At 73.3% G+C, this 113,678-nt stretch carries 100 protein-coding genes, 1 tRNA gene and 3 pseudogenes (1 of these 104 running past the window's edge); 47 read left to right on the top strand and 57 right to left on the bottom strand.

From position 1 onward, the window contains the following. Positions 1-16 carry the beginning of a LolA family protein gene (locus tag BLW47_RS06505; protein ID WP_091552885.1) on the bottom strand. 1,109 nt of this gene lie to the left of the window's left edge, so the window shows 16 of its 1,125 coding nt (coding positions 1-16); it begins with the start codon at positions 14-16; its stop codon lies beyond the left edge, outside the window. A gap of 146 nt (positions 17-162) precedes the next feature. Here BLW47_RS06505 and BLW47_RS06500 point away from each other — a divergent pair, with 146 nt between their 5' ends. Further along, entirely contained in the window at positions 163-819 is a 657-nt protein-coding gene (locus BLW47_RS06500; protein WP_091552883.1) for a response regulator transcription factor, read from the top strand. Between the two features lie 77 nt (positions 820-896). Further along, complete coding sequence (locus tag BLW47_RS06495) at positions 897-2,252, top strand: sensor histidine kinase (protein ID WP_175543555.1); 1,356 nt, start codon at positions 897-899, stop codon at positions 2,250-2,252. A gap of 7 nt (positions 2,253-2,259) precedes the next feature. On the opposite strand, the gene BLW47_RS06490 is transcribed toward BLW47_RS06495, so the two are convergent. Next, a complete protein-coding gene (locus BLW47_RS06490) occupies positions 2,260-3,831 on the bottom strand; it encodes a tetratricopeptide repeat protein (protein ID WP_091552881.1) in 1,572 nt (523 codons plus the stop codon). A gap of 57 nt (positions 3,832-3,888) precedes the next feature. Continuing rightward, the gene (locus BLW47_RS06485; RefSeq protein ID WP_091554547.1) at positions 3,889-4,362 is read right to left on the bottom strand and encodes a MarR family winged helix-turn-helix transcriptional regulator; all 474 of its coding nucleotides are present in this window, start codon (positions 4,360-4,362) and stop codon (positions 3,889-3,891) included. 50 nt (positions 4,363-4,412) lie between these two features. Between BLW47_RS06485 and BLW47_RS06480 the strand changes: the two genes are divergently transcribed. Both BLW47_RS06480 and BLW47_RS06475 read left to right on the top strand, forming a co-directional pair. After that, positions 4,413-4,934, top strand: a complete 522-nt coding sequence (locus tag BLW47_RS06480) for a VOC family protein (protein WP_091552880.1) — start codon at positions 4,413-4,415, stop codon at positions 4,932-4,934. A 32-nt stretch (positions 4,935-4,966) separates the two neighbouring features. Then, the gene (locus BLW47_RS06475) at positions 4,967-5,857 is read left to right on the top strand and encodes a hypothetical protein (protein ID WP_091552878.1); all 891 of its coding nucleotides are present in this window, start codon (positions 4,967-4,969) and stop codon (positions 5,855-5,857) included. A 59-nt stretch (positions 5,858-5,916) separates the two neighbouring features. Here the strand turns inward: BLW47_RS06475 and BLW47_RS06470 are convergent, their stop codons facing one another. The 5 genes from BLW47_RS06470 to BLW47_RS06450 all read right to left on the bottom strand — a co-directional run bounded on the left by BLW47_RS06470 (position 5,917) and on the right by BLW47_RS06450 (position 9,398). After that, positions 5,917-6,096 carry a DUF4236 domain-containing protein gene (locus BLW47_RS06470; RefSeq protein WP_091552877.1) on the bottom strand — a complete coding sequence of 60 codons (180 nt, stop codon included), beginning with the start codon at positions 6,094-6,096 and terminating at the stop codon, positions 5,917-5,919. Between the two features lie 114 nt (positions 6,097-6,210). Beyond that, positions 6,211-7,635, bottom strand: coding sequence for a hypothetical protein (locus tag BLW47_RS06465; RefSeq protein ID WP_091552875.1), 1,425 nt, complete (start codon positions 7,633-7,635; stop codon positions 6,211-6,213). 106 nt (positions 7,636-7,741) lie between these two features. Then, complete coding sequence (locus BLW47_RS06460) at positions 7,742-8,266, bottom strand: GNAT family N-acetyltransferase (protein WP_091552873.1); 525 nt, start codon at positions 8,264-8,266, stop codon at positions 7,742-7,744. 50 nt (positions 8,267-8,316) lie between these two features. Beyond that, the gene (locus BLW47_RS06455) at positions 8,317-8,772 is read right to left on the bottom strand and encodes an RrF2 family transcriptional regulator (protein WP_091552872.1); all 456 of its coding nucleotides are present in this window, start codon (positions 8,770-8,772) and stop codon (positions 8,317-8,319) included. 140 nt (positions 8,773-8,912) lie between these two features. Continuing rightward, the gene (locus tag BLW47_RS06450; RefSeq protein WP_175543522.1) at positions 8,913-9,398 is read right to left on the bottom strand and encodes a hemerythrin domain-containing protein; all 486 of its coding nucleotides are present in this window, start codon (positions 9,396-9,398) and stop codon (positions 8,913-8,915) included. A 231-nt stretch (positions 9,399-9,629) separates the two neighbouring features. Here BLW47_RS06450 and BLW47_RS06445 point away from each other — a divergent pair, with 231 nt between their 5' ends. Further along, the gene (locus BLW47_RS06445) at positions 9,630-11,753 is read left to right on the top strand and encodes a glycoside hydrolase family 44 protein (RefSeq protein ID WP_091552869.1); all 2,124 of its coding nucleotides are present in this window, start codon (positions 9,630-9,632) and stop codon (positions 11,751-11,753) included. Between the two features lie 60 nt (positions 11,754-11,813). Here BLW47_RS06445 and BLW47_RS06440 read toward each other — a convergent pair whose 3' ends face one another. Then, positions 11,814-13,397 carry a CocE/NonD family hydrolase gene (locus tag BLW47_RS06440; RefSeq protein ID WP_091552867.1) on the bottom strand — a complete coding sequence of 528 codons (1,584 nt, stop codon included), beginning with the start codon at positions 13,395-13,397 and terminating at the stop codon, positions 11,814-11,816. 142 nt (positions 13,398-13,539) lie between these two features. Between BLW47_RS06440 and BLW47_RS06435 the strand changes: the two genes are divergently transcribed. Next, positions 13,540-14,316, top strand: coding sequence for a glucose 1-dehydrogenase (locus tag BLW47_RS06435; RefSeq protein WP_091552865.1), 777 nt, complete (start codon positions 13,540-13,542; stop codon positions 14,314-14,316). Positions 14,317-14,488: 172 nt separating this feature from the next. On the opposite strand, the gene BLW47_RS06430 is transcribed toward BLW47_RS06435, so the two are convergent. Continuing rightward, entirely contained in the window at positions 14,489-14,920 is a 432-nt protein-coding gene (locus BLW47_RS06430) for an SsgA family sporulation/cell division regulator (RefSeq protein ID WP_091552864.1), read from the bottom strand. 455 nt (positions 14,921-15,375) lie between these two features. On the opposite strand from BLW47_RS06430, the gene BLW47_RS06425 reads away from it, so the two are divergent. The 3 genes from BLW47_RS06425 to BLW47_RS06415 all read left to right on the top strand — a co-directional run bounded on the left by BLW47_RS06425 (position 15,376) and on the right by BLW47_RS06415 (position 17,711). After that, positions 15,376-15,789, top strand: coding sequence for a TIGR02611 family protein (locus tag BLW47_RS06425; protein ID WP_245736550.1), 414 nt, complete (start codon positions 15,376-15,378; stop codon positions 15,787-15,789). Between the two features lie 50 nt (positions 15,790-15,839). Beyond that, positions 15,840-15,914 (top strand) — tRNA-Val (locus BLW47_RS06420). A 639-nt stretch (positions 15,915-16,553) separates the two neighbouring features. Next, positions 16,554-17,711 (top strand): peptidoglycan recognition protein family protein, encoded by a 1,158-nt coding sequence (locus BLW47_RS06415; RefSeq protein ID WP_091552859.1) that lies wholly within the window; start codon positions 16,554-16,556, stop codon positions 17,709-17,711. A gap of 74 nt (positions 17,712-17,785) precedes the next feature. Here BLW47_RS06415 and BLW47_RS06410 read toward each other — a convergent pair whose 3' ends face one another. Genes BLW47_RS06410 through BLW47_RS06400 form a run of 3 tightly spaced genes read right to left on the bottom strand, consistent with a single transcriptional unit; the run spans position 17,786 to position 20,944 of the window. Beyond that, entirely contained in the window at positions 17,786-18,631 is an 846-nt protein-coding gene (locus BLW47_RS06410; RefSeq protein ID WP_091552857.1) for a carbohydrate ABC transporter permease, read from the bottom strand. Then, positions 18,628-19,671 carry a carbohydrate ABC transporter permease gene (locus BLW47_RS06405; RefSeq protein WP_091552855.1) on the bottom strand — a complete coding sequence of 348 codons (1,044 nt, stop codon included), beginning with the start codon at positions 19,669-19,671 and terminating at the stop codon, positions 18,628-18,630. Before BLW47_RS06405 ends, BLW47_RS06410 begins: the two co-directional genes overlap by 4 nt. Further along, entirely contained in the window at positions 19,655-20,944 is a 1,290-nt protein-coding gene (locus tag BLW47_RS06400) for an extracellular solute-binding protein (protein ID WP_091554544.1), read from the bottom strand. The genes BLW47_RS06405 and BLW47_RS06400 overlap by 17 nt, the downstream gene beginning before the upstream one ends. Before the next feature lie 295 nt (positions 20,945-21,239). Between BLW47_RS06400 and BLW47_RS06395 the strand changes: the two genes are divergently transcribed. Then, positions 21,240-22,865, top strand: coding sequence for a glycoside hydrolase family 43 protein (locus BLW47_RS06395; RefSeq protein WP_091552851.1), 1,626 nt, complete (start codon positions 21,240-21,242; stop codon positions 22,863-22,865). A 132-nt stretch (positions 22,866-22,997) separates the two neighbouring features. After that, positions 22,998-24,584, top strand: coding sequence for a GGDEF domain-containing protein (locus BLW47_RS06390; protein ID WP_091552848.1), 1,587 nt, complete (start codon positions 22,998-23,000; stop codon positions 24,582-24,584). A 25-nt stretch (positions 24,585-24,609) separates the two neighbouring features. Here the strand turns inward: BLW47_RS06390 and BLW47_RS06385 are convergent, their stop codons facing one another. Both BLW47_RS06385 and BLW47_RS06380 read right to left on the bottom strand, forming a co-directional pair. Next, positions 24,610-24,966, bottom strand: a complete 357-nt coding sequence (locus tag BLW47_RS06385) for a rhodanese-like domain-containing protein (RefSeq protein ID WP_091554543.1) — start codon at positions 24,964-24,966, stop codon at positions 24,610-24,612. 151 nt (positions 24,967-25,117) lie between these two features. After that, positions 25,118-26,290 carry a trans-sulfuration enzyme family protein gene (locus BLW47_RS06380; RefSeq protein ID WP_091552846.1) on the bottom strand — a complete coding sequence of 391 codons (1,173 nt, stop codon included), beginning with the start codon at positions 26,288-26,290 and terminating at the stop codon, positions 25,118-25,120. Positions 26,291-26,386: 96 nt separating this feature from the next. On the opposite strand from BLW47_RS06380, the gene BLW47_RS06375 reads away from it, so the two are divergent. Further along, a complete protein-coding gene (locus BLW47_RS06375; RefSeq protein ID WP_425435351.1) occupies positions 26,387-26,989 on the top strand; it encodes an Lrp/AsnC family transcriptional regulator in 603 nt (200 codons plus the stop codon). On the opposite strand, the gene BLW47_RS06370 is transcribed toward BLW47_RS06375, so the two are convergent. Then, on the bottom strand, positions 26,893-27,879 hold the full coding sequence (locus BLW47_RS06370; protein WP_091552841.1) for a 5-oxoprolinase subunit C family protein: 987 nt from the start codon (positions 27,877-27,879) through the stop codon (positions 26,893-26,895). The two genes, BLW47_RS06375 and BLW47_RS06370, sit on opposite strands and share 97 nt — an antisense overlap. Further along, positions 27,771-28,421 (bottom strand): 5-oxoprolinase subunit B family protein, encoded by a 651-nt coding sequence (locus BLW47_RS06365; RefSeq protein WP_342708921.1) that lies wholly within the window; start codon positions 28,419-28,421, stop codon positions 27,771-27,773. Before BLW47_RS06365 ends, BLW47_RS06370 begins: the two co-directional genes overlap by 109 nt. 240 nt (positions 28,422-28,661) lie before the next feature. On the opposite strand from BLW47_RS06365, the gene BLW47_RS06360 reads away from it, so the two are divergent. Continuing rightward, a complete protein-coding gene (locus BLW47_RS06360; protein ID WP_175543521.1) occupies positions 28,662-30,524 on the top strand; it encodes a diguanylate cyclase domain-containing protein in 1,863 nt (620 codons plus the stop codon). Positions 30,525-30,593: 69 nt separating this feature from the next. Then, complete coding sequence (locus BLW47_RS06355) at positions 30,594-31,742, top strand: MFS transporter (protein WP_175543520.1); 1,149 nt, start codon at positions 30,594-30,596, stop codon at positions 31,740-31,742. Positions 31,743-31,910: 168 nt separating this feature from the next. Here BLW47_RS06355 and BLW47_RS06350 read toward each other — a convergent pair whose 3' ends face one another. Then, complete coding sequence (locus BLW47_RS06350) at positions 31,911-32,774, bottom strand: hypothetical protein (RefSeq protein ID WP_091552835.1); 864 nt, start codon at positions 32,772-32,774, stop codon at positions 31,911-31,913. Between the two features lie 246 nt (positions 32,775-33,020). Between BLW47_RS06350 and BLW47_RS06345 the strand changes: the two genes are divergently transcribed. Further along, a complete protein-coding gene (locus tag BLW47_RS06345; RefSeq protein WP_139307170.1) occupies positions 33,021-35,348 on the top strand; it encodes a glycoside hydrolase family 31 protein in 2,328 nt (775 codons plus the stop codon). Continuing rightward, positions 35,341-37,410, top strand: a complete 2,070-nt coding sequence (locus BLW47_RS06340; protein ID WP_091552831.1) for a glycoside hydrolase family 65 protein — start codon at positions 35,341-35,343, stop codon at positions 37,408-37,410. The genes BLW47_RS06345 and BLW47_RS06340 overlap by 8 nt, the downstream gene beginning before the upstream one ends. Here BLW47_RS06340 and ligD read toward each other — a convergent pair whose 3' ends face one another. Continuing rightward, a complete protein-coding gene (gene ligD / locus BLW47_RS06335) occupies positions 37,411-38,310 on the bottom strand; it encodes a non-homologous end-joining DNA ligase (RefSeq protein ID WP_091552829.1) in 900 nt (299 codons plus the stop codon). Next, on the bottom strand, positions 38,295-39,341 hold the full coding sequence (locus BLW47_RS06330; RefSeq protein WP_217634794.1) for an ATP-dependent DNA ligase: 1,047 nt from the start codon (positions 39,339-39,341) through the stop codon (positions 38,295-38,297). The genes ligD and BLW47_RS06330 overlap by 16 nt, the downstream gene beginning before the upstream one ends. Positions 39,342-39,504: 163 nt before the next feature. On the opposite strand from BLW47_RS06330, the gene BLW47_RS06325 reads away from it, so the two are divergent. Both BLW47_RS06325 and BLW47_RS06320 read left to right on the top strand, forming a co-directional pair. Next, positions 39,505-39,819: a hypothetical protein gene (locus tag BLW47_RS06325; RefSeq protein WP_091554536.1), complete on the top strand. Its 315-nt coding sequence runs from the start codon at positions 39,505-39,507 to the stop codon at positions 39,817-39,819. A gap of 81 nt (positions 39,820-39,900) precedes the next feature. Next, complete coding sequence (locus BLW47_RS06320) at positions 39,901-40,560, top strand: SemiSWEET family transporter (RefSeq protein ID WP_175543519.1); 660 nt, start codon at positions 39,901-39,903, stop codon at positions 40,558-40,560. Between the two features lie 97 nt (positions 40,561-40,657). Here the strand turns inward: BLW47_RS06320 and BLW47_RS06315 are convergent, their stop codons facing one another. After that, complete coding sequence (locus tag BLW47_RS06315) at positions 40,658-41,317, bottom strand: DUF6766 family protein (RefSeq protein WP_091552825.1); 660 nt, start codon at positions 41,315-41,317, stop codon at positions 40,658-40,660. A gap of 139 nt (positions 41,318-41,456) precedes the next feature. On the opposite strand from BLW47_RS06315, the gene BLW47_RS06310 reads away from it, so the two are divergent. From BLW47_RS06310 to BLW47_RS06300, 3 genes are all read left to right on the top strand, one after another. Then, positions 41,457-44,624 carry a M36 family metallopeptidase gene (locus tag BLW47_RS06310; protein ID WP_091552822.1) on the top strand — a complete coding sequence of 1,056 codons (3,168 nt, stop codon included), beginning with the start codon at positions 41,457-41,459 and terminating at the stop codon, positions 44,622-44,624. 357 nt (positions 44,625-44,981) lie between these two features. Then, the gene (locus BLW47_RS06305) at positions 44,982-46,556 is read left to right on the top strand and encodes a GGDEF domain-containing protein (protein WP_091552819.1); all 1,575 of its coding nucleotides are present in this window, start codon (positions 44,982-44,984) and stop codon (positions 46,554-46,556) included. 84 nt (positions 46,557-46,640) lie between these two features. Beyond that, the gene (locus BLW47_RS06300) at positions 46,641-47,903 is read left to right on the top strand and encodes an EAL and HDOD domain-containing protein (RefSeq protein WP_245736466.1); all 1,263 of its coding nucleotides are present in this window, start codon (positions 46,641-46,643) and stop codon (positions 47,901-47,903) included. Positions 47,904-47,949: 46 nt separating this feature from the next. Here BLW47_RS06300 and BLW47_RS06295 read toward each other — a convergent pair whose 3' ends face one another. Then, on the bottom strand, positions 47,950-49,422 hold the full coding sequence (locus BLW47_RS06295) for an MFS transporter (RefSeq protein ID WP_245736464.1): 1,473 nt from the start codon (positions 49,420-49,422) through the stop codon (positions 47,950-47,952). Between the two features lie 177 nt (positions 49,423-49,599). On the opposite strand from BLW47_RS06295, the pseudogene BLW47_RS06290 reads away from it, so the two are divergent. The 10 genes and pseudogenes from BLW47_RS06290 to BLW47_RS06245 all read left to right on the top strand — a co-directional run. After that, a pseudogene (locus BLW47_RS06290) lies at positions 49,600-50,163 on the top strand (snapalysin family zinc-dependent metalloprotease); the annotation flags it as partial. Positions 50,164-50,447: 284 nt separating this feature from the next. Continuing rightward, complete coding sequence (locus BLW47_RS06285; RefSeq protein WP_175543518.1) at positions 50,448-52,862, top strand: sensor histidine kinase; 2,415 nt, start codon at positions 50,448-50,450, stop codon at positions 52,860-52,862. Continuing rightward, positions 52,862-53,317 carry a roadblock/LC7 domain-containing protein gene (locus BLW47_RS06280; protein WP_091552813.1) on the top strand — a complete coding sequence of 152 codons (456 nt, stop codon included), beginning with the start codon at positions 52,862-52,864 and terminating at the stop codon, positions 53,315-53,317. The genes BLW47_RS06285 and BLW47_RS06280 overlap by 1 nt, the downstream gene beginning before the upstream one ends. Before the next feature lie 22 nt (positions 53,318-53,339). Then, entirely contained in the window at positions 53,340-53,708 is a 369-nt protein-coding gene (locus tag BLW47_RS06275) for a DUF742 domain-containing protein (RefSeq protein ID WP_091552810.1), read from the top strand. After that, positions 53,689-54,288: a GTP-binding protein gene (locus BLW47_RS06270; protein WP_091552807.1), complete on the top strand. Its 600-nt coding sequence runs from the start codon at positions 53,689-53,691 to the stop codon at positions 54,286-54,288. The genes BLW47_RS06275 and BLW47_RS06270 overlap by 20 nt, the downstream gene beginning before the upstream one ends. Before the next feature lie 52 nt (positions 54,289-54,340). Further along, the gene (locus BLW47_RS06265; RefSeq protein ID WP_091552805.1) at positions 54,341-55,609 is read left to right on the top strand and encodes a cytochrome P450; all 1,269 of its coding nucleotides are present in this window, start codon (positions 54,341-54,343) and stop codon (positions 55,607-55,609) included. A gap of 8 nt (positions 55,610-55,617) precedes the next feature. Continuing rightward, positions 55,618-55,809, top strand: coding sequence for a ferredoxin (locus BLW47_RS06260; protein WP_091552803.1), 192 nt, complete (start codon positions 55,618-55,620; stop codon positions 55,807-55,809). A gap of 62 nt (positions 55,810-55,871) precedes the next feature. Next, positions 55,872-57,029, top strand: coding sequence for an EAL domain-containing protein (locus BLW47_RS06255; RefSeq protein ID WP_217634792.1), 1,158 nt, complete (start codon positions 55,872-55,874; stop codon positions 57,027-57,029). Between the two features lie 45 nt (positions 57,030-57,074). Next, a complete protein-coding gene (locus tag BLW47_RS06250) occupies positions 57,075-57,245 on the top strand; it encodes a DUF1059 domain-containing protein (RefSeq protein WP_091552800.1) in 171 nt (56 codons plus the stop codon). A 117-nt stretch (positions 57,246-57,362) separates the two neighbouring features. Next, entirely contained in the window at positions 57,363-60,032 is a 2,670-nt protein-coding gene (locus tag BLW47_RS06245; protein ID WP_139307169.1) for a glycosyl hydrolase, read from the top strand. 48 nt (positions 60,033-60,080) lie between these two features. Here the strand turns inward: BLW47_RS06245 and BLW47_RS06240 are convergent, their stop codons facing one another. The 4 genes from BLW47_RS06240 to BLW47_RS06225 all read right to left on the bottom strand — a co-directional run bounded on the left by BLW47_RS06240 (position 60,081) and on the right by BLW47_RS06225 (position 65,437). After that, the gene (locus tag BLW47_RS06240; RefSeq protein ID WP_091552795.1) at positions 60,081-61,442 is read right to left on the bottom strand and encodes a hypothetical protein; all 1,362 of its coding nucleotides are present in this window, start codon (positions 61,440-61,442) and stop codon (positions 60,081-60,083) included. 161 nt (positions 61,443-61,603) lie between these two features. Beyond that, positions 61,604-64,006, bottom strand: coding sequence for a Tex family protein (locus BLW47_RS06235; RefSeq protein ID WP_091552793.1), 2,403 nt, complete (start codon positions 64,004-64,006; stop codon positions 61,604-61,606). Between the two features lie 127 nt (positions 64,007-64,133). Next, complete coding sequence (locus tag BLW47_RS06230; protein ID WP_091552791.1) at positions 64,134-64,745, bottom strand: MBL fold metallo-hydrolase; 612 nt, start codon at positions 64,743-64,745, stop codon at positions 64,134-64,136. 47 nt (positions 64,746-64,792) lie between these two features. Continuing rightward, positions 64,793-65,437: a GOLPH3/VPS74 family protein gene (locus tag BLW47_RS06225; protein ID WP_091552789.1), complete on the bottom strand. Its 645-nt coding sequence runs from the start codon at positions 65,435-65,437 to the stop codon at positions 64,793-64,795. 83 nt (positions 65,438-65,520) lie between these two features. On the opposite strand from BLW47_RS06225, the gene BLW47_RS06220 reads away from it, so the two are divergent. Continuing rightward, positions 65,521-67,032, top strand: coding sequence for a deoxyguanosinetriphosphate triphosphohydrolase family protein (locus tag BLW47_RS06220; RefSeq protein ID WP_091552787.1), 1,512 nt, complete (start codon positions 65,521-65,523; stop codon positions 67,030-67,032). Positions 67,033-67,131: 99 nt separating this feature from the next. On the opposite strand, the gene BLW47_RS06215 is transcribed toward BLW47_RS06220, so the two are convergent. Beyond that, entirely contained in the window at positions 67,132-67,452 is a 321-nt protein-coding gene (locus BLW47_RS06215) for a recombinase zinc ribbon domain-containing protein (RefSeq protein WP_139307168.1), read from the bottom strand. Between the two features lie 247 nt (positions 67,453-67,699). Here BLW47_RS06215 and BLW47_RS06210 point away from each other — a divergent pair, with 247 nt between their 5' ends. Then, a complete protein-coding gene (locus BLW47_RS06210; RefSeq protein ID WP_091552783.1) occupies positions 67,700-67,903 on the top strand; it encodes a hypothetical protein in 204 nt (67 codons plus the stop codon). Positions 67,904-67,981: 78 nt separating this feature from the next. Here BLW47_RS06210 and BLW47_RS06205 read toward each other — a convergent pair whose 3' ends face one another. The 5 genes from BLW47_RS06205 to BLW47_RS06185 form a co-directional block, all read right to left on the bottom strand. Further along, the gene (locus tag BLW47_RS06205) at positions 67,982-68,371 is read right to left on the bottom strand and encodes a PaaI family thioesterase (protein ID WP_091552780.1); all 390 of its coding nucleotides are present in this window, start codon (positions 68,369-68,371) and stop codon (positions 67,982-67,984) included. Positions 68,372-68,437: 66 nt separating this feature from the next. Then, a complete protein-coding gene (locus BLW47_RS06200; protein WP_175543517.1) occupies positions 68,438-69,625 on the bottom strand; it encodes an acyltransferase family protein in 1,188 nt (395 codons plus the stop codon). 154 nt (positions 69,626-69,779) lie between these two features. Then, positions 69,780-70,547, bottom strand: coding sequence for a succinate dehydrogenase/fumarate reductase iron-sulfur subunit (locus tag BLW47_RS06195; protein ID WP_091552776.1), 768 nt, complete (start codon positions 70,545-70,547; stop codon positions 69,780-69,782). After that, positions 70,544-72,493 carry a fumarate reductase/succinate dehydrogenase flavoprotein subunit gene (locus BLW47_RS06190; protein ID WP_091552773.1) on the bottom strand — a complete coding sequence of 650 codons (1,950 nt, stop codon included), beginning with the start codon at positions 72,491-72,493 and terminating at the stop codon, positions 70,544-70,546. The genes BLW47_RS06195 and BLW47_RS06190 overlap by 4 nt, the downstream gene beginning before the upstream one ends. A 2-nt stretch (positions 72,494-72,495) precedes the next feature. After that, complete coding sequence (locus BLW47_RS06185) at positions 72,496-73,173, bottom strand: succinate dehydrogenase cytochrome b subunit (RefSeq protein WP_091552770.1); 678 nt, start codon at positions 73,171-73,173, stop codon at positions 72,496-72,498. A gap of 81 nt (positions 73,174-73,254) precedes the next feature. Between BLW47_RS06185 and BLW47_RS06180 the strand changes: the two genes are divergently transcribed. Further along, positions 73,255-74,196, top strand: coding sequence for a LysR family transcriptional regulator (locus BLW47_RS06180; RefSeq protein ID WP_091552768.1), 942 nt, complete (start codon positions 73,255-73,257; stop codon positions 74,194-74,196). 12 nt (positions 74,197-74,208) lie between these two features. Here the strand turns inward: BLW47_RS06180 and BLW47_RS06175 are convergent, their stop codons facing one another. The 5 genes from BLW47_RS06175 to BLW47_RS06155 all read right to left on the bottom strand — a co-directional run bounded on the left by BLW47_RS06175 (position 74,209) and on the right by BLW47_RS06155 (position 79,191). After that, the gene (locus tag BLW47_RS06175) at positions 74,209-75,315 is read right to left on the bottom strand and encodes a purine-cytosine permease family protein (RefSeq protein ID WP_139307167.1); all 1,107 of its coding nucleotides are present in this window, start codon (positions 75,313-75,315) and stop codon (positions 74,209-74,211) included. A 116-nt stretch (positions 75,316-75,431) separates the two neighbouring features. Further along, positions 75,432-76,241 (bottom strand): ABC transporter ATP-binding protein, encoded by an 810-nt coding sequence (locus tag BLW47_RS06170; RefSeq protein WP_091552763.1) that lies wholly within the window; start codon positions 76,239-76,241, stop codon positions 75,432-75,434. 7 nt (positions 76,242-76,248) lie between these two features. After that, positions 76,249-77,256: an ABC transporter substrate-binding protein gene (locus tag BLW47_RS06165; RefSeq protein WP_091552761.1), complete on the bottom strand. Its 1,008-nt coding sequence runs from the start codon at positions 77,254-77,256 to the stop codon at positions 76,249-76,251. A 51-nt stretch (positions 77,257-77,307) separates the two neighbouring features. Beyond that, complete coding sequence (locus tag BLW47_RS06160) at positions 77,308-78,231, bottom strand: ABC transporter permease (protein ID WP_245736462.1); 924 nt, start codon at positions 78,229-78,231, stop codon at positions 77,308-77,310. 237 nt (positions 78,232-78,468) lie between these two features. Then, complete coding sequence (locus tag BLW47_RS06155; RefSeq protein ID WP_091552758.1) at positions 78,469-79,191, bottom strand: cupin domain-containing protein; 723 nt, start codon at positions 79,189-79,191, stop codon at positions 78,469-78,471. Positions 79,192-79,443: 252 nt separating this feature from the next. Between BLW47_RS06155 and BLW47_RS06150 the strand changes: the two genes are divergently transcribed. After that, entirely contained in the window at positions 79,444-79,809 is a 366-nt protein-coding gene (locus tag BLW47_RS06150) for a hypothetical protein (protein WP_091552756.1), read from the top strand. 16 nt (positions 79,810-79,825) lie between these two features. Here BLW47_RS06150 and hrpA read toward each other — a convergent pair whose 3' ends face one another. From hrpA to trmB, 5 genes and pseudogenes are all read right to left on the bottom strand, one after another. Next, on the bottom strand, positions 79,826-83,770 hold the full coding sequence (gene hrpA / locus BLW47_RS06145) for an ATP-dependent RNA helicase HrpA (protein ID WP_091552753.1): 3,945 nt from the start codon (positions 83,768-83,770) through the stop codon (positions 79,826-79,828). Positions 83,771-83,875: 105 nt separating this feature from the next. Continuing rightward, positions 83,876-83,986: pseudogene (locus BLW47_RS25995) on the bottom strand (DUF2231 domain-containing protein); the annotation flags it as partial. Between the two features lie 237 nt (positions 83,987-84,223). Further along, positions 84,224-84,874 carry a hypothetical protein gene (locus tag BLW47_RS06140; RefSeq protein WP_091552750.1) on the bottom strand — a complete coding sequence of 217 codons (651 nt, stop codon included), beginning with the start codon at positions 84,872-84,874 and terminating at the stop codon, positions 84,224-84,226. Positions 84,875-84,942: 68 nt separating this feature from the next. Continuing rightward, on the bottom strand, positions 84,943-87,429 hold the full coding sequence (locus BLW47_RS06135) for a DEAD/DEAH box helicase (RefSeq protein ID WP_091552748.1): 2,487 nt from the start codon (positions 87,427-87,429) through the stop codon (positions 84,943-84,945). 127 nt (positions 87,430-87,556) lie between these two features. Beyond that, the gene (gene trmB / locus BLW47_RS06130) at positions 87,557-88,285 is read right to left on the bottom strand and encodes a tRNA (guanosine(46)-N7)-methyltransferase TrmB (RefSeq protein WP_091552745.1); all 729 of its coding nucleotides are present in this window, start codon (positions 88,283-88,285) and stop codon (positions 87,557-87,559) included. 114 nt (positions 88,286-88,399) lie between these two features. On the opposite strand from trmB, the gene BLW47_RS06125 reads away from it, so the two are divergent. Continuing rightward, positions 88,400-88,885, top strand: a complete 486-nt coding sequence (locus tag BLW47_RS06125) for a hypothetical protein (protein ID WP_091552742.1) — start codon at positions 88,400-88,402, stop codon at positions 88,883-88,885. A gap of 9 nt (positions 88,886-88,894) precedes the next feature. Continuing rightward, on the top strand, positions 88,895-89,497 hold the full coding sequence (locus tag BLW47_RS06120) for a class F sortase (protein WP_091552739.1): 603 nt from the start codon (positions 88,895-88,897) through the stop codon (positions 89,495-89,497). An 8-nt stretch (positions 89,498-89,505) separates the two neighbouring features. On the opposite strand, the gene mhuD is transcribed toward BLW47_RS06120, so the two are convergent. Together mhuD and BLW47_RS06110 are read right to left on the bottom strand one after the other, a co-directional pair. Continuing rightward, a complete protein-coding gene (gene mhuD / locus BLW47_RS06115) occupies positions 89,506-89,814 on the bottom strand; it encodes a mycobilin-forming heme oxygenase MhuD (RefSeq protein WP_091552737.1) in 309 nt (102 codons plus the stop codon). A gap of 16 nt (positions 89,815-89,830) precedes the next feature. Further along, on the bottom strand, positions 89,831-90,604 hold the full coding sequence (locus BLW47_RS06110; protein ID WP_091554526.1) for an exodeoxyribonuclease III: 774 nt from the start codon (positions 90,602-90,604) through the stop codon (positions 89,831-89,833). 79 nt (positions 90,605-90,683) lie between these two features. On the opposite strand from BLW47_RS06110, the gene BLW47_RS06105 reads away from it, so the two are divergent. Next, a complete protein-coding gene (locus BLW47_RS06105; RefSeq protein ID WP_091554524.1) occupies positions 90,684-91,463 on the top strand; it encodes a TetR/AcrR family transcriptional regulator in 780 nt (259 codons plus the stop codon). 21 nt (positions 91,464-91,484) lie between these two features. Here the strand turns inward: BLW47_RS06105 and BLW47_RS06100 are convergent, their stop codons facing one another. Beyond that, positions 91,485-92,390 (bottom strand): proteasome assembly chaperone family protein, encoded by a 906-nt coding sequence (locus tag BLW47_RS06100; protein ID WP_091552734.1) that lies wholly within the window; start codon positions 92,388-92,390, stop codon positions 91,485-91,487. A 626-nt stretch (positions 92,391-93,016) separates the two neighbouring features. On the opposite strand from BLW47_RS06100, the gene BLW47_RS06095 reads away from it, so the two are divergent. After that, positions 93,017-93,733 carry a hypothetical protein gene (locus BLW47_RS06095; protein WP_091552731.1) on the top strand — a complete coding sequence of 239 codons (717 nt, stop codon included), beginning with the start codon at positions 93,017-93,019 and terminating at the stop codon, positions 93,731-93,733. Positions 93,734-93,819: 86 nt separating this feature from the next. Here BLW47_RS06095 and BLW47_RS06090 read toward each other — a convergent pair whose 3' ends face one another. From BLW47_RS06090 to BLW47_RS06065, 6 genes are all read right to left on the bottom strand, one after another. After that, the gene (locus tag BLW47_RS06090; protein WP_091552729.1) at positions 93,820-94,668 is read right to left on the bottom strand and encodes an SGNH/GDSL hydrolase family protein; all 849 of its coding nucleotides are present in this window, start codon (positions 94,666-94,668) and stop codon (positions 93,820-93,822) included. Positions 94,669-94,726: 58 nt separating this feature from the next. Then, entirely contained in the window at positions 94,727-95,704 is a 978-nt protein-coding gene (locus BLW47_RS06085) for an NAD-dependent epimerase/dehydratase family protein (RefSeq protein WP_091552727.1), read from the bottom strand. Further along, positions 95,701-96,732 carry a cytochrome P450 family protein gene (locus BLW47_RS06080; protein WP_245736460.1) on the bottom strand — a complete coding sequence of 344 codons (1,032 nt, stop codon included), beginning with the start codon at positions 96,730-96,732 and terminating at the stop codon, positions 95,701-95,703. The genes BLW47_RS06085 and BLW47_RS06080 overlap by 4 nt, the downstream gene beginning before the upstream one ends. Positions 96,733-96,853: 121 nt before the next feature. Continuing rightward, positions 96,854-98,308, bottom strand: a complete 1,455-nt coding sequence (locus BLW47_RS06075) for a class I adenylate-forming enzyme family protein (RefSeq protein WP_091552725.1) — start codon at positions 98,306-98,308, stop codon at positions 96,854-96,856. Then, positions 98,308-99,045 (bottom strand): glycosyltransferase family 2 protein, encoded by a 738-nt coding sequence (locus BLW47_RS06070; protein WP_091552722.1) that lies wholly within the window; start codon positions 99,043-99,045, stop codon positions 98,308-98,310. Before BLW47_RS06070 ends, BLW47_RS06075 begins: the two co-directional genes overlap by 1 nt. After that, positions 99,042-100,031 (bottom strand): 3-oxoacyl-ACP synthase III family protein, encoded by a 990-nt coding sequence (locus tag BLW47_RS06065; protein ID WP_245736458.1) that lies wholly within the window; start codon positions 100,029-100,031, stop codon positions 99,042-99,044. Before BLW47_RS06065 ends, BLW47_RS06070 begins: the two co-directional genes overlap by 4 nt. Before the next feature lie 152 nt (positions 100,032-100,183). Between BLW47_RS06065 and BLW47_RS06060 the strand changes: the two genes are divergently transcribed. The 6 genes from BLW47_RS06060 to BLW47_RS06035 all read left to right on the top strand — a co-directional run bounded on the left by BLW47_RS06060 (position 100,184) and on the right by BLW47_RS06035 (position 105,785). Beyond that, positions 100,184-100,450 (top strand): hypothetical protein, encoded by a 267-nt coding sequence (locus BLW47_RS06060; RefSeq protein WP_091552716.1) that lies wholly within the window; start codon positions 100,184-100,186, stop codon positions 100,448-100,450. A gap of 114 nt (positions 100,451-100,564) precedes the next feature. After that, positions 100,565-101,533, top strand: coding sequence for a TIGR03885 family FMN-dependent LLM class oxidoreductase (locus BLW47_RS06055; protein WP_091552713.1), 969 nt, complete (start codon positions 100,565-100,567; stop codon positions 101,531-101,533). Between the two features lie 28 nt (positions 101,534-101,561). After that, on the top strand, positions 101,562-103,136 hold the full coding sequence (locus tag BLW47_RS06050; protein ID WP_091552711.1) for a Na+/H+ antiporter: 1,575 nt from the start codon (positions 101,562-101,564) through the stop codon (positions 103,134-103,136). Then, positions 103,133-103,390, top strand: a complete 258-nt coding sequence (locus tag BLW47_RS06045; protein WP_091552709.1) for a UBP-type zinc finger domain-containing protein — start codon at positions 103,133-103,135, stop codon at positions 103,388-103,390. Before BLW47_RS06050 ends, BLW47_RS06045 begins: the two co-directional genes overlap by 4 nt. Positions 103,391-103,498: 108 nt before the next feature. Further along, entirely contained in the window at positions 103,499-104,923 is a 1,425-nt protein-coding gene (locus tag BLW47_RS06040; protein ID WP_091552707.1) for an Nramp family divalent metal transporter, read from the top strand. A gap of 133 nt (positions 104,924-105,056) precedes the next feature. After that, positions 105,057-105,785 carry a PP2C family protein-serine/threonine phosphatase gene (locus tag BLW47_RS06035; protein WP_091552705.1) on the top strand — a complete coding sequence of 243 codons (729 nt, stop codon included), beginning with the start codon at positions 105,057-105,059 and terminating at the stop codon, positions 105,783-105,785. Here BLW47_RS06035 and hrpB read toward each other — a convergent pair. The 3 genes from hrpB to BLW47_RS06020 form a co-directional block, all read right to left on the bottom strand. Beyond that, on the bottom strand, positions 105,782-108,286 hold the full coding sequence (gene hrpB / locus BLW47_RS06030; protein WP_425435367.1) for an ATP-dependent helicase HrpB: 2,505 nt from the start codon (positions 108,284-108,286) through the stop codon (positions 105,782-105,784). The two genes, BLW47_RS06035 and hrpB, sit on opposite strands and share 4 nt — an antisense overlap. A gap of 40 nt (positions 108,287-108,326) precedes the next feature. Continuing rightward, complete coding sequence (locus BLW47_RS06025) at positions 108,327-109,526, bottom strand: alpha-amylase family protein (protein WP_091552700.1); 1,200 nt, start codon at positions 109,524-109,526, stop codon at positions 108,327-108,329. A gap of 163 nt (positions 109,527-109,689) precedes the next feature. Next, positions 109,690-110,526 carry a SigB/SigF/SigG family RNA polymerase sigma factor gene (locus tag BLW47_RS06020; RefSeq protein ID WP_425435348.1) on the bottom strand — a complete coding sequence of 279 codons (837 nt, stop codon included), beginning with the start codon at positions 110,524-110,526 and terminating at the stop codon, positions 109,690-109,692. 573 nt (positions 110,527-111,099) lie between these two features. Between BLW47_RS06020 and BLW47_RS25770 the strand changes: the two genes are divergently transcribed. Beyond that, positions 111,100-111,228: a hypothetical protein gene (locus BLW47_RS25770; RefSeq protein ID WP_281247240.1), complete on the top strand. Its 129-nt coding sequence runs from the start codon at positions 111,100-111,102 to the stop codon at positions 111,226-111,228. 94 nt (positions 111,229-111,322) lie between these two features. Here BLW47_RS25770 and BLW47_RS06015 read toward each other — a convergent pair whose 3' ends face one another. Together BLW47_RS06015 and BLW47_RS06010 are read right to left on the bottom strand one after the other, a co-directional pair. Beyond that, a complete protein-coding gene (locus BLW47_RS06015; protein ID WP_091552694.1) occupies positions 111,323-112,312 on the bottom strand; it encodes a pirin family protein in 990 nt (329 codons plus the stop codon). Positions 112,313-112,407: 95 nt separating this feature from the next. Continuing rightward, a pseudogene (locus BLW47_RS06010) lies at positions 112,408-112,875 on the bottom strand (MarR family winged helix-turn-helix transcriptional regulator); the annotation flags it as partial. 169 nt (positions 112,876-113,044) lie between these two features. Here BLW47_RS06010 and BLW47_RS06005 point away from each other — a divergent pair. Beyond that, entirely contained in the window at positions 113,045-113,353 is a 309-nt protein-coding gene (locus BLW47_RS06005) for a GNAT family N-acetyltransferase (protein ID WP_245736452.1), read from the top strand. Positions 113,354-113,419: 66 nt separating this feature from the next. Here the strand turns inward: BLW47_RS06005 and BLW47_RS06000 are convergent, their stop codons facing one another. After that, positions 113,420-113,605, bottom strand: a complete 186-nt coding sequence (locus tag BLW47_RS06000) for a transposase (RefSeq protein WP_091552688.1) — start codon at positions 113,603-113,605, stop codon at positions 113,420-113,422. Positions 113,606-113,678 lie beyond the last annotated feature (73 nt).

Below are 113,678 nucleotides of genomic sequence, written 5' to 3'. Positions count from 1 at the left end.
ACTTCACAACAGACATCTGTCACCTCCTGCGCACCATGGTGCGCGCGAAGGGCTGTGAGCGTGCTGAGAACGACCCTTAATGGCACATCCAGGGATGAGTCGGGGTCGCGACTCGTCCTCGGGGTGCACGGCCGACGGGCGTCGGGGTGGCACGCTGGGCCGGTGCGCGTGCTGGTGGTGGAGGACGAGGCGCGGTTGGCGACCGCGCTGCAACGGGGACTGCAGGCCGAGGGGTTCGTCGTCGACCTCGCGGGCACCGGGCCGCTGGGGCTGGAGATGGCGCGGCACGGCGGATACGACGCGATGATCCTCGACGTCATGCTCCCCGGGCTCTCCGGCTACCGGGTGGTGCGGCAGTTGCGCGCCGAGGAGCACTGGCTGCCGGTGCTCATGCTCTCCGCGAAGGACGGCGAGTACGACCAGGCGGACGGCCTGGACTGCGGCGCCGACGACTACCTGACCAAACCCTTCTCGTACGTCGTGCTGCTGGCCCGGCTCCGGGCGCTGCTGCGGCGGGGCGCGCCGCAGCGCCCCGCGGTGCTGTCCGTCGGCGACCTGACCCTCGACCCCGCCGGCCGGCGCGTGCAGCGCGGCGGGCGGCAGATCGGCCTGACGGCGCGCGAGTACGCGTTGCTGGAGTACCTGATGCGGCACGCCGGCGAGGTGGTCTCGAAGACCGAACTGCTCGACCACGTCTGGGACGCCGGCATGGAGACCGCGCCCAACGCGGTGGAGGTGTACGTGGGCTACCTGCGGCGCAAGCTCGGGCGTGCGCTGGTGGAGACGGTACGCGGCGCCGGCTACCGGCTCGTCGGATGACCGCGATGTCCGACCCGCCCGCCACCCGCCGCACGCCGGTCGCGCTGTGGCGGCGATGGAGCCTGCGGACCCGGCTCATCCTGATCGGGGTCGGCGGGCTCACCGTCGGGCTCGCGGTCGGCGGGGTGGCCCTGGTGGCCGCGCTCGGCTTCGCGCTGCAACGCACCGCCGACGGCGAGGCGTTCACCACCGCCGACGCGGTCGCGCGTCTCGCCGCGGCCGGGTCGTTGCCCGACCCGCTGCCGGTCGCCGGCAACGACGTCCGGGTACAGGTGATCGACGACCGGGGTCGGGTGCTCGCCGCGTCGATCGGGGCCGATCGGCTGGTGCCGATCCTGTACGACGCGGAGCGGCAGCGGGCCGCCGAGCGCGGCGGTACGTTCATCCCCGGCGAACGGCTCGGCCTGCGGGGCCCGGTCCGGGTGGTCGCCGTGCCCGCCGCGAACCCCGCGGCCGGCCAGACGGTGCTGGTCGCGAAGTCGATGGCGGACATCCGGCACAGCGTGCAACTGCTCAAGCTCACCCTGCTGGTGGCGTTCCCGCTGCTGGTGACGGTCCTGGCGGTGGTCGCCTGGCGGGTCGTCGGCGCGACCCTGCGGCCGGTCGAGGCGCTACGCGCGGGTGCGGAGGAGATCACCGGCGGGGCGCGTCCGGGGGCGCTGCCAGTGCCCGCCTCGCGGGACGAGATCCACCGCCTCGCGGTCACCCTCAACGGCATGCTCGACCGGCTGGCCGCGGGGCGCGCCCGGCAGCGCGCGTTCGTGGCCGACGCCGCGCATGAGCTGCGCAGCCCGCTGGCGAACATGCGGACGGAACTCGAGGTAGCGCAGCGGCTCGGCCCGGTCACCGACTGGCCGGCGCTCGCCGAGGACCTGCTCGTCGACGTCGACCGGCTCGGCCGGCTCGTCGACGACCTGCTGCTGCTGGCGCGCGTCGACGACGCCACGGAGGCCTCGGCCCGGCGCGGGTACGGCCCGGTCGAGCTCGGCGAGCTGCTCGCGCCGATGGTCGCCCGCTATCCGTCGCCGATGGTGCGGTTCGTGCCGGCGACCGTGCCGCTCTGGACGCGCGGCGACCCGGACGGGTTGACCCGGGTGATCGGCAACCTGCTCGACAACGCCGTGCGGCACGCGCGGAGCCGGGTGATCGTGACCGCGACGACCGCGGGCGACCGGCACGTGCTGACCGTGACCGACGACGGTCCGGGCATTCCCGCCGCCGACCGGGACCGCGTCTTCGACCGCTTCACGCGGCTCGACGACGCGCGGGCGCGTGACGGCGGCGGGACCGGGCTGGGCCTGGCCATCGTGCGGGAGTTGGTGCGCCAGCACGGCGGCGCGGTCACGCTGGCCGACGCCGGGCCGGGGCTGCGCGCCGAGGTGCGGCTGCCGGCCGGGTCGGCGCAGCGGGCCGGGCTGACCGCGGTCGGATAGCGGGACCTCAACCGCCGCCGCGGGCGGTGCAGACCGGGGCGGTACGTCGGAAGGTCTCCGTGGAGTAGATCACCGCGACGGTGAAGCAGTAGTCGGTGCGATCGTTCAGGCCGTACACGACGTAGCTGGTGGTGCCGGCGGGGAGTTCCTGGAAGGCGCGCGGCTGTTGACCGCGCCGGCCACCCGAGACCAGCAGCGGGCCCTCGGCGCCCGGCGGATATTGCCAGCTCAGCGTGACGCTGTCCCGGTTGTCCCGCATGGTCAGTCCCTGCGGCGGGGTGCCGTCGGCCGTCGACGGCCGGGCGGAGGCGGTCGCGGCGGCGCCGGGCGACGCGGAGCCGGTCGGGCCGGGACCGCTCGGCGCGGCCGATGTGGACGGCGGGGCGGAGGTGGCCGGGGCGGCCGTCGGGGCGCTGCTGCGCGGGGGCGGATCCCGCACGAGCAGCAGGCTGACGATCACCGTCACGGCGATGAGCACGATGGCGACCAGCGTCCCCGCGATCAGCGGATGCGTCCGGCGCCGGGGCGGGTCGTCCGCCCACAGCGGCGGGTAGGGCGGGACGGGCCGGGTCGGCCCGTCGCCGGGCGGCGGCATCCGGGGGAGGGCCCGGGTCGACGGCTCGGGGCGGGTCCGCAGCGGGGGCGGCTCGGCGGCGGACCGGGGCGCCGGGACGAACGTGACCCGATCCCGTGCGTCGGCCCCGTCGCCCGGTCGTTCCTCCCGCGGCGCCAGCTCGGGTGGCCACCACGGCTCGTCGGGCGGGTCCGCCGGAATTGGTCGCTGCGCCGCCGGCGAAGGCATCCCGCCGCCCGCGGTGACCCCGCCCGGCGGGGCGGTCTCGCCGGGCGCCGGCACCGGCACCGGCTCGGCCGGCGGCGCGGCCCCGCAGACGTGGCCCGGGACGGCGGCCGCCCCGGCCAGCGCCGTCACCTGGGCGGCGAGCGGGTGGTCGGCGGGGAGGTGCTGCCGGCAGAGCTCGCGGGCCAGCGCCAGGTGGACGTCCGCCTCGCCGGCGCGTCCGCAGTCGCGGTGCATCGCGCCGAGCCGCGCGAGCATCTTGATCCCGGCGGGGTGGCCGTCGCCGTACACCTCGCGGTGCAGCTCGCAGGCGGCCGCCAGCCGGTCGCGCGCCGCCTCGCACTGCCCGCGTATGTGCTCGACGGTGGCGAGGTCCGCGTGCGCGGCGAGGACCCGCAGCGACTCGGGTCCGTCGAGCGCGGTCAGCGCGGCGATCACGTCGCGGTAGAGGCGGGCGGCGCGGGCGTGGCTGCCGACCCGGTGCAGCACCGCGGCGAGCGTCGCGGCGGCCGCGACCGTCCGCTCGTCGGTCGGTCCGTATAGCCGGGTCGTGGCGGTGTGCGCGTAGGCGGCCCACCCGCGGGCGGCCTGCGGGTCGCCGAGCGCGACGAGCACCCGGGCCTGCAGGCCGGCGGTGTCGGCGAGCGCGGCCGAGGCGTACGCCGGTCGGGGGTCCGCGTCCGCCAGTGCCCCGTCGAGCAGGTCCCGCGCGCCCGCCAGGTCACCGGCGGCGATGAGGCGCTGCGCGTGGGCGGTGAGGTCGTCCGGGCCGAAGGACACGCCTCATCGTGCTCGTCCGGCGACGCGCGGTACAAGGGGGCGGTGGGCCGGAGTTTGCTACGACGTCGGTCGATCGGGCTCGAGGTGGTGCAGCAGCGCCTCGCTGATCTCGCGGAGCTGGGTGAGCTGCACCGGGCTGAGCTGGTCGAAGAGGTGTTGACGCACGCCCTGGACGTGGCCGGGGGCGGCGGCGGAGAGCGCGGCCAGGCCGGCCTCGGTGAGCACCGCGAGCTGCCCGCGCCGGTCGGTCGGACACTCCTCGCGCCGGACCCAGCCCGACTCCTCCAGTCGCGCGACCGCGTGCGAGAGCCGGCTGCGGGACGATCCGGTCGCCTCGGCCAGCTCGCTCATCCGCAGCGTCTGCCCCGGCACCTCGGAGAGCCGGACGAGGATTTCATAGTAGGCGTGCGGCATGCCCGCGTCGTGCTGAAGCTCGCGGTCGAGCGTTGTCATCAGGGCCCGCGAGGCGGCGAGGAAGGCTCGCCACGTGCGCTGCTCGTCGGGGTCCAGCCACCGGGTCATGACGACGATCATATCCTATCTAATTGAAAGCTCAACAAATTGCGGCTACCGTGGACCGCATGGGCGTACACCGACTCAACCATGCCGTGCTCTTCGTTTCCGAGCTTTCCCGCAGTGTCGCGTTCTACCGTGACGTACTCGGCTTCCGGGTGATCCCCATGACGCCCGACGGCTTCGCGGGAGCCGCGTTCCTGCAGGCGCCCGGCTCCACCAACGACCACGACCTCGGCCTGTTCGAGGTGGGCGCCGGGGCGGGGCCGTCGCAGGCCGGCCGCGCCACCGTGGGGCTCTACCACCTGGCGTGGGAGGTGGACACCCTCGACGAGCTGGAGGCGACCGCGCTGCGGCTCGCCGAGGCCGACGCGCTGGTCGGCACCTCCGACCACGGCACCACCAAGAGCCTCTACGCGAAGGACCCCGACGGGCTGGAGTTCGAGGTCGTCTGGCTGATCCCCGCCGACCTGCTCGACGAGGCCGCGGTCGAGGCGCGCAAGCGGATCGGCCCGCTGGACCTGGCGAAGGAGAAGCGGCGGTACGGCGGCCAGACCCGCGGTGGGGTCGGCATCTCCGTTCCGGCGTGACACGACGCGGGCGGCACCGGTAGAACGGCGGTATGTCCGCTGATCCCATTGGTGCCGTCACCCGCGAGCTGCTCGTACGTCAGCTCGACGCCTGGACCCCCGCGGCGCTGCACCGCGCCCGCCGCGCGACCTTCGTGCCGGCCGGGGCCGACGAGGCCACCGTGCGGGCCGCGCTGGGGGTCTTCGCCGAGTTCGCCGACCTGCTGCGCGGGCGTCAGCTCGCCGTGGTGCTGCTCGACCCGGACGCCCCCCGGCTCGCCACCCGGTTGGGGGCCGCGCAGGTGGGGGTGTACGGCGTGCCCGGGACCGCCGAGAGCCTGCCGGTGGCGCTGAAGGCGGCGTCCTCGGCCGGCGCGCCGGTGCTCGCGTACGTCGACGCGCGCCGGGGCCCGGCGCCGACCCCGACCGCGCTGGCCGCGGTGACCGTCGGCCGGCCCGGGGAGGTGCTGCTGGTGCTGGGCGCGGCGGCGCGGGAGGAGTTCGACCCGCGGCACGCCCTGGCGGAGGCCGGCTATCCGCTGGTCGCCGACGTCGAGCTCGTCGCCGACTCCGAGATCGCGCTGGTCGTCTTCGCGACCCGCTCCGGCAAGAGCCTGGACGCGTTCAAGAACGCGATGTGGGCGGTCGACGAGTACGCCGGGGTGCGCTACCGCGATCCGCGTGATCCGGACGGGCATCTGCTGGACGTGTCGCTGAACCCGCACCCCGGTCCGCTCCGTCGCGAGCTGCTGGCCCGGCTGGCGGCGGTCGGCCCGAGCACGGTCACCGAGCTGCGCCAGTTCACCGCCACCGACACCGTCTACCGCCCGAGCGACACCACCCGGGTCCTTACCGCCCTGCTGGAAACCGGCGTGATCACCCGCGACCCCGAACACGGCCGCCTCGGCGGCGACGTGCTGATCCGCCCGGCCCCCGAGCGTTGATCAAGGGATTGGCAGCACGGCCACCGGCGTGCCGTGCTGCCGATCCCTTGATCAACGCTTTAGCTGCGGGCCTTGTCCTGCTTCCACGAGAGGGGGCCGGGGAGGTCGACGCGGTGCGCGCGGGCGCGCGAGTTCCATGACCAGCGGCCGATCTTCACGCTCCAGGACGAGAAGCCGTTCTCGGTGAAGTTCAGGATCAGTGGACCGATCTTCTTGCGCTTGCGGAACATCAGACCCATGGCCGTGCTCCCTTCCTACGTCGTGCAACCGGGGATGGATGACAGATTCCCCCGTACGGGTGTCCGCAAACGACCTCACACACTCCTCATTGGACCCACTTGAGAGCGGCGCCGCTACGCCCGGTCGATCAGGTCGGCGAGCCCCCGGGCCGCCGACAGCGCCTCGTCGCCCGCGTTCCGGTCACCGGCGGCGGCCAGCAGCCGGCCGTGTTGTTCGACGCAGTCGCGCACCAGCGCGGCCACGCCGCGGTCGGCGGTGACGAACGGCATCAGCTGCTGCGCCGCTCCGGCCGCCCAGGCGGCCAGGTCGAGCGCCATCGGCAGATCGCCGCGAAGCTCGAACCCGGACGCGGCGGCCAGCAGCGTCCGCGCCCAGACGGGACCGTCCTCCCGGATCCGGGTACGCAGGGCGGTGGCCCGCGCCCGGGAGGCGGCCGCGTAGAGGTAGTGCGCCTCCAGCGCGATGCGCAGCCCATCGATCGGCGCCACGGGCAGGGTGGCCAGGGCCAACTCGCCGAGCTCGCGGGCGCGCGCCGCGGCGAGCTGCGGGTGGCACCGCTGCGCCGGGAAGATGATCTCGCAGTCGACGGCGGGACGGGTGACCGTGTCGGCCAGGGTGGCCCCTGCGGCGCCGGCCGCGCCGAGCGCCTGCGCGAGCCCGGTGCGCGCGAGCCGGTCGACATCGGACCCGGACGGCGGCGCGGACTGCGTGACCACGTGCAGCGAACGCGTGAACTCCCGGTCGAGCGCATCGAGCTCCGCGGGGGTCAGCCGTCCGACGTTCGCGGCGAGCGACCGCACGTGCCGCAGCCGCTCGGTGTCGCCCCCGCCACCCAGCTGGAGCGCCACGTTCGCCGCCACCAGGCCCATCTCGATCCGTCGGTGCTGGACGTGGACCGCCGCGGACACCGCCGCCGCGTGCCGCAGGAACGTCGTGTCCTCGCTGTGCACCATGAACGTTCCGGGGGAGACCACGGTGGACAGGTAGATGCGCAGCGCGGTGTCCGCGGAGCCGCAGGCGAGATCGGGATCGCCGAACCGGGCCAGCACCACCGCGTTCATCGCCAGCACCCGCGACAGGTCGCGCCGCAGCGTGTTGCCGTCGTCGAGCTCGTACAACTCCGCGTACGTCGTCACCGCCGCGTCCACCTCGGGCACCGCGGAGGCGCCCCGCCCCTGCACCATCAACGTGCACGCGCGCCGCACCCGCACGTCGGCGACGAGCGGCGCCGCGTCCACCTCCCCGGCGTCTCCCAGCTGTCGGTAGAGCTGTTCGCTCTCGGCGAGCGCGGCGAGCGCCGCGGCGGGTTGCCCGGCCTGGCTCTGCAGCGAGGCCAGGGTGTAGAGCGCGCTCGCGATCGCCTGCTGGTGCCGCGGATCGCCCGGATGCGCGTCGGCCAGCCCCCGGATCAGCTCCACCGCGTCGAGTTGGGTACGCAGCGCCTCGGCGCCGCGTCCGGCCGTGCGCTCCTGCTGCGCCTGCTCCAGCAGCTGGAGCGCCTGCCGCTCGCGGTGCCGCTCCTGGAAACTCCGCCACATGGCGCACCCTTTCGGCCCGCGACCCCCGTCGGCTCCATCCGACCAGCGGGGCGGATCTAAATCAAGGCCGTCGAAGTCACCGGCGCGGGTTATGTCCAGTTCATTTTCAGTTTTCCCGCTCCGCCCCGGCCGCCCGCCGGACGGTCAGCACCCGCGTCGTGCTGCCGTCGGGCTCGGTCACGTCGCGGACGTGCGTGAAACCGAGCTTGTCGAGCAGCGCCAGCGAACCCGTGTTGGGTGCGGCCACCGTGGCGTGCACCGCGGGCAGGTCGAGCGCCTCGAAGGCGTACCGGACGAGGGCCCGGGCGATCTCCGTGCCGAGCCCGCGCCCCCACGCCTCCGGTGCGAGCGCGTAGACGATCTCGTGCCCGTCCACGTCGTCGGTTCGCTTGATCTCGGCGTGTCCGATGTGCCGGCCGTTCTCGCGCACCGCCCAGACGTCGAAGAGCTGCTGCGCGTAGACCTTCGTGAAGATGCGCCCGAACAGCGCCCGGCTCTCCGCCTCCGGCGTCGGTCCCTCGCCCATCCAGCGCGACACCCGCTCGTCGCCGAAGAGCCGGACGAAGGTCTCCTCGTCGGCGTGCGTGTACGGGTCGAGCAGCAGGCGCGCGGTGCGCAGCGTCGGGGTCACGGGCGGGCACACTACCCGGTCACGGTGTCACGATCATGTGAGTATCGAGGTCAGCGCGATTCCCAGGCGTCGGGTCGGGCGGTCAGCCGACGGACGTGCGCCGGCATCCGGCCGCCCACCAGATCCGCCAGGCTCACCTCGTCGACGACGTCACGCACCGCTGCCCGCACCGCCACCCACAGCCGTGGCAGGTTCTCCGCCGCGCCGTCGTACTGCGTCTGCTCCGGGCGCAGCCCGCGCACACCGGCCAGCGGCCCGTCGACGGCGCGCAGGATCGCCCCGATCGTCACCTCGCCCGGCGGGCGGGCGAGGGTGTAGCCACCCTCGGCGCCGCGCTGGGCCCGCACGATGCCGGCCCGGCGCAGATCCGCGAGGACCGCTTCGAGAAACTTGCGCGGCATGTCCTGGTCCGCGGCGATGGCCTGGGCGGACATCAGCGCCGGGTACGCGGACGCGAGGCTGAGCGCGGCCCGGACCGCGTAGTCGCCGCGCGCGGAGATCTGCACGAGACCATCATGCCTGGTGCCGCTGGTGCCGCCGCCACCGGACGCGCCCGACGCCAGCTGCCACTTCGTTGATCATCGCGTGCTGCGCAAGCGACGGGAGTACGGCGAACCGCCGTACTCCCGTCGGACCCCGTGGCCCGCTAGCCCCGCTCCCGCAGGGCCTCGGCCATCTCGTCGTCGACCCCGCGGGCGCGCAACTCGGCGCGGCGGCGGCGGTCGTACGCCGCGCCCAGCTCGCCGAGGTCGGTCGCGGCGAACAGCCTGGCCAGCTCGGGGAGGACGGAGACCTCCTCCTCCTCGACGTGCTGGCGGACCGTGTCGGTGAGGTCCCGCAGCGCGGGCATGAACTCCGCGGCCGCCGGGTTGAGCGACTGCAGGACGCGTAGCTTCCGCTCGGTTTCGCGGTGTTCGGCGATGCCCAGCTCGACCTCGTCGGTCTCGGCCGGGGCGACGGCCACGATCGCGGGGTAGATCTCCTGCTCCTCGGCGCGACCGTGGGCGATCAGCCGGGCGGCGAGCTGGTCGAGGAGGGGCGCGCGGTCGCCCGTCGGGTCCCGGAGCTGGTCGAGCAGATCCGCCATGATGCGGTGGTCGGCCCGGATCAGCGTGACCGCGTCGGACGTCATCGTCCCTCCTCGCGCCGGGACGGCCCCCCGGCTCATGCGCGGCGGGTACCCCTCCAGTCCCGCGACAAACGCGCGATTTCCCGACGGTTTTCGCATCGATCGCGATCGTTGACCATCGCCACCGCGTCCCGGTAGCCTGGCCCGGTCCGGGCTGGACGTCGCGGCCACCCCGCGCCGCCGTTGCCGCGTCCGGTGGGCCCGCCCGCCGACGCCTGACCCCGGAGATCACGCATGCGCCACCGACCCGTGCGAACGCTCGCCCTCGCCAGTCTGCTCACCGCCGGCGCGACGCTGGTCGCGGCGACGCCCGCCCCGGCGCGCGGCGCCGCGGCGCCGGCCCTCGCCGTCGACGTCACCGCCGACCGGCACCCCATCAGCCCGCACATCTACGGCATGAACTTCGCGGACGAGGCGCTCGCCGACGAGCTGGACCTGCCGGTGCGGCGCTGGGGCGGGAATGCCACCACCCGCTACCACTACCGCTACGACACCACCAACCGCGCCTCGGACTGGTTCTTCGAGAACATCGCCGAGGCGAACGACGCCCCGGAAGCGCTGCCCGACGGCTCCACCACGGACCGGTTCGTCGAGCAGGACCGGCGCACCGGCACGGACACCATCCTCACCGTCCCGTTGATCGGCTGGGCGCCCAAGGCCCGCGACGGCTCCTGCGGCTTCTCCGTCGCCAAATACGGCCCCCAGCAGCGCACCGACCAGTGGCGCCCGGACTGCGGCAACGGGGTGCGCCCGGACGGCAGTCCGGTGACCGGCAACGACCCGCACGACACCAGCGTCGAGATCGGTCCCGAGTACGTGCGGGAGTGGCTGGGTCACCTCACCGCCAAGTACGGCCGCGCCGACTCCGGCGGGGTGCGCTTCTACAACCTGGACAACGAGCCGGACATCTGGCACCACACCCACCGGGACGTGCACCCGGAGGGCGCGAGCGGCGCCGAGCTGCGCGACCGGGGGTACGCGATCGGCGCCGCGATCAAGGCGGTGGACCCGGCGGCGCAGACGCTCGGCCCGGTCGGCTGGGGCTGGACCTCGTGGGACCACTCCGGGCTGGACCAGGAAACGTGCGGCCGCACCGGCTGCTGGGCCAACCCGCCGGACCGGCCGGCGCGCGACGGGCTGCCGTTCGCCACCTGGTACCTGCAGCAGATGAAGAAGTACCAGGACGAGCACGGCGTCCGGGTGCTCGACTACTTCGACATGCACTTCTATCCGCAGGCGTCGGGCGTCGCATTCGGCAACGGCAGCGACCCGGCGACCAACGCGCTGCGGCTGCGTTCCACCCGCGCGCTCTGGGACCCGTCCTACGTGGATGAGAGTTGGATCAACACGGCGACCCGGCTGGTGCCGCGGATGAGGGAGACCGTCGCGGCGATCTATCCGGGCACCAAGACCGCGATCACCGAGTACAACTGGGGGGCGCTGGACCACATCAACGGCGCGCTCGCCCAGGCCGACGTGCTCGGCATCTTCGGCCGCGAGGGGCTCGACCTCGCTTCGCTGTGGGGCCCGCCGAGCGCGGACCAGCCCGGCGCGTACGCCTTCCGGATGTACCGCAACTACGACGGGGCCGGCGGCCGGTTCGGTGACATCGGGGTCCGCGCGACCAGCACCGACTCCGACCAGCTCGCGGTCTACGCGGCGCAGCGCGGTAGCGACGGCGCGGTGACCGTGATGGTGGTGAACAAGAGTGGGGCGGAGCAGACCGCCCCGGTGACGCTGCGCGGCGCGGGCGGCGGGCCGGCGCGGGTCTACCGGTACGCCGCCACCCGGCTCGACGCCATCGAGCGCCTCGCCGACCAGCCGATCGCGTCCGGCGCCGACCCCGGCTTCACCCACACCTTCGCCCCGGACTCGGTGACGCTGTTCGTGGTGCCCGGCGTCGCGCTCGGCGCGCGGCACGCCAACCTCGACTGGGCGGCGACGGACAACCAGCTCAAGCCGGCGCTGCAGGTCGTCAACCGCGACACCGCCCCGGTGGCGCTGTCCCGGGTGACGCTGCGGTACTGGTTCACCCGGGACGGCGGCGACCGCCCCATCTCGGTGAGCTGCGACTGGGCCCGCGTCGGCTGCGCCAACCTGACCCGGCGGGTGGTGGCGCTGCCGACGCCGCGGCCCGGCGCGGACGGCTATCTGGAAGTGGGGTTCACCTCCGGCGCCGGCGAGCTGGCCCCCGCCGCCGCGACGGGGCCGATCCAGCTTCGGCTGCACAAGGCCGACTGGGGGCGGTTCACCGAGACCGACGACCACAGTTGGCGCCCGGCCGGTGTGTCCTATGCGGACACGGACACGGTCACCGTGCACGTCGACGGCGTACGGGTGGCGGGCACCGGGCCGTGAGAGGGTGGCGCGGAAGGGCCCCGGGTGCCGTGGGGGCCCTTCCGCGCCGGCTCGGCGGCGTCACCGCAGGGGAACGTCAATCCAGCTCCCGGCGCCGACCGAGATCGTGGCGCCGTGCGGGTTGACGTCGAGATAGAGCGGGTCCTCCGTGTCCACGACCAGCGCGAGCCGGTGGCCGGCGGGCACGTCCCAGGCGGTCGCCGGCAGCGCCACGTCGAGCGTGAGCGGCGTGCCGGGGCGGGCCTCGGTCCAGCTGATCGGGGCGTGCGTGACGAGCCGGCCGGTGCCGAGCGCGTCCACGTCGTACAGGTAGCTCACCAGCGTCCCGGTCGGCGCGGCGGGGGTGACCGCCAGGCGCAGCCTCGGCACGCCCCGCACGGCGGCGCCGCGGGGGAGCGCTCCGGTGCTCCAGACGGCGCCGCGCCGCCGGTCGACCGCCGGCAGCCAGGCCAGCGGTGGGATGCCGGTCAGCGCCTCCAACCCGTTCGACAGCATCACGACGCCGCCGTCGGCCACCGTGTCCCCGGTGGCGCGGAACGACTCGGTCCAGCCCCCGGACGGGGTGTTGGTCAGGGCTCCGGTCGGGTTCCAGCCGGGCGTGCCGCCGAGGTGGTACCGCTGGGTCGCGCCGGTGACATCGGCCCAGTCCCGGTACGGCTCGACCGCGGCGCTGTTGCGGACCCGCAGCACCACCGGCTCCCGGGCGATGCCGGTGTCGACGCCGGCCAGGTGCTCGTCGAACCAGCGGCGGGTGCTGGTCCAGACGTGGTTGGGGAGGCCGGCGAGGCCGGTCAGTTCGGGGATGGCGTGGTCGCCGGCGGTCATTTCGAGCCGTTTCGGCCCGGTGAGCGCGGTGAAGAGGTCGACCATCTGGTTCGGTGGGAAGATGCTGTCGCCGTAGGTGTGCGCGATGAGGACGGCGGGCGCGTTGGCGCGCAGCCCGGCCAGGTAGGTGCGGGCCGAGCGCAGCTCGGCCCAGGTGATCAGCCCGGGGACGTTCCGATTGGCGAAGTAGTCCTCCGCCAGTCGGTTGAACTCCTCGCTCGGCCGGCCGAGCAGCTGCGCGGCGGTGCGCAGCAGCCACACCGCCTGGGGGCGGCGGGTCTGTCCGCCGTAGAGCGACTCGACGAGGTCGCTCCAGGCGGACATCGCGGCCACGGCGCGGATCCGTCGGTCGCGGGCGGCGGCGATGAGGCTGATGCCCGCGCCGTACGACACCCCGCCGACGCCGATTCGGGTGGGGTCGGCGTCGGTGTTGGCGTCGAGCCAGTCGATGGCGGCCGAGACGTCGGCGATGTCGGCGGGGCCGGCGGTTTCGACGTGGCCGCCGGAGGACCAGAACCCGCGGGTGGTGTAGGAGAGCACCACGTAGCCGGCCTGCGCGAACCGCTTCGCCTGGACGAGGTACTGCGCGTCGTTCAGACCCCAGCTGGAGACGAACACCAGCGCGGGGTGCGGCCCGGGGGTGGTGGGCGTGATGAGATTGGCCTTCAGTCGCACGCCGTCGTGGGTGGTCAGGTCGAGGAAGCGCCAGGCGGTGGTGGGGGCCGCGGCGGCGGTGGCCGCGTCCGCGGACGGGGTCGCGCCGGCCGTCATGGCCAGGGTGAGCAGCGCGGAGACGAGCAGCTTTCTGCGCAGCGCCATGGGAACTCCACAGGGGGACGGTCGGACCCGGGGGGTGGTCGGATCCGGTGAGGTCGTCCCGGTGGCGCCACCGCGACTAAGTTACTGAACAGTAGCGGATATGTGAACGTCGTCACAAGACCGCAATCACAAGGAGGCGTCGATGCCTGGGTTGTTCTCGGTGGAGGGCAAGACGGTGCTGGTCACCGGCGGCTCGCGCGGGATCGGGCTGATGATCGCCCGGGGCTTCGCGGAGGCCGGGGCGAACGTGATCATCTCGTCGCGGAAGGCGGAGGTGTGCGAGGCGGTCGCGGCCGAGCTGTCGACGGTCGGCAGCTGCGTCGCGATCCCGGCTGACCTGTCCAGCACCGACGGCGCCGAGCGGCTCGCGGCCTCGGTGCTGGCGCGTACGCCCCGGCTCGACGTCCTGGTGAACAACGCGGGGGCGACCTGGGGCGCGCCGCTGGAGTCCTACCCGGAGGCGGCGTTCGACAAGCTGTGGGCGGTCAACGTGAAGGCGGTGTTCCGGCTGACCACCGCGCTGCTTCCCGGCCTGCGGGCGGCGGCGAGCGCCGACGACCCGGCGCGGGTGATCAACATCGGCTCGATCGACGGCCTGCGGGTGCCGTGGATGGAGGTGTACGCCTACTCGGCGACGAAGGCGGCCGTGCACATGCTCACCCGCAGCCTCGCGCACCAGCTGGCGTCGGAGCACATCACCGTCAACGCGATCGCGCCCGGCCCGTTCGAGAGCAAGATGATGGCCTTCGCCCTGGACGACCCGACGACCCGGGCCAGCATCGAGGGTCAGGTCCCGCTCGGCCGAATCGGTCGCCCCGACGACATGGCCGGCACCGCCATCTACCTCTCCTCCCGCGCCGCCGCCTACCTGACCGGCGCGGTGATCCCGGTAGACGGCGGCATAACCACCCGCGGCTAACCAGCATGATCCGCGTGATCAGGGAGTGGCTCCGGCGTGGCGTCGGCGCGTCGGCGTAGCGCCTCCCTGATCGCGCGGATCTTGCGGCGGTAGGGCGGCCGCGGCGTGCGTATTCGGAGATGGGTGCGGCGCCGGGCGGAGTCGGCAGTCTCCGCGCGGCGCCAGCAGGTGATCAGCGACCGGCGAGCAACCGGTTCACCGCGGTGTCCACGTCCAGGTGCTCCGACTCCCGGCCGCGGGGCACCACGACGTAGGTGCGACGCAGGAACCGGACCAGGACGCTGCGCGGCACTTCGAACAACGCGTTGCCGTCCGGCGACGACAGAGCGAGCGCGACGAAGTCCCCGCGCGGCGTGGCCCACGGCCACACCCGGACGTCACCGATCCCGGCCGGCTCGTCCAGGCCGGTGACCAGCAGTTCCCGCGCGAAGGACCAACTCACCGCCTCGCCGCCGGCGGACTCGGCGTGAAACAGGACATGGACGGCGTACGGGTCAGCTGGGTCGTAACGCAGGCTGGCGCGCACGGGCAGAGCCGTGGCGTCAGGTGCGACGAGCCGCAGTGACGTCTCGACCTCCACCGTCGTTGGTCGGATGACACTCATGGACGTTCTCCCCCCGGCACCGCTGCGGGACGCGCTTGTCCCGCTTTCCCATAGTCGGCCGCTCATTGTGATTACGCAGCGCGATCGGCTGATCTCACCCAGTAGTGGGAAGACGGAATTTGGGAATCCCAAAAAATGTCACCGTTCATGTAGCATGTCCGGTTCCGTTGAGGTGCCCAGTTCCGCCCGGCGTCGGGTGTGCTTCAGACGTCGACTTACTCCGGTAACGTCCACTCGGCCGGTCAAGTGACGGGGAGAAGGGACACTGGCGGGTGAAAATGAGCACGGAAAAATCCTCAACCGGACTGATCCGCACCGCATCTGCGGGAAATGGCCGGATCACCCGCACGGAGGAACCGCCAGTGAAGCGAGGCCGGGGGAACGTGGTGGAAACGGGCGACGGGGGCAGCGAGCGGCGGGTGCCGTCCGAGACCGTGTCCACCGTCACCCCCGTGATGAGCCCAGCCCGGTCGTCCGGGTTCCGCGGCCGGATCCGGCTGTCACTGGAGATCATCCGGGCCAACCCCACCGGCCGCATCGCGCTGAAGACGATCGTCGCGGTCACCGGCACCGTCGTGGTCCTGATCGGCCTCGCACTCATCCCCCTGCCCGGCCCCGGCTGGCTGATCGTCATCGGCGGCCTGGCGATCTGGGCGATCGAGTTCCACTGGGCCCGCCGGCTGCTGCACTTCACGCGCAGCCGGGTGCAGTCCTGGACCCGCTGGGTCGGCCGGCAGCCCCTGTCGCTGCGGTTTCTGCTCGGTGCGGCCGGTCTGGTCTTCGTCGCAGCGGTGCTCTGGCTCTCCCTCAAGATGGGGCTCGGGATCGACGTCGTCGCCGAGATCCTGCGGTATCTCGCGACTCACTGACCCCGAAGGTGCGCGGTGGTTGCCGGATCAGGTACAGTCGTCGGCGCTGAGGGCGATTAGCTCAGCGGGAGAGCGCTTCGTTCACACCGAAGAGGTCACTGGTTCGATCCCAGTATCGCCCACCATGGATATTCAGCTGTGAGCCCGTTGCCGTCAGGCAACGGGCTCTTTGCATGCGTGACCCGTGTCGGCGGTGTCGGCGGTGGGTGGCCCGGCTCGCGGAAGGGGGCGGCCGGGCGCGCGTGCGCGTCGCGCCGACGCCCCCGACGCGGGACTGGGGCACCCAGTTGGCGCGCATCCCTCTATATCGGCATAAACGGACTTACCTATAGGGCGACAATCCGGCTTAGCCCGTTTGGTTGCCCTGGTGCGCGAGGTGCAGTTGAGTTGCGATATCGGTGCGGTCAGTTTCGCCGGTTGAGCTGGACCATTAAAGGGGGCCTGGAGGCACTTGTGCCTTCTGTGCTAATTGCCGCCTTGTGCCGTCAACCCCGGCGGGCGCTCACCCGCGGCAGCGAGTCGCGATTGATCTGAAAATGGTGGATGTGCGGCGAATTGCCCGGACGTCGAGTGGGCGCGGAACCCGGCCATCCGGCGCGGATCGGCGCTCGGCCCGACCCGCCACCAGGGCCCGGTCCGGCGCCGATTCCTCCGTTCCGGGGGGTCCGGGCATCTGGCGTTCGGCCCATCGTTGGCAATATCCTCCGGAGTCATGAAGTCGGCCGAAGGTCATTTTCATCCCGGCCGGCGCGGAGGGAGACGCGATGTCCTTCGATCACCATGAGCTCGACCGTCGTACGCTGTTCAAGGCCGGTCTCGGGGCGGCCGCCGTCGCCGTCGTCGGGAGCCAGCTCGGCGCCGCCGGGGCCGCGCACGCCGCGCCGGCCGCCGGCCTCCGGGCCGCGCCCGTCGCCGACCTGGACTGGATCATCGACTGCGACGGCTGGGGCGCGCGCCCGCCGTCGGGGGCGCTGCAGGTGAGCAACACGATGACCAACAAGATCATCGTGCACCACATGGCCTTCCCGAACACCACGGACTACTCCCGCGAGCAGGCCGTGAAACTCGCGCGCGACTGCCAGGACCTGCACATGGACGGCAACCGCTGGTCGGACACCGGGCAGCACTTCACGGTGAGCCGCGGCGGGTACGTCCTGGAAGGACGGCGCGGCAGCCTGGCGACGCTGCGGGCCGGCGAGCGCCAGATGATCGCCGCGCACTGCCCGGGCGAGAACGGTCGCGCCATCGGCATCGAGAGCGAGGGCACGTACATCACCCAGACCCCGCCCGCGGCGCTGCTCGACTCGCTGACCCGGCTCTGCGTGGAGATCTGCCGGCAGTACGGGCTGCACGCCCACGACATCTTCGGCCACTGGGACTTCCGGGCGACCCAGTGCCCGGGCGTCATGTTCTACCGCGAGTTCCCCGCGCTGCGCCGCCGGGTCGCGGCCGGACTCGGCGCCGACCCCGCCGACATCCCCGAGCGGCGCTGGCCGGACATCTGGCGGTTCGTCGGCGGCCCCGTGGTGCGGGTCGCGCAGTACCTGCTCAACTTCCGGGGCTACCCGATGCCGATCGACGGCGTCTTCGGCAGCGCCACCGTCGCCGCCGTGCAGGACTGGCAGGCCCGCAACGGCCTGCCGGTGGACGTCGACGCCACCCTGACCGGTCCGACGTGGGAGTCGCTGGCGCCCGAGCTCGACAAGGACGCCACCGGCCTGCCGGTCAGCGCGGCGCAGTACATCCTCAACCTCAAGGGCTACGCCGAGGTGGCCGTCACCGGGGCGTACGACCACCCGACGAAGAAGGCCGTCCAGGATCTGCAGCGCCTGCACGGACTGCCCCCGCACGGCGAGCTCGACATGAGCACCTGGTGCGCGGTGACCGGGGGAGTGGTGCGGGAGGCGTTCCGGCGTCGCTGACCCGCCGTCGCCGGCTCGCCGCGCCGGAGAGGAGGGGCGCGGCGAGCCGGCGCGGTGAGCCCGCGCCGCCGGGCTCAGCCCTTGGTCGCCCCCGCGGTCAACCCGCCGATCAGCTGGCGCTCGGCCACGGCGTAGAACGCCAGCGCCGGGACCATCGCCACCACCACGTACGCGAGGATCCGCGCGGTGTCGCTGGCGTACTGGCCCTGGAACTGCTGCACGCCCAACGGCAGCGTCCACCATGTCTGGTCGTTGAAGACCACCAGCGGCAGCATGAAGTTGTTCCAGCTCGCCACGATCGCCAGCACCGAGACCGTGGCCAGCGCCGGGCGTGCCATCGGCAGCAGGATCCGCCAGAAGAACGCGAACGGGCTGCAGCCGTCGAGGGTGGCCGCCTCCTCCACCTCGTTCGGAATCTCCCGGAAGAATCCCCGCAGGATGATGATCGTGGTCGGCAGGCCGAAGGCGGCCTGCGGCAGGATCACGCCGAGCGGGTTGTCCAGCAGGCCCATCTCGCGCAGCAGGACGAACAGCGGCAGGATCGCGACCGCGAACGGGAACATCAGCCCCATCGCGAAGAGCGTGAAGAGGAACTCCCGGCCGCGGAACGCGAAGCGGGCGAAGACGAACGCCGCCATCGCCGACGCGCCCACCACGAGTACGGTCGTGCCGACCGCGATGAGCAGGCTGTTGCCGGTCTGCCGCCAGAACGTCGACGTCGCGAAGATCTCGGTGTAGTTGCTCGGGATCCACGGGTCGGGCAACCCGAACGGGCTCCGGGCGAGTTGGGCGTTGTCCTTGAACCCGCCCAGCACCCCGTACACGATCGGGACGACGATGAACGCGCCGATCGCGATCGACACCAGGTGCAGCAGGGCGACGACCGGGGTGCGCCGGCGCTGCGTCGCGGTGCGGCTCATCGCTTGCCTCCGATCACGGTGACCGCTCCCTCCATGTCGCGGCGCAGCACGAACCGCTGGTACAGCAGCGCGAACACGAGACTGATCAGGAACATCGCGATGCTGATCGCGCTGGCGTAGCCGACCTCGAAGCTCTCGAAGCCGTACCGGTACATGGTGATCGCCATCGTCTCCGACGCGTTGACCGGGCCGCCCTCGGTGAGCACCCAGACCGCGTCGAAGAGCTGGATGGTGCCGATGATGGAGAGGAAGACCGCGATCCGGATGGTCGGCCCGAGCAGCGGCAGGGTGACGTGTCGGAACGTGTTCCATCCGGTCGCGCCGTCCACCGCCGCCGCCTCGATGATCTCCGCCGGGATGCTCTGCCGGGCGGCGAGGAAGAGGATCATGTAGAAGCCGAAGTACTTCCACGTGATCACGACGAACACGGCGTAGAGCACGGTCGAGGTGTTCGAGAGCCACTCCTCGGCGAGCCCGCCCAGCCCGATGCCGCTCAGCACCTGGTTGGCCAGGCCGGCGTTGGGCGAGAGCACCATCTGGAAGAGGACCGCCGTGATCACCTCGGCGAGCACGTACGGGGCGAAGAACATCACCCGGTACACGGCGCGGCCCCGGATCGGCTGGTTGAGCAGCAGCGCGAGACCGAGCGCCAGCGGCAACTGGACGGTCACCGACAGCACGATCAGGATCAGACCGCGCCGCAGGTCGCCGACGAAGACCTCGTCCTCCAGCAACCGGCGGAAGTTCTCCAGCCCGATGAATTCCTCGGTGCCGCGGAAGCCGTTCCAGTCCAGCAGGCTGGTGTAGGCGGCCAGCGCGATCGGGGCGATGACCAGGAGGCCGAACAGGAGGAGCGCCGGGGTCAGGAAGATGAGAATCGTTCCCCAGCCCCGGCTGCTCAGCCAGCGCCGGCCGCCGTCGGCCGGCGGCACGACGGCGACGGCGGCGGGGGAGCCGGCGGTCGCCGGGGAGGGCGCGGGCCGGACGCCTCCGGCCGGCCCGCGCGCCGCCCCGAACGCGCTGTCAGCGCTTCGCGGCATTGTTGATCGACTTCAGCACCCGGTCCGGGGTCGCCTTCCCGGCGAGCAGCTCGGTGACGCTGTCGTTGACCTGCTGGCCGACCTTCGGCTCCCAGGCCTGGTCCAGGTAGAGCTGGAACGCGGTCGATTCGTTGACGGTCTTCGCCACGACCTGCTGGTTGGGGTCCTTGATCGCGTCCTCCGCGCCCTTGGTCACCGGCAGGATGGCACCACTCGCGGCGCCCTTGCGCTGGACCTCCACGTCCAGCAGGTACTTGAGGAACTCGACCGTCTTCGGCGGCGCGTCCTTGCCGACGGCGAAGCCGTTGCCGCCGCCGAAGATGTCCGAGACCTTCCCCTTGCCGCCCTCGACGCTGGGGAACGGGAAGAAGCCCAACTTGTCGCCCAGGCCCGACTTGGACTGCGAGAACGCCGCCTGGTTCGACGGGGCGAACTGTCCCATCAGCTCCATCGCGGCCTTGCCGTTGCCGACCAGCGCCGCCTGGCCGTCGGGCTTGTCGTACGTGGCGGCGAGGAAGCCCTTCTGGAACGGCTGCAGGTCGAACAGTTCCTTCAGCTTCTGGGTCGCGGTGAGCAGGTCCGGCGTCTCGAAGTTCTTGTCCCGCATCGCGGCCTCGAGCGACTCGGCCCCGCCGATGCGCAGCGCGAGGTACGACCAGTAGAAGTGCGTGGGCCACTTGTCCTTGCCGCCGAGCGCGATCGGCGTGACCCCGGCGGCCTTCAGGTTGCGGACCGCGTCCAGGAACTCAGTCCAGGTGGCGGGCGGGTTCGTGATGTTCGCCTTCGCGAAGAGGTCCTTGTTGTACCAGAAGCCGACCATGCCGCTGTCGAACGGGAGCCCGTAGTACTTGCCGTCGACCTGGTAGTACTTCAGGGAGACGGGCGCGAGGTTGCCGACCCAGGACGAGATGTCGGCGGAGATGTCCTTCAGCAGCCCGGCGTCCACCTGCTGCGCGAGCACGCCCCCACCCCACGAGCTGAACAGGCTGGGCGCGTTGCCGGACTGGGTGACCGTGGTCAGCTTGGACTTGAACGCCTCGTTCGCCAGCGGCGTGATCTTGATGGTCACGCCCGGGTTCTTGGCCATGAAATCGTTGGCTGCCTGCTGCCAGATGCCCAGCATCGGATCGGTGTTGGAGATGTGCCACCACTCGATGGTGGCGTTGCCGCCGCTGTCGGTGCCCTTGTCGTCGCCGCAGGCTCCGAGAAGCGCGGCGCCGGCGGTCGCGCCGGCCAGACCGAGCAGCGATCTGCGGGAGATAGGCGTGGTCATCAGCTGTCCCTTCCCAAGCTCGAACGCGGCGGTCGGCGTGCCGGCGCGCCGGGAGCGGTGGTCGCGAAACATTCCGGAAAACGAACTGTGATGCGGCGCACGCTACGACCGTGTGAAGCTGCGGTCAAGACCCGTCCCGTGACCTCTTTCCGAGGGGAGGCCGGACACCTGCGCGGTTGATTCCGGAATAGACTTCCGGAAAGCTACCGAGAAATTATCCGGGCGGCCCGGAAGCCGCCCCGCCCCGGCTCGCCGCTGCGGTGATCCGCGGCGCCGCCACCCGAAGGGGAGACGCATGTCCACCGACACCGCCCGAGCCGCGACCGGCGCTGCGATCATCCGCAACCCCGTGCTGCGCGGTTTCTATCCAGACCCCTCAATCCTGCGGGTGGGCGACGACTACTACCTCGCCACCTCGACCTTCGAGTGGTACCCGGGCGTCACCGTGCACCACTCCCGCGACCTCGTGCACTGGCGCCCGCTCGGCGGCATCCTCACCGAACAGCGGCTGCTCGACCTGCGCGGCGCCGGAGACTCCTGCGGGGTCTGGGCGCCCGACCTGTCGTACGCGGACGGCCTCTTCCACCTCGTCTACAGCGACGTGGCGAGCTTCAGCAACGGCTACTGGGACCCGCAGAACTACCTGATCACCGCGCCGGACATCGCCGGCCCGTGGTCCGATCCGATCCCGCTGCACGCCCACGGCTTCGACGCCGCACTGTTCCACGACGACGACGGCAGTTGCTGGCTGCTCGCGATGAGCGCCGACTGGCGGCCCGGCCGCGAGCGGTTCCGCGGCATCGAGATCCAGCGCTACGACCGGGCCCGCGGCCGGCTCGTCGGCGACCCCGTCACCATCTTCACCGGGACCGCGGCCGGCTACACCGAGGCGCCGCACCTGTACCGCCGGGACGGCTGGTACTACCTCGTCACCGCCGAGGGCGGGACGAGCTGGGAACACCAGGTGACGGTGGCGCGCTCCCGCGCGCTGTTCGGGCCGTACGAGCCCGATCCGGCCGGGCCGATGCTCAGCTCCGTCGGCCGGCCCGACCTGCCGCTGCAGAAGGCGGGACACGGCTGCCTGGTGTCCACCCCGGATGACCGGTGGTACCTGGCGCACCTGGTCGCGCGGCCGTACAGCCCGCTGGGCAAGTGCGTGCTGGGGCGCGAGACCGCGATCCAGGCGGTCCGGTGGAGCGCGGACGGCTGGCCGCGCGTCGACGGGGCGGTGCCGGCCGCGGAGGTGCCCGCGCCCGAGCTGCCCGCGCACCCCTGGCCCGTCTCGCCGCCGACCGACGACTTCGACGCACCCGTGCTCGCCCCGGTCTGGTCCACCCTGCGCCGTCCGGCCACCCCGGACTGGGTGAACCTGCACGAGCGCCCCTCCCACCTGCGCGTCCACGGCGGCCAGTCCCCGGCCGGTCGGCAGCGCCCGAGCCTGGTGGCCCGCCGGGTCGCCGCCGCGCGGTGCGTGTTCGAGACCGTGATGGAGTTCCGGCCCGCCAGCCACCGCCAGGTCGCCGGCGTCACCGGCTACTACAACGTCGACAACTGGCACTTCGCGTACGTCACCCGCGCCGACGACGGGCGGCGCGTGCTCGACGTGCTGACCAGCGATGGTGGCCGCCGGCGGTGCTACCCGGGGACCGAGGTCGACGTGAGCTCCGCCGACCGGCTCGGGCTGCGGGTGGTGTTCGACGGGCCGGAGCTGCGCTTCGGGTACGACCTCGGCGACGGCTGGCGGGAGCTGCCGGTGACGCTGGACGCGACGATCCTCTCCGACGAGCACGCCGCCCGGGTGGTCCCCGGCGAGCCGGAGGCGTGGGGGTTCACCGGCGCGTTCGCCGGGCTGTGGGTCCAGGACATCGGCGCGGACGGCGGCTACGCGGACTTCGACCACGCGACGTACCGGGAACTGTGAACGCCCGACGACATCGGCCACCGGCAACGCGCGTGACCACCCCGCAATCTGCGCGTACCCCGTTTTCTCATCCCCGTCGTCGGCCCGGCCGATAGGGGACGAGGACGGTCCGGGACACCACAGGGAGGCGTGATGGGGGAAGCCCAGGTGCCAGCCCGGGTGCACCCGTTCGGACCCTTCGCGTACCTCGGGTTGCGCGCGCACGAGCTGACGGTGAAGGGGCGCAACACCGAGGCGCTGCGGTTGACCGACGAGTACGAGCGGATCGTCTCGCTGCTCGGCGACGACGCGGCGGTCAGCATGCTGACGCAGGTGCGGATGTACGCCCTGATCGGGCTTCGCCGGTTCGAGGAGGCGCTGCGCACCGGGGAGGCGCTGCTGCGCCGGCACCAGGCGATCGCGGTGCGGTGCAGCGAGGCCAAAACGCTGGCGGACATCGCGGAGGTGCTGGTCCGGCTCGGCCGGCTCGACGAGGGGCTGCACCGGCTCGCCCGGGCGACGGCGCTGCTGGAGACGACGCCGCCGACCAACCCCCGCTACGCCTCCGCACTGGCGTCGGTGAGCGAGGCCGCCCGCGCCGCGGAGCTGTTCGAGCTGGCCGACGAGTACGCCCGGGCCGCGGTCGAGTCGTTCGACGCGGACCCCGGACAGCGGGCGGCGATGGAGCTGCAGCGCGCCGAGCTGCTCCTCGACTGGGCGCTCCGGCTCGAACAGATCGGCCTGGTCGACGAGGCCGGGGTCCGGTATGCCGCAGCGGCGGCGATGGCCCGGCACTGGGTGGACTGGTACCGAAAGCGGGGACCCGACGAGGACGCGCCGCTCGCCGCCGCGCTGCTCGCCCTCGGGCTCGCGAAGATCGGCCGGGTGACGGAGGCGCTCGCGCTCTGCGAGTCGACGGTCGGCCCGCTGCGCGCCGCCGGCCGGGAGCACGAGGCCCGGCTGGTGCACCTCGCGTACGGGACGGCGCTGCGGGCCCACGGTGATCTGCGCGCCGCGCGCCGGGAGTTCATCGCCGCCGAGGAGCTGTCCGCGGCGGAGGGGAACGGCTCGGATCAGCTGATCTTCCAGTACGAGCTGGCCGCGCTCGCCGCGATGGAGTTTCCCGGCGGCGGCGCGCAGGCGATGCTGGCGGCGCTGCGGGACCACGCCCTGCACCTGTGGCGGCTGCGGATGGAGCGCCGGACACTGCTCAACCAGGCGCGGCAGCGGGTGCGGCTGGAGGACGAGCACGCCCGCGCGGACACGGCCGCCGGCCAGGACGCGCTGACCGGGCTCGGCAACCGGCGCAGCTACGACCGGCAGCTGGCCGCGATCGAGGCCGAGCGGCCGGACCGGGTCGTGCTCCTCCTCGTCGACCTGGATCGCTTCAAGCTCATCAACGACCGCTACTCGCACGGGATGGGCGACCGGGTGCTGCGCGAGGTCGGCGCGGTGCTGCGGGCGCACTGCCGCCCGCACGACGTGCCGATCCGCTTCGGGGGCGACGAGTTCGCCGTCTTCCTCCGCGCCGACCTGGAGAGCGCGGCGCGGGTGGGGGACCGGATCCGGCAGGTCATCGCGGGACGCGACTGGGACGAGTTCGCCCCCGGGCTGCGGGTGACGGTCAGCGTCGGCGCGGCCGCGTACGCCCCGGGGATGAGCGGGCACGACCTTTTCGACGCCGCCGACCGGCAGTTGTACGCCGCGAAGAGCGCCGGCCGCAACCGGCTCGCGCTCTGACGCCGGCCTGGCGCGGCGTTCCGGCTCAGCGGCGGACGTCCGCCGGCCCGGAGGTCAACGGCAGGCCGGCCCGCTGCCACGCCTCAACGCCGCCGATCATGTCGGTGGCGCGCCACAGGCCGACCGCGCGCAGGCTCTGGGCGGCGAGACTGGAGCTGTATCCCTGCCGGCAGACCACGACGATCTCCAGGTCGTGATCGGTGGCCTCCGGGATGCGCGCGTCGCACAGCGGGTCCAGTCGCCACTCCAGCACCGTGCGGTCGATCACCAGCGCCCCCGGCAGCTCGCCCTGCTCCCGGCGCTGCGTCTCGGTGCGGGTGTCGACGATCAGCGCCCCGCGACGTCGCGCCGCGTCGGTCTCCTCCGGGGTCAGCCGGCGCATCCCGGCGCGCGCCTTGGCCAAAACACCGTCAATCCCGGCATCCCGCTCGATTTCCACCCCGACAGTCTGCCGCAGACGGGACTCGGCAACGCCGGAAGGCGTCAGTCGGCCGACCGCCGTGTGGGCCGACGCGCGTGCGGCGCCACCGCTGTCAGGCCAGCGCCCGGGCCAGGTCCGCGCGCAGGTCGTCGGCGTCCTCGAGGCCGATCGAGAGCCGCAGGATGTCAGCGTCCGGGCGGGCGTCGGGCGCGACCGGGCGGTGGGTCAGGGCCGCCGGGTGCTGGATCAGCGAGTCGACGCCGCCGAGCGACACGGCGTGGGTGAAGAGCCGGACCCGGCCGGTGACCCGGACGGCCTGCTCGTAGCCGCCGGCGAGCTGGATCGCCAGCATCGCGCCGGGGCCGCGCATCTGCCGCCCGATCAGGCCGGTCGGGTCCCCCTCCGGCGTGCCGGGGAAGAACACCCGCCGCACGGACGGCTGGCTGCTCAGCCAGCCCGCGAGCTTCTCGGCGGAGCCCTGCTGCGCGCGGATCCGCAGCGGCAGGGTGGCCAGACCGCGGTGCAGCAGGTAGCCGCCGAGCGGGTGCAGGAGCGCCCCGGTCACGGCGCGGACCCGGCGCAGCGCCGCCGCCCACGCCGGGTCGCACGCCACGACGCCACCGACGACGTCGCCGTGCCCGCCCAGGTACTTCGTGGCGCTGTGCAGCACCAGCGCCGCGCCGTGGGCCGCCGGGTTCTGCAGGACCGGGGTGGCGAACGTGTTGTCGACCAGCACCGGACGTCCGGCGGCGGCGTCGACCACGGCCGCGATGTCGACCAGCTCCAGCGTGGGGTTCCCCGGCGATTCGACGACCACCAGGCAGGTGTCGGGGCGCAGCGCCGCGGGCACCCCGGCCGGCGCACAGTACGTCACCTCGACGTCGAGCAGGCCGGAGCCCAGCAGGTGGTCGCTGCCGCCGTAGAGCGGCCGGACCGCGACCACGTGCCGGCCGCCGGTCTCCGTCTTGGCGGCCAGCACCGCGGCGGTCAGGGCGGCCATCCCGGAGGAGAACGCGACGGATTCCTCGGTGCCCTCGAGCCGCGCCAGTGCCGCCTCGAAGCGCGCCACCGTCGGGTTCCACAGTCGGGCGTAGACGGTGCCGCCGCCGGGAACGGGGTGTCCGCCGGTCGCCATCGACTCGTACGACGCGCCGCCGAGCCCGATGTCGGGCAGCGGGCTGGTCGACGAGAGGTCCAGCGGCGGGGCGTGCACCCCGAGGCCGACGAGGTCCTCGCGACCGGCGTGCACGGCCAGGGAATCGAGCGAAAGAACCTGGTCAGCCATGCGATGATGGTGCGAATATCCGCCGGGGAAGGCAATAGAGGTGAAAGAATCCTCGCCATACTCGGCGCAGCAGCGAAGATTCTGGAGGTCGGAGCCGTGGTCGCGGTGACCGGAGCGAGTAATCCACGGCCCCGACCGGCGTCCGCGCTGGACGGCACGGACCTGGCGATCCTCGCCGAGTTGGCCGCGGACGGGCGGATCACGAACGCGGCGCTGGCGGCCCGGGTCGGGGTCGCCGAGTCGACCTGCATCCACCGCGTGCGCGCGTTGCGCGAGGCCGGGGTCATCGCGGGCTTCCACGCCCGGGTCGACCTGGGCGCGTTGGGCCGGGGCCTGCAGGCGGTCATCAAGGTACGGCTCGGCAGCCACAACCGCGACCACGTGCACAGCTTCCACGCCCGGCTCACCGAGATCCCCGGCGTGCTCACCGCGTTCCACGTCGCCGGCGAGGACGACTATCTGCTGCACGTGGCGGTGGAGTCGCCCGAGGCGCTGCGCGACCTCGTGCTGGAGCACATCAACGTGCACCCTGCCGTCCGGCACACCGAGACGCAGCTGGTCTTCGAGGTGCTGCCCGGCCTCGGGGTGCTGCCCGCCGCGGGTCAGGGCGGCAGCGGCCGGAACCGCACCGGGATGCCGGGGCGGGCCTGGGCGGCCGCGGCGAGGTCCGCCCCGGGGACGACGCCCACCACCGGATAGCCGCCGGTGGTCGGATGGTCGGCCAGGAAGACCACCGGGCGGCCGTCCGGCGGCACCTGCACCGCGCCCAGCACCATGCCCTCGCTGGGCAGTTCCCCGTGGATCGCGCGCGCCAGCGGCGGACCGTCGGTGCGCAGCGCGATCCGGTTGCTCGCCGGGGCGACCGCGTAGCGGGCGGCGCCCAGCCCGGCCAGCGCCGCGGGCGTGAACCAGTCGTGCCGGGGACCGAGCCGCAGCCGCAGCACCAGCTCGGTCGGGGGCGCCGGCTGGGGCGCGAGATCGACCGCCGGTGCCGGCGCGGACGGCGCGCCCACCGGCAGCACGGCGCCGGCCGTCAGCGGCGGGGGACCCAGCCCGGAGAGCAGGTCGGCGGCGCGGCTGCCCAGCACCGGTGCCACCGCGAACCCGCCGTCGACCGCGACGTAGCACCGCAACCCGTGGGTGGCGGCGCCGACGTCGAGCACGGCGCCGGCCGGCACCCGCACCGGCAGCCCCCAGGGGGCCGGCGTCCCGTCGACGGTGACCGGCGCGGGCGCCCCGGTGACCGCGGCGACCAGCGGCGCGCGGGCCCGCAGCGCGACGCCGGTCAGCGTGGTCTCCAGCGTGGCCGCGTCGGCCGGGTTGCCGACCAGCCGGTTGCCGAGCCGGTGGGCCGGCTCGTCGAGCGCGCCGGCCCGCGGCACGCCGAGGTGCGCCTGGCCGCGCCGCCCGAGGTCCTGCACGGTGGTCAGCGCGCCGGCGCGCACCACCTCGACGGTGCGGGCTCCGGCTCCGGCGGCGCTCACCGGGTCTCCGGAACGAACCGGACGCGCACGCCGGGGCCGAGCAGCGCGGCGGGCTCGCGGTCCGGGTCCCACAGGACCGCGTCCGTCCGCCCGATCAGCTGCCATCCGCCGGGCGAGGCCCGCGGATAGGCGCCGGTGAAGCCGCCGGCCAGCGCGACCGAGCCCGCCGGCACCGTCGTGCGGGGCGTCGCGCGTCGGGGCACGTGCAGCCGCGGCGGGAGCCCGGTCAGGTAGCCGAACCCGGGGGCGAAGCCGCAGAACGCGACCCGGTACTCGAAGCCGCTGTGCACGGTCGCGACGTCGCCGACCGGCACCCCCCAGCACCCCGCGACCTCGGCCAGATCGGCGCCGTCGTAGCGCACCGTGATCTCGATCACCGGCCCGTCGTCGGGCGCGACCGGTGGGATCGCCCAGCCCGGCAGCTCGCGGGCGAGCGCGGCGGGGTCGGCGAGCCCGTCGAGGAGCACGGTCGTCGCCGCGGGCACGATCTCCGTCACCCGGGGCAGGGCTCCGCGGGCGCGCCGGCACAGCAGCTCGGCGTGCAGCGCCTCGACCTCGGCGGTCGACGCCACCTCGACCAGCAGCGCCCGTTCGCCGACCGGACGTGTCCGCACGCCGGCCCCGCCCAGGTCAGCCGGAGTCGCCACGATGCCTCCTCGCAGCCAACACCCTGACGGCGGGTCAACAGGCTAGTCACGGCCGCCAGATCGTTCAACAATCTACCGGTGCCGGCGGGGCACACTGATAGCTTTCGAAGCCTGGGTCCGGTGGGCGTCCGCGCTGCCCGCGTGCGCCGGGCCGCCGCACCGCGTCGTCGAGCTGCCGTAACGCTCATTTTTCGGGCCGGCCGCCCGATGGGGGCACCGAAGATCAAGAACGAGGTGATCATGCGGATCCCGAGGTGGTTCACCGCGCTGGTGACGTCCGGCCTGCTGTTCGCCGTCGGCGCGGTGGGCTGGCAGATGAACGAGGCGGCGCTGCGGGCGGCCGAGGCGGTGCACCGCGCGGACACGCTGACGCTCGGCCGCAACAACGCGACGTTGGCCAGCAAGTACCTGTCGCTGTCCGCGCGCGAGCTCTCCGAGTTCGTCGACGGGCGCCAGCCGGAGCTGCGGAGCCTCGAGAGCGTGGACCGGAGGCTGCTCGAGTGGTTCGTCGCCCGGTCCGTCTTCTTCCAGCACGGCGCGGCCTTCACCGACCCGAACGGGCGGATCCTCTACTCGGTGTCGAACGCGCCCGGCCTGCCCGAGCCGGACGACCCCGGCTACGCGCCCATGCTGCGGGGGCCGGCGGGACGTTCGATGATCTTCTCTGGGGTCATGACCGTGCGCGGCGCTTCCATGATCGCCGTCGCTGTGCCGATCCTCGGCGACGGGGCGGTGCGCGGGATGATGCTCGGCTACGCGCGGCTGCGGGACAGCACGCTGCAGGAGAGCATGGAGGCCGCGCCGGGTGAGTCCAGCGCACACGGAGTGGTCGACAGTCGTGGGCTGGTCGCGGCGACGAGCGACGACGCGCTGCTCGGCACGGCGATCGCGCCCGCCGTGCGCGAGGCGCTGGCGCGGAGCCGCACCGGGCCGACGTTCGTGGAGTACGAGGCGAACGGTCGGGAGATGGTCGCGCTGGTCGTGCCGGGGCTGCCCGGTGGGTGGGGTTACTACTGGACCGACTCGATCGCCGATTTCTACGGCACCGTCCGCGACCGCAACACCCGGACCGGCCTGGCACTGCTCGGACTGATCCTGGTGGCCGCCGTCAGCCTCGTGCTGGTCGACCTGCGCGCCGCCGCGGCACGGCGGCGCACCGAGGAGCGGTTCCGGGCGTTGGTGCAGCACTCCAGCGACTGCATCAGCGTGCTCGACGTCACGGGGCGGATCGTGTACGACAGCCCCAGCACCTCGGCCGTGCTGGGCTACTCGCCGAACGGGCGCATCGGGGAGCTCGCGATCTACATGCTGCACCCGGACGACCGCGCCGCCGCGCGCGAGGTGTTCGGTCGGCTGATCGCGCAGCGGGGCGCCGTGGAGCGGATGCAGTGCCGCGCGCTGCACGCCAACGGCGACTACCACTGGGTGGACATGCATGTGACGAACCTGGTCCACAACCGGGCGATCGAGGGCCTGGTGGTGAACCTGCGGGACATCTGCGACAGCCGGAAACTGCAGGAGCAGCTCAGTTTCCAGGCGCTGCACGACGCGCTCACCGGGCTGCCCAACCGGCGTCTGCTCAACGAGCGGCTCGCCGCCGCGCTCACGCCCGACCACCGGCGCTCCGCGCTGGTCGCCGTACTTTTCGTCGATCTCGACCGCTTCAAGTCGGTGAACGACACGCTCGGCCACGAGGCCGGCGACGAGCTGCTCCGCCAGGTGAGCGCCCGGATCGCCGGCTGCCTGGGCCCCGAGCACCTGTTGGCGCGGGTCGGCGGCGACGAGTTCGTGGTGCTGATGGAGGGGATCGGCACAGCCGAGGAGGCGATGGGGGTGGCGGACCGCATCGTCGCGGCGCTGCGCGAGCCGTTCGACGTGCAGGGTCACCCGGTGGTCATCGGCGCGAGCGTCGGGGTCAACGTGAACGAGCCCGGCACGACCGCGGACACGATGCTCAGCGGCGCGGACGCCGCGATGTACCAGGCGAAGCAGGCGGGCGGCCTCGGCTACGCCACCACATCTCCGGTGGATCGCGCGGCCGTGACGACCGCCGGCCCCGCCGCGTCGGCGGCCACCCCCGGCGGGGTGATCCACAGCGCCTGAGCACCGGCCCCGCTGACCCCCACTGTCCGCCCCGATATGGTGGGTTTTGTCGTCAGTGGGGAGGCTGGATTGCCGGACACGCCGGGCCGTGCCCGCGGGCTGGGCGCGCTCGCGGCGTACGTCGGGGGAGCGCTGGGGCCGCTCGGCGGCGGCATCGTCGCTCCGCTCCTGCCCGACATGGCCGCGTCGCTGCACACCACGCGGAGCGCCGCGGCCGCGTCGCTCACCGTCTACCTCGCCGTCTTCGCCGGCGTCCAGCTCGTCTCCGGCACCCTCGGCGAGCGCTGGGGCCGGCGCCGCACCGTCCGCGCCGCCTATCTCGGGTACGCCGCCGCGACGCTGCTCTGCGCCATCGCCCCGTCGCTCGGGCTGCTGCTGGCCGGCCGTGCCCTGCAGGGGGCCGCCAACGCGTTCACCACTCCGCTGCTGATCGCCGGGCTCGCCGAGCTGGTGCCGGCCGCGCGGCTGTCCCGCGCCGTCGGCACGTACGCCTCCTGGCAGGCCGCCGGGCTGTCCCTGGCGCCGCTGGTCGGCGGCCTCTTCGGCGAGTTCTCCTGGCGCGTCGCATTCGTCGTGGTGGCGGTCGTCTCCGGGCTCCTGGCGCTGGTGCCGCCGCCGGGCGGCGCCCGGGCCGCCGTGCGCCCGCGCTGGCGTGCGCTGCTCTCCGGCCGGCTCGGGCTGCTGTCGATCGCGTCGTTCGCCTCCTTCGCCGGCAGCAACGGGCTGCCGTTCCTGGTCGCCCTCTACGCCCGCGACCGGTTCGGCACCGGTCCGGCCCAGGCGGGGGCCGTGATCGTCGGGTTCGGTCTGGCCGGAATCGCGCTCGGGCCGCTCTGGGGGTCGGTGGCCGGCCGGATCGGGGCGCGTCGCGCCGCCGCGCTCGGCGCCGTGGCCGTGGCGCCGCTGGTCGCCGCGGTCGGGGTGACCGGTCATCCGGTCGTGCTGGCCGTGGTGTGGACGGCGACCGGGGCCGCCGCCTCGCTGCTCACGGTGGCGTTGCAGCGACTGGCGCTGGACGCGGTGCCGGACAACCGCGGCGGCGCGGTCTCGGTCGCCTCGGCGTTGCGCTTCACCGGCAGCGCCGCCGCGCCGCTGCTCTGGCTGCCCATCTACCAGCGCCAGCACGGGGCCGGTTTCCTGGCCGCCGCCGCGGTGGTGCTCGCCGTCCTTCCGTGCGTGGCACTGCTGCGGGATCCCGCGCCGCCGCCTCCGGATTGACGCCGTCAGCGCCCGGTTTCGCGCCACCCGGCGGGACGAGGCGCGCACCACGCCGACCATGGCGCGCCGGCGGCTGCTCGCCGACGCAGACGCGGGAGCGGTGGACCTGCCCGCGTTGATGCGGCGGTCCACCGCTCCCGGTCGTCGGCGCTATCGCCCGGCGACGGACTATCGGTGGTAACGCGACTTCTTCGGCGCCGGCGGCGTGGTCGCCTCGACCCTGGTCGCGTTCTGGACGCCGTTGGTCACGGTGCCGCGCACGGTGACCCGGGCGCCGGTGGGCAGCGCCGACAGGGTCGTGGTCGCGCGGTTCAGGGTGACCCGGGCGGCGCTGTCGACGGGCACGACGACGTTGCGGCCGCCGCAGTTGACGGTGATCGTCGACGCGTCCGGGTCGACGGCGGCGACGGTGCCGTCGACGCCGAAGCTCCACCGGGTGGTGACGTCGATCCTGGTGGCGTTCTGGATGCCGTTGGTGACGGTGCCGGAGACCCGGACGCGGCCACCGGTCTGCACGGCGGAGAGCGTGGAAGCGGCGTGGTCGATGGTCACCACGGCCGCGCCGTCCACGGGAACCGTCACCGTGCTGCTGCCCCGGTTGACGGTGATCGTCGACGCGTCCGGGTCGACGGCGGCGACGGTGCCGTCGACGCCGAAGCTCCACCGGGTGGTGACGTCGATCCTGGTGGCGCTCCACTTGCCGTTGGTGACGGTGCCGGATACCCGTACGCGGGCGCCGGTCGGCGTGTCCGACAGGGTGGCGGCCGCACGATCGATGACGACCGCCGCGGCGCTGTTGACGGAGATCGTGGTGCTGGCGGCGTGGTTGACGGTGATGGTCGACGCGGTCGCGTCCACGGCGCCGACGGTGCCGTCCAGGGTGAACGACCGTTTCGGCGGCGGGGCGGGACGCCACTTCGCGGACACGCCCGCCTTGGTCGTGGTGTGTGCCGCCGACGCGGGCGCCGCCACGGCGCCAGCGAGGGCGAGGCCCCCGGCCACGGTCAGGACGAGCAGGTAGCGGTTGCGCATGAGACTCCTCAGCTGGTGCGACGCGGACCACGCCAGCGTGCGGAGCGAACGGTGCCGGCTGGACTGAACGCGGTTGCAACCCGGTTGTCGGCGGGCGCGGACGGACCGCCGGGGAGCGGACCCGCCCGCTTCGGTGTCCCGATGCGGCGGCAGTGGTCGCCAGATGTGTCCCGGTGCGCGGGTTTCGACGGCACGAGTCGGGGAAGCCACCGGGCCAGCGACGACTCACGGTTGGCAACTAAGCGAATGAGCGAACGGCCTGGCGATCTGCGCGGCTACCGGAAACTGGGATCCAGTGTTCTGGTCGACTACGGCGGGCCGACGCTGGCGATCAGCCTGCCGCACCCGGCGATCGCGCGGATCCGGTTCGCGCCGACCGGCGCGTTAGCTCCCCGCCGCTCGTGGTCGCCGGTCCCGCCGGACGAGGAGCTGGCCCCGCCGCACGTCACCGTGGGCTCCGACGACGGAACGGTGGAGATCAGCTCGGACGTGTTGACCGTGCGTGCCGAGCCCGCCGGCGCGCGGGTCACGGTCGCCGACCGGCGCGGCGGCCGGGTGCTCGTGGAGGACGGCCCGGAGGGCGGGCCGACCTGGAAGCCGGACGGCACGGCGATGTGGACGCGACGGATGCCGCGGGGGCAGCACTACTTCGGTTTCGGCAACCGCACGGGCCTGCTCGACAAGCGCGGCCGGATGTACGAGTTCTGGTGCACGGACCGGTTCGAGGAACAGGGCCCGGGGACGAACGAGCTCTACCAGGCGATCCCGTTCTACCTCGCGATGGACCCCGACGGTCATTGTTGCGGCGTATACCTGAACAACACGTACCGCAGCGTCTTCGACCTGACCGACGATCTCCACGAACAGCAGGTGATCCGCGTCTGCGGGGGTGAGCTGGACCAGTACGTGATCGCCGGGCCGACCCCGGCGGAGGTGGTGGAGCGGTACACGCTGCTCACCGGGCGGATGCCGTTGCCGCCGCGCTGGGCGCTCGGCTACCACCACTCGCGGTGGGGCTACTCGACCGCGGAACAGATCCGCCAGGTCGCGCAGCGGCTCCGCGCCGACGCGATACCCACCGACGTGATCTACATCGACGTCGACCATCAGCACGAGTACCGGGTGTTCACCTGGGATCCCGGGCGCTTCCCGAACCCGGCCGGGCTGGTGCGGGAGCTCCAACAGCTGGGCTTGCGCGCGGCGAAGGTGCTCAACGTCGGCGTCAAGTATCAGCCGGAGGGGGGCTACCCGGTCTACACGGAGGGGGCGGAGCTGGGATATTTCCTCACCGAGGGCGACGGGCTGATGCTGCGGTACGTCTGGCCCGGCCTCTGCGCGTTCCCCGACTTCGCGCGGACGCAGGTGCGGGACTGGTGGGCCCGCTGGTACGAGGAGTCGATCGGGATCGGCATCCGGGTGCTGGTCAACGACATGAACGAACCGTCCATGCGGGACCGGATGCCGGAGGACCCGCAGGCCCGGCGCATGGAGCCGCCGCTGGACACCCCGCACGGGCCGCCGGAGGAGCGGACCACGCACGCCGAGGTGCACAACGTCTACGGGTACCTGGAGAACTGCGCCATCAACTCGGCGGCGCGGCGGGCGCTGGCCGACGAACGGTATCTGATCGTCTCGCGCGCGGGCTTCGCCGGCATGCAGCGCCACTCGATGACCTGGACCGGGGACAACGCCAGCTACTGGGAGCACCTGGAGATGTCGCTGCCGCAGCTGCAGAACCTCGGGCTGTCCGGGGTCCCGTTCGCCGGCGCCGACATCGGCGGCTTCTTCGCCGACTGCGGGCCCGAGCTGCTGGCCCGCTGGTACCAGGCCGGCGCCTTCTACCCGTATGCCCGCAACAACTGCTCGAAACCGTGCGCGCCGCAGGAACCCTGGGTGTGGGGACCCGAGATCGAGGCGGTGTGCCGGCGCGCGCTGGAGCTGCGGTACCGGCTGCTGCCCTACCTCTACACCGTTTTCGAGGAGGCGTCCCGCACCGGCGCGCCGGTGCTGCGGCCGCTGCTCTACCACCACGCCGACGACCCGGCGGCGCGGGTCCGGGACGACCAGGCGTTGCTCGGCCGCGACCTGCTGGTGGCGCCGGTCGTGCGGCCCGGCCGGATCTCCCGCGAGGTCTACCTGCCGGCCGGGCGGTGGTACCACCTGCACTCCGGGGCGGTGGAGTCCGGGCCGGCCCGGCTGATCGTGGACGCGCCGCTGGACGGGGACGCGCCGGTCTATGTCCGGGGTGGCGCGGTGCTTCCGCTCGGGCCGGTGATGCAGTGGACGGGTGAGCGCCCGCTGGACCCGCTCTGGCTGGAGGTCTTTCCGGACGAGACGGGCGTCGCCGAGGGCGAGCTGTACGAGGACGACGGTGTCACCCGCGGGCACGAGCGCGGCGAGTGGGCCCGGACGCGGTACGCCTATCGGGACGGGACGCTGACCGCGCGGCGCGACGGTCAGTTCGTGCCGCCCGACCGAACCGTGCGCATCCGGGTGCACGGCGACACCGGCGGGCACGAGCGGCAGCTCGCCCGCGACGACCGGGAGTGGACGGTGGGGACGCGCGATGACTGAACCGATCAGCCCGGAGCCGGTCCGGGAGTGGAAACCCGAATACACCCCGGCGTACGTCAGCAACGGGATCATCGGGCTGCGGCTCTGTCCGATCCCGCCGCTCGGCGGGGTCGCCACCGTGAACGGCTTCGTCAAGATGGACGAGGCGACCGGGCTGGAGGCGTACGGGCGGGCGCCGTTCCCGCTCGCCGGCGACATGCGGGTCAACCGGACCGTGGTCACCCAGTGCCCCGACCGGGTCGTTTTCCGCGAGCAGCGCATGGACTTCGCCTCCGGGGAGTTGCACACCCGCTTCGACTTCGACGGCGACGGGGCGCGCGTCGAGCTCTCCCTGATCACGTTCTGCAGCCGCAACCGGCCCACGATCGCCGTTCAGAAGGCGACGATCCGGGTGGACCGCGACTGCGAGCTGGAGATCACCGCCGGGGTGAGTCGGGAGGGTGTCAACGGCTACTGGGCGGAACCGCCGATGTGCCCGTCCCACCCGCCCGGCCCGCTCGACTGCCTGATGCTCTGGAAGAGCGCGGGCGACATGGGGTCGTTGGGGCTGGCCTACGGCACCGAGCTGCTCGGCACGGACCAGGTCTACCGGAGGTTCAACGAGGGCAAGGACGGCCCGACCTCCACCTCGTACGTCTTCCACGCGGAGGCGGGGCGCGAGTACCGGCTGCACCACTACGCGAGCATGGTGCCGGACGTGTGGCACAGTCGGCCGCAGCATCAGGCGGCGCGGCTGCTCACCGCGGCCTTCGTGCGTGGGTGTGAGGCGCTGCGCGCCGACAACCGGGCGGCGTGGGCGGAGCTGTGGCGGAGCCGGGTGCAGCTCGTCGGCGCGCCGGAACGCTGGCAGCGGATGGCCGACGCGGCGTTGTTCTACTTGAACAGCTCGGCGCACCCGTCGTCCCCGGCCAGCACGCACATGTTCGGGCTGTCGTTCTGGCCCGACTACCACTACTACCGCGGCCACGTGATGTGGGACGTCGAAACGTTCTGCGTGCCGCCGCTGATCCTCATCCATCCGGACGCGGCCCGTGCGCTGCTGCGCTACCGCTCCTCGCGGCTCTCCGGCGCCGTCGCCAACGCGGAGGCCCGCGGCTACACCGGCGCGCAGTATCCCTGGGAGAGCAGCCCGCGGCACGGCCACGAATCCGCGCCGGTGGAGACGACGCACTCGTTCAACGAGGAGCACGTCAGCATGGACGTGGCGCTCGCCATGGCCCGCTTCGTGCACGCGACCGGGGACCTTGAGTTCGCCGAGACGTGCGCGTGGCCGGTGATGGCTGCGGTGGCGCGGTGGTTGGACAGCCGCATCGAGCGCACGCCGCGCGGTTGCGAGATGCGCGGGGTCAACGGGATCGCGGAGACCAAGACCACGGTGAACAACAGTGCGTTCGTCAACATGTCGGCGGTGCTCGCCCTCCGGGAGACGGTGTCGCTCGGGCGCGACCTGGGCAAGCGGATCGTGGAGTCGTGGAAGGCGCTGGCCGACGCGTTGGTCCTACCGATCGACCCGGACACGAAGGTGATCCGCAACCACGACGGCCACGACCCGGCGGAGCTCAAGGGCGAGACCCCGGAGGGCGCGGCCGCGCTCTTCCCACTGGAGTTCGACGTCGACGCCGAGACCGAGCGGCGGACGCTGGAGTTCCACCTGCGCTCGGCCGACAAGTACGTGGGGTCGCCGATGCTCTCCGCGCTGCTCGGCGTGTACGCCGCCCGGCTCGGCGACCGGCAGCGGGCCGCGGAGCTGTTCGAGAAGGGGTACGCGCAGTTCGTCATCGAACCCTTCGCCATGACGACCGAGTTCAGCCCGGTCGTCTACCCCGACCTGCCCCGACCGGTGCCGTTCACCGCCAACCTCGGCGGCTTCCTCACCAGCTGTCTCTACGGGCTGACCGGCCTGAAGCTGCACGCCGGGGACCCGGCCGCCTGGTGCAAGCGCCCCATCACGATGCCCCAGGACTGGGAGGGGATCCGGGTCGACCGGATCTGGACGCGGGGACGCCCGGCGTCGCTCACCGCGATGCACGGCACGCCGCGGGCGCGGATCGAGGAGTGGTAGTCAGGACGGGAGCCGCTGGCGCGTGGCGAGCAGCGGCGCCAACAGGTCCCCCCGCTCGGCCAGCCGCCGCCGGACCGCCGCGGGCCCGTAGCCCGGAGGCGGCCGGTCGCGCTCGGCCGCGTCCGCCACGTCCTCCCAGCTGATCGGGGCCGCGACGGTCGGCCTCGCGCCGCCGCGCAGCGAGTACGGCGCGACCGTCGACTTGCCGGCGTCGTTCTGGCTCCAGTCGATGAAGACCTTGCCGGCGCGCAGCGCCCGCGCCATCCGGTCGACGACCCGGCCCGGCGCGGCGCGGGCCAGGGTCGCCGCGACCGCCCGCGCGAACGCCTTGGTCTGCGCGTACGTCGCCGCGCCGTCGAGCGGCACGTGCAGGTGCAGCCCCTTGAGCCCCGAGGTCTTCGGCCACGCCCGCAGCCCCACCTCGGCGAGCATCCCGCGCAGCTCGAGCGCCACCGCGCAGGCCTGCCCGAACCCGGCCGGCGGCCCGGGATCAAGGTCGAAGACGAGCTGCGTCGGGTGGTCGATGCGCTCGGCGCACGCCAGGAACGGGTGCAGCTCGATGGTGGCCAGGTTCGCTGCCCAGACCAGCGCCGCCACGTCGTCGAGCACCGGGGCCTCGAAGGTCTTGCCGGTCTTCGGGAAGTGCAGGGTGGCGGTGCGCACCCAGTCGGGGTGCGGCGGGCAGCGGGTCTGGTAGAAGTGCGGCCCGCCGACGCCGCTCGGGTAGCGGTGCAGGGTGATCGCGTGGCCGCGGACGTGCGGCAGGACCACGTCGGCGACCGCCGTGTAGTAGTCGATCAGCTCGGCCTTGCTGAACCCGGTCTCCGGATACAGCACCCGCTCCAGGCTCGACACCCGCAGCCGTCGCGCCCCGACCGAGACGGTCAGCTCGTCGTCCACCCGGTCACCGCCTCGGTGAGCTGGTCGACCCGGCAGCTCTCCGGCGTCCGGTCCGGCCGCCAGCGCCGGAACCGGGCCGGGTGCCGCAGCCGCGAGCCGTCCGGCCGGTCGTACGCCACCTCGCACACCAGCTCCGGTCGCAGCGGGATCCAGTCCAGCGGCATCGCCGGCGTCCACCGCCCGGCCGAGCCGGCGAGCCGCCCGGCCGGCCCACCCTCCAGCGCGTACCCCTCGCGCCAGGGGTGCGCCCGCAGCTCGACGGCGTGCTCCATCAGCTGCGGCAGCAGCGTGCGGCGCTGTTCGCGGGCGAACGCGGCGGTGACGCCGACGTGGCGCAGCATGCCCTCGTGGTCGTAGAGGCCGAGCAGCAGGGAGCTGACCTCCGACCCGGCGGCGACCCGGCAGCCGGCGACCACGCAGTCCGCGGTCCGCTCGGGCTTCACCTTCCACCAGCCCCGCCTGCCCGGCTGGTAGGTGGACTCCACCGGTTTGGCCATCACCCCGTCGAAGCCGGCGCCCAGTTCGCCGCCGAGCCACCGCCGCGCCACCGTCGCCGCGTCCAGCGACGGCGTCAGCGTCACCGGCGTGTCCGGGCGGTCCAGCACCGAGGTGAGCATGCCGCGCCGATCGCGGTACGGCTCGTCGCGCAGGTCGCTGCCGCCGAGCGCCAGCAGGTCGAACGCGACGTAGTAGGCGGGCGTCTCGGCGGCGAGCCGGGCCACCCGGCTGGCCGCCGGATGCACGCGTTCGAGCAGCGCGCCGAAGTCGTGCCGGCCGTCCCGGGTGACCAGGAGTTCGCCGTCGAGGACGCAGGACGGGGCGGGCAGCGCGCGCAGCGCCGCGCACACCTCCGGGAAGTACCGCCCCAGCGGCCGGTCGTGCCGGCTGCGCAGCTCGATGGCGTCACCGTCGCGGAACACCAGGCACCGGAAACCGTCCCACTTCGGCTCGTAGCACAGCGCGCCCTGCGGAAGCTCGCGGACCAGCCGGGCGAGCATCGGCGCGACCGGCGGACCGAAGGCAAGGACCACGGCAGGGCATACCCGGCGACGGGGGCGGCATTCGCGCGGCGCGACGGCGCGCCGCGTCGTCGCCGGGGAGGAGCCGTACTCTGCTCGCGGACTTTTGACGATTCGCGCCGTGGCTGCGCCCGGTCTGTCCGATGCTCAGGTGGAGCGGCCGAAGGAGCGCAGGGTGAGGAACTACGACCCCGGTTGGAGCGATCTTCAACGCGGGCTGTACGACGAGTCGTACGACATCGGGCTGTCGTGGGCGACGGATCCCGGCACGTCCCCGGACGACCTGCAGCGCCTGCTCGAGCTGGGGGACACGGCCGAGACCGGGGCGCTCGCCGGCGGCGAGCTCGACTTCGGGCCGCTCGTCGACGGCGTCGCGGAGGCGACCGGCGAGGGGGTCGGCCGGGTGCCGGCCGACTTCGGCGACCCGGGATTCCGGGGCTTCGTGGAGGGAGCGCGCGACGGTGCCCCGGACGACGTGTACGGGGTGTGAATCGACGGGTGTGATCGGGCTCGCACGACGGCGGCACGAAGATCGTTAAGGCGTCCCCGGGGCGCGCCGATGGAACCGTACGTGCCTATCGCTGTGCTCGGACTCGTCGCCGCCGTCATCGGAATCATCGGATCGTTTCCCCAGGTCGTGAGGCTGATGCGCGCCTCGCACGCCGACGGGGTGTCGTTCGCGTCGGCGGTGCTGGGCCTGCTGTCGACGGCGACCTGGCTCACCTACGGCGTGACGCTCGGCGACCCGACGCAGATCGTGGCCAACGTGCCGACGCTGGTCGCGGCGATGATGCTGGTGGCGCTGATCGTGCGCCGAGCGGGGGCCCCGGTGGGGCGGGCCGTGGCGGGCATCCTCGGCTGGGGCGCGGCGATCGGGCTCGTGTTCCTCCTCGGGGGCGTGGCCGCGGTCGGGACCGCGGCGGCCGCCGTGTCGATCGTCCGGCAGGTGCCGCAGGTGCGGCTCGCGTTCTCGGGGGCGCCCCTGGACGGGCTGTCGCCCACCACCTACCTGTTCGCGATCACCAGCGGCTCGCTCTGGACGGCGTACGGCCTGGCCCTCGGTCTGGTGCCGGTCTGGGCGAACGCCCTGATCGCCGTCGTGCTCTCCGCCGCGGTGCTGGCCCGGCGGTGCCCGCCGCGCCGGGTGATCGCCGCGCTGGACGCGGGGCGGTGGGGGTCGCCCGGCCGGTTGCTGGTCCGCCCGGTGGTCGCGCGCGTCGCGACGGCGTAACCGTGGTCGCGCGCGTCGCGACGGCGTAACCGTGGTCGCGCGCGTCGCGACGGCGTAACCGTGGTCGCGCGCGTCGCGACGGCGTAACCGCGGGAGCTCAGCTGCCGGTCATGCTGTGCGGCGCGGTGACCGGCTTCGACTCCGGCGACGCGTGCTGGCGCAGCACGATGCTGAGCAGGACCAGCGCGCCGACCGCGAGGAACTCGCTCTGCCAGTTCTGCATGGACTGGAACCAGAAGTCGCTGGTGGCCAGGAACTGCCAGGCGCTGATCGGCGGGGCGGCGCTGGCCAGCGCCTGCTGCTCGTTGTACTCGGCGGCGCCGCCGATGACGTGCAGCACGAACGACGCCGCGAACAGCAGCAGCAGGGCGATCGAGAGGCTGTTGCGGTAGACCGTCAGCGCCACGCCGCGCAGGTGCACCGGCCACGGCGAGGCGGCGGTGGCGTGGTCCGGGTTGTCGTCGGGTCGGTCCGACTGATCCTCCGGCTTGGACTCCGCCGAGCCGCGCTGCACCAGGTACGCCGTGAGCAGCACGTACGTCCCCATCTGCAGGAACTCCGACTCCCAGTTCTCGAAGAGCGCCTCCGCGAAGTGCCCGCTGGTCAGGTAGCCGAGGTAGCTGTCGGCGGCGGCGCCGTACTGCAGCAGCTCCTCGTTGCGGACCTGCCACCCGAACACGCTCTGCAGGATCACGAACACGACGAACGCGCCGAGCATCGCCACCGACAGCGCGTTCACCCGGAGCCACCGAGACATGTCAGTCCCTCCACGTCTTCCCTCGTGGCACCCCATTTGCCCCGAACCGGGGACCTGCGAAACGAGGTGTGTTGCGGCCGGCGCACCATCCGCGATGTGTAGGGCAACACTGCTCCACCAACCGTCACCAGGAGCGTTCATGCGCATACGCCACCATCTCGCCGGCGGCGCGGCCCTCGCCGCCGTCCTGGCGCTCACTCCGGTGCCCGCCGGCGCCGTCGTCGATCCGGGGCCCGCGGGATCCGCCGCGGAGACGGCCCGACACGACGTCCGCCGGGCCGGCGCCGCGGTGCGCCCGACCGACGCTCAGCTCGCCGCGGTCCGTGACCTGGTCCGGGCCGCCGGTGCCGGCGTCCGGGTCAGCTGGGATCCGCGCTTCGGCACGCCGCGCACCATCCGCGCCGACGGCGGCTGGCTCACCGGACCCCGCTCGGGCGACGCCGTCGCGATCGCCCGGTCCTTCATCGACGCCAACCGCGACGCGTTCGGGTTCTCCGCCGCCGACGTGGCGGCGCTCGCCGTCGTCCGGGATCACGAGCTGGTCGGCACCGGCACCCGGGTGATCAACTTTGCGCAGAGTCACGCCGGACTGCGCGCCGTGCGCGGCGGTCACCTGGGGGTGGCGGTCGCCGCGGACGGCCGGGTGCTGTCGTACGCGGGCGCGCCGAGCCGGGGCGGCCGGCTGCTCGCCGCGCACCAGCTCACGCCGGGGCAGGCGCTGCAGAAGGCGGTCGGGAGGCTGGCGCCCGGGGTGGCGTACACCGCGCTGGCCGCGGGGGAACGGGCCGGCTTCCAGGTCTTCGCCAAGGGGCCGTTCGCCGGCGAGTCCTACGTGCAGAAGGCGGTGTTCCCGGTCGCCGACGGTGTCCGTCCCGCCTACCGGGTGCTCTTCGTGAAGGGCCTCGACGCCGCGTGGGACACCGTGGTCGACGCCGCGACCGGCGCGACGCTCTACCAGGCGTCGCTGGTGGCGCACGACGCCGAGGGCACCGTGTACGAGAACTATCCCGGCGCCCCGGCCGGCGGCAGCCCGGTCATCAGGCCGTTCGGGCCGACCGCGCAGTCCCCGTCCGGCTACGTGGACCCGACGGGTCTGGCCGGGCTCGCCGGGCCGACGACGGTGGGCAACAACGCCAACGCCTACGCCAACTACTCCAACTACCTGGTCCCCGCGGACCAGGGGCCGCGCCCGGTGAGCCCGACCGGCCAGTTCAACTACGCCTACGGCGCCAACTGGGCCCGCACCAAGGGCCAGACCGTCCCGCCGAGCTACGCGCTGGACCTCGACGCCGCGGCGACGAACCTGTTCTGGCACCACAACCGGATCCACGACGAGTTCTACGCGCTCGGGTTCACCGAGTCGGCGGGCAACTTCCAGCTGCACAACGGCGACCGGGGCGGCCAGGGCGGGGACCCGATCCTCGGGCTGGTGCACGCCGGGGCGGCCACCGGCGGCTCTCCGACCTACACCGGGCGCGACAACGCCTACATGCTGACCCTGCCGGATGGCATTCCGCCGTGGAGCGGCATGTTCCTCTGGGAGCCGATCAACGACGCCTTCGAGGGGCCGCACGCCGACGGCAACTTCGACGCCTCCGTCATCGAGCACGAGTACGCGCACGGCCTGTCCAACCGCTACGTCGGCGGTGAGGACAACGCCCTCAACACCCACCAGTCCGGCTCGATGGGCGAGGCGTGGGGCGACTGGTACGCGCTGAACTACCTGTACGGCAAGGGGCTGGCGAAGACGGCCGTCGTCGGCCAGTACGCGACCGGCAACGACACCCGCGGCATCCGCAACTGGGACTACGACGCGAACCCGACCGGTTTCGGCGACATCGGGTACGACCTGGGCGGGGCGGAGGTGCACTCCGACGGCGAGATCTGGACGGCGATGCTGTGGGACGTGCGCAAGGCGCTGGTGGCCCGCTTCGGCGAGGCGACCGGCGGTGAGATGGCCGCCCGGATCGTCACCGACGCGATGCCGCTGTCGCCGCCGGATCCGTCCTTCGTGGACATGCGGGACGCGATGCGGACCGCGTTGGACAACCGCTACCACAGCCGACCGGACTACGACACGGTCGTGGACCTCGTCTTCGGCGCCTTCGCGAAGCGCGGTCTCGGGCAGTACGCCAGCACGCGGGGCGGGGAGGACACCGACCCGGTCCCGTCGTACACGCACCAGAACCCCGCCCGCAACGGCACTCTCACCGGCACGGTGGTCAACGCGGGCACCGGCCGGCCGATCGCCGGCGCCCGGGTGATGCTCGGTGTCTTCGAGGCGCGGGTCACGCCGCTGACCACCACGTCGGCCGAGGGCGGCTTCGGCGCGTCGGTCACCGCCGGCACCTACCCGGTCACCGTCGCCGCCCCCGGATTCGGCGCCCGCACGGTCACCGGCGTCCGGGTGACCGCCGGGACCACCACGGCGCTGCGGTTCGCGCTCGCGCCGAACCTCGCCGCCACCGCAGACGGCGCGAGCGTGGTCTCGGCGACCGCGACCGGCGCGGAGCGGATGCTGGATGACACCGAGGCGAGCAGCTGGACGGCGGCGCCGGGCACCGGGCATGCGGTGATCAAGCTGGCCGCCCCGGCGGAGATCTCCTCCATCCAGGTCAGCGCGTTCACCACCGCCCGGTTCGAGGGGCTGCGCGGGTTCACCCTGCAGACCTCGACCGACGGGGTCACCTGGCGCACCGCGCTGGCCCGCCCGGACGCGTTCGGCTACCAGACGCCACGGCCGACCGCGCCGGACCTGCACTACAAGCGGTTCGGGTTGGGCAAGCCGGTGCAGGCCCAGTACCTGCGGTTCTGGACCGACAGCGCGCTCGGCGAGACCAAGACCGGCGTGCAGGTCGCCGAGCTGCAGGTCTTCGCCCGGGACGTGCAGGGCGTGGAACCGCTGCCGCCGTCGCCGCCGGACGAGCCGGTGAGCGACGCCGGCACGATCGTCGCCGGCAACCCCTCGACCGGCACCGTGGACGACGCGACCGGGGTGACCGCCACGGCGTTCCGGACGGCGTGCGCCGTCCCGCCCGCTCCCGCGCAGGGGGCGGACGGCTGGGTCACGGAGCTGCCGGCCAGCTTCGGCGACGGCGCGCACCGGGTCGAGGTCCGCGGCGGCGGGGCCACCCCGTACGACCTTGATCTGTACTTCTACGACGAGTCGTGCGCGCTCGTCGGCTCGGCGGCGTCGTCCGCGGCCGACGAGTCCGGCACCCTGCCGAGCGGCACCCGCTACGTGCTGACCCAGCTCTGGTCGGGCGCGGCGGTGCCGATCACCCTCACCGCGACCGACCCGCGGTAATCCCGGCCGCCGGTTCCGCTCGCCGGTCAGGGGCTTGTTCGCCCGCGGACATGTCCCTGACCGGCGGCTGGCGATCGGCGGTGCGGCTCAGGATGCGCCCCGGCGCGGCGCGCCCCGGCGCGGCGCGGCACGGCACCGCGACGCCGGTCGATGACATCGCATCGACGGCCATGAGCGCCGCTCGCGGGCCCCGCGACGACTCCCGATCCCGCGTACGCGTCCCGGCGCGCGGGAAATTTCTCACGTTGCGGGCGTCGATGCCGATCGGTGCACCGTTAGAGTGCGCAGAGTGCGGGACATGGGGTGGCACATGGCCGGGGCGACGCAGAACCGCGATGCCTGCCGGGCAGGTCGGCGGTGAGCGGGTCAGCTGAGGCCGCCGCGCTGGCCGCGCCGCCCGACGAGGTCGAGCTCGAAGCCGAGCTGGCCGAGCTCCTCGCCGCGCTCTACACCAAGCACGACGGGCTCTCGGAGCGGATCGACCAGCTGGCGGCCCGGGCGGCCGCGGCCGGCAACGACCGGTACGTCGTCCTCGCCGAGCTCACCCGCGCCGACATGTTCAACCGCACCCACCGCGCCGCGGAGGGCGCGCGGATCGGGCAGCGGCTGCTGGAGTCGGCCGACGACCCGGTGGTCGCCGCCCGTGCCCACGCGGTCATCTCCGGGGCGTTGTGGCGGCTGGGCGCGACGGGGGAGTCGGCCAAGCACGCCGAGCAGGCGATGGCGCTGCTCGGGGAGGGCGATCCGCTCTGCGTGCGCGCCGAGCATGCGGTGGTGTTCGCGATCCAGGTCAACGGCTACCGGCTGGGCCGGAACCCGATCGAGTGGTTCCAGTCCGCCCAGCGGCTGACCGAGGAGCTCGGCTCGCCGGGCCTGATCATCGCGAACCTGAACAACTGGGCGTGGGTGCAGTACGAGCGCGGCGAGCTGGCCGACGCGATCGAGCTGGTCGAGCGGATGCGGCAGACCGCCGAGCGGACCGGGCTGCAGCTCAACGCGTCGTGCGTCGACACGCTCGCCCGGATCCTGCTCGAGTCGGGCGACGCCGAGCAGGCCAGGTCCGTGATCGTCGGCGCGCTGGAGGGGTTCGCGGCCGAGACCGACTCCGACGCGATCCCGGGGTGCCTGCTCACGCTCGCGGAGATCCAGCGACGCAACGACGAGGTCGACGCCGCGATCGGGACGCTGACGTCGTGCCGGGAGATCGCCGTCCGGAGCCGTACCGCGGAGATGGGGGCGCGGGCGCTGCGGGAGCTGGCGACCTGCTACGCATCGGTCGGCGACTACAGGTCGGCGTACGAGCACATGGAGGCGTTCCACCGCGAGTGGACGCAGCTGCGCTCGCAGCAGGCCGAGGCATCGGCCTCCGTGGTGCAGGCCGTCTTCGGCATCGAGGAGGCGCGCCGCCGGAGCCGGGAGTTCCAGCGGCTCGCCGAGCGTGATCCGCTGACCGGCCTGTGGAACCGGCGCAAGAGCGACGAACACCTCGGGGAACTGCTCGCGACGCCGGCGGCCACGCGGGGCCCGGTCAGCGTGGCGATCCTCGATCTCGACCACTTCAAGCAGGTCAACGACCGCTTCTCGCACAGCGTGGGCGACCAGGTCCTCTGCGCGGTGGCGCAGATCTTCCGGGAGATGGCCGGCCCGGAAGGGCACGCGGTGCGGCTCGGCGGTGAGGAGTTCCTGCTGATCCTGCCGATGGCCGACCCGGCGGCGCGTGAGCACTGCGAGCGGGTGCGGCGCGCGGTCGAGGCGCACGACTGGTCGACGCTCTGCCCGGGGCTGACGGTCACCACGAGCGTCGGGGTCAGCGAGATCGGGCCCGGCGACGACTACTCCGCGTTGTTGCGCCGCGCGGATCAGCACCTCTATCGCGCCAAGGCGTACGGCCGCAACCGGGTGATCAGCGACGCCGACGGCGCCGCCCGGTAACGCCAGCTCCCCGGCCGGGTGACGCGCGGGCGCATCGTCGACGTGAATGCTCAGGATCCGGCGGAAACGGCCGATGACGAGGGCGTGACGTCTCCATCTGAGCCACCCACCACGCAGCTGGTCCACGTCGGCCGGCAGCCGATCTGGAACATGGATCGGGAGCTGATCGGTTACGAGCTGCTGTTCCGCAGCGGCATGGCGCTGGTCGCCGACCAGAACGGGTCGTACGCGACGGGCCAGGTGATCGTCCGGGCGTTCACCGAGTTCGGGGTCGGGGAGCTGGTCGGCGATAAGCGGTGCTTCATCAACACCACCCGCAGTTTTCTCGTGGGGGAGTTGCCGTTGCCGTTCGGGCCCGGGCAGGTGGTGCTCGAGGTGCTCGAGATGATGGACGTGGACGACGAGGTCGTCGCCGGGCTGGCGCAGCTGGTGGAGCGCGGGTACGAGATCGCGCTCGACGACTTCGTCTGGGGCAGCGGCCATGAGCGGCTGCTGGACCTGGCGACGTACGTGAAGCTCGACCTGATGGCCACGGACCGGGAGACGCTGCGCAGCATCGCGCGGCAGTGCCGGGCGTACCCGAACGTGCGCCTGCTCGCCGAGAAGGTGGAGACCGACGACGATCTGGTCTTCGCCAGGAGCCTCGGGTGCGAGCTGGTCCAGGGTTACCTGCTCGGGCGGCCGCAGGTCCTCTCCCTGCAGACGCTCTCGCCGTCGCGGCTGGGGCGGGTGCAGCTGATGGCCGCGCTGCTGCGTCCGGACGTCGAGATCACCGAGGTGGTGTCGATGGTGACCCGCGATCCGGCGTTGTCGCTGCGGCTGTTGCAGGTGACGAACTCCGTGGCCGGCGGCATCCGCTACAAGGTCTCGTCCGTGCACGAGGCCGTGATGATGTTGGGCATCGCACAGGTGCGTCAGTGGGTGTCGCTGATGGCGCTGAGCGACCTGGTCGACGCCGACGAGGTGCAGATCGCGCAGGCGGTGACGCGGGCGCGGATGTGCCAGCTGGTCGCCGAGCAGCTGGGGCAGCCGACGGATCAGGCGTTCACGGTCGGGCTGTTGGACCGGATCGCGGACCTGCTCGGGATGCCGGCCTCGCGGCTGGTCGACCAGCTTCCGCTCGCCGCCGACACGGCGCGCGCGCTGGTGGACGGCGGTGGCCCGCTGGGGCCGGTGCTGCAGATCATCCGGGCGTACGAGGGCGGCGACGCCGGTCCGATCATCGCGACCGGGGTCGACCCGGACCGGCTGGCCCGCAGCTTCCTGGCGGCCGTCGGCTGGTCAACCCGGGCGATGGCCGGGCTGTCGGACACCGCGCCGCCCCGCCCCGCCGCCGCCGCGAACTGACGCGCGGCGCCGATCGGGGCGCCGGACCCACGGCTGGTGCCGGGGGTCAACGGCGCAGGGCGGTGCCGCTCTGCTCCTCCGCTTCGCTCGTCAGCGGCTCGGCGATCTCCTCGAGGCTCTTGCGTTCGGCCTTGACGCCGAGGACCGCCTCCACCAGCCCGGCTATGATCATCAGGGTGGCCCCGACGCAGAACGCGAGCGCGGTGTCGCCGACCCGGCCGGTGCCGACCAGCCGGGAGAAGAGCAGCGGCCCGCTGATGCCGCCGGCCGCGGTGCCGATCGCGTAGAAGAAGGCGATCGCGAGCGCCCGGGTCTCCATCGGGAAGATCTCGCTCACCGTGAGGTACGCGGAGCTCGCGCCCGCGGAGGCGAAGAAGAGCACGATCCACCAGCACGCCGTCATTGTGGTGGCGTTCAGCGTGCCCGCTTGGAACAGCAGCGCGGTGCCGAAGAGCAGCAGGCCGGAGAGGACGTACGTACCGGAGATCATCACCTTGCGCCCGACGGTGTCGAAGAGCGGCGCGAGCAGCAGCGGGCCCAGCAGGTTGCCGAGCGCGATCACGGCGAAGTACCAGCCCGTGCTGCCCGCCGGCACGTCGAAGAAGGTCTGCAGGATCTGCGCGAAGCCGAAGGTGATGGCGTTGTAGAGGAACGCCTGCCCGACGAAGAGCGCGAAGCCGACCGCGGAGCGGTGCGGGTAGCGCCGGAAGAGCGTCCGGCCGATCTCCAGGAAGCCGATCGTGCGGCGCTGGTGGATGGTGAGGTACTTGTCGGGGTTGTCGAGCCGTTCGCCGGTCTCCTCGCGGACGTCGTCCTCGATCTCCCGGACCACCCGTTCGGCCTCGCGGTCGCCGCCGTGGATGAACAGCCACCGTGGACTCTCGGGCACGTTCCGGCGGACCAGCAGGATGACCGCGCCGAAGACGACGCCCAGGCCGAACGCGACCCGCCAGCCGACGTTCCCGGGCAGGCCGGTGATCAGCGGCACGGTCAGCAGCGCGCCGATGCCGGCGCCGAGCCAGAACGTCCCGTTGATGATGATGTCGATCCGTCCGCGGTAGCGCGACGGGATCAGCTCGTCGACGGCGGAGTTGACCGCCGCGTACTCGCCGCCGATGCCGACGCCGGTGAGGAACCGGAAGAGGAAGAACCACCAGGCGCTGAAGGAGAACGCGGTCAGCGCCGTCGCGGTGAGGTACAGGGCGAGAGTGACGATGAAGAGTTTCTTCCGGCCGTACCGGTCGGTCAGCCAGCCGAAGAAGAGCGCACCGGTGCAGGCGCCGGCGACGTAGAGCGCGGCGGCGACGCCGGTGACCTGGGACTGTGTGATCGACAGCCCGCTGCCGGGCGCCGCCAGGGCGCCGGAGAGGTTGCCCACGATCGTGACCTCGAGGCCGTCGAGGATCCACACGGTCCCGAGACCGATGACGATCATGAGGTGCCAACGCGACCACGGCAGCCGGTCGAGCCGGGCGGGGACGTTGGTCCGCACCGTCGCGTTCTCGCCCCCAGTGCCCACGCCGTCGCCCCCGTCGCTCGCCCGCCACGACGTGCCGCGCTTTCCCGTAGGGGCGCGGAGCAAACCGCCGGTATGGGGCAACTGGTATGCGCCGCCGCGGGATCGGGCCGCCTAAATTAACCGGCATCGATGGCGGGCGCGCTCGCGCCCCGCTCCTGCCTCCCGAAGGAGTTCGTCATGCTCAGACGAAGCGCTCTCCGCGGCGTACTCGGCATGCTGGCGGCCGTGCTGGCGGCGCTCGGCACCCAGACCGTCACGCCCGGGGTCGCCGCCGCCGACGTCTCGGTCGCGGCCCGCACCGTGTACTACGACGCGAGTCGCGCCGGGGAGTTCGCCACCAACTTCCACCAGGCCGCGCAGATCTGGAACAGCAGCGTGCGCAACGTGCGCCTGCAGGCCGGCAGCCCGGCCAGCGTCACCATCTACGTCGACAGCGGCTGGCCCCGCGCGCAGGTGACCGGCCTCGGCGCCGGGCGGGTCTGGATGGGCTGGCAGGCGGTGAACCAGGGGTACGACCGCACGCGGATCGCCACCCACGAACTCGGGCACATCCTGGGGCTGCCCGACCGGCGCACCGGCCTCTGCTCCGACCTGATGTCGGGCAGCAGCGCCCCGGTCTCGTGCCGCAACGCGTACCCGAACGCCGCCGAGGCGGCCCGGGTGGACGCGCTCTTTGCCGGGACCGCCGCGGCGTCGCGCGCGGTGACCGCGGTGGCGGGCGGCTACACGTGGAGCGGGGCCAGGTAGCGCCCGCGACGCTGTCGTCGGATCGCAGACGGCCGATGCCCGCCCCGGCGGGCATCGGCCGTCCCCGTGTTACCGCGCGGCGGTCGGACGTTCGCCGAGAATGCGCGAATCCGTTGTGGCAGTGGGATTCCCCGCGATCTGGCCGGTCTGTACCATGACGTCGGTTGCGCGATCTTTAGCGCGTTCTGACCGGCTGCGCTTCCCCTCCACGCCGCGGAGACGAGTATCTGATGGCCTCTCGGGTTCGTCCCATTCGTAGCCAGCTCCTGACTCTAGTCATGATTCCGATGATCTCGCTGCTGGCGCTCTGGGGCTTCGCCACCTACCTCACAGTGGGCGACGGGTACCGACTGCTGAACCAGGGGCGGCTGATCACGGAGTTCGCCGCGCCGGCCGAGGAGATCCTCGGCGCGATCCAGGGCGAACGGCGGGACTCGATGGTCTTCCTGGCCGATCCTTCGGTGGAGAACCGCACCCATCTGATCCGGTCCCGCACCCTCGTCGACCAGAAGGTCGACGCGTGGCGGTCGGCGATGGCCCGCGACGACGTGCAGCGCATCACGCCCGAGCGCGTGATGCGGCTGGCGCGCGTCCAACTCGCCGCGTTGGACGGGCTCGCGGCGCTGCGGTCCGATGTAGATGGTCGCAGCGTCGCCCCGGTCGCGCTGATGGCGGGCTTCACCGACATCGTCGATCCGATCACCCCGCTCTACGCGGCCGTGGCGAGCTTCCCCGACGACGAGGTCTCCGCCGAGGGACGGGCGTTGCAGCGGTTGGCGCACGCGCGCGAGCTGCGGGCGCGCGCCGACGCCGTACTGGCCAACGCACTCGCCGCCCGCGGCTTCACCGACGACAGCTACGTCCAGTTCGTCCAGGCCGTCGGGTTGATGCGCGCCGAGTACCACGAGGCGTACGTCCAGATGACCGGCCTGTACCGGCGGGAGATGGACGCCAACTTCGCCAAGGAGCCGTACCCCTGGCTGGCCCGGATGGAGAACGCGGCGATCGCGACCGGCGGAGCGGGCCGGATCCCGGTCGACGCGAACCGGTGGCGGGAGCAGAACGCCGCCGCGCTCGCCCAGCTCTCCGACTTTCAGCTCGACCTCGCCGTTCACGTCGAGGAGCACGCCAAGGCGCCCGCGTACCTGATCTTCGCGCGCATCCTGGTCGCCGCCCTGATCGGGCTGATCGCGGTCGTCGCCACCGTGCTCGTCTCGGTGCGGATCGCCCGCCGGCTCGCCAACCGGCTGCGCGACCTCAGCGCGGACGCGCACGCCCTGGCCGACACGCAGCTGCCGGCGGTGGTCGACCGGCTTCGGCACGGCGAGGAGGTCGACGTCGAGGCGGAGGCGCCGGTCCTGCGCCGCAGCGCGGACGAGATCGGCGAGGTCGGCGACGCGTTCAACACCGTGCGCCGCACGGCGATCGCCACCGCGGTCGAGCAGGCGCAGCTGCGCGCCGGCATCCGCAACGTCTTCCTCAACATCGCGCGGCGCAGCCAGACGCTGGTGAAGAAGCAGCTCGGCCTGCTCGACGTGATGGAGCGCAAGACGGTCGACCCGGAGGAGTTGGCCGACCTGTTCCAGGTGGACCACCTGGCGACCCGGATGCGGCGCTACGCCGAGAACCTCGTGATCCTCGGCGGCGGCCGGGCCGGCCGCAACTGGGGCAAGCCGGTCGGGATGCAGGAGGTGCTGCGGGGCGCGGCCTCCGAGGCCGAGCACTACGAGCGGGTCCGGGTGCTGCCGATCCCGCCGGTGCTGCTGGACGGCGCGGTCGTCTCCGACGTCATTCACCTGGTCGCCGAGCTGATCGACAACGCCACCGCGTTCTCGCCGCCGCACACCACCGTGCAGGTCTCCGGCCAGATGGTGCCGCACGGCTTCGCGATCGAGGTCGACGACCGCGGGCTGGGGATGTCCGAGACCGACCTGGCCGCGGCCAACGGATGGCTCACCGACCCGCCGGAGTTCAACGTGCTGGCGCTGAGCGACACCCCGCGGCTGGGGATGTTCGTCGTCGCCCGGATCGCGTCCCGGCACGGCATCAGGGTGTCGCTGCGGCAGTCGCCGTACGGCGGCATCACGGCGATCGTGCTGGTGCCGCCGCACCTGGTCGCCGAGGCCGGCGCGGAGCACCGGCTGGGGCGCGACGATGCCGTCGAAGCCCCGACGCCGGCCGGCGCCGCCACCGGCGACGCGGAGCCGGAGGAGCGGGTCCCGGTCGGGGCAGGGGTGCGCGCGGCCGCGACCGGCGACGACCGGGCGACCGTCGACGTGGACACGGTGGCGGTCCCGGTCTACACGCCGCCGCTGCGCAGCGTGGACCCGGGCCACCGCACCGCCCCGCGCCCGCCCGCGCAACGCACCGGCCCGGCCGCCCCCTCCGGCTCCACCGGGCCCGGCTCCGGGCCCGCGGCCGAGCCGCAACCGGACAAGACCCACCTCGGCCTGCCCGTCCGGGTGCGCCAGGCGCGGCTCGCCCCCGGGCTGCGGGACGCGACGCGGCCGACGCCGCCCGAGGCCCAGCCGCTGCAACCGGCCCGGTCGCCGGAGGAGATCCGCCGGATGATGAGCGCCTACCAGCGCGGCACCGCGCGCGGGCGCGGGCAGATCACCGACGACGCTGACCTGCCGCCCACACCGGACAGCACGAGTACGGCCGAGGCCGGCCACGCCGACGAGGAGAGTTGATGGTCCAGCGTACGAACGCGGTTAGCGACTTGAACTGGCTGCTGGAGGATCTGGTCCAACGCGTCGCGGACATCCGGCACGCGGTCCTGTTGTCCGCGGACGGGCTGCTGATCGCGGCCTCGGCCGGCCTGGAGCGCGCCGACGCCGAGCACCTCTCCGCCGTGGCCTCCGGCTTCTCCAGCCTCGCCCGGGGCGCCGGCCGGCACTTCGAGAACGGATCGGTACGGCAGACCGTCGTCGAGCTCGACACCGGCTTCCTGTTCGTGACCGCCGCCGGTTACGGCGCCAACCTCGCAGTCGTGGCGGCTCCCGCCTGCGACGTGGGGCTGGTGGCGTTCGAGATGAACCTGCTCATCCAGCGGGTCGGAAAGAACCTCGCCACCGCCTCACGGACGCCGCTGCGGCAGCCGCGGCCGGACGCCGACCCGCTCTTCCAGCAGCAGGGGACGGCGTGATGCCGGGCAGCCGGGACCCGCGATGACGCAGCCGGGCCGGGAGGCGGAGGAGGAGCCGGAACGGTCGCTCGTGCGGCCGTACGCGATGACCCACGGTCGCACCCGGCCGGCGACCGACTTCGACCTCATCACCCTCGTGGTGGCGGCCCGGCCGCCCCGCCCCGAGGAGGCGTGGGAGCCGGAGCACCTGTCCATTCTGGAGCTGGCCGCCCGACCCGTCTCGGTGGCGGAGATCGCCGCCCGCGTCAACCTCCCGGCGGGCGTGGTCCGGGTCCTCCTCGACGACCTGCGGGGCCGGGGCGCGCTGATCGTGCGCGCCGCGGCCGGCGCGGTCTCCACCCCCCACCTCACGATCCTGAAGGCGGTGGCCGATGGCCTACGCGCACTCTGACGACAGCGTCGGCGGCGATCCCGCGACGCGGGAGTTGCCGACGGCGGTGAAGATCCTCATCGCCGGCGGCTTCGGCGCCGGTAAGACCACCATGGTCGGGTCGGTCAGCGAGGTGGAACCGCTGCGGACGGAGGAGCTGATCACCGCCGAGAGCATCGGCGTCGACGATCTGTCCGGTGTGGAGGGAAAACACACCACCACCGTCGCGCTGGACTTCGGCCGGATCACGCTCAGCGAGACGCTGATCCTCTACCTGTTCGGCACGCCGGGGCAGGACCGGTTCTGGTTCGTCTGGGACGAGCTGGCGTTGGGCGCGCTCGGCGCGGTGGTGCTCGTCGACACCCGGCGCCTCGACGACAGTTTTCCGTCGATCGACTACTTCGAGAAGCGGGGGATCCCGTTCATCGTCGCGGTGAACTGCTTTGACGGCGCGCGCCGCTACGAGCCGGCCGACGTGCGGATCGCGCTCGACCTGGACGACGACGTCGTGGTAATGCTCTGTGACGCCCGGGACCGCGCCTCCACAAAGGACGTGCTGATAACGTTCATGGAGGAGTTGATCCGGCGGACGCAGCGGTGAGCGTGGATCTTCCCCCTCCCGCCGGCACCTGCTAGGCAGTACTGTTTGCGGCATGTCTGTCGATCCGTCCGTGGACACCGGTGCAGGCGCTCCCCCGAGCATCGAGTTTGACCACTACAGCCCGCAGTACCGCGACAACTGGCAGCAGATCGCCGACGAAAACCTGGCCAGATGCCCGGTCGCCCGTTCCGGCACGTACGGCGGCTTCTGGCTGGTCTCCGACTACGCCAGCGTCAGCCGCGTCATCCGGGACGACGCGACGTTCACCTCCACGCACAACATGGACGACCCGAGCGACCCGCGCCAGGGCATCGTGATCCCGCCGAACCCGATGCTGCAGGTCCCGATGGAGTTCGACCCACCCCTCTACAACGTCTACCGGCGGATGCTCAACCCGTACTTCTCGCCGCCGGCGGCGCGCGCGCTCGAGCCGTTCGTCCGGCAGGCCGTGGACGCCCTGCTCGACAAGGTCTGCGCCACCGGGCGGATGGACCTGGTCCTCGACCTCGGCAACCCGGTCCCCGCCCTGGCCACGATGAAGCTGGTCGGCCTGCCGCTCGACGACTGGGAGCGGTTCGCCGAGCCGATGCACGGCATCGTGTCGCACCCGGCGGGCGGGCCGGAGTACCTGCGCTGCATGAACGCCCTGCAGGAGCTGGGCAACGCGCTCGGCGCGCTGGTGCCGGGGCTGCGCGAGCGGGAGGCGGACGGGCTGCTCAGCGGGCTGGCGAAGGCGACCGTCAACGACCAGCCGCTCTCCGACGGCGAGGTGGTGCTGATCGCGCTGCTCGTCATGCAGGGCGGCGTGGACACCACCACGGCGCTGCTCGCGAACACGCTGTGGTGGCTGGAGGAGCATCCGGAGCAGCGGCAGCGGCTGATCGAGGAGCCGGCGCTGCTGGAGCACGCGACGGAGGAGTTCCTGCGCATCTTCACGCCGGTGCCGGCGCTCGCCCGCACCGTCACCGAGGATGTGGTGGTGGGCGGCCAGCAGATGTGCGCGGGCGACCGGGTGTTGATGTCCTTCTCCGCCGCCAACCGCGACCCGGAGGTCTTCGACGACCCGGCCGAGGCGCGGCTGGACCGCTTCCCGAACCCGCACGCCAGCTTCGGGCTCGGTATCCACCGCTGCATCGGGTCGAACTTCGCGCGCTCGTGGTTCCAGATCATGCTCCGCGGGGTGCTGGACCGCATGCCCGACTACGCCATCGACCGCGACGCGACCCGGCGCAACGAGTCGATCGGCATCATCAACGGCTTCTTCAACATGCCGGCCACCTTCACGCCGAGCGAGCCGCGCGGCGTGCCGATGCCGGAGTAGGGGGCGAGGTGCGCGTCACCGTCGACCGCGACCGGTGCAGCGGACACGTCCGCTGCGCCGCGCTCGCGCCGCAGGTCTACCGGCTGGACGAGGAGGGGTACGCCGCCGCCGGCGCCCATCCCGTCCCGCCCGGCCAGGAGCGTCCCGCCGAGCGCGGCGCGCTGGCCTGCCCGGAGGGCGCGATCTCCGTCTCGCGCTGATCATCCGACACTGGGCGTAGCGGAGGGCTCAACCGGAGGCCGGGGTGGCCGATAGCTTCCCCGTGAGCGCGACATCCCCCGCCGGCGCCGTCGACGACCGCCCCGACGCCGATCCTGACTGGTCGGCGGCGCTGCGGCGCGTCCTCGCCGACGGCAACCAGCCGGCCCTGGTCGCGCAGCCGATCGTCGATCTCGGATCCGGCGCCGTCGCCGGCTTCGAGCTGCTGTCGCGCTTCCCGGCCGATCCCGCCGCCACCCCGGACCGGTGGTTCGCCGCGGCCGACCGGCTCGGCTTCGCCCCCGACCTGACCGCGCGCGTGGTGCAGCGGGCCCTCGCGTTGCGGCCCGAATTGCCGTCCAACACCTTCATCACGATCAACGCCGAGCCGCACCTCGTGCCGCACCCCGCCGTCCGCGACGCGCTGCTGGGCGCCGGCCGCCTGGACCGGGTCGTGATCGAGCTGACCGAGCACGTACGGGCGTCGGACGACGCGGCGCTGCGTGCCGTCCTCGACCAGATCCGCGAGCAGGGTGGGCTGATCGCCGTCGACGACGCGGGCACCGGCTACTCCGGTCTGGAGCAGCTCATGTCGGTGCGCCCCGACATCGTCAAGCTGGACCGGGCGCTGGTCACCGGTATCGACCACGACCCGGTCCGGCGCAGCATGGTGGAGCTGATGGGCGAGCTGGCCAGCCGGATGGACGGTTGGCTACTCGCCGAGGGCGTGGAGACCGAGGGCGAGCTGCGCAGCCTCGCGTCGCTCGGCGTGCCGCTGGTGCAGGGTTGGCTGCTCGGCCGGCCGGCGACCGGCTGGCCCAGCCTCGCCGGGGCCGTCACCGAGCTGCTGCGCGACTGCATGCTGCGGGTGAGCCTCACCGAACACATCATCCACCTGGTCCGGGACTGCGACATCGTCACCGAGCCGCCCGGCCCGGCGGTCCCGTCGACGGCCCGGACCCGCGCCACCGCCGTCCTGGTCGATCCGGAGGGCCGGCCGCGCAGCGTGCTCGTCCCCGGCCCGGACAGCGTCGCGTACGTCGTCCCGGCGATGACCGTCGCGCCGTCCTCGGCGCCGCACGACGTGGCCCGCCGGGCGCTGGCCCGCCCGGCGTGGCAGCGGGGCGCGCCACTGGTCTGCACCGATGCCAGCGGTCACGTGCTCGGCGTGCTCGACGTGGGCGAGCTGGTCGACGCGGCGATGGCCGCCGCCAGCCGCTAGCCACCCACCGGTCCCGCGGGACTGTGTCACAGGAAGGGAAAACTCATGAAGAAGTTCCGTTGTGGAGACGTCGTGCCGGGCTGCGCCTCGGTGTTCACCGGGCACGAGAACGAGATCCTCGCCGCCGTCGCCGTGCACGCCCGCGAGCAGCACCGGATCGCCGAGGTCCCCGAGCAGCTCGTCGTCCAGATCCGGCAGGCGATGACACGGCTGTGAACCGCGGTTCACCGCGCGGCTGTCTTCCCGTCGCGGCTACGGACCGCTACCGTGCGATACGGGCCGGGGCGTCGATCGATGCCCCGCGCGGGAAGGCCCGGTAGGGAGAGGACCGCGATGCTCTCTGTTCGGCACGGACGCGCGGGCCGACGATGGGGCGGACTCGCGCTCGTCGCGGCCGTCGTGGTCGCCGCCACGCCGGCGCCGGCGTCGGCCCGGGTGGATCGGCCGTTCCCACGTCCGAAGCCGGTGGCCGGGCTGCACGCCGGCCAGGCCGGGGTGAAGACGTTCGCGGCCCAGGAAGCGGTGGCACGGCTCGCGCCGTACGGCGCGGTCGAGCCCGGTGAGTACGGCGAGGCGCTGGCGAGCCTGCGCGGCCTGCCCGGAACCGTGAGCCCCTGGCTCGAGGTCACCCGGCGGGCGTACGACTCGGACGATCCCGACTACCGCGACCCCGAATACTCCAACTCCGGCAGCGGCTGGGGAAACGTGGCCGGCCGGGTCACCGGGTTGGCCGCCGGTAACGGCTACATCTTCGCCGGCGGCGCCAACGGTGGGGTGTTCCGCAAGAAGCTCGGTCCGGGCGGGCAGTGGAAGCCGATCTCGGACGGGATCCTGGCCCTGTCCACCGGCGACCTCAGCTACGACGCCGCCACCGACACCCTCTGGTACGCCACCGGCGAGGCCAACACCGGCGCCACCTCGTACACGGGGGCCGGGGTCTACCGGCTGCGTCACGCCAGCCGCGCGGGCGCGTTCAGCCAGCACGACCGGGTCGGCGGCGCGGAGCTCGAGTCGCGCAGCATCAACAAGCTCCGGTTCGACGGCGCCGGCACGGTCTACGCGGCGACGAGCCGCGGCCTGTGGCGGCACTCGACCGACCCGGCGCGGCACGCCCAGCCGTGGGAGCAGGTGTTCCTGCCGAACCCGGCGTCCGACGGCGACATCACCAAACCGTACGACAACATCGTCAACGACGTGCTGATCCAGCCGGGCAGCGGCGGTCGCACGGTGTTGGCGAACGCCGCCTGGCGCTCGGGCGCCGCCTACAACGGCTACTACCTGTCCACCGCCGGGGGCGGACCGGACTCGTTCGACCGGGTGACGCTCACGGGCGAGATCGACGCCGCCGACGTCGGCAACGCCGAGTTTGCCGCCGCGGCCGACGGCAGCCGCCTCTACCTCGTCCAGGAGAGCCCCGCCGGCCTGGCCGCCGCCGGGAGCGCGCTGGCCGGGGTGTTCACCTCCACCACCGGCGTGACGGGTCCGTGGACCCGGATCGCCGACTCCACCACGCTGGAGAAGTCGGGCTCGGCGATCGGGGTCGCCGAGGAGTATCCCGTCGGCGTGCAGGCCTGGTACAACAATTTCGTCGCGGTCGATCCGACCGACCCGCGGCACGTCTACGTGGGGCTCGAAGAGGTCTACGAGACGGAGGACGCCGGCACGACCTGGAAGACGGTCGGTCCCTACTGGAACGTTGGTTTCGACTGCTTCGACCCCGCCGAGCCGAGCGGTGGCTGCCCCGCCACCCCGCACCCCGACCAGCACTCCATCGCGTTCGCCGGCGACACGGTGCTGATCGGAAACGACGGCGGCGTCTACTCCCGACCGCGCGCCCCGACGCGCAGCGCCGAGAACGCGGCCGGGCACGCGACCGACTGGACCAACCACAACGACGGGCTGCGGACCCTGCAGTACTACTCCGTGGGCACCGGCCGTGACCCCAACGGGCGCGGCTTCGCGGTCGCCGGTGGGCTCCAGGACAACGGCGGTTCCCTGCTGCGCGCCGGTGCGCGCGACCAGGTCAGCCCGTTCGGCGGCGACGGCGGCGACATCATCGTCAACCCCCGCAACGGCTGCCAGATCCTCGACGAGTACGTCTTCCTGGCGCTCTGGGTGACGAAGAACTGCGGCCGCAGCCGGGGCGACACCAGCGCGGTCTTCGATCTCACCGTGCCCGACGTCAACGCGCGCTTCACCGCCCCGTTCCGGGTGGTGCGCGGGTCGAAGAACGTCGGCGACGGGGCCAGCGAGCGCTGGGTGGCCGGCGGCAACTCGTTCTGGCGGCACGACCACGGCTTCAGCTACTCGCGGGAGCAGGCGGCGGCCGACCCGGACCGGGGCTGGCAGCAGCTGCACAAACTGGACACCACCGGCGCGCGGCTGATCGTCGGAATGGACGCCGTCGCCGACCGCACGGCTCCGGCCGACCCGTCGAAGGACGTCTACATCGCGTCGTGGTGCGGCCAGACGAACTGCAACAGCGCCGGCTTCACCCGCGGCGTCGTCACCAACTGGGGCGGCGTCTGGACCGAGCTCGACCTGACCGGTCTGCCCAACCGCTACCCGAACGCGGTGACCTTCGACCCGTCCGACCCGACCAACTCCACCGTCTACCTGGTCTTCAACGGCTTCAACCGGCGCTTCATCGAAGGGCCGGGGGCCGGGGTCAAGCACGTCTACCGCGGCACGCTCACGAAGACGCTCACCGGCGTGCAGGCGTCCTGGACCGATCTGTCGGTCGGGTTCCCGGACATCCCCGCCACCGACGTGGTCGTGGTCGGCGACAAGCTCGTCGTCGGCACCGACCTCGGGGTGCTGGTCGCCGACCGCCGGGCCACCCCGGAGACGGTGCGGTGGCGGCGGGTCGGGCTGCCCTCCGGGTCGACCGCGTTCGCGCTGCCGTTGACCGCGGTCTTCGACCTGCACGTCAGCGCCGACGGCTTCCTGTACGCGGCGACGCACGGCCGCGGCATCTGGAAGACCCCGCTGCTGCTGCTCTGACACTCGCCGCGCCGACGGCGCAGCACGGGGTGCAGGGCCGAGCGGTCGTCAGCGGCAGACGGGGTAGAGGCGGCGGGTGCCGGCGCCGGCGGCGTACGCGGCCGGGTCGCTGAACCGGCAGCCGTAGTCCGGGCGCGCGAGCGTCGCCCGGTCGCTCACCGGATCGCCGGCCGGGCGGTTGCCCCCGCGCACCCACCGCACCAGGTCGTCCCAGGCCGTGCCCACCTCGACGTCGCTGAACTCGCAGTGCTGCGTCGCGCGGATGGCGCGCTGGACGAGCAGCCGGCCGCGGCCCTGCCGCGCGACGTCGGCCGCGTACGCCTGCTCCATCGAGAACGGCACGAACAGGTCGCCGAGGTTGTGCAGGGAGAGCACCGGCGCGGACGGCCGGCCCGCGATCCGCGGCACCGGGGTGAGCGCGGGGGAGAGCCGGTCGCGCAGGTTCTGCGGGGCGACCCGGCGCACGATCGCGTCGACGTCGACCGGGGAGCCGGGCCGGTAGCGGGTGAACAGGTTCGTCGCGAGCTGGTCGGGGCGCTGCGCCGGAGAGTCCCCGGCCGCGGTCGTGCCGATCGCGAAGAGGAAGTTCTTCCAGGTGGCGAACGCCGCGTCGGCGCCGGGGCGCGGGCCGCCCGAGCGCTCGACGACGATCGCCCGGAACTGCCGGCCCCGCGCGGTGGTGGGCTCCGGCGCGGTCGGCGTCAGCGCGTCCAGACCGAGCCGGGACTGGATGCGCGGCACGGCGCCGGTGAGGTAGTCGGCGGGGAGCGGATAGGCGTCGACGCCGGCCAGCGCCTGGGCCACCAGGTTGTAGTCGAGGAAGAAGTCGAGCAGCGTGTGGTCGCCCATCACCCCGCACATCGGCAGCGCCCCGGCGTAGAAGCCCGGGTACTGCTCCAGCGACCGTCCGATGATGTAGCCGCCCATCGACACGCCCGCGAGGTAGGTGCGGTGTGGACGGCCGACGACCCGGCCGAAGAGGTCGGCCAGCTCGCGGGTGCCGAGCACGCCGGCGCGGATGTCGAAGCCGTTGGTGGCGTACGACGAGGCGGCCCACGCGTACCCGGCGTCGAGCAGCCGCTGCCGCAGCCCGAAACCGGGCGGGTCCACGGTGAGCACCGTGCCCTGGCCGCGGTAGCCGTGCGCCCACATGAGCAGCTCGCCGTTCCACCGCGGCGGCACCTCGATGGCGTACGCGGCGTGCCGGTGCACGCCCTGCCGCACCTGCGCGGGGCGGCCGTGGACGAGTGCGGGCCGCAGCGGCGGGTTGTCGATCGTGTAGCCGGGTAGCGGCCGGTCGCCGGGGGTCCCGTGGGCCCGCGCCGGCGCGGCGGTGAGACCGACGATGAGGGCGACGCCGGTGGCGGCGGCAAGCAGGCGGCGGGAAAGACGCGCGGGCCGTGTCCGCATGGCGGCTCCTGGCGGGGCGGGCCGTCCTCGCGGGCGGCGTCCGATGTGGATGTCAACCGGCCGGTAACGATCCGAACCTAGGTCGCCGCGGTGAGCGCTGTCAATGAAAGGGCCCCTCGCCGTGGCGTCAGACCGGTCGCGAGGGGCCCTTTCGGCGTATCTCAGGCGAGGCCGGCCCGCCGCAGCGCGTCGGCCATCGCCCCTCCGCCGCCCGAGCCGCCCTGGCCCGGACCGCCACGGCCCTGGCCCGGACCGCCGCGGCCCTGCGCCGGACCGCCACGGCCCTGCCGCGGCTGGCCGTCGCGGCGGTCGGGACGTGCCCCGCCGTCGCGCCCGCGATCCGGCCGGGCGCCCCCGGCCGGTCCCTGCTGGCCGCCGGCCTCGACCTCGTCCTCCAGGCGCAGCGTCAGCGAGATCCGCTTGCGCGGCACGTCGACGTCCAGCACCTTCACCCGGACGATGTCGCCCGGCTTGACCACGTCGCGCGGGTCCTTGACGAAGGTGCGGGACATCGCCGAGACGTGCACCAGGCCGTCCTGGTGCACGCCGACGTCGACGAACGCGCCGAACGCGGCCACGTTGGTCACCACGCCCTCCAGCAGCATCCCCGGCACCAGGTCGCTGATCTTCTCCACGCCGTCGGCGAAGGTCGCGGTCTTGAAGGCGGGGCGCGGGTCACGACCCGGCTTCTCCAACTCCTTGAAGATGTCGGTGACGGTCGGCAGCCCGAACGTGTCGTCGACGAACTGCTGCGGCTTGAGGGTGCGCAGCGCCGCGGTGTTGCCGATCAGCGTCCGCAGGTCGGTGCCGGTGTGCGCGAGAATGCGCCGGACCACCGGGTACGCCTCCGGGTGCACGCTGGAGCTGTCCAGCGGGTCGTCGCCGCCGGGGATGCGCAGGAAGCCGGCGCACTGCTCGAACGCCTTCGGCCCGAGCCGCGGCACCTCCTTGAGCGCGCTGCGGGACCGGAACGGGCCGTTGGCGTCCCGGTGCAGCACGATGTTCTCGGCCAGCCCGGCGGCGATGCCCGAGACGCGGGTCAGCAGCGGCGCGGAGGCGGTGTTCACATCGACCCCGACCGCGTTGACGCAGTCCTCGACGACCGCGTCGAGCGAGCGGGAGAGCTTGGCCTCGGCGAGGTCGTGCTGGTACTGCCCGACGCCGATGGAGCGTGGGTCGATCTTGACGAGTTCGGCGAGCGGGTCCTGCAGCCGCCGCGCGATCGAGACCGCGCCGCGCAGCGAGACGTCCAGGCCGGGCAGTTCCTGGGAGGCGTACGCCGAGGCGGAGTAGACCGAGGCGCCGGCCTCGGAGACCACGATCTTGGTGAGGTTCAGCTCCGGATGCCGCTTGATCAGGTCACCGGCGAGCTTGTCGGTCTCCCGCGACGCGGTGCCGTTGCCGATCGCGATCAACTCGACCCCGTGCGCCGCGGCCAGCCGGGCCAGCACGTCGATCGACGAGTCCCACTGCCGCCGCGGCTCGTGCGGGTAGATCGTCTCGGTCGCCACCACCTTGCCGGTGGCATCCACCACCGCCACCTTCACGCCGGTGCGCAGGCCGGGGTCGAGCCCCATCGTCGGGCGGGTCCCGGCCGGCGCCGCGAGCAGCAGGTCACGCAGGTTCGCGGCGAAGACCCGCACCGCCTCGTCCTCGGCCGCCTGCCACAGCCGCATCCGCAGGTCCGCGCCCAGGTGGATCAGGATCCGGGTACGCCAGGCCCAGCGCACGGTGTCGGCCAGCCACCGGTCGCCGGGGCGCCCCCGGTCGGCGACGCCGAAGCGCTGCGCGATCCGCGTCTCGTACGCGCTCGGCCCGACCGCCGGCTCCGCCTGCGGCTCGTCCGGCTCCATCGTCAGGTCGAGGACCTGCTCCTTCTCGCCCCGGAACATGGCCAGGATCCGGTGCGACGGCAGCTTGGTGAACGGTTCGGCGAAGTCGAAGTAGTCGGCGAACTTCGCCCCCGCCTCCTGCTGGCCGTCCCGGACCTTGGCGCTCAGCCGGCCCCGCGACCACATCTGCTCGCGCAGTTCGCCGATCAGGTCGGCGTCCTCGGCGAACCGCTCGACCAGGATCGCCCGCGCGCCGTCCAGCGCGGCCGCCGCGTCGGTGACCCCCTTGGCCTCGTCGACGAAGCCGGCCGCCGTGGCACGCGGATCCAGCGTCGGGTCGGCGAGCAGCTGGTCGGCGAGCGGCTCCAGCCCCGCCTCCCGGGCGATCTGCGCCTTCGTCCGCCGCTTCGGCTTGTACGGGAGGTAGATGTCCTCCAGCCGCGCCTTCGAGTCGGCCGCCAGGATCTGCTCGGTGAGCGCGTCGTCGAGCTTGCCCTGGCTGCGGATCGACTCCAGGATCGCGGCGCGCCGCTCCTCCAGCTCGCGCAGGTACCGCAGCCGCTCCTCCAGGGTGCGCAGCTGCGCGTCGTCGAGCGTGCCGGTCACCTCCTTGCGGTACCGGGCGATGAACGGCACGGTGGCGCCGCCGTCGAGCAGCTCAACGGCCGCCCTCACCTGCTCCTCGCGTACGCCGATTTCTTCCGCGATCCGCTGATGGATAGCCGTCGTCACGATCCTGTTCCGCCTTCTGCCTGGGGTACGGGCTGCATTGTGCAGAATTTCCCCCCGGTTGTCGCGCCGCCCCGCCCGCGTGGCGGCGTGGCCCACGCCGCGCGCGGTCCCCGGGGGTCGCGGTCGGTCACGCCTGCTCGCCCGGCGCCAGCCACCGGTAGCCGTGGTCGGTCTCCCGGCCGAACCAGCCGTTGATGCTGCCCAGGCCGCGGTCGTTGACCATCCCGTCGTGGATCGGCACGGTGCGCTCGGGGTCGACCGCCCGGACGAAGTCGATCGCCTCGTCCAGCTTCAGCCACGGGGCGTGCACCGGCACGAGCAGCGTCTCGACCGGGCGCTCCGGCAGGTGCAGCGCGTCGCCGGGGTGGTAGAGACGCTCGTCGACCAGGTAGCCGAGGTTGGCGCAGTCGGGTTGCCCGCCGTAGATGAACGCGTGGCGCCCGCCGACGGCCCGTACCGAAAAGCCCGCGGCGGTGAACTCGTCGCCCGCGTTCACCCGGGTCACGTCCAGGCCGGGGACCGCGATGCCGGGGATGTCGGCGTCGGCGGGGACGAATACCGGCACGCCGAGGCCGGCCAGCCGGAGGACGTCGATGTGGTCGGCGTGCTCGTGTGTCACGAGGACCGCCTCCGCGCCGGTGAGCGCCGCCGGCTCGCTCCACACGCCGGGGTCGATGACGAGGACGCGCCCGTCGTGCTCGAGTCGTACGCAGGCGTGCGTGTACTTCGTGATCAGCATGGCTAGAACGTACGCCGTCGGCGGGACGGCCGTGCGCACTGGCCGGGTCAGCGCACGGCCGTGACCGCCTCGTCGACGCCGGTCAGGAGAGCGCGCAGCGTGCGCGGCAGGTTCGCGTCGATCCGGGCCAGCTGCTCGCGCACCGGCGGGCCGTAGACGTCGACGAACCACCCGTCCAGGCCGGTCGCCCGGACGATCTCGGCGAGCAGCGCGGTGCGGGCGTCGACCGGCGCGGGCGCCCCGAGCGCGTGTCCCAGCCGCACCCGCGGCCCGACTGCCCGGGCGGCGTCGACCGCGGGGTACCGGGCGGTGCGACGCCGGGTCACCGGGTGCCGCACCTCGGCGATCCGGATCAGCCCGCGGGCCGCGAGGTCCTCCGCGACCGCCGCCGTCAGCCCGTCGCACAGGTATTCGATCCAGGCGCGCACGGACCGGCGCTCGGCGCGCTGCCGCAGCTCGGCGATGAGCGGGTCGCCGATCGGGTCGCCGACCGGACGGGAGTCCATCAGCGCGACGGCCCGGTCCAGCACGGTGAGCCGGCCGGCCAGCACCAGACCGGCGAGCACGGAGCCGGCGAGCCCGACGGCCAGCAGGTCGCCGCCGAGTAGCGCCCGGCCGGTGCGGTCGTCGTGCGCGATCAGGAAGAACTCCTCGGCGAGAGTGAACCCCGGACCCGTGTCGGCAGTGAGCATCGAGGTCTCCCGCGGGGGCGTGGCGGCTGACGCCGCGACATTACCGGGCGCGGATCCCGTCGTCGTTACGTTAGCGTCAGATCATGAACCGCCCCGACGACCCTCGCGCCCGCCGCCTGTTCGGCGACGCCAGCACCGCCCACGGCGACCTGGCCCTGAGCCCGTTCCGGGTGGACCGGGACCGGATCGTCGCCTCACCGTTCTTCGCCCGCCTCGGCGGCGTCACCCAGGTGATCAGCCCGGGCGGTTCGGGGCTGCTCGTGCACAACCGGCTCACCCACAGCCTCAAGGTGGCCCAGGCGGGGCGGGCGATCGCCGAGCGGTTGACCGGCGACGACCGCTACCGGGACCTGCTGGACAAGCTCGGTGGCTGCGACCCGGACGTGGTCGAGGCCGCGGCGCTCGCGCACGACCTCGGCCACCCGCCCTTCGGCCACCTCGGCGAGCGGGTGCTGGACCGGCTGGCGCGGGAACGGCTCGGCCTGCGCGACGGCTTCGAGGGCAACGCGCAGTCGTACCGGATCGTCACCAGCACCGAGCTGCGCGGCGCCGCGACGATCGGGCTGGACCTCACCGCCGCGGTCCGGGCGGCGATCCTGAAGTACCCGTGGACCCGGCAGGGCTATCCCGACCCGCACCCGCGCCACCTCGCGGTGCCGCCGCGCGGCGCGGCCGCACCGCCGGAGGATCCGGCCAGCGGGTCGCTGAAGTTCGGGGCGTACTCGACGGAGGCCGCGGACCTGCGGCGGGCGCGCGAGCCGTTCGCCGGCCGGATCGCGGACTGGCAGCAGACCGTCGAGGCATCGATCATGGACACGGCCGACGACATCGCGTACGCGATCCACGACGTCGAGGACTTCCACCGGGTCGGCGTGCTGCAGCAGGGGTCGGTCGCCGGTGAGCTGATGGCGTGGCAGCGGGAGGCCGCCGAGCTGCGCGGCCTGCCGGAGCCGGCGTTGGAGGTCGCGGCCCGCCGGCCGGGGCGCTCGATCGAGCGGCTGCGGCGGCAGCTGCACCGCAAGGACGGTTGGATCGCTGACGACGGGGCGTTCGCGGCCGCCGTGGAGCACGTCCGGCGGGAACTGGTGGACGGGCTGCTGGGGGCGCCCTTCGACGGCTCGATCGAGGCGGAGCAGTACGTCGCCGGCTTCTCGGCGCGGTGGACGCGGCGCCTGGTCGACGCGATCGAGGTGGTGCCGGACCCGCCGGTGCGCTCCGGGCACGTCCGGCTGGCCGTCGCGCAGTGGCACGAGGTTCAGGTGCTCAAGTTCGTGCACCACCGCTTCGTGCTGGCCCGGCCGGATCTGGCGCTGCACCAGCGCGGCCAGGCGGCGCTGCTGGCGACCCTCGTCGAGGCGCTGCTGGCCTGGTTGCTGGACCCCGAGGAGGCGTCCCGGCTGCCGCGGCGGCTGCACGATCTCGTCGAGCTCGCCGAGGCGGAGCTGCCGGCCGACGCACCGGACCGGCACGCCCAGGCGCGGGGCCGGGCGATCATCGACCACGTCGCGTCGCTGACCGACAGCCAGGCGGTGGCGTTGCTGGACGCGCTCTCCGGGCGCTCCGGTCAGCTCTGGACCGACGCCTTCGTGCTCTGACCGGTCGCTGCCGCCGTGCGGCGATCGGTTGCGCTGCCGCTGTGCGGCGATCGGTTGCGCTGCCGCCGTGCGGCGATCGGTCGGGAGCTACGCGAGCGGTCAGTCCCGCCAGCTGAAGTCGAGGTCGTTGAGGCTGGCGCCGATCCGCACGCCCTGCAGCACCGTCAGCAGCGCGTCGCGCCGGCGGTCCCGGCTGACCGTGTCCGCGGCGTCCGCGTTGAGCTGCACGTATCGGCCCCAGACCAGCTGTTCGATCTCCTCGGCCAGCACCAGCAGGCGCCGGCAGCGCAGGTTGGGGCAGGCGTAGTACCGCGCGCTGCGGGCGGAGTAGACCGGGACGAGCCGGCGTTCGCCGCAGTAGAGGAGTCCGCGCAGGAAGTACGGGTCGGAGCGGGACCCGCGCGGTTGAGCCGTGACCATGATGCCCATCGTCGATCGCCTCCCGCCCAGATACACGTACGGCGATCCCGTCCGGTTCGGGCGGATCCGCGGAGTGTGACCGCGACGGCGGGTCGGAATCGGGTTACGGGAAAGGATGGGAACTCCAGACCTTGCGGAAATTCACCTCGGTATCCGCCCGGAGCGCGACCCGGTCGTTGAAACCGGGCAAAGTCGCCCCGGTAGTTCACCGGGACGGCGCCCATCGAGGAGTCAGGAGGCTCCGCCCGTGAAGCTCACCTTCATCCGCAAGACCGTGCTGTCGAACCAGACCAACTGCCCGTCGCTGTACCGCACCGACCGCAACACCTTCGTCGTGCAGGGATGGCGGGTCAGCGACGAGGAGGCGCTGTCCCAGCTCGACATCCCGCCGCACGAGACCGTGGTCGAGGTGCCCGTCGACGTGCTCGCGGAGATCGCGCGGAACGCGTGACCTGTGGCGGCTCACCGGCGGCCCCCGCGTGGGGCCGGTCCCGGCCGGTGAGCCGCCGTGCCCGGACGCCCGCCGGGCTCAGCCCAGCCCGTCCGCGGACGTCAGGTTCTGCAGCCGCACCTGACCGCGCGCGATCAGCCGCTGCTCGGCGTCGGTGATCTCCACCTGCCAGAGCTGCTGGCTGCGGCCGCGGTGCAGCGGGGTGGCGACGGCGGTCAGCTCACCGTCGCGCACGGCGCGCAGGAAGTCGGTCTGGTTGGAGACCCCCACGACCTGGCCGCGGTCGCCGAGCCAGACCGCGGCGGCGATGCTCGCCGCGGTCTCCACGGCCGAGGCGTAGACGCCGCCGTGCACGATCCCGTACGGCTGCAGCAGGTGCGGTTTCACCTCGAACCGCAGCGCCACCCGATCGCCCGAGAGCTCCGTGATCTCCAGCCCGAGTGCCCCGGCGAACCCGCCCATCTCCATTGCCTGCACGGCGCCACCCTTCGTGATGTTGGGGACCCGAGCCTAGCCCCGGCGCCGCGGCACGCCTCAGCGGCGGGCGCCGATCGGGATCTCCTCCACCCGCGGCGCGCCGGCCTGCCGGGGCAGCGCCGGGGCCGGCCGGCGGCCGGCGAGCAGCCGCATCGCGGGCAGCTCGACCCAGCGGTGCAGCGGCACCGCGAGCGCGTACGAGATCAGCAACAGCGCCGCGGTGAGCGCGAGCGCGGCGGGCAGCGACCACGTCCGCTCCCGGCCGATCAGCTCCATCGCGGTGACGATGACGACGAGGTGGATCAGGAAGAACGCGTACGACACCTCGCCGAGGTGCTGCGTCGCCCGGCCCCGCCACACCGACCGGCTGCCGCGCAGGTCGGCGAGGGCCGCGGCCGGGATCAGCAGCGCGGTGGCGACGATGGTGCCGGCGGTGTCGCGGGTCTCGGCGGGCAGCCAATCCACGATCAGGTAGTTGCCGGCGAAGATCAGCATCGCGAGGCCGAGGGCCGGCCCGCGCCACGCGCCGGTGGCGACCAGCCGGGCCAGCACGATGCCGAGCGCGAACTCGAGCATCCGGGTGAGCGGGAAGACGTAGACGAACCACCGGCGGTGCTCCGGCGCGACGGCGAGCTCGGCGATCGTCGGCATCAGCCAGACGCCCGCGACCAGCGCGACGGTCAGCACGCGCAGCGACCCGGTGCCGAGTCGCCGTAGTCCCGCGTAGAGCAGTGGGAAACAGAGGTAGAACGCGGCCTCGCAGGAGAGCGACCAGGTGACCGGGTTGAGGCCGAGGTAGACGACGTCGCGGGTGTCCCACGCCTGCACCAGCAGTCCGGTGCGGATCAGCAGGTCGGTGAGGATCGGCGGGATCCGGTCGGTGAGTGCCAACCCGGCGAGCGCGAACCCGAGCGCCGCCAGGTGTGCGGGGTAGACCCGGGCGATCCGGCCCCGCCAGAACCGCAGGGTGCTCAGTCCGGGCCGCGCCGACCAGGTGAGCACGAAGCCGGAGAGCACGAAGAAGAACGAGACCCCGAGGTCGCCGGCGTCGAGGAGCACCTGCGCGATCCGGTGCTGGGTCGGATCGGCGAGCGGGATCATCGAGTACGCGTGGACGCCGAAGACGAGCAGGGCGGCGGCGAAGCGCAGACCGGTCAGCGAGGGCAGCCGCCGGGCAGCGGGTTGCGGCTCGGACAGGATGCCTTTCCTTCCGTACCGGGGGACGCGCCGTCGACCTCGGCGCACCCGCTCGGCAGGGGGCGCCTCCGGCGGTCGTGGCCGGCGCGGGCACCAGCCTATTGCGACACGACGCGCCCCGCCAGAAATCGGCGGAGCGCGTCGTGAACAGCACACCTTCGTCTGATCGGTCGGGGCGTGCCCATCCGATCGGCCGAGGTGGTCAGCCGGCCGTGGCGGTCTCCCCGCTGCGCTTGCGCGACGCCGCGAGGAAGTCCCGGTTGAGGCGGCCGATCGTGGCCAGCGGGATCCCCTTCGGGCAGGCGGGGGTGCACTCGCCGGCGTTGGTGCAGCCGCCGAAGCCGGCCTCGTCGTGCGCGGCGACCATGTCGAGCACGCGCGAGTCGCGCTCCGGCTGGCCCTGCGGCATCAGGCCCAGGTGGGTGATCTTCGCGGCCGTGAACAGCATCGCCGAGCCGTTCGGGCAGGCGGCGACGCAGGCGCCGCAGCCGATGCACTCCGCCGCCTCGAACGCGGCGTCGGCGTCGGCCTTGGGCACCGGCGTGGCGTGCGCCTCGGGGGCGCTGCCGGTCGGGGCCGAGATGTAGCCGCCGGCCTGAATGATCTTGTCGAACGCGCCGCGGTTGACGACCAGGTCCTTGATGACCGGGAACGCCTTGGCCCGCCACGGCTCGATGTCGATCGTGTCGCCGTCGGAGAACGTCCGCATGTGCAGCTGGCAGGTGGTGGTCATCTTCTGCGGGCCGTGCGGCGTGCCGTTGATGACCATGCTGCACGCGCCGCAGATGCCCTCGCGGCAGTCGTGGTCGAACGCGACCGGCTCCTCACCCTCGAGGATCAGCCGCTCGTTGAGCACGTCGAGCATCTCCAGGAACGACATGTCCGGGGACACGTCCGTCACCTGGTAGGAAACCATCCGGCCCTTGTCCTGCGGGCCCTGTTGGCGCCAGATGCGCAGGGTCAGGTTCACTTGTAGCTCCGCTGGGTGGGGTGGACGTATTCGAAGTTGAGGTCTTCCCTGTGCAGCACCGGCCGCTCGCCGGTGCCGGTGAACTCCCACGCGGCGACGTAGCTGAAGTTCTCGTCGTCGCGCTCGGCCTCGCCGTCGGCGGACTGGCTCTCGGCCCGGAAGTGGCCACCGCAGGATTCGGTCCGGTGCAGCGCGTCGACGCACATCAGCTCGGCGAGCTCGAAGAAGTCGGCGACCCGGCCGGCCTTCTCCAGGTTCTGGTTGAGCTCCTCGCCCCGGCCGGGGACCTTGACCCGCTGCCAGAACTCGTCACGCAGGCCGCGGATCAGCTCGATCGCCTTGCGCAGCCCGGCGTCCGTGCGCTCCATGCCGCAGTACTCCCACATGATGCGGCCCAGCTCGCGGTGGAACGAGTCCACGGTGCGGTCGCCGTTGATGGAGAGCAGCTTGCTGACCCGCTCCTCCACCTGGGCACGGGCCGCGGCCGCGTCCGGGTGGGACTCGTCGAGCTTCTCGAACGGGCCGGCGGCCAGGTAGTCGCCGATCGTGTTCGGCAGCACGAAGTAGCCGTCGGCGAGCCCCTGCATCAGCGCCGAGGCGCCGAGCCGGTTGGCGCCGTGGTCGGAGAAGTTGGCCTCACCGATCACGAACAGGCCCGGGATCGTCGACTGCAGGTCGTAGTCGACCCAGAGCCCACCCATCGTGTAGTGCACCGCCGGGTAGATCCGCATCGGCACGTCGTACGGGTTCTCGCCGGTGATGCGCTCGTACATCTCGAAGAGGTTGCCGTACTTGGCCTCCACCGCGGCGCGGCCGAGCCGCCTGATCGCGTCGGCGAAGTCCAGGTACACGCCGAGCCCGCCCGGACCGACGCCCCGGCCCTCGTCGCAGACGTTCTTCGCGGCGCGCGAGGCGATGTCGCGGGGGACCAGGTTGCCGAACGCGGGGTAGATGCGCTCGAGGTAGTAGTCCCGCTCGTCCTCGGGGATGTCGCCGGGGGCGCGCGTGTCGCCGGCCTTCTTCGGCACCCAGACCCGGCCGTCGTTGCGCAGCGACTCGCTCATCAGGGTCAGCTTCGACTGGTGGTCGCCGGAGACCGGGATGCAGGTCGGGTGGATCTGCGTGTAGCAGGGGTTGGCGAAGAGCGCGCCCTTGCGGTGCGCCCGCCAGCTGGCGGTGACGTTGCAGCCCTTGGCGTTGGTGGAGAGGAAGAAGACGTTGCCGTAGCCGCCGGAGGCGAGCACGACCGCGTCCGCGAACTCGGTCGTGATCTCGCCGGTGACCATGTCACGCACCACGATGCCGCGGGCCCGGCCGTCAACGATGATCAGCTCCAGCATCTCGTGCCGGGCGTTCATCTCCACGTTGCCGGCCGCGATCTGCCGCTCCAGCGCCTGGTACGCGCCGAGCAGCAGCTGCTGGCCCGTCTGGCCCCGGGCGTAGAAGGTCCGGGACACCTGGGTGCCGCCGAACGAACGGGTGTCGAGCAGGCCGCCGTACTCGCGGGCGAACGGCACGCCCTGGGCCACGGCCTGGTCGATGATGTTGACCGAGACCTCGGCCAGCCGGTGCACGTTCGACTCCCGCGCCCGGAAGTCGCCGCCCTTGACGGTGTCGTAGAACAGCCGGTACACCGAGTCGCCGTCGTTGCGGTAGTTCTTCGCGGCGTTGATGCCGCCCTGGGCGGCGATCGAGTGCGCCCGGCGCGGGCTGTCCTGGTAGCAGTACGACTTGACGCGGTAGCCCAGCTCGCCGAGGGTGGCGGCGGCGGAGCCGCCGGCCAGGCCGGTGCCGACCACGATCACGGTCATCTTGCGCTTGTTGGCCGGGTTGACCAGCTTGGCGGAGAAGCGCCGGCGCTCCCAGCGGGTCTCGATCGGGCCGTCCGGGGCCTTGGTGTCGGCGATCGGTTCGCCGGTGATGAAGAGGTCGCTGTTGTCGTGCATGGTCAGCCCACCAATCCGGTGAGAACGGCGAAGGGCACGGACAGGTAGCCGGCGCAGAGGACCACGGCGAAGCCGAGGGCGAAGGCGCGGGCACGGCGCTCGCCGTGCTTGGTCTGCTGTCCGAGGGTGCGCAGGGCGCTGTAGAGCCCGTGGCGCAGGTGGAAGCCGACGGAGACGACGGCGAGGGTGTAGAAGAGCGTGACGTACCAGCGGTCGGGCGCGAAGTCGGCGACGACGTTGCCGTACGGGTGCGCCTTGTCCCCGACCGGGTTCAGGTGCCCCGTCGTGAGGTCGAGGATGTGGTAGATCACGAAGAGCAGGATGATCACGCCGCCCCAGCGCATGGTGCGGGCCGCGTAGCTGCCCTGCACCTTGCCGCGGTGGGCGTACCGGACCGGCCGGGCGGCCCTGGCGCGCAGCGCGAGCGCCGTGGCGGCCCAGATGTGGCCGAGCACGGCGAAGGTCAGCACGGCGCGCTGGATCCAGAGGAACCACGTCTCGGGCAGCAGCGGGTTACCGATGCTGCGCAGCCAGTGCGCGTAGTGGTCGAAGGACTCGGCCCCGAAGAAAATCTTCAGGTTGCCCACCATGTGCAGCACGAGGAAGAGCACCAGGAGGATGCCCGTCACCGCCATGAGAATCTTCTTGCCGACTGTGGAGCGGATCGGCGACGCGGTCATTGAAGCCACGTCGGACGACGGTAGGACGGGAATGATCAGTCGTCCAATGCATCGCAATCGCAGTATCGATAGCTATAGGCTATCGAAGTGCAGATCCACCAGCTCCGGTCCTTCGTGGCAGTGGCAGAATTACGACATTTCACCCAAGCGGCCGCTCATGTGGGCATCTCGCAGCCCTCATTGAGTAAGCAGATTCACAGCCTCGAAACCGACCTCGGCGCGCCGCTGTTCGAGCGCGTCCGCGGCGACATCGCCCTCACCGCCGCCGGCGACGCGCTGCTGCCGCTCGCCCAGCGCATCCTCGCCGACGTCGACACCGCCCGCCGCGAGGTCCAGGAGCTCGTCGGGCTGCGCCGTGGCCGGGTACGGCTGGGCGCCACGCCGAGCCTCTGCGCCTCGCTCGTGCCGCGCGTGCTGCGCCGGTTCCGCGACGCCCACCCCGGCATCGACCTGCACATCGAGGAGAGCGGTTCGCAGGACCTGGTCCGCAACCTCACCCGCGGCGAGCTGGACCTCGCGCTGATCGTCCTGCCCGAGCAGGGCACCGACCCCGCGCTGCGCGCCGAGCCGGTGCTGCGCGAGCACCTCGTGGTCGCATCGGTCTCCCCGCTGGCCGCCACCACCTCGGCCGGCGAGCTGCACCTCACCGACCTGCACGACCACCCGCTGGTCATGTTCCGCACCGGCTACGACCTGCGCGACGCCACCCTGGAGGCGTGCCGGCGGGCCGGCTTCACCCCCTCGTTCGCCGTCGAGGGCGGTGAGATGGACGCGGTGCTCGGCCTCGTCGAGGCCGGTCTCGGGGTGGCGCTGGTGCCCAGCGTGGTGCTCGCCGGGCGACCGCGGTTGCGTGCCACGCCGCTGACGCCGCCGGGCGTTCAGCGCACCATCGCGCTCGCGCAACGGCACGAGATCGTGCCGAGTCACGCCGCGCAGGCGCTGCGCGAGACCCTCTTCGCCGACCTGCGCGCGGCCGCCGGGGCGGGGGAGCTGCCCGCCGGCGTGGAGCTGGAACTCCGGTAGCGCGCTCAGCGATCAATCCAGGCGGACAACTCGTGGATCGACCGGCCGGGGTGGGCGGGCGACGTGTGCGCCGGTGGCCAGCGCCGCGAGGGCGAGCCCGCAGAGCGGAGCGGCGCCGATCCCGGCCGCGGTGAGCGCGGTGGCGACCACGCCCGCCGGCAGCCAGGTCCAGACCGGCACCAGCCGGGGCGGGTGACCGCGGCGTCGGCGGCGCGCCTCGACCGCCATCGGGACGATCAGCGGCGGCAGCGCAGCCGCGAGCACCGAGAGCCAGGGCAGGAGCAGGCGGTCGAAGCGGGCGGCGGCGAGCGCCGCGCCGGGCACGGCCACCAGCAGCATGGCGGCGGTGGTGGAGAGTCGCGGCCACACCCCGCGCAGGGCGAGGGCACCGGAGAACATCGTGGTCAGCGCCGGTGCGAAGACGCCGGAGGCGACGAAGAGATTCCCGTACGCCGCGACGCCGTCGCCGGTGGCGAGCACCGCCACCACGTCGGTGGAGCCGGTACGCAGCCATACGCCGGCACCGGCCACGATGACGAGCAGGGCCGGCAGGACGAGCAGCAGCACGCACCGGGTGAGGTCCCGCCGGGTCGCCAGACCGCGGCTGAAGTCCGGCGCGCGCAGCCCGAAGACGGAGACGTACCCGACGAGGGCCGCGATGTCGGCGCCGGCGGCGAGGCCGCCGGGCCGCAGCGTGACCGGCGCGGTGTCCGGCCGCAGTCGCACGACGCAGACCGCCACGAGCGCGAGCGCGGAGAGCGTGGTGAGCACGGCGATCCGGTTGCCGACCCGCGGCGGCGCGTACGAGGCCGCGAGCACCGCGCCGGCCAGCAGCACGACGCCGACGACGCCGGGGAGCCCGGCCACGGTCGCCAGCGAGGCGCCGCCGAGCCCCAGGTTGAAGCCGTTCCAGCCGATCATCGCCGCCCCGAGCACGGCGGCGAGCAGCGTCCGGCTCGATCGGGGCAGGTAGCGCGCGGACACCTCGGTGAGCGTGGCGCCCTCGCCGTAGGGCGGCCGGACGCCCAGCGCGCCCTGCCCGAGCAGCAGGGCGGCGATGAGCGCCCCGCCGCAGAGCAGGCCGAGCAGCGGCACCGCGCCGCCGTGCCGGTCGGCCATGCCGGCGCCCAGCATCAGGGCCGCGGGCGCGGCGCCGAGCCCGAGCCAGGCGCCCGCCGCGGACGTCCACCGCCGCGGGGCGTCCGGCGCGCTGAGCCGGGCACCGCCCCGAGTGGTCAGTGGTTGGCTCCGGAGCCGAGCATGCCGCGCAGCTCCGCCGCCAGGCGGTCGAACCGTTCGTCGGCCATCACGTCGGCGTAGACCCGCTCGGCCGGCAGATCGACCGGGAGGCTGCGCACGATGCGTCCCGGACGCGCGCTCATCACCTCGACGCGGGTGCCGAGGAAGACCGCCTCGGCGATGGAGTGGGTGACCAGCAGGATGGTCGTGCCGGTCTCCCGCCAGATCCGGTTCAGCTCGGTGTTGAGCGTCTCCCGGGTCAGGGCGTCGAGCGCGCCGAACGGCTCGTCCATGAGCAGCACGGGCGGCTGGTGCAGCAACGCGCGGCACAGCGAGACGCGCTGCTGCATGCCGCCGGAGAGCTCGTGCGGCAGCGCGTTCTCGAAGCCGGTCAGCCCGGTCATCTCCATCAGCTGGTCCGCGCGGCGGCCGGCCTCCTTGCGGTCCAGCCCGCGCATCTCGGCCTGGAGCAGGATGTTCTTGCGGACGCCGCGCCATTCGAGCAGCGCCGCCCGCTGGAAGATGAAACCGATCTTGTCCTGCGGTCGCGTGACCTGCTGCCCCATCAACGACGCCGAGCCGGTCGTGGGCCGCACCAGCCCCGCCACGATCTTGAGCAGCGTCGACTTCCCGCAGCCCGACGGCCCGAGGATCGACACGAACTCGCCGGGCTCGACCCGCATGGTGATGTCGGTGAGGGCGACGGTGCGGGACCGCTTGGACCGGAACTGCACGGACAGGTCCGTCATCTCGACGGCGGGGCCGGTCGTGCGGGTGGCCGCGACGGTTGATGGGGCAGTGGTCATCGCGACGTCATCCCTTGCTGGTGAAGGAGTTGTCCCAGTACTTGTCCGGCGAGCCGCCGTCCTTGAGCTCGGCGTACTTCGTCATCAGCTCGATGCTCTCGGTCCAGGACTGCGGGTCGTTCACGCCGGCCGCGCCCGCGTCGAGCTTGAGCAGCGGCAGCGCGAGCGTGAGCTGCTTGACCAGCACCTCCTTGGCCGGCTCGTTGTCGGCCATCTCGGCCATCGCGTCGGTGGCGCCGGGGATGTCCTTCGCCGCCTCGGTCCAGGACTTCTGGGTGGCCCGGACGAACGCCTTGACCAGCTCCGAGTCCTTCTTCAGCGTCGCGTCGTTGGCGACCAGACCGGTGCCGAGCATGTTCATGCCCCAGTCGGCGAAGAGCAGGTAGGACGTCTTCTTGCCGGTCTTGGCCTCGATGGTCGGCGCCTGGTCGTGGAAGAAGCCCATGATGGCGTCGACCTTGCCCTCGGCGAGCGCGGCGATCTTGCCGGCGGCGTCGACGTTGACGACCTTCACGTCGCTGGCGGCCATGCCGTTCGCCTTGAGCAGCGCCGGGAAGGTGGCGTACATCGCGTCGCCCGGCGTACCGCCGATGGTCTTGCCCTTGAGGTCGGTGAGCTTGGTGATGTTCTTGTCGGCGAGGAACTCGATCGACGACGGCCCCTTCTGCAGGAACACTCCGACGCTCTTCACCTTCATGCCGGTGGCGACCGCCTTGAGCAGCGGCGGCGTGTCCGCCCAGCCGAAGTCGGTCTGGTTCTGCGCCACCGCCTGCAGGGTCTTGCCCGATCCGTTGCCGGGCTTGACCTCCAGCTCGATGCCCTCCTCGGCGTAGAAGCCCTTCTTGATGCCGTAGTAGAACGGCGCGTGCTCGCCGTAGGGGACCCAGTTGAGGGTGAGCGTGACCTTCTTCTTGCCGTCGGCCCCTGCGCCGGAGTCCCGGTCGGAGCCGCCGCAGGCGGCGATCGATCCCAGCAGCAGGGCGGCGGCCGTGGCCGCGATTGCGAGACGTCTCATCGGTGGTGCGCCTCCTCAGGCGTGCGTGACGAGGTGGATTGGACTGGTGAATCAGGAGGTGGTCAGCGGTATGCCGGAGCGGCGGCTGGCGTGCCAGGGGATGAGCAGCGCCTCGGCGATCTCGACGAGGACGAACAGGACGATGCCGATGATCGACATCAGGATCAGGTCGGCGAAGAGCAGCGCCGAGTCGAGGTTGCCGCTGGCCAGCAGCAGCACGTAGCCGAGACCCTCGCTGGCGCCGACGAACTCGCCGACCACCGCGCCGGTGACGGCCAGGGTGACCGCGACCTTCAGCCCGGACATCAGGTGCGGCAACGCGTTGGGGAAGCGGATCTTCCGGAACGTCTTCCACGGCCCGGCGCCCATCGTCGCGGAGAGGTCGAGCAGTTCCGGGTCGGTGGAGCGCAGGCCGGTGACGCCGGAGACGACCACCGGGAAGAACGCGATCAGCACGGCGAGTACGACCTTCGGTGCCAGCCCGGTGCCGAGCAGGACGGCGAGCAGCGGCGCGATGGCGATCTTCGGAATGACCTGGGCGAAGAGCACGATGGGGTAGATCGAGCGCTCCATGGTCGGCGAGTACGTGATGAGCACCGCCGACGCGATGCCGATCGCGCCCGCGAGCGCGAAGCCGAGCACCGTCTCGTACAACGTGATCAGGCTGTTCTCCAGCAGGAAGTCCCACTCGGAGGTCAGCTTCTCCCAGACCTGCGCGGGCGTGGGGATCAGGTAGTTCGCGATGTACTCGCGGTCGGCGACGAACCACCAGACCGCGAAGATCACCAGGAGTACGAGCGTCGGCCGCCACGCCGCGTCGGCGAGCCGCCCGAGGCGCGCGCCGGGGGTGGGGCCACTGCGGCGCGCCGCGCCGGTGGACGCCGTCGGGCCACCGGCCCCGGCCCGGGCCGCGGAGGCGGCGCCCGCGTCCGCCGCACCGCTCGTGATGCCCCGCTCAACTGTCTGTTCGGACACGGGCACTCCTTGTGCGGTCGCCGGTTGCCGCTCCCGCCGGCGCCCCGCCCGGGCGATGTTTCGGTCCGGTTGCTCGGAGGCGCCTGGCAAGCGCTTTCTCGGGACAGTAGAGGGATTTCCGTCACATAGGCAAGGGCTTTCCCGATCCGATTGCCCGTGTCGGGTCGCTCGTTGCCATAACGTGATAAACGCCAAACCCCCGCCGGCGCCGCCGACGGGGGTTGGCACGTCCGCCAGTCACCCCAACGGGTAGGTGTCCAGCAGGCCGCACATCCCGTGCCGTCCCGTCTCCGCCGGCCCGGCGAGCTCGTAGACCTCCGCGCGCCCCAGATGCGGCGCCTCGCCCCGCTCCAACGCGTCGAGTTGCCGGCCCGTCTCCTCGGCGGCGCGCAGCGCCCCCGCGGCCCAACGTTCCCGCCACCGGGGCAGCCGCGGTCGCACCAGCGCCACCGCCGCCGCGTGGAATGCCCGCAACGGGGCCAGATCGCCGGCCCGGGCCCGGTCGCGCAGCGCCCCGAACCCGTCAACGGCCAGGTCGCGCCGCGCGTACGCGGCCGCCAGGTCCGTGCCGGGGGCGCCGCCGCCCGGCAGCGTCGCCGCCGCCTCGTACGCGGCCGGGTCGCCGACGATCTCGGGCGGGAAGGTCAGGACCGCGTCGCCCGCCTCCGGCAGCCCGCTGTTCTGCATCAGCACGAGGATCTCCAGCCCGCCGTGGTTGACGAGCCGGTGAATGGTGCCCGGAGGGAACCAGACCACGGCGCCCGGCCGCAGCGGGGTCTCCCGGTATCCGGAGAGGGTGAGGGTCTGCACGCACCCCGAGCCGGCCCGTACGACGTACGCCTCGGTGCAGCACAGGTGCAGGTGCGGCGTGCCGCCCACCTCCCCGTCCGGCGCGACGGTGTCGTACACACAGAGCCGGGACACCCCCACCCCACCCGGCAGCACCCCAGGTTCACCCATACGCCCACCCCCACGGAAAGCCCTTTCCCGCCTCTCCCACCCACGCTAACCCCCACCCCACCCCCAATCAACGCCCCCACCGTCGACCCGCGTGATCAGGGACCAGCTCCCGCGTGTCGCCGGCGCGCCGTGGGATGGCTCCCTGATCACGCGGATCATGGCGGCGTCGATCCGTTCGGGGGTGCGATGCGTATTTGTCAGCGGAGCGCGCGCGCCGGGCGGCGGCGCGGCTGATCGCCGAGGAGGCGCTGGATGAACGAACCGCGCGGTACACAGCAGACCGGCGCGACGCTCGAGCGCGACGCGGTCGCGCCGGCGACCCCGACGCGGCCCGGCCCGCCGGAGCCCGATTCGGACTCGGATTCGATCGAGCCGGTCACCGCCCCGCCCGCGATGGCGGAGCCGGGGAGCGACGCGACGTCCTGGTGGGAGGAGGGCGGCGCGGTCGCGCCGGTCACGCCGCCGTACCCGCCGGCGGAGCCGCCGTCGCTCGCCCGCAACGTCCGGGTGCTGGCCGTGGTGATGGCGCTCGTCGTCGTGGTGATCGTGGTGGCGGTGCTGGGCGCCACCCTATTCCTCGGCGCGCTGCGGGACAGCATCACCGGGGCGGCGGGGTGACGCGCACCGTCGCGGGCTAGCGTCCCTCGGCGACGTCCATCGCCCGGTAGATCCGCTGCTCGGAGATCGGGAAGGGCGTCCCCACCGCCTGCGCGAAGACGTTCACCCGCAGCTCCTCGATGAGCCACCGGATCTCCCGGACCGCCTCGTCGGCCCGGCGCGCCGGCGGCAGCCCGGCGAGCATGTCCGCGTACTCGCGTTGCACCTGCTCGATGCGGGCGAGCTGCTCGCGGTCGCGCTGGGGGTTCTGCGGCAGCTTGTCGAGCCGGCGTTCGATCGCGGTCAGGTAGCGGAGCAGGTCCGGCAGCCGCGCCCAGCCGGTATCGGTGATGAAACCGCGGTAGACCAGGCCGGAGAGCTGGTTGCGGATGTCGGTCAGCGCGGCGACCAGCGCCAGGCTGGAGGTGCGCGTCAGGCGCTGCTCGACGGCGTACGCCGCGGCGAGCACGCGCTGCACCCGGGCGACCACCTCGACGACCGTGTCGACGAGGCCGGCGCGGACGTGCTCACGCAGCGCCGCGAAACCCTCGGCGTCCCATGCCGGCCCGCCGGCCTCGGCCATCAGCTTGTCGACGGCGGCGCCCGCGGCGTCGTCGAGCAGGTCCAGCACGCTGCGGTGCGGGTTGCGGCTCAACGCCAGCTTCGCCTCGTTGCTCAGCCGTCCCTGCAGGAACTTCGCCGGCGACGGCACGGTGAGCCGCAGCAGCCGGCGGGTCCCCGCCCACATCGCGTTGCGCTGGTCGGCCTCGGAGTCGAAGACCCGGACGGCGACGCTGTCGCCCTCGTCGACCAGCGCCGGGTAGGCGGTCACCACGTAGCCGGCCCGGTTCTGCTGGACGGTGCGCGGCAGCTCGTCGAGGGTCCACTCCCGCAGCCCGCGCTGCTCCAGCCCGTGCGCGGCGGCAGCGACGGTCTGGCGTACCTCCGCCTTCAGCTCCTGCTGCAGCCCCGGCAGGTCCTTGCCCTGCGCGACCGGCCGGTCGTCGGAGCCGAGCACCCGGTACGTGGGCCGCAGGTGCTCCGGGATCCGGCCCGGGTCCCACGCGTCGTGCGGGATGGTCACCCCGGTCATCCGGCGCAGCTCGCGCGCCACCGCGTCGACCAGCGGCTCCTGCCCGGGAACGATCCGGGCCAGCACCGCGCGGGCGAAGTCCGGTACGGGCACGAAGTTGCGTCGCAGCGCCTTCGGCAGCGACCGGATCAGCGCGACGATCACCTCCTCGCGCAGCCCCGGCACCTGCCAGTCGAAGCTCTGCGCGGTCACCTGGTTGAGCATCGGCAGTGGAATGTCCACAGTGATGCCGTCGTTGGCGGCCCCCGGCTCGAACTGGTACGTCAGCGGCAGCCGCAGCTCGCCCTGCTGCCAGACGTCCGGGTAGTCGGCCTCGTCGACCCCGCCCCGGCCCTGGTTGATCAGCATCGCCCGGTCGAAGGCGAGCAGGTCGGGCTGGGTTCGGCGGACCTTCTTCCACCACGCGTCGAAGTGCCGCGCCGAGACCACCTCGGCGCCGATCCGCTGGTCGTAGAAGTCGAAGATGCTCTGGTCGTCGACCAGGATGTCGCGGCGGCGGGCCCGGTGCTCCAGCTCTTCGATCTCCTCGCGCAGCCGCTGGTTCTCCCGCCAGAACGCGTGGTGGGTGTGCCAGTCGCCCTCGACCAGCGCGTGCCGGATGAACAGTTCGCGGGACAGCTCGGGATCGATCCGGCCGTAGTTGACCTTGCGGGAGGTGACCAGCGGTAGGCCGTACAGCGTGACCCGTTCGTAGGCCATCACCGCGCCCTGCTTCTTCTCCCAGTGCGGCTCGCTGTAGCTGCGCTTCACCAGGTGCCCGGCGAGCGCCTCCACCCACTCCGGCTCGATCCGCGCCACGCCGCGCGCCCAGAGCCGGGAGGTCTCCACCAGCTCGGCGGCGGCGACCCAGCGTGGCGGCTTCTTGAACAGCGCCGAACCGGGGAAGATCGCGAACTTCGCGCCGCGCGCCCCCAGGTACTCGTTCTTGGCGCCCTCCTTGAGCCCGACCTGGGACAGCAGCCCGGCCAGCAGCGACTGGTGGATCGCGGCCGGCTCCGGCGGATTGTCGTTGAACGTGACCCCGAGCGCCCGGACCACCTGCCGCAGCTGGCTGTGGATGTCCTGCCACTCCCGCACGCGCAGGTAGTTGAGGAACTCCGACTTGCACATCCGGCGGAAGCCGCTGGAGGAGAGCGCCTTCTGCTGCTCCTGCAGGTACTGCCACAGGTTGAGGAACGCCACGAAGTCCGAGTCGGGGTCGGCGAAGCGGGCGTGGGACTGGTCGGCGGCCTGCTGCTTGTCGGCGGGGCGCTCGCGGGGGTCCTGGATGGAGAGCGCCGCGGCGATCACCATCACCTCGTTGATCGCGCCGTTGCGCTCCGCCTCCAGCACCATCCGGGCCAGCCGCGGGTCGACCGGGAGCTGCGCGAGCTTGCGCCCCAGCGGCGTCAGCCGCTTGCGCGGGTCGTCCTGGGTCGGGTCGATCGCCCCGAGCTCGTGCAGCAGGTTCACGCCGTCGGCGATGTTGCGCCGGTCCGGGGGATCGATGAACGGGAAGGCCGCGATGTCGCCCAGCCCGAGCGCGGTCATCTGCAGGATGACCGAGGCGAGGTTGGTGCGCAGGATCTCCGGGTCGGTGAACTCCGGACGGGACAGGAAGTCCTGCTCCTCGTAGAGCCGGATGCAGATGCCCTCGGAGACCCGGCCGCAGCGCCCCTTGCGCTGGTTGGCCGACGCCTGCGACACCGGCTCGATCGGCAGCCGCTGCACCTTCAGCCGGTGGCTGTAGCGGGAGATCCGCGCCGTGCCGGGGTCGATCACGTACTTGATGCCGGGCACGGTCAGCGAGGTCTCCGCGACGTTGGTCGCCAGCACCACCCGGCGCCCGGCATGGGGTTGGAAGACCCGGTGCTGTTCGGCGGTGGAGAGCCGGGCGTACAGCGGCAGGATCTCCGTGTTCCGGAGCTTCACCTTGCCGAGCGCGTCGGCGGTGTCCCGGATCTCACGCTCGCCGCTGAGGAAGACCAGAATGTCGCCCGGCCCCTCCGCGGACAGCTCCTCGACCGCCTCGCAGATCGCCTGCGTCTGGTCGCGGACGATGTCCTCGCCGTCGGTCTCCTCCGTCTCCTCGGCCTCCAGCACCAGCGGCCGGTAGCGCACCTCCACCGGGAACGTCCGCCCGGAGACCTCGACGACCGGCACGTCCTCGCCGCCGGGCACCGTGAAGTGCCGGGCGAAGCGGTGCGGGTCGATCGTGGCGGAGGTGATGATGAGCTTGAGGTCGGGGCGGCGGGGCAGGAGTTGCCGGAGGTAGCCGAGAATGAAGTCGATGTTGAGGCTGCGTTCGTGCGCCTCGTCGATGATCAGCGTGTCGTACTGCCGCAGCATCCGGTCCTGCTGGATCTCGGCCAGCAGGATGCCGTCGGTCATCAGCTTCACGAACGTGCCGTCACTGACCTGGTCGGAGAAGCGGACCTTGAAGCCGACGGCGGCGCCCAGCTCCGTGCCGAGCTCCTCGGCGATCCGGTCGGCCACGGTACGCGCCGCGAGCCGCCGCGGCTGCGTGTGCCCGATCAGGCCACGCACGCCCCGCCCCAGCTCCAGACAGATTTTCGGCAGCTGGGTCGTCTTGCCCGACCCCGTCTCGCCGGCCACGATCACCACCTGGTGGTCGCGGATCGCGGCCAGGATCTCGTCCTTCTTCTCGCTGACCGGCAGCGCGGGTGGATAGCTGATCGTGGGGACGCTGGACCGTCGCCGTTCCAGGCGCTCGGCGGCGGCGTCGACCTCCGCGGCGATCTCGTCGAGCGCGCCGCGCCGCGCCTCCGGATCGCGCAGCTTGCGGACGCCGTCGAGCCGGCGGCGCAGCCGCCGCTCGTCGCGGGACATCAGCTCGGGCAGCCGCGCCTGCAGGTCGACGGCGGAACGGGTGGGTGACGGCGTGTGCATATCGTCGCCAAGAATATGCCGATCTTCCCGGCGTCCCCCCATCGGTTTCTCCGCCCCGGCGCCGGGCCGGGGACCGGTGGGCGCCGACGGCGGTGCCGTCGCGTCCTATCGGGACAGCGAGCTCGGCGCGTTCACGCCCGCGTTCGCGCTCACCCCGACGCCCAGCCGCTCCACCAGCTCGCCGCCGAGCCAGCCGGTCACCCCGGCGCGGGCGATCCCGGCGAAGCTGCCGTCGCTGACCGTCTACCCGGCCAGCCCGCCGGTACACCTCGCCGCGGCCCGGCTACGCCGCGTCCCCGGCTACACCGCGTCCCCGGCTACACCGCGTCCCCGGCTACACCGCGTCCCCGGCTACACCGCGTCCCCGGCTACACCGCGTCCCCGGCTACACCGCGTCCCCGGCTACACCGCGTCCCCGGCTACACCGCGTCCCCGGCTACACCGCGTCCCCGGCTACGCCGTGGCGCCCCAGATCGCGGAGAAGGCGGCGGCCTCGCCGGCGAGCCAGCGCTCGACCCGATCGGCCCGGACGTCCGGCGCCGGGCGATGCACGCGACCGCGCCGCACGTCGACCACCACCGGCTCGGCGCCCGGAAGCACCTGGTCCATGTGCCGCGCCATCAGGTGCAGCGTGGCGAGCAGCGCCTCGGCCCCCGGCGGCTCCTCGTCGAGGTGCAGCCGGACCGCCTCCGCCCGGCCGTCGTCGTAACGCAGCCCGAGGTGCGGGTTGATCTTCACGGGCAGGCCGCCGACCATGGCGAGCGCGTCGCGGACCCGGGTGAGCTCCACGGCGCGCAGGTCGCCGAGCGAGTCCAGGTACGCGGCCGCGCCCGGCACGAGCGCGCCGTAGAGCGGTCGCCAGCGCGGCTTGACCTCGTCGACGACGCGGGCGAGATGCGTGCCGCCGGTGCGGAACTGGATGTCGGCCTTGAGCGCCTTGACGAGCTGCCCGTGCGGGTTGAAGCCGGAGCGGCTCTCCCGCTGCCGGCGCAGCCCGCCGACGAAGGTGGCCTTCGCCGGGCCGGTGCGCCCGACGTAGCGGGTGAAGGCGAGCAGAGTGGCGTAGGGGAGCGGGGCGGCGGTCTGAGTGGTGGAGGACGTCACGTCTTCCCTCCCAGTTCAGCGGCGTGTTTCGTACATACATTCTAATCGACCGCCGCCGCTGCGCCCAGTCAGATCTGGCCGACCTCCACGATGCGCACGACGGCCGCGCCGGCCTCGTCCGAGGCGGCCAGATCGACCTCCGCGCTGATCCCCCAGTCGTGGTCGCCGGCCGGGTCGTCGAAGATCTGGCGCACCGTCCAGCGCTCCCGTCCCTGCTCGATCATGAGCAGCGCCGGGCCACGCGCGTCCGGCCCGGTGCCGATCGCGTCGTACTCCGCGAAGTACGGCTCCAACGCCTCCGCCCACTCGTCCGCGCCCCACCCGGCCTCGCCGTCCAGCGCGCCGAGCTCGTCGAAGCGGCGCAGTGCCGCGAGCTCCACGCGGCGGAACAGGGCGTTGCGCACCAGCACCCGGAACGCGCGCAGGTTGCCGGTGACGGCCGGCGGCCGCTCGTCGACCACCGCTTCGGCCTCGGCGGTCGGGTTGCGCAGCCGCTCCCACTCGTCGATCAGGCTGGAGTCGACCTGGCGGACCAGCTCGCCGAGCCATTCCTCCAGGTCGATGAGATCCTCGGTCTTGGCGTCCTCGGGGACGGTCTGGCGCAGCGCCTTGTACGCGTCGGCGAGGTAGCGCAGCACCAGCCCCTCCGAGCGGGACAGCCCGTAGAAGGCGACGTACTCGGTGAAGGTCATCGCCCGCTCGTACATGTCGCGGACCACGGACTTCGGCGAGAGCTGGTGGTCGGCCACCCACGGATGCCCCCGGCGGTACATCTCGTACGCCGCGTCGAGCAGCTCCGCCAGCGGCTTGGGGTGGGTGACGTCCTCGAGCAGCTCCAGCCGCGCCTCGTACTCGACGCCGTCGGCCTTCATCTGCGCGACCGCTTCGCCCCGCGCCTTGAACTGCTGGGCGGACAACACCTGCCGCGGGTCGTCCAGGATGGACTCGATCACCGACAGCACGTCGAGGGCGTACGTCGGCGAGTCGACGTCGAGCAGCTCGATCGCGGCCAGCGCCAACGGCGACAACGGCTGGTTGAGCGCGAAGTCCAGCTGCAGGTCCCCGGTGAGCCGCACCGACCCGTCGACCGGGTCGCGCTCGACGACGCCGCCGGCGAGCAGCGCCCGGTAGATCGCGATCGCCCGCCGGATGTGCCTGCGCTGCGCCGGCCGGTCCTCGTGATTGTCCTCCAGCAGGTGCCGCATCGCGGCGAACGCGTCGCCGCCGCGGCCGATCACATTCAGCAGCATCGAGTGGGTCACCCCGAAGCTGGAGGTCAGCGGTTCCGGCTGGGCCTCGACGAGGCGTTCGAACGTCGGCTTGGCCCAGCCGATCGCGCCCTCCGGCGGCTTCTTGCGGACCACCTTGCGGCGCTTCTTCGGGTCGTCGCCGGCCTTGGCGAGCGCCTTCTCGTTCTCGATCACGTGCTCCGGCGCCTGCACCACGACCGTGCCGATCGTGTCGTAGCCGGCGCGGCCGGCCCGGCCGGCGATCTGGTGGAACTCGCGCGCCTTGAGCAGCCGGGTCCGCACCCCGTCGTACTTGCTCAGGCCGGTGAAGAGCACGGTGCGGATCGGCACGTTGATGCCGACGCCGAGCGTGTCGGTACCGCAGATGACCTTGAGCAGCCCGGCCTGGGCGAGCGTCTCCACCAGCCGGCGGTACTTGGGCAGCATGCCGGCGTGGTGCACGCCGATGCCGTGCCGGACGAGTCGGGACAGCGTACGGCCGAAGCCGGCGGTGAACCGGAAGTTGCCGATCGCGGCCGCGATGGCGTCCTTCTCGGCGCGGGTGCAGACGTTGACGCTCATCAGCGCCTGCGCGCGTTCCAGCGCGGCGGCCTGGGTGAAGTGCACGACGTAGATCGGCGCCTGCCGGGTGCTGAGCAGCTCCTCGAGCGTCTCGTGCAGCGGCGTCATCGCGTACGAGAACATCAGCGGTACCGGCCGCTCGGCCGAGGTGACGACGGCGGTCGGTCGGCCGGTGCGGCGGGTCAGGTCGTCGACGAACCGGGTGACGTCGCCGAGGGTGGCCGACATCAGGACGAACTGGGCCTGCGGCAGCTCGATCAGCGGCACCTGCCAGGCCCAGCCGCGGTCGGGCTCGGAGTAGAAGTGGAACTCGTCCATGATCACCTGGCCGACGTCGGCGCGGTCGCCCTCGCGCAGCGCGAGGTTGGCCAGGATCTCGGCGGTGCAGCAGATGATCGGTGCGTCGGCGTTGACGCTGCCGTCGCCGGTCAGCATGCCGACGTTCTCCGCGCCGAAGATCGCGCAGAGCGCGAAGAACTTCTCGGAGACGAGCGCCTTGATCGGGGCGGTGTAGAAGGTGGTGCGGTCGTCGGCGAGGGCGGCGAAGTGCGCGGCGATCGCGACCAGGCTCTTACCGGAGCCGGTCGGGGTATTCATGATCACGTTCGCGCCCGAGACGATCTCGATGACCGCCTCTTCCTGGTGGGGGTAGAGCGAGAGTCCCTGCTCCTTGGCCCAGCCGGCGAACGCGTCGAAGAGGGAATCGGGGTCGGCGCTGCCCGGCAGCTGGTCGGTGAGGGTCATAGCCGGTCAATGGTGCCTGGACGATCGCCCCACCGCCAGTCACCCCTCCCCGCGATCTTGGAGTTGTGGCCGCGACAAACCGGACCGAAACCGTCCGAAAGGCCGGCCAAGACTGCAAGATCGCGGGTCAGCGGCGGTGGAAGATCAGGTCGTGGACGGGGCGGGCCGCCCGGACGGCGCGACGCTCGAACTTCGTCACCGGGCGATGTGCGGGGCGCGGGGCGAAGCCGTCGTACGCGTTGACCAGCCCGGGGTCCGCGGTCAGCGTGGCGAGCATCGCGTCGGCGTACTCCGCCCAGTCGGTGGCGCAGTGCAGGGTGCCGCCGGGGGACAGGCGGGAGCCCAGCAGCGCGACGTGGGCCGGCTGAATCAGGCGGCGCTTGTGGTGCCGTGCCTTCGGCCACGGGTCCGGGAAGAACGCGTGCACCGCGTCGAGGGAGTCCGGCTCCAGCGCGCCGCGCACCAGCTCCATCGCGTCGCCGCGGGCCACCCGGACGTTGGTCAGCCCACGCTCCTCGATCAGCGCGAGCAGGTTGGCGATGCCGGGGGTGTGCACCTCGACGGCGAGGTAGTCGCGCCCCGGATCGGCGGCGGCCATCTCGGCGGTGGCGTCGCCCATGCCGGACCCGATCTCCAACACCAGCGGAGCCCGCCGACCGAACAACGCGGCCGGGTCGAGCGGAGCGGGCCGCTCCGGGACCAGCAGCCCGTACCGCGCCCACAGCCGATCGAGGGCGTCGGCGTGCCGCGGGCCCATCCGGCCGGCGCGGCGGTGGAAGGTGCGGATCGGCGCAGCGCGGCCGGCGGGGGTGGCGGCGGCGGGCGGGGTGGCGGGCGTCGCGTCGGTGAGGGTCATCAGGGGGAAAAGCGTACGGGGCGGCCGAGCGCCGCCCCGAATTCATCAGGTGTGATCTCGACCCGGGAGTGGGAAAATCCGACTACCGGCCCGCAGGCCAGGTCAGGAGGGCGCATGAGGGGCATCCGTCGCACCAGCCTCCTGCTGACCGTCGCGGCCGTGCCCGTCGCCGCGCTGTGGGGGCCGGCGCCGGCCCGGGCCGCCGACGTCTTCGTCGAGGTCAACCCGAGCACGGTCGAGGCCGGCTACCTGGTCGGGATCCGCGCGAGCTGCCCGACCAACACGGAGCCGGCCACCGTCGAGTCGGACGCGTTCGGGTCGGTCACCGTCCGCCCGCAGTACGACCTGCTGACCGCGGCGGCCACCGTGCCGCAGGACAGGCGCGCCCGCAGCTACCGCGTGCGCCTCGCGTGTCCCGGCGGCCGCGCGGCGACCACGACGCTGCGCGTGGTCAGCGGCATCCGCCCCAGCCGCGGGCCGGCCACCGGCTTCGGCGGCGCGGCGGGCGGGGACGGCGACCGGCTGCTGGTCGGCGGCGGGCTCGCCGCGATCGCCGTCGGGCTGGCCCTGGGGCTGCGCGCCCGCGCGCGCCGGACCTGAGGCGGCGTCATGGCCGGCACCCGCAGGCTCGCCGTGGCGCTGGTGGTGGTTGGCGCGCTCGCCACCGCGACCGGGCTCGTCCGCTCCGGAGCCTGGTCCGGGCTGCTCGGGGGCGACCGGCCACCGCCGCGGGCGTTCCCGGTGCTGCCGGCGAGCCCCCCGATCCGGATCGCGATCCCCTCGATTCACGTGCGCGCCCCGGTGCATGCCGTCGGGCTCGCCGACGACGGCTCGATCGCGGCGCCCCCGCTGCACCGGCACCAGCAGGCCGGCTGGTTCGAACGCGGACCGACGCCGGGCGAGTTCGGGCCCGCCGTGATCGTCGGACACGTCGACACCCGCACCGGGCCGTCGATCTTCCACGACCTCGCCCGGCTGCGGCCGGGTGCGCGGGTCGAGGTGACCCGCCGGGACCGCGCGGTGGCGGTCTTCGAGGTGAACTCGGTGGAGCGCTTCGACAAGGCGCGGCTGCCGATCGAACGGGTCCACGGCGACTTCGCCCGACCGGGACTGCGGCTGATCACCTGCGGCGGGCGGTGGCGCGGCGGCGGCATCGGGTACGCCGACAACGTCGTGGTCTTCGCGTCGTTGATCGCCGCGCGGGACCCGTAGGAGCGGGCTCAGCCCTTCGGCGTCGCCAGCTGCACGACCTCGAACTCCAACAGGTTCGCGCCGGTCGCCACCGGCTTGGCCCGCTCGCCGGCGTGCGCCTCCCGCGCCGGTCCGCCGGACCAGGCCTGGAAGGCCTCCTCGCTCTCCCACTTCGTGTAGACGAAGTAGCGCGTCTCCCCGGCGACCGGTCGGAGCAGCTCGAAACCGAGGAAGCCGGGGGCGTTCTCCACCGCGCCCTGGCGCGCGGCGAACCGTCGCTCCAGCTCGGGGCCGGCGCCCTCGGGCACCTCGATAGCGTTGATCTTCACGACTGGCATGGCTCCACCCTATTGCTCAATCCGCGTCGACGACGATCGGCGCGTGATCCGACGGGGTCTTGCCCTTGCGCGCCTCCCGGTCGATGTACGCGGTGCGGATGCGGTCGCTGAACGCGGCGCTCGCGTAGACCAGGTCGATGCGCATGCCCTTGTCCTGGTGGAACATGCCGGCGCGGTAGTCCCAGTACGTGAACGGGTTGGGCCCCTTCATCGGCTGCGGCACCACGTCGAGCAGCCCGAGCTCCCGCAGCTCGGCCAGCGCCCGCCGTTCGGGCACCGTGACATGGGTGGAGCCGACGAAGACCGCCGGGTCCCAGACGTCGGCGTCGGTGGGGGCGACGTTGAAGTCGCCGCAGACCGCGAGCTGCCGGCCGTCGGTCAGCTCCACGGCGAGCGCGTCGCGCAGCGCGCGCAGCCACGCCAGCTTGTACGTGTAGTGCGGCGAATCCGGGGTGCGGCCGTTCGGCACGTAGATCGACCAGACCCGGAGGTCGCCGCAGGTCGCCGAGATGGCGCGGGCCTCCGGATCAGGGAAGCCGGGCTCACCCGGAAAGCCGGTCGTGACCTCGTCGAGGCCGATCCGGGACAGCAGCGCCACACCGTTCCACCGGCCGTCGCCGTGCACCGCGGTCGCGTAGCCCAGCTCGGCCACCTCGTCGACCGGGAACGCCTCCGCCGTGCACTTGGTCTCCTGCAGGCAGAGCACGTCGGGCGCGCTGTCGGCCAGCCACCCGAGCAGGCGGGGCAGCCGGGCCCTGACGGAATTGACGTTCCAGGTGGCGAGGCGCATGCCCTCAGCCTGCCATCCGGCACCGACGACCACGGCGGTGGCGCGCGTCGGGTGGCGCACGGCCGGGCAGAATGTCGCGGTGAGCACCGAGTACAGCGGTACCGGGGACCCGAGACGCAGTATCGAGCTGCTGTGGGGGGTCCGGGAACGGCCGCGGCGGGGACCGAGGCCGCGGCTGACGGTGCCGGGAATCGCGCGGGCCGCGGTCGAGGTGGCCGACGCCGAAGGGCTGGGCGGGCTCTCCATGCGGCGGGTCGCCGAGCGGCTCGACGTCGCCGCGATGTCGCTCTACACGTACGTGCCGGGCAAGGCCGAGCTGCTGGACATCATGGTGGACACGGTCCTCGGCGAGCAGCAGCGGCCGTCGCGGGTGCCCGGCGGATGGCGGGGACGCCTGGAGCAGATCGCCCGGCAGGAATGGGCGCTGTACCGGCGGCACCCCTGGCTGCTGCAGGTGGCGACGCACCGGCCGCCGATGGGGCCGAACGTGATCGCCAAGTACGACTACGAGTTGCGCGCCGTCGAGGGGCTCGGGCTGAGCGACGTGGAGATGGACTCGGTGGTCGCGCTCATCTCCGGCTACGTGCACGGCGCGGCACGGGGCGCGGTGGAGGCCGCCCAGGCCGAGCGGCGCAGCGGCATGACCGACGAGCAGTGGTGGTCGGCGCAGGCGCCGCTGCTGGCGGAGGTCGTGGATCCGGAGCGCTATCCGATTGCGGCGCGGGTCGGCGCGGCGGCCGGCCGGGCGTACAACGCGCCGGCCGCGCCGGAGCACGCCTTCGAGTTCGGACTGCAGCGGGTGCTGGACGGGATCGACGTGTTGATCCGGCGGCGCGCGGCGGCCGGCGACGGGTCGTAGCCGGCCGCCGTCGCGCACCGGTCACTCCCCGGGGCGGCCCTGCTCGGCGAGGAAGCGCTCCAGCTCGGCGGCGAGCTCGTCCGCGGTCGGCAGCGGCCCGGTCTGCTCGGCGAGCAGGTTGCCGCCGCGGCCCCGGACGAACGCGTCGTACTGCTCCTCCAGGGCGTGCACGAGCGCGCTCGCCTCCGAGGTCTGCGCGACCTGTCGGTCGATGTCACCGCGCACGGCCTCGGCCGCCGTGCGCAGCCCCTCGCTCGGCAGCAGCAGACCGGTCGTGCGGGACACCGAGGCGAGCAGCAGCTCGGCGGCGGCGGGGTATTCGGTCTGCGACACGTAGTGCGGCACGTGCACCGCGAAGCCCAGCGCGTCGCGTCCCCGGCGGCCGAGCCGGTACTCGAGCAGGTGCCCGGCGCTGCCCGGCACCTGGACGCGCTGCAGCCACGGCTCGTAGCCGGTGATCAGCTCGCGGCGGGTGGCGTGCGCGGTGACGCCGGCGGGCCGGGTGTGCGGCACGGCCATGGGGATCGAGTTGAGTCCCACGGTCAGCCGGACGCCGAGGCGCTCCACCAGCGCGATGATCGCCGCGGTGAACCGTTCCCACTGCAGGTCCGGCTCGGGCCCACCGAGCAGGAGGAACGGCGTGCCGGCGTCGTCGCGCAGCAGGTGCAGCTCCAGCCGCGGCTCCTCGTAGTCCTCCCAGTGGTCCTCCACGAACATCATCGTGGGGCGGCGGGAGCGGTAGTCGAGCAGCTGGTCGAGGTCGAAGGTGGCGATCGGCTGGGCCGGCAACGTGCTGAGCAGGTGTTGGCGGGCGAGCCGGGTCGCGCTGCCGGCGTCGACGAAGCCGGTGAGCGCCTGGATCAGGACCGGCTGGCCGAGTTCGGGCAGGTCGTCGGCGAGCTCGTAGAGTTCGTGCGGGTCGAGCACCGGTGGCGCCTCCTCGTGACGTGCATGGGGGGATACACCCCGAAGGGGTGAACGCGGCGGCGATCGCTTCCATTCCATTCTCGCGCGCGTGTCGGCGGCCACACGACGCGGGACCCCGAGCGGGTCCACGCGCGACGACAGACGTGTGTGGTCATTCAATGGCGATCGGTCGCCCGGCGGGGTGTCGCGCCGCCGCGGGGCCGGTGTGGGTCCGCCGAAGGGATGAGTCCTTCATGATCACTCTCTGTGTCGTGCGGTTGGAAGGTAAATGCCCGCTTGGGCCGGAACGCGAACCGACGCCGCGACTCCCGTCTTGCCCGGCTCCTACCAGGCAATTCTCTGTTGCTGCTGACTGACCGGTTACTCAGCAGGTCATTGTGGCCAGCGCCACACAATCACTGTGGGTAGCGAGGGTTTCGTCTGCCTAGCCTCGTCAAATGCGAGACGACCACACACTTGAGCACGAGGACGGCGCCGCTAACCCGGTTGACCGTTCGGCCGATGCGCCACGGGCCGAGCGGGTTGACGGCGAGCACCGCGCATCTGCGCGTATGTGGAATCAACTCAGGGACCTGGGGGCCCTGTCGTCACTGTCGAGACTTACGAGGCTGCGGTCGCTTCCGCAGATGCAGGAGATCGGCGACAAGCTCGACCAGCTGCGCGGCAAGGCGGGGCGCGGCCGACTCCTGATCGCCACCGGCGTCATCGCCGCCATGGGCTTCGGCGCGTACGTCGGCGGCCCCGGCCTGGACGCCCCCGCCGACGGCGGCGGCGCCACCACCGTGGCGCAGGCGGAGCTTGGCCGCGACCGCTCCGAGCAGGCCGCGAACCGCTCGTTCGACCGGCAGCCCGTCGGCGAGCAGGAGCAGAAGGCCCCGGCGCGCAAGCCGCAGCCGACCGCCGGGTACGGCGAGGTGGAGATGGAGAACGCCACCGCCATCGTCGAGGCCGGCCAGGAGATGGGCGTGCCCAAGCGCGGTCTCGTCATCGCCGTGGCCACGGCTATGCAGGAGTCCAACCTGCTCAACCGGGCCAGCGAGGTGCTGCCCGAGTCGAAGAACTACAAGCACCAGGGCACTGGCTGGGACCACGACTCGGTGGGCCTGTTCCAGCAGCGCACCAGCACCGGCTGGGGCGCCGTCAAGGACCTGATGGACCCGAAGTACTCCGCGCAGGCGTTCTACAAGGTGCTGATCACGGTGCCCGGCTGGGACCAGATGGCGTTGACCGACGCCGCGCAGCGGGTGCAGGTCTCGGGGTTCCCGTTCCACTACGCCAAGCACGAGGGGAACGCGGAAGCCGTGGTCAACGAGATCCTGTCGGCGCAGAACTCCGCACACTGACATCGGGCGCGCACCGCGCCCCCGACCTGATCCTTCGGTCCGGCCGCCGTCCCGCGGCCGGACCGAAGTGGTATCCGCCGGTCGCCTCACCCGCGCGCGTCGAGCCGCGCCGCCCGGTACGTCACGGCGGCCAGCCTGTTCTGCCCGTCCCGGTCGGGGTGGAACCAGTCCAGCGGGTTGAGCATGTCCAGGCCGAACCGCACCCGGTGGGCGGCGCCGCCGTCGTAGCGGCAGCGCGACCCGTACGCCCGGCAGGCGGCCGCCAGCTGTCGGTTGTACGCGTCGACCCGCGCCCGGAACGTCGTCCGCCGTCGCGCGTCCGTCCCGGCCGTCGAGGTCGGGTTCGCCAGCAGCGCCGGGCAGATCCCGTGCGACCAGGCGCGCGCGGCGCGGGCGTCGGCGTGGCCGACCTCCCAGAGCCGGTACAGGTCCGGGATGCTCACCACCAGCACGCGGGCCCGCGGCAGCCCGGCGCGCAGCACCGCCAGCCCCCGGTCGACGTCGGCCCGGAACGCCGCGACGCCTGTCATGTCCTCGATCCGTCCGCGACAGGCGTCATTCGCCCCGATCAACACCGTCACGTACTCCACGTTGGAGCTCACCGCGCGGCGCGCCTGCCCGGCCAGCCCGGCGGCGCGGGCCCCCGGCACGGCATGATTGTGCGCGTGGCCGCGGATCTTCGGGTTCGCCGCCATGATCCGCCGGTAGTGGCTGTCCACCCGCAGACCGTCTCCTGTGGACCACGAGTTTCGCTGACAGGTGGCGAGCGCGAGGCAGGAGCCGAACCCGGCGGTGATCGAGTCCCCGAGGGCGGCCATCGACGACGGGAGATCGCCGCGCGGGGACCCGCGCGGCGGGCGGGGCCGGGCGCCGCCGTCGCAGGCGAGCGCGACCAGTGCGAGGAGCAGGGCGGTGGCGGTCCAGCGTCGCGACACGGGTCCCCCGTTCGGCGCGCAGAGCAACGGCGAGTTCACTCTACGGCGTTGCGGTGGCTCAGCACATGCCGCGCGGATCCGCCCGCAGCGCCGCCACGAAGTCCGGGAAGGACCGTCGCGGCGACCAGCCCCGCCCGCGCGCCCGGCCGATGTCGAGCACCACGCCGTGCGCGAGCTGGTCGATCGCGTACCGCGTCAGGGTCGGCGGACCGGAGCGCGTCAACCGGGACAGCGCGGTCGCGGCGGCGGCCGCCGCGTACCCGAGCCCGGCCGGGACGTGCCGCACCCGCGCCGGCCGTCCGGTCGCGGCGAGCACCTCGGCGACCACCGCGTCCCGCCGGTACGCCCGCCCGTCCGCCACGTTGTACGCCCCGGCCGGCCAGTGCGGGGCCGCGAGGCAGGCGTCGGCCAGATTCTCCACCGCGGTCAGGCTCAGCGACACGTCCGGGCCGGGCAACAGCACCCGCCCACCGCGCACCGCCCGCGCCAGTCGGGGCAGCAGGTGCGGGTCGCCGGGCCCGTACACGGCCCGCGGCCGCAGCACCACCGCGCCGGCGTCGAGCGCCAACCGCTCACCGGCCGCCTTCGTCCGGCCGTACGCGGTGAGCTGCCCGCCGATCGGGTGCTCCTCCCGGATCGTCCCCGCGCGCACCCGCGGGTCGTACACGCTGGCGCTGCTGACCCAGACGACCGGGCGGTCGCCGGCGGCGTCGAGCAGCCGTGCCGTGCCGTCCACGTTGACCGCCCGGTACGCCGCCTCGGCGGCCCGGCCCGGCGCGGGATCGCCGACCGCGGCGGCCAGGTGGATGACCACGTCCGCGCCGGCCAGCTCCGGCGTCTCGCGAGCCGCGTCCCAGCGCAGGTGCCGCCCGACCGGGCCGGGACGGCGGCCGAGGCAGACGACGTCGGCGCCGGCGTCGGCGGCGGCGCGGGCGACCGCGGAGCCGCAGAAGCCGCTCGCCCCGGTGACCGCGACCCGGACTCCCCGCAGGCCCGTCCCCGCCCCGCCCGGAGCGGCGTCGCCGCGCGGGCTCATCGCGGTCCCGCCCGCAGCTGCAGCGACGCCCAGCCGGGCAGCGCGGCGCGGCGGTCGACGCGGGCCCGCACCACGACGGGGCGGTGCGGCGCCAACGCGGCGAGCGCGTCGGCGAGCTGGGCGCGGGCCAGCGCGGCGCCGGGGCAGGCGTGCGGGCCGGCGCCGAAGACGAGCTGCGCGCGCGCCGCCGGGGCCGGGTCGGCGCAGTCCGGGTCGGTGCGGTGTGCCCCGACCGCGTGCCGGGCGACCAGCAGCAGCCGGTCGCCGCGGCGGACCGGCGCGCCGTCGACGGCGCCGGGGCCGGCGGCGACCCGCGGCAGCAGCGGGCTGGGCGCGGTGACCCGCAGCAGCTCGGCGACGAGCGTCGGGAGCGTCGTCTCGTCGGCGGCCCGCTCCCACAGCCGGTCGTCGGCGCACCACGCCGCCGCGCGCGGGATGGCGGCCACGGTGGTGTTGATCGAGGCGACCGCCAGCACCGCGGCCGCCCCGCCCGGATCGTCCGCCCCTCGGGCCAGCTCGACCAGCCGCGCCGCCGCGGCGCGGGCGCGCCGGCCGCGACCGGGCCAGGGCGGGCCGGGCAGGTGGTCGCGGGCCGCCGCGGCCGCCGCCGCCCGCGCCGCGTCCGCCAGCGCCAGCGGGTCGACGGTGAGCCCCAGCAGCGCGGCCGTGGTCGCCCCGGCCAGCTCGGCCGCGACCTCGACCAGGTCGACCGTGCCGCCGTCGGCCAGCGGCGCCAACCGGCGGTGCAGCACCGCCGACCAGACCGGTCGCAGCCGGGCCACCCCGGCCGTCCCGAGCTGCTCGCCGACCGTCCGCCGGGTCCGGCGGTGCTCCACCCCGCTCTGGTCGAAGAGCATGCCGTCGGCGTCCAGCCGGCGCGCGGCCCCGCCGGTGGTGCCGGCAGCGACCCGGTCCAGCGGCACCCGGGTGAGCGCGGCCCGGAACGGGTCTTCGTCGTGCACCAGCACGGTGCGGCCCAGCCGCAGCGTCGGCGCCCGGCGGGTCGCGGCCAGCAGCGCGAAGAGCACCGGATGACTCTCCAGGTAGACCCGCCGGTCCCGGCGCCGCGCGCGCGAGGAGGCAGGGGCGCCCCCGCCGGCGGCCCCGCCTCGCTGAACGGGCCGGTCGGGGACGGCCCGTCCCGGCCGGCTACGCATCCGCGGCGGCCAGAGCGGCGGCCGCCGCCCGATCGGGCTTGCGGGAGCGACCGGCCAGCGGCACCGGCCGGAACAGCACCCGGTCCGGCCGGGCCGCCCCCATCCGTGCCAGCGCCGGCTCCAGCGCCGCGCGCACCCGCGCGGCGTCCACGCCCGGCTCCGGCTCGACCACCGCGACGAGCCGCTCGTCGCCGTCGCCGGCCGGAACCCCGACCAGCACCGCGAGGCTCACCCCGGGCACGTGCAGCGCCGGCTCGTACAGGCCGGGATAGATGTTCTCCGCGCCCCGCAGGATCATGTCCTTGAGCCGGCCCGCCAGCACCACCCGGTCGCCGTCGAGCCGGGCCGCGTCGCCGGTGGCGACCCACTCGTGCGGCGCCTCGCCGAGGTAGCGGTCCGACCGGCCCGGGCCGGTCAGCAGCAGCTGGCCGGTGTCGTCGAGCCGGGCCCGCACCCCGGGCAGCGGCGCGCCGACGAGGTCGCCGTCGCCGGTGAACGCCGACTTCTCGGCCTCCTCGACGGCGGCGGCCGGAAAGAGCTCGGTCAGGGCGTACACGCACCAGGCCCGCGTGGCGCCGGCCCGCTTGACCCGGGCCAGCAGCGCGGCGCTGACCGGCGCGGAGCCGCTGTAGACCGCGCCGGTCAGCCGGGGCGACTCGGCGAGCAGCGACCGTAGCTGCGGCGGGGTCAGGTAGGTGGCCTGCGGACGCAGCCGGGCCACCTGGCGGGTCAGCACCCGCGCCGACCGTGCCGGCATCGCCACCGGCGCGCCGCTGGCCAGCGACGGCACCAGCACGAAGAACATCCCGCCGAGCACCGGTACGCCGGGCCGCGGCCCGACCAGGCCGGCGACCGCGCGCATCCCGGCGTCGAGCCCGGCGCGGCTGTGCACCACGGCGCGGGGCCGGGTCGTCGTGCCGGAGGTGAAGATGATCACGGCGTCGCCGTCGCCGTCGAACGGGCGCGGGGCCGGGCCACCGCGCGGGGCCAGCGTGGGGGCGCAGCCGGGCAGCCGTCGGCCGGCGGTCACCACCGGGCCGAGCGAGGCCAGGTCGGGGAGCGCGAGCTGGGCGCGCCGGGCCAGCGGGCGGGCCCAGCCGGCGACCGCCTGTGCCGCGGCGTCCGCCACGATCAACGCCGGCCGGGCCAGCGTCAGCCGGGCAGCGAGCACGTCCGGTCCGGCCGACGGGTCCAGCACCGCCACCCGCAGCCCGAGCCGGTGCGCGGCGAGCAGCACCGACAGCGCGCGCGGGCCGGGCCGCACGGCGACCCCGAGCGTGTCGCCGGCGGTCAGGCCGCGGTGGTGCAGCGCGGCCGCGTACCCGTCGGCGAGCTCGGCGAGCTGGCCGCGGGTGGCGCGGACCCGCTCGCGGCCGGAGCGCGTCGCGGCGAGCACCGCCGGGCGGTCCGGGTCGCGGCGCAGCGTCGCCGCGAGCTCGTCGAGCATCAGCGCGGGTCCGGGGTGAGGTCGCCGCTGCCGCGGTCGAGATACCAGTGCGCGCTGCGCCGCAGCCCGTACGCCCGCAGCCGGCGGGTCGAGTTCTCCACCACCATGACGCGACTACGCACGATCTCCGGGCTGGTACGGCGGACCCGGTTCAGGAAGGTCCGGTCGGTGGGGGAGGGGCGCCGCGGCATCCCGCCGGCCGCGAGGTACAGCCGCGCGGTGATCGCCATGTTGTTGCCGGCGTGCATGCGGTACGGGACCAGGTAGCCGGGGCCGCGGTGCGCCGGGCGGATGCGGCCGAACGCCGACGCCGCGGCGACGACGCCCCGGAAGGCGGCCCGGCCGAGCGGACCGTGCTCGTCGCGGCGTGCGGTGATCCGCCCGCACACCATCCCCGCCCCGGCGTCCAGGGCGGCCCGCGCGGCGGCGACCCAGTACGGGTGCGGCAGGCAGTCGGCGTCGGTGCGGGCCAGCAGCAGCGCCCCGTGCGTGATCGCGTGCCGGAACCCGGTGTCCACCGCGCAGCCCACCCCCTTCTCCGGCTCGCGGATCAGGTGCACCGGGAACGGGGCGGTGGCGGCGAAGCCGTGGACCACGTCGGCGGTGCCGTCGGTCGAGGCGTTGTCGACCACCAGCAGGGTGAAGTCGAGGTCGGTCTGGGCGGCCAGCGCGTCCAGCGTCCCGCCGATCCGGCTCTGCTCGTTGTACGCGGGCACCACGACCCAGAGCTCGGTCACGCCTTCTCCCACACCATGGTCATCAGGCTCACGCCGCCGCCGAGCCCCACGAACAGCACCCGGTCGCCGCTGCGCAGCCCGGCGTGCACCCGGGCCAGCTGCACCCCGAGCGTCGCGCTCGCCATGTTGCCCAGCTCCGCCACCGTGACCTCCAGCTTCTCCTTGGGCACGCCGGTCACCTCCACGAACCGGTGCAGGTAGGGGACGGTCACCTGGTGCACCAGCACCCGGGCGTAGTCGTTCCAGTTCAGCCCGGTGCGCCGTCGCACCCGGTCGAGGATGTCCGCGCCGATCCGCTCGAACACCGCGCGCAGCTCCCGGCCGTCGCCCTGGAAGTAGGTGTGCTCGTCGCCGCGCGGATGCCGCGAGCCGCCCCCGGGGATGCCGCCCACCGCCCAGTGCGCCGAGTACGTCTCCGTGTCGATGTCGAGGATGCCGCCGGTCGGCACCGCCTCGACGATCACGGCCGCCCCGGCGTCGCCGAAGGTGTACCCGGCGAACGCGGAGCGGGCCTGCCCGAGGTCCGCGAGCTGCCAGCGCATCGACCGGGTGGGGGTCTCGCCGGTGACCACGAGCGCCCGCCGCGCCCGGCCGGCGAGGATGAACGACCGGGCGGCGTCGATGCCGTTCAGGAAGCTGTTGCAGGCGTTGGTGACGTCCAGCGCGTGCGCCCGGGTGCCCAGCTCCGCCTGCACGATGTGCGCGGTGGCCGGCTCGGCGACGTCGCGGGTGGCCGAGGCGAACAGCAGCAGGTCGATGTCGCCGGGGTCGATGTTCCCGGCGGCCAGCGCCTGGCGCGCCGCCCGGATCGCCAGGGTGGAGGCGTACTCGTCCTCGGCCGCCAGCCGTCGGTGCTCGATGCCGGTCATCGTGGCGAACAGGTTGCGCGGCAGCGGGAACCCGCTGGCGCGGCTGACGCGTTCCTGCAGGTCGGCGGTGCTGAGCTGCTGTTGCGGCAACGCCGCCCCGACGGCGGTGATGCCCACCCGTGCCGGTGTGGGACCGGGGGGCGGTGGGGTAGCGATCATGCTCAGCTTTCCGGAAGGGTGCGGCGGACGGCGGTGCGCCGCGACCAGTGTTGATCACGGCGCGCCCCCGATGAGGTTACGGTGTGCGCGCCACCGGGTAACTCGGCGGTATGGCCGTAAAGTCCCAGCCCAGAGGGGCGAGAGGAACGATCGGACATCCGTACAGCGCCCTGAACCTGCGGCTGTTGCTGGCGACGTTCGGCCTCGTCGTGTGCACGGTGCTCGGCGTGTTGACCGCGCGGGCCGGCCACCCGGCCCCGGCGGTTGTCCTGTTCGCGCTGGCGGCGGCCGCCGCGGTCGACGTGGTGGTGGTGCAGCTGCGCCGGGCCGCGCGGCGGCGGGAGCAACCGGGCGTACGGCACTCGTTGTTCGAGTAGGGACGACGGCGTTCGAGTAGGGACGACGGCGTTCGAGTAGGGACGACGGCGTTCGCGTAGGGACGGCCGGCGGGCACCGCGTAAAAACCCGGACAGCGGGGTAGTTGGCCGGCCATGACGGTCTACGGCATCCACTCCTCGCACGAGCAGATCCATCCGGCCCGGCTGCTCGACGCGGTCGTCCGCGCGGAGCGGGCCGGCTTCACCGCCGGGATGTGCTCCGACCACTTCTCGCCGTGGAGCGAGCGGCAGGGCCACTCCGGCTTCGCCTGGTCCTGGCTGGGCGCCGCGCTGCAGGCCACCCGGATGCCGTTCGGGGTGGTCAACGCGCCCGGCCAGCGCTACCACCCGGCGATCATCGCGCAGGCGATCGGCACGCTGGCCGCGATGTATCCGGGACGGTTCTGGGCGGCGCTCGGGACCGGCGAGGCGAGCAACGAGCACATCACCGGCGAGCGCTGGCCGCGCAAGCCGGAGCGGGCGGCGCGGCTGCGCGAGTGCGTGGACGTGATCCGGGCGCTGCTCGCCGGCGAGGAGGTCAGCCACGACGGGCTGGTCACCGTCGACCGGGCGCGGCTGTGGACGCGTCCGGAGCAGCCGCCGGCGCTGATTGGGGCGGCGGTGAGCGTCGAGACCGCGCGCTGGTGCGCGCAGTGGGCGGACGGGCTGATCACGGTGAACGCCCCGGTGGCGCACCTGCGGCGGGTCGTGGACGGCTACCGTGACGCGGGCGGGCGCGGGCCGGTGGTGCTGCAGGTGCATCTGAGCTGGGCGCCGGACGACGCGCAGGCGCAGCGGCTGGCGTACGACCAGTGGCGCAGCAACGTCTTCGGACCGCCGGTCTGCTGGGACCTGGAGACGCCGGAGCACTTCGACGTCGTCTCCGCCGATGTCACCCGGGAGCAGATCGCCGCGGTGGTGAACGTCTCGGCGGACCTCGGCCGGCACGTCGGCTGGCTGTCCGAGTACGCGGAGCTGGGCTTCGACGAGATCTACCTGCACCACGTCGGGCAGGAGTTGGACGATTTCATCGACGCGTTCGGGACCGAGGTGCTCCCCAAGCTACGCATCACTGGCAACTGACAGCGGATCCGACATTTACGCTTCGCCCATGGAAACGCTGACCGAGGTCGTCGTACTCCTCGGGGTGGCCATGGTCGGCGCGGCCCTGGCCCGCCGGCTCGGCCTGCTCGCCCCGATCGTGCTCGTGGTGGCCGGCCTGGCGCTGTCGCTCGTGCCCGGCTTCCCCGTGGTACGTCTCGACCCCGAGATCGTCCTGGTCGGCATCCTGCCGCCGCTGCTCTACGTGGCCGCCATCCAGACCTCGGTGCCGGCGTTCCGATTCAACCTGCGCCCGATCCTGTTGCTCGCGATCGGCTTGGTGATCTTCACGGCGTTCGCCGTCGGGCTCGTCGTCCACCTGCTGCTGCCCGGCGTGCCGTTCGGCGCCTGCGTGGCGCTCGGCGCGGTGGTGGCCCCGCCCGACGCGGTCGCGGCGACCGCGGTGGCCCGCCGGATCGGGCTGCCGCGCCGGATCGTGAGCATCCTCGAGGGCGAGAGCCTGATCAACGACGCGACCGCGCTGGTGCTGCTCCGGGTGTCGATCGCCGCCGCCGGGGGCGGCGCCGTCGGCATCGGTGACATCGGCGGGCAGGTGCTGCTGGCGGCGGGTGGCGGCCTGGTGATCGGGGCCGTCGGCGCGGTGCTGCTCGGTTTCCTGCACGCCCGGGTGAAGGACCCGGTGCTGGAGAACGCGCTGTCGCTGATCAGCCCGTTCCTGCTGGTCCTGCCGGCCGAGTACCTGCACATGTCCGGCATCGTCGCCGTGGTCGTCGCCGGACTGGCGCTCGGACACCGGATGCCGACGTTGCTGGCCGCCGAGTCCCGGCTGCAGATGAACGCCTTCTGGCGGCTGGTCACCTTCGTGCTGGAGGGGCTGGTCTTCCTGCTGGTCGGCCTCCAACTGCGCGACGTGCTGCGCAACCTGCAGACCGGCTGGCAGACCGCCGCCTGGGTCACGCTGGCGGTGCTGGCGACCGTGATCCTGACCCGGTTCCTGTGGCTGTTCCCGGCGGCCTTCCTCGCCCGGCTGGTACCGCGGATCCGCCGCCGCGAGCCGCCGATCTCCTGGCGCTTCCCGGCCGTGCTCGCCTGGGCCGGGATGCGCGGCGTGGTGACGCTGGCCGCCGCGCTCGCGCTGCCGCTGCAGCTGGCCGACGGCACGACGTACCCGCGGGGGCTCTTCGTCGGCGTGGCCTTCGCGGTGATCGTGGTGACCCTGCTGCTGCAGGCCACCACCCTGCCGGCCGTCGCGCGGCTGCTCCGGCTGCCCCAGGACGATCCCACCGCCGACGTGCTCTCCGAGGCCGCCGTCCAGCACGCGGCCAGCCGCGCGGCGCGGGAGCGGCTGGACGCCACGGCCGACGGGGCGCCCACGGCGGTGGTGGAACGGCTGCGCAAGGTGATCGAGGAGCGCAGTAACGCCGCCTGGGAGCGGCTCGGCGGCGAGGGGCAGGAAACGCCGTCCGAGGCGTACAGCCGGCTGCGGCAGGAGATGATCGACGCGGAACGCGAGGTGTTCCGGGTGGCGCGCGACGAGGGGCGCATCCCGGAGGAGGTGCTGGTCCAGGCGCAGCACGACCTGGACCTGGAGGAGTCACTGCTGCGGCGGAGGGTGGAGCGATGAGCTGTCCGCACCTGCACACCGTCGGGGCCCCCGAGCCGCAGATCGCCGACGCCTGCCAGGACTGCCTGGCCGAGGGGAACACCGACTGGGTACGGCTGCGCGCCTGCCTGACCTGTGGGCACGTCGGCTGCTGCGACTCGTCGCCGTACCGGCACGCCACGCGGCACTTCCGCGACAGCGGCCACCCCGTGATGCGGTCGGTCCAGCCGGGGGAGTCGTGGCGGTGGTGCTACGTCGACGAGGTGCTCGGCTAGCTTCTGCTTCGGCTCCCGCGGTGCGAGACTGATCCATGCCCCGGTGAGGTTTCGCCGTCCGTGCGGCCGGGGTACCGAGGAGTCCCTTTCGCCCCCGGGAGTCTGACGATGACGCAGACCGCCGCAGACCGGTTCCCCACCAGACACGTGCCCGGCGTGGCCGTACGCGACCTGCCCGAGCCCCCGCGCTCCGCGTGGCGCATCATCGGGCCGGGCGTGGTCGCCGCCGGCGTCGGGCTCGCCTCCGGCGAGTTCATCCTCTTCCCGTACATCGCCTCCCAGGTCGGGCTCGTCTTCCTCTGGGCCGCCGCCATCGGCCTGATCACCCAGTGGTTCCTGAACATGGAGATCGAGCGGTACACGCTCGCCACCGGCGAGACCGCGCTGACCGGCTTCTCCCGCTTCTGGCGCCACTGGGGTCTGGTATTTGCGATCATGACCTACTTCGCGAACCTCTGGCCCGGCTGGGCGTCCAGCTCCGCCACGATGGTGACGTATCTCTTCGGCGGCGACGCCGCCTGGATCGCGGTCGGGATGCTGCTGCTCATCGGGGTCACGCTCACGCTCGCCCCGGTCATCTACGTCGCGCTGGAGCGGGTGGAGTTCGTCAAGGTCGGGTTGGTCGTGCTCTTCATCGGGGTGGCCGTGGTCTTCGCGATCTCCGCCGACGCCTGGCGGGAGCTGCCCCGCGCCGTCACCGCGCCCGCGTTCCCGACCGAGCTGGGCTTCGCCCTGATGCTCTCCGCGCTGGTCTTCGCCGGGGCCGGCGGCGGACAGAACCTGGTGCAGAGCAACTGGATCCGCGACAAGGGCTTCGGCATGGGCGCGTACGTGCCGCGGCTGGTCAGCCCGGTGACCGGCCGGGAGGAGGCCGCCCCGGACACCAGCGGGTACGTCTTCGAGCCGACCGCGGAGAACCTGGGCCGCTGGCGGCGCTGGTGGCGGGTGGCCAACTCGGAGCAGCTCCTCACGTTCCTCCTGATCTCCTTCGTCACCATCGGCCTGATGTCGATGCTCGCCTACTCCACCGTGCACGGCGTGCCGGGGCTGGCCAACAGCGTGTCGTTCCTGAACGTCGAGGGGGAGCGGCTCACGGAGTCGGTGGCGCCGTGGTTCGGCACGCTCTTCTGGGTGATCGGCGCGGTGTCGCTCTTCGCGGCCGCGATGGGCATCGTCGACTACACCAGCCGGCTCGCCGCAGACGTGCTGAAGACCTCGTACCTGCGCCGGATGTCGGAGAGCCGGATCTACTTCGGGCTGGTCTGGGGCCTGGTCCTGCTCGGCTGCGTCATCCTGCTCAGCGGCTTCGACCAGCCGCTGCCGCTGCTGGTCATCTCCGCCTGCGTCGGCGGGCTGATGATGTTCCTCTACTCGATCCTGCTGCTGGTCCTCAACCGCCGGGTCCTGCCCGCGCAGATCCGCCCCCGCGCCTACCGCGTGGTCGCGCTGATCTGGGCGGTCGCCCTGTTCGGCGTCTTCTCCGCGCTGACCATCTGGCAGCAGGGCGAGCGCCTGCTCGATTGGCTCCGCTGACCGCCGTTCCCCGTTGATCATGAGGGTCGCGGCGGTCGTCCGGTCCGCCCCGCCGGGATTTTCCCCATCTTGCGGCGATGTCACGGTGATTCACTAGAGACATTCCGGCCCTTCTTTTGGCAGGCTGCCTGCCATGACCCTGAAGCTGCGTTCGGCGGCGGTGACCGACTGCGGGCTGGTCCGGAGCGCCAACCAGGACTCTGTGCACGCCGGGGAGTGGCTCGTCGCGGTCGCCGACGGTATGGGCGGGATGGCGGCGGGCGACCTCGCCAGCGCGATCGCGATCGAGGCGATCGCCGGGCTGGACGTGGCGCTCGGCGACGAGCAGTTGGCCGAGGCGCTGCGCGAGGCGGTCGCGACGGCCAGCGAGCGGATCCGCGCGGCGGTGACCGAGGATCCGACGCGGGAGGGGATGGGCACGACTCTCACCGCGCTGCTCTGCTCCGCCACCGGGACCGCCGTCGCCCTCGTCCACGTCGGCGACTCGCGGGCCTACCTGCTCCGCGGCGGCGTGCTGGAGCAGATGACCAAGGACGACACGTTCGTGCAGATGCTCGTCGACGAGGGAGTGATCACCGCCGAGCAGGCGATGACGCACCCGCGGCGCGCGGTGGTGACGCGGGCGTTGCAGGGCGAGCCGGTCACCGCGGCGTACGGCTCGATGGCGCCGTATCCGGGGGACCGGTGGCTGCTGTGCAGCGACGGTCTCTCCAACGTGGTCCCCGCCGACGTGATCGGCGAGGTGCTGACCGGCTACCCCGATCCGCAGGCGTGCGCGCGCCGGCTGGTGGAGCTGGCGCTCGACGGTGGCGGACCCGACAACGTGACCGTGGTGATCGCCGACATCGTGGAGGGCGCCTAGCCCCGGCGCGGCTGGGCGCGCCGCGTCGGCGTCGCGGTCGTGGGGTCCTCCGGCCAGGGATGGCGGGGATAGCGGCCCCGCAGCTCCGCCCGCACCTGCGGATAACCGGTCGCCCAGAACGACGCCAGGTCGCGGGTGACCGCGACCGGCCGGCCGGCGGGGGAGAGCAGGTGCAGCAGCACCGGCACGCGGCCGTCGGCGATCCGCGGTGCGGTGCGCCACCCGAACGCCTCCTGCACCTTCACCGCCAACACCGGCGCGGCCGGGTCGGTGTAGTCGATCCGTACCCGTGAGCCGCTGGGCACGGTGAGGCGCTCCGGCGCGACCTCGTCCAGGCGGGCGGCCTGCGGCCAGGGCAGCAGCCGGCGCAGCGCCCCGGCGACGTCGGCGCGCGCCAGATCGGCGCGGCGACGCGCCGCGGCCAGCTCCGGCCCGAGCCACCGCGTCGCGCCGTCGAGCAGCGCCTCGTCGTCCACCCGTGGCCACGGCTCGCCGAGCGCCTGCCGGCAGAACGCGAGCCGCTCGCGCAGCGCACGCGCCCCGGCGGTCCAGTTCAGCAGAGCGAGGTTGGTCCGACGCAACCCGTCGAGCAGGGCGGCGGCGACCAGCGTCGGATCGGGCCGGTGCAGCGGGCGGTCCACCAGCGCGATGGCGCCCAGCCGGGTCACCTCGCGGGCCACGACGTCCTCGTCCGACCAGGCGACCTCCTCGTCGGTGCCCAACAGCGGCGCGCCCGCCTCGCGCGCCGTCGCCTCGTCGACGACCGCGGCGAGCCGGATCTGCGCGTCCCGGCGGCCGGGTGGCCGGTCCGCGGCGGCGACCGCGAGCCAGGTCGCGCCGGCCAGCGCCGAGGCCGGCGGCAGCTCGGCGGCGGTGCCGCCGGCCATCAGGTACGTCCGACCGCCGGGCTGGCGCACCCGGCCCAGCCGCTCGGGGTACGCGAGCCCGACGACCAGCCCGGCCGCCAGGTCGTCGGGGAGTCCTCGGCGGTCCGGCTCGTCCCGCGGCGCCGCCTCGGCGAGCCGTCGCACCTCCGCGCGCCACCGCGCGGCGGCCGGGTGAGTGCCCGCGCGCAGCCCGCGCCAGATCGCCACGAGGTCCCCGCCGGAACCGCCCGCCACGTCCTCGGCGAGCAGCGCGACCACCTCGGCCGCGCGCCGGGTGCCGGTCGCGGCGGCGCCGTCGAGCAGGGCCCGCGCCAGCCGGGGCGGGGCACCGACCGCCGCGATCTGCCGTCCGCGCGGCGTGACCCGGCCGTCGCCGTCGATCGCGCCGAGCGCGGCAAGCGTGTGCCGGGCGAGGTCGAAGGGCGCGCCCGGCGGGGGATCCGGCAGCGCCAGCCCCGTGCCGTCGGGCGTCCCCCAGCAGGCGAGCTGCAGCGCGAACCCGGTGAGGTCGGCGATCGCGATCTCCGGCTCGGCGTGCGGGGGCAGCCGCTCGTGCTGCGCCGCCGACCAGCAGCGGTAGACCCGACCCGGCGCCTCCCGGCCGGCGCGTCCCGCGCGCTGCTCCGCGCCGGCGCGCGAGACCGCCACCGTCACCAGCGCGCCGAGCCCGCGGGCGTGGTCGGTGCGCGGCACCCGGGCCAGCCCGGCGTCGACCACGACCCGGACGCCGGGCACGGTGAGGCTGCTCTCGGCCACCGCGGTCGCCAGCACCACCCGGCGCTCCGGCCCGGCCCGCAGCGCCTCGTCCTGCCGCTCGGCGCTCTGCCGGCCGTGCAGCGAGATCACCCGCACCGGCGCGGTCGGGTCGGCGAGGCGCCGTTCGACGGCGGCGATCTCGCCCGCACCCGGCAGGAAGACCAGCACATCGCCGTCGTCGTCGCGCAGCGCCCGGCGCACCGTGTCGGCGACGTGGTCGAGCAGCCGCGGGTCCACCCGCAGCCCGTGCGGGGCGTCCACCGGGCGCGGCGGGGGAGCCCAGACCACGTCGACGGGGTGCAGCGCGGAGGGCGCGGTGATCACCGGGGCCCCGCCGGCGGGCTCCAGGAGCGCGGCGAGCCGCCCCGCCTGCGCGGTCGCGGACGCGGCGAGCAGGCGCAGCTCCGGGCGGAGCGCGGCGCGGACGTCGAGGGTGAACGCGAGGGCGAGGTCCGAGTCGAGCTGCCGCTCATGGACCTCGTCGAGCACCACCGCGGCGGTGCCGGGCAGCTCCGGATCGCGTTGCAGCCGCCGCACCAGCACGCCGGTGGTCACCACCTCGACGCGGGTGGTGGGGCCGACCCGGCGCTCGCCGCGCACCGTGTAGCCGACCGTGCCGCCGACGGGCTCGCCGAGCAGCGCCGCCATCCGGCGCGCCGCGGCCCGTACGGCCACCCGCCGGGGTTCGGCGACCACGATCCGCCCGGTCAGCGCGTCGGCGAGCGCCAGCGGCACGAGTGTGGTCTTGCCGGTGCCGGGCGGGGAGACCAGGACCGCGCTGCCGGCGTCGCGCAGCGCCCCGACCAGCTCGGGCAGGACGCGTCGGACCGGAAGGTCGACGGTGGCGCGATCGGTCAGCACCGGCCCAGTCTCGCGTACCGGCGGGCGAGTTCCGCGATCAGCGTCGGTCGAACCGCGCGCACTCGACGACGGCGGCGGACTCGGGTGGCAGGTCGACCGCGTCATGGGTGAGGCAGACGCCGAGTTCGGTGGCGAGCAGCACCCGGCGCGGCACGCCGGCGACGTTGACGCGGCGCGGCGTACGCCCGAGGTTCGCGACGACGACCCGGCTGCCCCGCCGGACGGTCAGGAAGTGATCACCCCGGCGTACGCCGTCCGGGCGGACGGGCGCGGTGCCGAGTTGCGGCTCCCGGCGGCGCAGCGCGATCAGGTCCCGGTAGAGCCGGAGCAGCTCGCGCTGCGCCGGCCGGTCCCGCTCCGACCAGTCCAGCGGCACGGCATCGGCGTGCCGACCCGTCGCGGCCGACCAGCGCGGCGCGGCGCGTCCCGCGCCCGCGCCCACCATCGCCGGTTCGGCGACGTGCCGCTGCTCGTCGACCGGCGTCGCACCCCATTCCTCGCCCATGGTCAGCACCGGGATCGCCGGTCCGGTGAGCAGCAGGGTGGTGGCCACCCGACGCAGGCCGCGGGAGAGCGTCGTCGCGCCCTCCCGGCCGACCGGATCGTCGACGTCGAGCGCCGGCAGCCCGGCCGCGGGCCGGCGGGCGAGCACGTCGGTGAGGCCGCGCAGCGAGGCGAAGTCGCGCTCCGGGTTGGCGGCGCCCGGCGCCGGGGCCTCGGACGGGACCACCAGCCGCGCGCCGTCCACATCGGAGTCCACGATCAGCGACAGCGGCCGTCCGAGCTGCACGGAGAGCACCGTGACCTCGGCGGCGAGCTGCGCGTACAGGCGGTTGATCGCGGCGTCGGTAGCGCGGCCCCGGATCCGCACGCGCAGCCCGTCCAGGTGGTGTTCCCGCAGCCGCCGCGCCACGGCCGAGACGAGCGCGTGCTGCGCCGCGTCGGAGTCCGCGTCGAACCGCTCGTGCTCGACGTGCAGCACGACCCCGAGCCCCCGGGCGTGGGCGGCGTCGACGAAGGCGGGGAGGTCGGGCGAGGTGTCGACGCCGCGCAGCTCGACCACCTCGACGCCGAGGTCGCCGAGGTGGGGGAGGCGGTCGACGGCCGCCGCGACCGTGCCCTGCGGGGTGAAGGTCGGCAGCCGGAGCCGGTAGAGGACGCCGCCGCGCAGGTCGTGACCCGCGCGCGTCCGTCCCGCACCCGCCCCGCGCGGCCGGGCCACGCCAGCGGCGGTCACGCGCCCGTCCGGGCCGCGGTCACCTGCATGTCAGCCTCCGATGCCGTCCGGCGAACTCTCATATTCGTAACTGCCGAGATGGATACCGCGACGCGGTTGTCCGGGGCGGGCACGACAACGGGCGGCCGGCTCGCGGCCAGCCGCCCGTCGACGTCGCTTCTGCTCAGTAGTCCTCGCCCAGCTTCCCGCGCAGCTTGCCCAGCGCCCGGGCGAGCAGCCGGGAGACGTGCATCTGGGAGACGCCGATCTGCTCGGCGATCTGCGACTGCGTCAGGTTCCCGTAGAACCGCAGCGTCAGGATCTTCTGCTCGCGGTCGTCGAGGGTCGCCAGCGCGGGCCCGAGCGCGACACGCAGCTCCGCCAGCTCGTACTCGCCGTCCTCGGCGCCGAGCATGTCGCCCAGCTCGGTCGCCCGCTCGCCGTCACCGGTCGGCGTGGAGAGGGAGACGGCGTTGTAGGCACGCGCACCCTCCAGCCCCTCCAGGACCTCTTCCTCGGTGAGCCGCAGGTGGGCGGCGATGTCGGCGATCGTCGGGGACCGGCCGAGCGTCTGCAGCAGCGTGCTGTTCGCCTCGGAGATGCTCAGCCGAAGCTCCTGCAGCCGCCGCGGCACCCGGATGTCCCAGGTGCGGTCGCGGAAGTGCCGCTTGAGCTCGCCGATGATCGTGGGGATGGCGTAGCCCGCGAAGTCGACGCCGCGCGAGGGGTCGAACTTGTCGACGGCCTTGATCAGGCCAACCGCCGCGGTCTGCATCAGATCGTCGGTCGGCTCGCCGCGCCCGCTGTAGCGGTGCGCCAGGTGCTGTGCCAGCGGCAGCCACGCCTCGATCGCGCGCGCCCGCAGCGAGGCGCGCGACGGGTGGTTGGCGGGCAGCGCGGCCATCGCGTTCAGCAGGTCGGTCGCGCTGTCGGAGAGCGCGGTGGGGTCGAGCGCCGGCGTCTTGGTCTCCGGGAGCTCCGTCTCCCTCATGCGCGTCGTGCTCGTGGCGGTCGCGGTCATGGTGGTCCTCCCTGCACCTCGTCCGCAGATATGAAAGGTGGTTCTTTTGCATGTGCCAGTTCGGCCGTTCGACCTGAACACTAGCCGCATCGTCTAGGAGAAGTCCAGCCGAAAGTACGATGTATAAAGCTCGTGTCCTGGCATGAAAGCGGAGAAATCGGGCGGGCGAGATGTGCCCGACGGGCGCCAACGGTGCCGCCGGTCGGTACCCGACCGCCGACCGCCGCCCGCGTTCGGGGGACGAATCCCGCCGCGGCGGGGGGCACACGCCGCCCGGCGACCGGACCGGGCGCGCCGCGCGCGCCGCTGGGACCAGCGTTCGGATGATCTCGGGAGACGCTGGTCACCAGGGGGTTTTCCCTGCTGTGGCTGGGTATCTGGAGGATCGGGTCGCGATATTCCCGCCGGACGCCCATCGCCAGATGGGCTCTTTTCGACAGCGGCCCGGCGAGGTCGACGAAGCCCTCACCCCCGCGAACCGGGCCGCGACGCAGGCGGGCGCACCGAGATGCGAAGCCGCGGCGAGGTCGCCGGCCCACACACAGTCGACGCGCAAGCCGAGGAGGTCCCACGATGACGGCCACCACCCCCGACCGCCAGCAGAGCTACGGCGCCCAGCCGGTCGAGAGCGAACAGGGTCTGCTGCTGACCGTGCTCATGATGGTGCTGCTCGGCGTCGTGGGGGTGTTCCTCGTTTCCTGACCGAGTCTGCCTCCTGACCCGTCCCCGCCTGACCCGTCGTCCCCCGTCGGCGCGCCCTCCCCGGCCCTCGCGGGGAGGGGCGCGGGGCGCGGGGTCAGTGGGGCTCGGGCGCGCCGTCCGAGTGCGGCACCCGCGCCGCCGGCACCACGCCGAGCCGTCCGGCCTGGTAGTCCTCGAACGCCTGGATCAGCTCCGCGCGGGTGTTCATCACGAACGGCCCGTAGTGCGCCACCGGCTCCCGGATCGGCTGCCCGCCCATGATGTACAGCTCCAGCGCCGGCGTGTGCGAATCCTGCCGCGGGTCCGCCGTGAAGCGGAGCGCGTCGCCCGGGCCGTGCACCGCGAGCTGGCCGGTGTGCACGGGCCGACCGTCGACCCCGACGGTGCCCCTGCCGGCCAGCACGTACAGCAGGGCGTTGAAGTCGGCGCGCCAGGGCAGCTCCACCTCCGCGCCCGGCTGCACGGTGACGTGGGTGATGGTGATCGGCGTGTGGGTCGAACCGGGGCCCGCATGGCCGGCGATCTCCCCGGCGATCACGCGCAGCAGCGCGCCACCGTCGGGCGTGGTGAGCAGCGCCGACTGCCTGCCCCGGATGTCCTGGTAGCGCGGCGGGCTCATCTTCGCCACGCGCGGCAGGTTGACCCACAGCTGCAGGCCGTGGAAGAGCCCTCCGCTCATGACCAGGTGCTCCGGGGGCGCCTCGATGTGAAGCAGACCACTGCCGGCCGTCATCCACTGGGTGTCGCCGTTGGTGATCGTGCCACCGCCGCCGTGCGAGTCCTGGTGGTCGAAGATCCCGTCAATGATGTACGTGACCGTCTCGAAGCCGCGGTGCGGATGCCAGGTGGTCCCCTTCGGCTCGCCGGGCGCGTAGTCGACCTCGCCCATCTGATCGAGGTGCAGGAAGGGGTCCAGCTCGTGCATCGGCACGCCGGCGAAGGCCCGGCGGACCGGGAAGCCCTCGCCCTCAAAGCCGCTGGGCGCGGTGACGAGCCGGCGTACGGGTCGGTACGTGGTGGCGGCCCGGTCGAGGCGCGGCAGGCGGGGCAGGACGAGGACGTCGTCCACGGTGATGGCGGGCATCGTTCCTTCTCTCAACTGGCGGCGCGATCGCCGCGCGGTTCTCGGCTGTCGGCGTGCTCGTCGCGCGGTTCTCGGCTGGCGGCGTGCTCGCCGCGTGGCCGGGTGGTCGCGGTGTGGTCGCGGAGTCGGTCGCCGAGACGGGTGAAGACGCGGGTCAGGGCGGCCACCTCCGCCTCGTCGAGGTCGTCCATGAAGCGCGCGCGCACCGCGGCGAGGTGCTGCGGCGCGGCCCGGCGGAGCGCGAGCAGGCCGGCCGCGGTGAGCACCGCCTCGCTGCCCCGGCGGTCCTGCGGGCAGCTCTCCCGGACGACGAGGCCGCGTCGCCGCATCGAGCTGATCTGGTACGTCAGCCGGCTCGGCGAGAACACCAGCCGACCGGCGAGTTCGCCCATGCGCAGCCGCTGCCGCGGCGCCTCGGAGAGCAGCACCAGGACGTGATAGTCGGCCAGGCTCAGCTCGCTGCCCTCCCGCAGCTCATCCTCCAGCGCGGTGAGCAGCCGCTGGCTGGACTCGATGTACGCGCGCCAGCACGTCATGCGCGCCGCGTCCAGTCCCTCGACCATGCGGACACGATAGCATCATTCAAATCTGAAATACCTGTTCCGCTCGCCACAGCTCCCGACGGGCGGCAGCGGTCGTACGAAATTGAACGATTGCGGCCCGCGACCGGGTCCCCGCGCGCCGCGGTGAATCACCGCGGTGGGGGCAGCCCGGTTTGCCACACTGTCGGCCGTGCAGAACCTCGAGCTCACCGGCCCCGACCTGCTGCTGCGTCCGTGGCGCGACACGGACGCTCCGGCCGTGCTGCGCGCGTTGCGCGACGCGGAGATCGCGCAGTGGAACCCCGGCCCGGTGACGGTCGAGCCCGACCTCGATACGGCGCGGACCTGGGTCGAGCGGCGCGCCGACTGGTCCGCCGGCGACCACGCGTCGCTCGCCGTCACCGATCCCGCCACCGGCGCGGTGCTCGGGTCGGTCTCGCTGCACAGCGTCAGCCCTGCGCTCGGCAACGAGTCCATCGGCTACCGGAATGCGGGCTAGTGCTCCGCCCTTCAGGGCGGGGGTGAAGGCCCGCGCTGGGCGGGCCACCCAGGCCTGAGCAGTGCTTTAGGTCGGGCGGTTCTGCCGCTCGATGTACTGCTTCACAATGCTCGGCGGTGCGCCGCCGACGGACCCCGCGAAGTACGAGCCCGACCAGAACACCTTGTGCCGGAATTTCGTCACGAAGACCAAGTGGGCGTGCATAGCAAACGCGCGGTGTCTACCAGTGTGAATGCTTTCGAGTTCAGTCATAGATGAACGTTATAGTCGTCGCGTGCAGCTGCGGTACAACTACCGCGTCTACCCGACGCCGTGTCAGCAGGGA

This window comes from Micromonospora pattaloongensis (assembly GCF_900107255.1).
GTDB classification, from domain to species: domain Bacteria; phylum Actinomycetota; class Actinomycetes; order Mycobacteriales; family Micromonosporaceae; genus Micromonospora_I; species Micromonospora_I pattaloongensis.
This window is presented reverse-complemented; position numbering and strand designations above follow the sequence as displayed.

Bases quoted from the DNA above. Each gene is read 5' to 3' on its own strand.
- BLW47_RS06220 (WP_091552787.1), top strand. From the start codon at position 65,521: ATGAACCGCCCCGACGACCCTCGCGCCCGCCGCCTGTTCGGCGACGCC.
- BLW47_RS06155 (WP_091552758.1), bottom strand. From the start codon at position 79,191: ATGGGTGAACCTGGGGTGCTGCCGGGTGGGGTGGGGGTGTCCCGGCTC.
- BLW47_RS06165 (WP_091552761.1), bottom strand. From the start codon at position 77,256: ATGAGACGTCTCGCAATCGCGGCCACGGCCGCCGCCCTGCTGCTGGGA.
- BLW47_RS06430 (WP_091552864.1), bottom strand. From the start codon at position 14,920: ATGAGTGTCATCCGACCAACGACGGTGGAGGTCGAGACGTCACTGCGG.
- BLW47_RS06395 (WP_091552851.1), top strand. From the start codon at position 21,240: ATGTCCACCGACACCGCCCGAGCCGCGACCGGCGCTGCGATCATCCGC.
- BLW47_RS06435 (WP_091552865.1), top strand. From the start codon at position 13,540: ATGCCTGGGTTGTTCTCGGTGGAGGGCAAGACGGTGCTGGTCACCGGC.
- BLW47_RS06230 (WP_091552791.1), bottom strand. From the start codon at position 64,745: ATGCTGATCACGAAGTACACGCACGCCTGCGTACGACTCGAGCACGAC.
- BLW47_RS06415 (WP_091552859.1), top strand. From the start codon at position 16,554: ATGTCCTTCGATCACCATGAGCTCGACCGTCGTACGCTGTTCAAGGCC.
- BLW47_RS06110 (WP_091554526.1), bottom strand. From the start codon at position 90,604: ATGCGCCTCGCCACCTGGAACGTCAATTCCGTCAGGGCCCGGCTGCCC.
- BLW47_RS06075 (WP_091552725.1), bottom strand. From the start codon at position 98,308: ATGCTCGACGAGCTCGCGGCGACGCTGCGCCGCGACCCGGACCGCCCG.
- BLW47_RS06380 (WP_091552846.1), bottom strand. From the start codon at position 26,290: ATGGCTGACCAGGTTCTTTCGCTCGATTCCCTGGCCGTGCACGCCGGT.
- BLW47_RS06445 (WP_091552869.1), top strand. From the start codon at position 9,630: ATGCGCCACCGACCCGTGCGAACGCTCGCCCTCGCCAGTCTGCTCACC.
- BLW47_RS06250 (WP_091552800.1), top strand. From the start codon at position 57,075: ATGAAGAAGTTCCGTTGTGGAGACGTCGTGCCGGGCTGCGCCTCGGTG.
- BLW47_RS06225 (WP_091552789.1), bottom strand. From the start codon at position 65,437: ATGCTCACTGCCGACACGGGTCCGGGGTTCACTCTCGCCGAGGAGTTC.
- BLW47_RS06450 (WP_175543522.1), bottom strand. From the start codon at position 9,398: ATGACGTCCGACGCGGTCACGCTGATCCGGGCCGACCACCGCATCATG.
- BLW47_RS06270 (WP_091552807.1), top strand. From the start codon at position 53,689: ATGGCCTACGCGCACTCTGACGACAGCGTCGGCGGCGATCCCGCGACG.
- BLW47_RS06215 (WP_139307168.1), bottom strand. From the start codon at position 67,452: ATGGTCACGGCTCAACCGCGCGGGTCCCGCTCCGACCCGTACTTCCTG.
- BLW47_RS06275 (WP_091552810.1), top strand. From the start codon at position 53,340: ATGACGCAGCCGGGCCGGGAGGCGGAGGAGGAGCCGGAACGGTCGCTC.
- BLW47_RS25770 (WP_281247240.1), top strand. From the start codon at position 111,100: ATGACGGCCACCACCCCCGACCGCCAGCAGAGCTACGGCGCCCAGCCG.
- BLW47_RS06000 (WP_091552688.1), bottom strand. From the start codon at position 113,605: ATGACTGAACTCGAAAGCATTCACACTGGTAGACACCGCGCGTTTGCT.
- hrpA (WP_091552753.1), bottom strand. From the start codon at position 83,770: ATGCACACGCCGTCACCCACCCGTTCCGCCGTCGACCTGCAGGCGCGG.
- BLW47_RS06060 (WP_091552716.1), top strand. From the start codon at position 100,184: ATGGCCGTAAAGTCCCAGCCCAGAGGGGCGAGAGGAACGATCGGACAT.
- BLW47_RS06265 (WP_091552805.1), top strand. From the start codon at position 54,341: ATGTCTGTCGATCCGTCCGTGGACACCGGTGCAGGCGCTCCCCCGAGC.
- BLW47_RS06190 (WP_091552773.1), bottom strand. From the start codon at position 72,493: ATGCACGACAACAGCGACCTCTTCATCACCGGCGAACCGATCGCCGAC.
- BLW47_RS06185 (WP_091552770.1), bottom strand. From the start codon at position 73,173: ATGACCGCGTCGCCGATCCGCTCCACAGTCGGCAAGAAGATTCTCATG.
- BLW47_RS06390 (WP_091552848.1), top strand. From the start codon at position 22,998: ATGGGGGAAGCCCAGGTGCCAGCCCGGGTGCACCCGTTCGGACCCTTC.
- BLW47_RS06345 (WP_139307170.1), top strand. From the start codon at position 33,021: ATGAGCGAACGGCCTGGCGATCTGCGCGGCTACCGGAAACTGGGATCC.
- BLW47_RS06050 (WP_091552711.1), top strand. From the start codon at position 101,562: ATGGAAACGCTGACCGAGGTCGTCGTACTCCTCGGGGTGGCCATGGTC.
- BLW47_RS06385 (WP_091554543.1), bottom strand. From the start codon at position 24,966: ATGCGCCGGCTGACCCCGGAGGAGACCGACGCGGCGCGACGTCGCGGG.
- BLW47_RS06045 (WP_091552709.1), top strand. From the start codon at position 103,133: ATGAGCTGTCCGCACCTGCACACCGTCGGGGCCCCCGAGCCGCAGATC.
- BLW47_RS06440 (WP_091552867.1), bottom strand. From the start codon at position 13,397: ATGGCGCTGCGCAGAAAGCTGCTCGTCTCCGCGCTGCTCACCCTGGCC.
- BLW47_RS06020 (WP_425435348.1), bottom strand. From the start codon at position 110,526: ATGACCGCGACCGCCACGAGCACGACGCGCATGAGGGAGACGGAGCTC.
- BLW47_RS06465 (WP_091552875.1), bottom strand. From the start codon at position 7,635: ATGTGGCGGAGTTTCCAGGAGCGGCACCGCGAGCGGCAGGCGCTCCAG.
- BLW47_RS06405 (WP_091552855.1), bottom strand. From the start codon at position 19,671: ATGCCGCGAAGCGCTGACAGCGCGTTCGGGGCGGCGCGCGGGCCGGCC.
- BLW47_RS06475 (WP_091552878.1), top strand. From the start codon at position 4,967: ATGTCCGCTGATCCCATTGGTGCCGTCACCCGCGAGCTGCTCGTACGT.
- BLW47_RS06285 (WP_175543518.1), top strand. From the start codon at position 50,448: ATGATTCCGATGATCTCGCTGCTGGCGCTCTGGGGCTTCGCCACCTAC.
- BLW47_RS06170 (WP_091552763.1), bottom strand. From the start codon at position 76,241: ATGACCACTGCCCCATCAACCGTCGCGGCCACCCGCACGACCGGCCCC.
- BLW47_RS06245 (WP_139307169.1), top strand. From the start codon at position 57,363: ATGCTCTCTGTTCGGCACGGACGCGCGGGCCGACGATGGGGCGGACTC.
- BLW47_RS06120 (WP_091552739.1), top strand. From the start codon at position 88,895: ATGGCCGGCACCCGCAGGCTCGCCGTGGCGCTGGTGGTGGTTGGCGCG.
- trmB (WP_091552745.1), bottom strand. From the start codon at position 88,285: ATGACCCTCACCGACGCGACGCCCGCCACCCCGCCCGCCGCCGCCACC.
- BLW47_RS06400 (WP_091554544.1), bottom strand. From the start codon at position 20,944: ATGACCACGCCTATCTCCCGCAGATCGCTGCTCGGTCTGGCCGGCGCG.
- BLW47_RS06015 (WP_091552694.1), bottom strand. From the start codon at position 112,312: ATGCCCGCCATCACCGTGGACGACGTCCTCGTCCTGCCCCGCCTGCCG.
- BLW47_RS06055 (WP_091552713.1), top strand. From the start codon at position 100,565: ATGACGGTCTACGGCATCCACTCCTCGCACGAGCAGATCCATCCGGCC.
- BLW47_RS06370 (WP_091552841.1), bottom strand. From the start codon at position 27,879: ATGGCAGCTGATCGGGCGGACGGACGCGGTCCTGTGGGACCCGGACCG.
- BLW47_RS06095 (WP_091552731.1), top strand. From the start codon at position 93,017: ATGCAGGAGATCGGCGACAAGCTCGACCAGCTGCGCGGCAAGGCGGGG.
- BLW47_RS06125 (WP_091552742.1), top strand. From the start codon at position 88,400: ATGAGGGGCATCCGTCGCACCAGCCTCCTGCTGACCGTCGCGGCCGTG.
- BLW47_RS06280 (WP_091552813.1), top strand. From the start codon at position 52,862: ATGGTCCAGCGTACGAACGCGGTTAGCGACTTGAACTGGCTGCTGGAG.
- BLW47_RS06425 (WP_245736550.1), top strand. From the start codon at position 15,376: ATGAGCCCAGCCCGGTCGTCCGGGTTCCGCGGCCGGATCCGGCTGTCA.
- BLW47_RS06240 (WP_091552795.1), bottom strand. From the start codon at position 61,442: ATGCGGACACGGCCCGCGCGTCTTTCCCGCCGCCTGCTTGCCGCCGCC.
- BLW47_RS06150 (WP_091552756.1), top strand. From the start codon at position 79,444: ATGAACGAACCGCGCGGTACACAGCAGACCGGCGCGACGCTCGAGCGC.
- mhuD (WP_091552737.1), bottom strand. From the start codon at position 89,814: ATGCCAGTCGTGAAGATCAACGCTATCGAGGTGCCCGAGGGCGCCGGC.
- BLW47_RS06410 (WP_091552857.1), bottom strand. From the start codon at position 18,631: ATGAGCCGCACCGCGACGCAGCGCCGGCGCACCCCGGTCGTCGCCCTG.
- BLW47_RS06350 (WP_091552835.1), bottom strand. From the start codon at position 32,774: ATGCGCAACCGCTACCTGCTCGTCCTGACCGTGGCCGGGGGCCTCGCC.
- BLW47_RS06315 (WP_091552825.1), bottom strand. From the start codon at position 41,317: ATGTCTCGGTGGCTCCGGGTGAACGCGCTGTCGGTGGCGATGCTCGGC.
- BLW47_RS06035 (WP_091552705.1), top strand. From the start codon at position 105,057: ATGACCCTGAAGCTGCGTTCGGCGGCGGTGACCGACTGCGGGCTGGTC.
- BLW47_RS06205 (WP_091552780.1), bottom strand. From the start codon at position 68,371: ATGGAGATGGGCGGGTTCGCCGGGGCACTCGGGCTGGAGATCACGGAG.
- BLW47_RS06310 (WP_091552822.1), top strand. From the start codon at position 41,457: ATGCGCATACGCCACCATCTCGCCGGCGGCGCGGCCCTCGCCGCCGTC.
- BLW47_RS06470 (WP_091552877.1), bottom strand. From the start codon at position 6,096: ATGGGTCTGATGTTCCGCAAGCGCAAGAAGATCGGTCCACTGATCCTG.
- BLW47_RS06040 (WP_091552707.1), top strand. From the start codon at position 103,499: ATGACGCAGACCGCCGCAGACCGGTTCCCCACCAGACACGTGCCCGGC.
- BLW47_RS06175 (WP_139307167.1), bottom strand. From the start codon at position 75,315: ATGGCCGACCGGCACGGCGGCGCGGTGCCGCTGCTCGGCCTGCTCTGC.
- BLW47_RS06085 (WP_091552727.1), bottom strand. From the start codon at position 95,704: ATGAGCCCGCGCGGCGACGCCGCTCCGGGCGGGGCGGGGACGGGCCTG.
- BLW47_RS06480 (WP_091552880.1), top strand. From the start codon at position 4,413: ATGGGCGTACACCGACTCAACCATGCCGTGCTCTTCGTTTCCGAGCTT.
- BLW47_RS06360 (WP_175543521.1), top strand. From the start codon at position 28,662: ATGCGGATCCCGAGGTGGTTCACCGCGCTGGTGACGTCCGGCCTGCTG.
- BLW47_RS06340 (WP_091552831.1), top strand. From the start codon at position 35,341: ATGACTGAACCGATCAGCCCGGAGCCGGTCCGGGAGTGGAAACCCGAA.
- BLW47_RS06135 (WP_091552748.1), bottom strand. From the start codon at position 87,429: ATGACCCTCACCGACCAGCTGCCGGGCAGCGCCGACCCCGATTCCCTC.